The sequence below is a fragment of the Providencia sp. Me31A genome, from assembly GCF_050487165.1.
Taxonomy (GTDB): Bacteria; Pseudomonadota; Gammaproteobacteria; order Enterobacterales; family Enterobacteriaceae; genus Providencia.
The window spans coordinates 1-115,343 of sequence record NZ_JBKQGZ010000009.1; the positions used below are offsets into that span (position 1 = coordinate 1).

Annotated in this window: 97 protein-coding genes, 9 tRNA genes and 2 rRNA genes (1 of these 108 running past the window's edge); 75 read left to right on the top strand and 33 right to left on the bottom strand. The window is 41.5% G+C overall.

Going from position 1 to position 115,343, the window contains the following annotated elements; all coding sequences use genetic code 11:
- The 4 genes from ACLPIE_RS08620 to ACLPIE_RS08635 all read left to right on the top strand — a co-directional run.
- A 23S ribosomal RNA gene (locus tag ACLPIE_RS08620) occupies positions 1–100 on the top strand; the annotation flags it as partial.
- Positions 101–253: 153 nt separating this feature from the next.
- Positions 254–369 (top strand): 5S ribosomal RNA (gene rrf / locus ACLPIE_RS08625).
- Between the two features lie 59 nt (positions 370–428).
- Positions 429–505 (top strand) — tRNA-Asp (locus ACLPIE_RS08630).
- Positions 506–513: 8 nt separating this feature from the next.
- Positions 514–589, top strand: a tRNA-Trp gene (locus ACLPIE_RS08635).
- Between the two features lie 388 nt (positions 590–977).
- Here ACLPIE_RS08635 and hdfR read toward each other — a convergent pair.
- Positions 978–1,820 (bottom strand): HTH-type transcriptional regulator HdfR, encoded by an 843-nt coding sequence (gene hdfR / locus ACLPIE_RS08640; RefSeq protein ID WP_430261157.1) that lies wholly within the window; start codon positions 1,818–1,820, stop codon positions 978–980.
- Positions 1,821–1,931: 111 nt separating this feature from the next.
- Between hdfR and ACLPIE_RS08645 the strand changes: the two genes are divergently transcribed.
- Positions 1,932–2,270 (top strand): MaoP family protein, encoded by a 339-nt coding sequence (locus ACLPIE_RS08645; protein ID WP_430261159.1) that lies wholly within the window; start codon positions 1,932–1,934, stop codon positions 2,268–2,270.
- A gap of 75 nt (positions 2,271–2,345) precedes the next feature.
- Here the strand turns inward: ACLPIE_RS08645 and ACLPIE_RS08650 are convergent, their stop codons facing one another.
- The gene (locus ACLPIE_RS08650; protein ID WP_430261161.1) at positions 2,346–3,872 is read right to left on the bottom strand and encodes a YifB family Mg chelatase-like AAA ATPase; all 1,527 of its coding nucleotides are present in this window, start codon (positions 3,870–3,872) and stop codon (positions 2,346–2,348) included.
- Between the two features lie 482 nt (positions 3,873–4,354).
- On the opposite strand from ACLPIE_RS08650, the gene ilvL reads away from it, so the two are divergent.
- The 6 genes from ilvL to ilvA all read left to right on the top strand — a co-directional run bounded on the left by ilvL (position 4,355) and on the right by ilvA (position 10,936).
- Complete coding sequence (gene ilvL, locus ACLPIE_RS08655) at positions 4,355–4,456, top strand: ilv operon leader peptide (RefSeq protein ID WP_071524553.1); 102 nt, start codon at positions 4,355–4,357, stop codon at positions 4,454–4,456.
- 133 nt (positions 4,457–4,589) lie between these two features.
- Positions 4,590–6,236 carry an acetolactate synthase 2 catalytic subunit gene (gene ilvG / locus ACLPIE_RS08660; protein ID WP_430261163.1) on the top strand — a complete coding sequence of 549 codons (1,647 nt, stop codon included), beginning with the start codon at positions 4,590–4,592 and terminating at the stop codon, positions 6,234–6,236.
- Entirely contained in the window at positions 6,233–6,502 is a 270-nt protein-coding gene (ilvM, locus tag ACLPIE_RS08665) for an acetolactate synthase 2 small subunit (RefSeq protein ID WP_430261165.1), read from the top strand. The genes ilvG and ilvM overlap by 4 nt, the downstream gene beginning before the upstream one ends.
- An 11-nt stretch (positions 6,503–6,513) precedes the next feature.
- Positions 6,514–7,440: a branched-chain amino acid transaminase gene (locus tag ACLPIE_RS08670; RefSeq protein WP_430261166.1), complete on the top strand. Its 927-nt coding sequence runs from the start codon at positions 6,514–6,516 to the stop codon at positions 7,438–7,440.
- A gap of 68 nt (positions 7,441–7,508) precedes the next feature.
- A complete protein-coding gene (gene ilvD / locus ACLPIE_RS08675) occupies positions 7,509–9,359 on the top strand; it encodes a dihydroxy-acid dehydratase (RefSeq protein WP_430261168.1) in 1,851 nt (616 codons plus the stop codon).
- A 2-nt stretch (positions 9,360–9,361) separates the two neighbouring features.
- The gene (gene ilvA, locus ACLPIE_RS08680) at positions 9,362–10,936 is read left to right on the top strand and encodes a threonine ammonia-lyase, biosynthetic (RefSeq protein WP_430261169.1); all 1,575 of its coding nucleotides are present in this window, start codon (positions 9,362–9,364) and stop codon (positions 10,934–10,936) included.
- Here the strand turns inward: ilvA and ilvY are convergent.
- A complete protein-coding gene (ilvY, locus tag ACLPIE_RS08685) occupies positions 10,928–11,824 on the bottom strand; it encodes an HTH-type transcriptional activator IlvY (RefSeq protein WP_430261171.1) in 897 nt (298 codons plus the stop codon). The genes ilvA and ilvY overlap by 9 nt on opposite strands.
- A gap of 176 nt (positions 11,825–12,000) precedes the next feature.
- Here ilvY and ilvC point away from each other — a divergent pair, with 176 nt between their 5' ends.
- Both ilvC and rep read left to right on the top strand, forming a co-directional pair.
- A complete protein-coding gene (ilvC, locus tag ACLPIE_RS08690) occupies positions 12,001–13,473 on the top strand; it encodes a ketol-acid reductoisomerase (RefSeq protein ID WP_430261173.1) in 1,473 nt (490 codons plus the stop codon).
- A 166-nt stretch (positions 13,474–13,639) separates the two neighbouring features.
- Positions 13,640–15,664 (top strand): DNA helicase Rep, encoded by a 2,025-nt coding sequence (rep, locus tag ACLPIE_RS08695; RefSeq protein WP_430261174.1) that lies wholly within the window; start codon positions 13,640–13,642, stop codon positions 15,662–15,664.
- 46 nt (positions 15,665–15,710) lie between these two features.
- Here the strand turns inward: rep and gppA are convergent, their stop codons facing one another.
- Together gppA and rhlB are read right to left on the bottom strand one after the other, a co-directional pair.
- Entirely contained in the window at positions 15,711–17,216 is a 1,506-nt protein-coding gene (gene gppA / locus ACLPIE_RS08700; protein WP_430261176.1) for a guanosine-5'-triphosphate,3'-diphosphate diphosphatase, read from the bottom strand.
- Positions 17,217–17,227: 11 nt separating this feature from the next.
- On the bottom strand, positions 17,228–18,514 hold the full coding sequence (gene rhlB / locus ACLPIE_RS08705) for an ATP-dependent RNA helicase RhlB (protein ID WP_430261178.1): 1,287 nt from the start codon (positions 18,512–18,514) through the stop codon (positions 17,228–17,230).
- A 117-nt stretch (positions 18,515–18,631) separates the two neighbouring features.
- Here rhlB and trxA point away from each other — a divergent pair, with 117 nt between their 5' ends.
- The 19 genes from trxA to ACLPIE_RS08800 all read left to right on the top strand — a co-directional run bounded on the left by trxA (position 18,632) and on the right by ACLPIE_RS08800 (position 36,660).
- Positions 18,632–18,958 (top strand): thioredoxin TrxA, encoded by a 327-nt coding sequence (trxA, locus tag ACLPIE_RS08710; RefSeq protein WP_430261179.1) that lies wholly within the window; start codon positions 18,632–18,634, stop codon positions 18,956–18,958.
- A 725-nt stretch (positions 18,959–19,683) separates the two neighbouring features.
- On the top strand, positions 19,684–20,943 hold the full coding sequence (rho, locus tag ACLPIE_RS08715) for a transcription termination factor Rho (protein WP_004915469.1): 1,260 nt from the start codon (positions 19,684–19,686) through the stop codon (positions 20,941–20,943).
- 615 nt (positions 20,944–21,558) lie between these two features.
- Positions 21,559–22,644 (top strand): UDP-N-acetylglucosamine--undecaprenyl-phosphate N-acetylglucosaminephosphotransferase, encoded by a 1,086-nt coding sequence (gene wecA, locus ACLPIE_RS08720; RefSeq protein WP_430261181.1) that lies wholly within the window; start codon positions 21,559–21,561, stop codon positions 22,642–22,644.
- Between the two features lie 29 nt (positions 22,645–22,673).
- Entirely contained in the window at positions 22,674–23,732 is a 1,059-nt protein-coding gene (gene wzzE, locus ACLPIE_RS08725; RefSeq protein ID WP_430261182.1) for an ECA polysaccharide chain length modulation protein, read from the top strand.
- A gap of 99 nt (positions 23,733–23,831) precedes the next feature.
- Positions 23,832–24,962, top strand: a complete 1,131-nt coding sequence (wecB, locus tag ACLPIE_RS08730; RefSeq protein ID WP_430261419.1) for a non-hydrolyzing UDP-N-acetylglucosamine 2-epimerase — start codon at positions 23,832–23,834, stop codon at positions 24,960–24,962.
- A complete protein-coding gene (gene wecC / locus ACLPIE_RS08735) occupies positions 24,959–26,221 on the top strand; it encodes a UDP-N-acetyl-D-mannosamine dehydrogenase (protein WP_430261184.1) in 1,263 nt (420 codons plus the stop codon). Before wecB ends, wecC begins: the two co-directional genes overlap by 4 nt.
- A complete protein-coding gene (rffG, locus tag ACLPIE_RS08740) occupies positions 26,212–27,285 on the top strand; it encodes a dTDP-glucose 4,6-dehydratase (protein ID WP_430261186.1) in 1,074 nt (357 codons plus the stop codon). The genes wecC and rffG overlap by 10 nt, the downstream gene beginning before the upstream one ends.
- 8 nt (positions 27,286–27,293) lie before the next feature.
- Positions 27,294–28,175 carry a glucose-1-phosphate thymidylyltransferase RfbA gene (gene rfbA / locus ACLPIE_RS08745; protein WP_430261187.1) on the top strand — a complete coding sequence of 294 codons (882 nt, stop codon included), beginning with the start codon at positions 27,294–27,296 and terminating at the stop codon, positions 28,173–28,175.
- The gene (gene rffC / locus ACLPIE_RS08750; protein WP_430261189.1) at positions 28,153–28,893 is read left to right on the top strand and encodes a dTDP-4-amino-4,6-dideoxy-D-galactose acyltransferase; all 741 of its coding nucleotides are present in this window, start codon (positions 28,153–28,155) and stop codon (positions 28,891–28,893) included. The genes rfbA and rffC overlap by 23 nt, the downstream gene beginning before the upstream one ends.
- Positions 28,880–30,010, top strand: a complete 1,131-nt coding sequence (gene rffA, locus ACLPIE_RS08755) for a dTDP-4-amino-4,6-dideoxygalactose transaminase (RefSeq protein ID WP_430261190.1) — start codon at positions 28,880–28,882, stop codon at positions 30,008–30,010. Before rffC ends, rffA begins: the two co-directional genes overlap by 14 nt.
- Positions 30,010–31,260: a lipid III flippase WzxE gene (wzxE, locus tag ACLPIE_RS08760; RefSeq protein ID WP_430261192.1), complete on the top strand. Its 1,251-nt coding sequence runs from the start codon at positions 30,010–30,012 to the stop codon at positions 31,258–31,260. Before rffA ends, wzxE begins: the two co-directional genes overlap by 1 nt.
- Positions 31,257–32,339, top strand: coding sequence for a TDP-N-acetylfucosamine:lipid II N-acetylfucosaminyltransferase (locus tag ACLPIE_RS08765; protein ID WP_430261194.1), 1,083 nt, complete (start codon positions 31,257–31,259; stop codon positions 32,337–32,339). Before wzxE ends, ACLPIE_RS08765 begins: the two co-directional genes overlap by 4 nt.
- Complete coding sequence (wzyE, locus tag ACLPIE_RS08770; protein WP_430261196.1) at positions 32,336–33,691, top strand: ECA oligosaccharide polymerase; 1,356 nt, start codon at positions 32,336–32,338, stop codon at positions 33,689–33,691. Before ACLPIE_RS08765 ends, wzyE begins: the two co-directional genes overlap by 4 nt.
- A 9-nt stretch (positions 33,692–33,700) precedes the next feature.
- Entirely contained in the window at positions 33,701–34,453 is a 753-nt protein-coding gene (gene wecG / locus ACLPIE_RS08775; protein ID WP_430261198.1) for a lipopolysaccharide N-acetylmannosaminouronosyltransferase, read from the top strand.
- Positions 34,454–34,676: 223 nt separating this feature from the next.
- Positions 34,677–36,053 carry a bifunctional threonine/serine APC transporter ThrP gene (gene thrP / locus ACLPIE_RS08780; RefSeq protein WP_430261199.1) on the top strand — a complete coding sequence of 459 codons (1,377 nt, stop codon included), beginning with the start codon at positions 34,677–34,679 and terminating at the stop codon, positions 36,051–36,053.
- A 166-nt stretch (positions 36,054–36,219) separates the two neighbouring features.
- Positions 36,220–36,296, top strand: a tRNA-Arg gene (locus ACLPIE_RS08785).
- 79 nt (positions 36,297–36,375) lie between these two features.
- Positions 36,376–36,451 (top strand) — tRNA-His (locus ACLPIE_RS08790).
- A 15-nt stretch (positions 36,452–36,466) separates the two neighbouring features.
- Positions 36,467–36,552, top strand: a tRNA-Leu gene (locus ACLPIE_RS08795).
- Between the two features lie 31 nt (positions 36,553–36,583).
- A tRNA-Pro gene (locus tag ACLPIE_RS08800) sits at positions 36,584–36,660 on the top strand.
- A gap of 768 nt (positions 36,661–37,428) precedes the next feature.
- Here the strand turns inward: ACLPIE_RS08800 and ACLPIE_RS08805 are convergent.
- The 5 genes from ACLPIE_RS08805 to hemC all read right to left on the bottom strand — a co-directional run bounded on the left by ACLPIE_RS08805 (position 37,429) and on the right by hemC (position 42,117).
- Positions 37,429–37,656 (bottom strand): hypothetical protein, encoded by a 228-nt coding sequence (locus ACLPIE_RS08805; protein ID WP_430261201.1) that lies wholly within the window; start codon positions 37,654–37,656, stop codon positions 37,429–37,431.
- A 302-nt stretch (positions 37,657–37,958) separates the two neighbouring features.
- A complete protein-coding gene (gene hemY, locus ACLPIE_RS08810; protein WP_430261203.1) occupies positions 37,959–39,152 on the bottom strand; it encodes a protoheme IX biogenesis protein HemY in 1,194 nt (397 codons plus the stop codon).
- A 2-nt stretch (positions 39,153–39,154) separates the two neighbouring features.
- Positions 39,155–40,417 carry a uroporphyrinogen-III C-methyltransferase gene (gene hemX / locus ACLPIE_RS08815; RefSeq protein WP_430261204.1) on the bottom strand — a complete coding sequence of 421 codons (1,263 nt, stop codon included), beginning with the start codon at positions 40,415–40,417 and terminating at the stop codon, positions 39,155–39,157.
- 3 nt (positions 40,418–40,420) lie between these two features.
- On the bottom strand, positions 40,421–41,176 hold the full coding sequence (locus ACLPIE_RS08820; protein WP_430261206.1) for a uroporphyrinogen-III synthase: 756 nt from the start codon (positions 41,174–41,176) through the stop codon (positions 40,421–40,423).
- Positions 41,173–42,117, bottom strand: a complete 945-nt coding sequence (gene hemC, locus ACLPIE_RS08825; protein WP_430261208.1) for a hydroxymethylbilane synthase — start codon at positions 42,115–42,117, stop codon at positions 41,173–41,175. The genes ACLPIE_RS08820 and hemC overlap by 4 nt, the downstream gene beginning before the upstream one ends.
- Before the next feature lie 588 nt (positions 42,118–42,705).
- On the opposite strand from hemC, the gene ACLPIE_RS08830 reads away from it, so the two are divergent.
- Positions 42,706–45,279 carry a class I adenylate cyclase gene (locus ACLPIE_RS08830; RefSeq protein ID WP_430261209.1) on the top strand — a complete coding sequence of 858 codons (2,574 nt, stop codon included), beginning with the start codon at positions 42,706–42,708 and terminating at the stop codon, positions 45,277–45,279.
- A gap of 35 nt (positions 45,280–45,314) precedes the next feature.
- On the opposite strand, the gene cyaY is transcribed toward ACLPIE_RS08830, so the two are convergent.
- Positions 45,315–45,632 carry an iron donor protein CyaY gene (gene cyaY / locus ACLPIE_RS08835; protein WP_430261211.1) on the bottom strand — a complete coding sequence of 106 codons (318 nt, stop codon included), beginning with the start codon at positions 45,630–45,632 and terminating at the stop codon, positions 45,315–45,317.
- 232 nt (positions 45,633–45,864) lie between these two features.
- On the opposite strand from cyaY, the gene lptM reads away from it, so the two are divergent.
- The 8 genes from lptM to ACLPIE_RS08875 all read left to right on the top strand — a co-directional run bounded on the left by lptM (position 45,865) and on the right by ACLPIE_RS08875 (position 53,579).
- Positions 45,865–46,047, top strand: a complete 183-nt coding sequence (gene lptM / locus ACLPIE_RS08840) for an LPS translocon maturation chaperone LptM (protein WP_430261213.1) — start codon at positions 45,865–45,867, stop codon at positions 46,045–46,047.
- A 24-nt stretch (positions 46,048–46,071) separates the two neighbouring features.
- Positions 46,072–46,896 carry a diaminopimelate epimerase gene (dapF, locus tag ACLPIE_RS08845; RefSeq protein ID WP_430261215.1) on the top strand — a complete coding sequence of 275 codons (825 nt, stop codon included), beginning with the start codon at positions 46,072–46,074 and terminating at the stop codon, positions 46,894–46,896.
- A gap of 24 nt (positions 46,897–46,920) precedes the next feature.
- Positions 46,921–47,625 (top strand): DUF484 family protein, encoded by a 705-nt coding sequence (locus tag ACLPIE_RS08850; RefSeq protein WP_430261216.1) that lies wholly within the window; start codon positions 46,921–46,923, stop codon positions 47,623–47,625.
- Positions 47,607–48,536 carry a tyrosine recombinase XerC gene (xerC, locus tag ACLPIE_RS08855; RefSeq protein ID WP_430261218.1) on the top strand — a complete coding sequence of 310 codons (930 nt, stop codon included), beginning with the start codon at positions 47,607–47,609 and terminating at the stop codon, positions 48,534–48,536. Before ACLPIE_RS08850 ends, xerC begins: the two co-directional genes overlap by 19 nt.
- Positions 48,536–49,252 carry a 5-amino-6-(5-phospho-D-ribitylamino)uracil phosphatase YigB gene (gene yigB / locus ACLPIE_RS08860; protein WP_430261219.1) on the top strand — a complete coding sequence of 239 codons (717 nt, stop codon included), beginning with the start codon at positions 48,536–48,538 and terminating at the stop codon, positions 49,250–49,252. The genes xerC and yigB overlap by 1 nt, the downstream gene beginning before the upstream one ends.
- 218 nt (positions 49,253–49,470) lie before the next feature.
- Positions 49,471–51,633 carry a DNA helicase II gene (gene uvrD / locus ACLPIE_RS08865; protein ID WP_430261221.1) on the top strand — a complete coding sequence of 721 codons (2,163 nt, stop codon included), beginning with the start codon at positions 49,471–49,473 and terminating at the stop codon, positions 51,631–51,633.
- Between the two features lie 216 nt (positions 51,634–51,849).
- Positions 51,850–52,686 carry a hypothetical protein gene (locus ACLPIE_RS08870; RefSeq protein WP_430261223.1) on the top strand — a complete coding sequence of 279 codons (837 nt, stop codon included), beginning with the start codon at positions 51,850–51,852 and terminating at the stop codon, positions 52,684–52,686.
- A 623-nt stretch (positions 52,687–53,309) separates the two neighbouring features.
- Entirely contained in the window at positions 53,310–53,579 is a 270-nt protein-coding gene (locus tag ACLPIE_RS08875) for a hypothetical protein (protein WP_430261225.1), read from the top strand.
- Positions 53,580–53,640: 61 nt separating this feature from the next.
- Here the strand turns inward: ACLPIE_RS08875 and prfH are convergent, their stop codons facing one another.
- The 6 genes from prfH to ACLPIE_RS08905 all read right to left on the bottom strand — a co-directional run bounded on the left by prfH (position 53,641) and on the right by ACLPIE_RS08905 (position 61,374).
- Positions 53,641–54,252: a peptide chain release factor H gene (prfH, locus tag ACLPIE_RS08880; protein ID WP_430261227.1), complete on the bottom strand. Its 612-nt coding sequence runs from the start codon at positions 54,250–54,252 to the stop codon at positions 53,641–53,643.
- Positions 54,252–55,385, bottom strand: a complete 1,134-nt coding sequence (locus ACLPIE_RS08885; RefSeq protein ID WP_430261229.1) for an RNA ligase RtcB family protein — start codon at positions 55,383–55,385, stop codon at positions 54,252–54,254. Before ACLPIE_RS08885 ends, prfH begins: the two co-directional genes overlap by 1 nt.
- A gap of 635 nt (positions 55,386–56,020) precedes the next feature.
- Positions 56,021–57,739: an amidohydrolase gene (locus tag ACLPIE_RS08890; RefSeq protein WP_430261230.1), complete on the bottom strand. Its 1,719-nt coding sequence runs from the start codon at positions 57,737–57,739 to the stop codon at positions 56,021–56,023.
- Between the two features lie 100 nt (positions 57,740–57,839).
- Entirely contained in the window at positions 57,840–59,192 is a 1,353-nt protein-coding gene (locus ACLPIE_RS08895; protein ID WP_430261232.1) for an APC family permease, read from the bottom strand.
- Positions 59,193–59,851: 659 nt separating this feature from the next.
- Positions 59,852–60,745: an EamA family transporter RarD gene (gene rarD, locus ACLPIE_RS08900; RefSeq protein ID WP_430261234.1), complete on the bottom strand. Its 894-nt coding sequence runs from the start codon at positions 60,743–60,745 to the stop codon at positions 59,852–59,854.
- Positions 60,746–60,903: 158 nt separating this feature from the next.
- On the bottom strand, positions 60,904–61,374 hold the full coding sequence (locus ACLPIE_RS08905) for a thioesterase family protein (RefSeq protein WP_430261236.1): 471 nt from the start codon (positions 61,372–61,374) through the stop codon (positions 60,904–60,906).
- 169 nt (positions 61,375–61,543) lie between these two features.
- On the opposite strand from ACLPIE_RS08905, the gene pldA reads away from it, so the two are divergent.
- The 5 genes from pldA to ACLPIE_RS08930 all read left to right on the top strand — a co-directional run bounded on the left by pldA (position 61,544) and on the right by ACLPIE_RS08930 (position 67,241).
- Positions 61,544–62,434 carry a phospholipase A gene (gene pldA / locus ACLPIE_RS08910; protein ID WP_430261238.1) on the top strand — a complete coding sequence of 297 codons (891 nt, stop codon included), beginning with the start codon at positions 61,544–61,546 and terminating at the stop codon, positions 62,432–62,434.
- 84 nt (positions 62,435–62,518) lie between these two features.
- On the top strand, positions 62,519–64,345 hold the full coding sequence (gene recQ, locus ACLPIE_RS08915) for an ATP-dependent DNA helicase RecQ (protein WP_430261240.1): 1,827 nt from the start codon (positions 62,519–62,521) through the stop codon (positions 64,343–64,345).
- A 20-nt stretch (positions 64,346–64,365) separates the two neighbouring features.
- A complete protein-coding gene (gene pldB, locus ACLPIE_RS08920) occupies positions 64,366–65,361 on the top strand; it encodes a lysophospholipase L2 (RefSeq protein WP_430261242.1) in 996 nt (331 codons plus the stop codon).
- A gap of 13 nt (positions 65,362–65,374) precedes the next feature.
- Positions 65,375–66,187, top strand: a complete 813-nt coding sequence (gene yigL / locus ACLPIE_RS08925) for a sugar/pyridoxal phosphate phosphatase YigL (RefSeq protein ID WP_430261244.1) — start codon at positions 65,375–65,377, stop codon at positions 66,185–66,187.
- A 250-nt stretch (positions 66,188–66,437) separates the two neighbouring features.
- On the top strand, positions 66,438–67,241 hold the full coding sequence (locus ACLPIE_RS08930) for a tetratricopeptide repeat protein (RefSeq protein WP_430261246.1): 804 nt from the start codon (positions 66,438–66,440) through the stop codon (positions 67,239–67,241).
- Here ACLPIE_RS08930 and ACLPIE_RS08935 read toward each other — a convergent pair.
- From ACLPIE_RS08935 to rsgA, 4 genes are all read right to left on the bottom strand, one after another.
- Positions 67,238–67,567 carry a hypothetical protein gene (locus ACLPIE_RS08935; protein WP_430261248.1) on the bottom strand — a complete coding sequence of 110 codons (330 nt, stop codon included), beginning with the start codon at positions 67,565–67,567 and terminating at the stop codon, positions 67,238–67,240. The two genes, ACLPIE_RS08930 and ACLPIE_RS08935, sit on opposite strands and share 4 nt — an antisense overlap.
- A 9-nt stretch (positions 67,568–67,576) precedes the next feature.
- Positions 67,577–70,918: a miniconductance mechanosensitive channel MscM gene (mscM, locus tag ACLPIE_RS08940; RefSeq protein ID WP_430261250.1), complete on the bottom strand. Its 3,342-nt coding sequence runs from the start codon at positions 70,916–70,918 to the stop codon at positions 67,577–67,579.
- A 32-nt stretch (positions 70,919–70,950) separates the two neighbouring features.
- Positions 70,951–71,847, bottom strand: coding sequence for an archaetidylserine decarboxylase (gene asd, locus ACLPIE_RS08945; protein WP_430261252.1), 897 nt, complete (start codon positions 71,845–71,847; stop codon positions 70,951–70,953).
- Between the two features lie 218 nt (positions 71,848–72,065).
- A complete protein-coding gene (rsgA, locus tag ACLPIE_RS08950) occupies positions 72,066–73,118 on the bottom strand; it encodes a small ribosomal subunit biogenesis GTPase RsgA (protein ID WP_430261254.1) in 1,053 nt (350 codons plus the stop codon).
- A gap of 110 nt (positions 73,119–73,228) precedes the next feature.
- Between rsgA and orn the strand changes: the two genes are divergently transcribed.
- The 4 genes from orn to ACLPIE_RS08970 all read left to right on the top strand — a co-directional run bounded on the left by orn (position 73,229) and on the right by ACLPIE_RS08970 (position 74,545).
- Positions 73,229–73,774 carry an oligoribonuclease gene (gene orn, locus ACLPIE_RS08955; RefSeq protein ID WP_430261256.1) on the top strand — a complete coding sequence of 182 codons (546 nt, stop codon included), beginning with the start codon at positions 73,229–73,231 and terminating at the stop codon, positions 73,772–73,774.
- Between the two features lie 456 nt (positions 73,775–74,230).
- Positions 74,231–74,306 (top strand) — tRNA-Gly (locus ACLPIE_RS08960).
- A 40-nt stretch (positions 74,307–74,346) separates the two neighbouring features.
- A tRNA-Gly gene (locus ACLPIE_RS08965) sits at positions 74,347–74,422 on the top strand.
- A gap of 47 nt (positions 74,423–74,469) precedes the next feature.
- Positions 74,470–74,545: transfer RNA gene (locus ACLPIE_RS08970), tRNA-Gly, on the top strand.
- A 680-nt stretch (positions 74,546–75,225) separates the two neighbouring features.
- Here the strand turns inward: ACLPIE_RS08970 and queG are convergent.
- Positions 75,226–76,407, bottom strand: coding sequence for a tRNA epoxyqueuosine(34) reductase QueG (gene queG, locus ACLPIE_RS08975; protein WP_430261258.1), 1,182 nt, complete (start codon positions 76,405–76,407; stop codon positions 75,226–75,228).
- A 290-nt stretch (positions 76,408–76,697) separates the two neighbouring features.
- Here queG and tsaE point away from each other — a divergent pair, with 290 nt between their 5' ends.
- The 16 genes from tsaE to rplI all read left to right on the top strand — a co-directional run bounded on the left by tsaE (position 76,698) and on the right by rplI (position 92,746).
- Positions 76,698–77,162, top strand: coding sequence for a tRNA (adenosine(37)-N6)-threonylcarbamoyltransferase complex ATPase subunit type 1 TsaE (tsaE, locus tag ACLPIE_RS08980; RefSeq protein WP_430261260.1), 465 nt, complete (start codon positions 76,698–76,700; stop codon positions 77,160–77,162).
- Between the two features lie 14 nt (positions 77,163–77,176).
- Positions 77,177–78,469 (top strand): N-acetylmuramoyl-L-alanine amidase AmiB, encoded by a 1,293-nt coding sequence (amiB, locus tag ACLPIE_RS08985; RefSeq protein ID WP_430261262.1) that lies wholly within the window; start codon positions 77,177–77,179, stop codon positions 78,467–78,469.
- Between the two features lie 12 nt (positions 78,470–78,481).
- Positions 78,482–80,440, top strand: a complete 1,959-nt coding sequence (gene mutL / locus ACLPIE_RS08990; protein ID WP_430261264.1) for a DNA mismatch repair endonuclease MutL — start codon at positions 78,482–78,484, stop codon at positions 80,438–80,440.
- Positions 80,433–81,374 (top strand): tRNA (adenosine(37)-N6)-dimethylallyltransferase MiaA, encoded by a 942-nt coding sequence (gene miaA / locus ACLPIE_RS08995; protein ID WP_430261266.1) that lies wholly within the window; start codon positions 80,433–80,435, stop codon positions 81,372–81,374. Before mutL ends, miaA begins: the two co-directional genes overlap by 8 nt.
- Before the next feature lie 107 nt (positions 81,375–81,481).
- Positions 81,482–81,775 carry an RNA chaperone Hfq gene (gene hfq, locus ACLPIE_RS09000; RefSeq protein ID WP_430261268.1) on the top strand — a complete coding sequence of 98 codons (294 nt, stop codon included), beginning with the start codon at positions 81,482–81,484 and terminating at the stop codon, positions 81,773–81,775.
- 92 nt (positions 81,776–81,867) lie between these two features.
- Positions 81,868–83,148, top strand: coding sequence for a ribosome rescue GTPase HflX (hflX, locus tag ACLPIE_RS09005; protein WP_430261270.1), 1,281 nt, complete (start codon positions 81,868–81,870; stop codon positions 83,146–83,148).
- Positions 83,149–83,232: 84 nt separating this feature from the next.
- A complete protein-coding gene (hflK, locus tag ACLPIE_RS09010) occupies positions 83,233–84,432 on the top strand; it encodes an FtsH protease activity modulator HflK (RefSeq protein ID WP_430261272.1) in 1,200 nt (399 codons plus the stop codon).
- Between the two features lie 2 nt (positions 84,433–84,434).
- A complete protein-coding gene (gene hflC / locus ACLPIE_RS09015) occupies positions 84,435–85,436 on the top strand; it encodes a protease modulator HflC (protein WP_430261274.1) in 1,002 nt (333 codons plus the stop codon).
- A 284-nt stretch (positions 85,437–85,720) separates the two neighbouring features.
- On the top strand, positions 85,721–87,022 hold the full coding sequence (locus tag ACLPIE_RS09020; RefSeq protein WP_430261276.1) for an adenylosuccinate synthase: 1,302 nt from the start codon (positions 85,721–85,723) through the stop codon (positions 87,020–87,022).
- A 348-nt stretch (positions 87,023–87,370) separates the two neighbouring features.
- Positions 87,371–87,793 carry a nitric oxide-sensing transcriptional repressor NsrR gene (nsrR, locus tag ACLPIE_RS09025; protein ID WP_430261278.1) on the top strand — a complete coding sequence of 141 codons (423 nt, stop codon included), beginning with the start codon at positions 87,371–87,373 and terminating at the stop codon, positions 87,791–87,793.
- Positions 87,794–87,835: 42 nt separating this feature from the next.
- Positions 87,836–90,319, top strand: coding sequence for a ribonuclease R (gene rnr, locus ACLPIE_RS09030; RefSeq protein ID WP_430261280.1), 2,484 nt, complete (start codon positions 87,836–87,838; stop codon positions 90,317–90,319).
- Positions 90,320–90,403: 84 nt separating this feature from the next.
- The gene (gene rlmB / locus ACLPIE_RS09035; RefSeq protein ID WP_430261282.1) at positions 90,404–91,150 is read left to right on the top strand and encodes a 23S rRNA (guanosine(2251)-2'-O)-methyltransferase RlmB; all 747 of its coding nucleotides are present in this window, start codon (positions 90,404–90,406) and stop codon (positions 91,148–91,150) included.
- A gap of 155 nt (positions 91,151–91,305) precedes the next feature.
- Entirely contained in the window at positions 91,306–91,701 is a 396-nt protein-coding gene (gene rpsF, locus ACLPIE_RS09040; protein WP_430261420.1) for a 30S ribosomal protein S6, read from the top strand.
- An 8-nt stretch (positions 91,702–91,709) separates the two neighbouring features.
- Entirely contained in the window at positions 91,710–92,027 is a 318-nt protein-coding gene (gene priB, locus ACLPIE_RS09045; protein WP_430261284.1) for a primosomal replication protein N, read from the top strand.
- Positions 92,028–92,031: 4 nt separating this feature from the next.
- Complete coding sequence (gene rpsR, locus ACLPIE_RS09050; protein ID WP_000135199.1) at positions 92,032–92,259, top strand: 30S ribosomal protein S18; 228 nt, start codon at positions 92,032–92,034, stop codon at positions 92,257–92,259.
- Between the two features lie 37 nt (positions 92,260–92,296).
- Positions 92,297–92,746, top strand: coding sequence for a 50S ribosomal protein L9 (gene rplI, locus ACLPIE_RS09055; RefSeq protein ID WP_430261286.1), 450 nt, complete (start codon positions 92,297–92,299; stop codon positions 92,744–92,746).
- Between the two features lie 204 nt (positions 92,747–92,950).
- Here rplI and ACLPIE_RS09060 read toward each other — a convergent pair whose 3' ends face one another.
- A complete protein-coding gene (locus tag ACLPIE_RS09060) occupies positions 92,951–93,541 on the bottom strand; it encodes a LysM-like peptidoglycan-binding domain-containing protein (protein ID WP_430261288.1) in 591 nt (196 codons plus the stop codon).
- Positions 93,542–93,759: 218 nt separating this feature from the next.
- Between ACLPIE_RS09060 and ACLPIE_RS09065 the strand changes: the two genes are divergently transcribed.
- Both ACLPIE_RS09065 and cysQ read left to right on the top strand, forming a co-directional pair.
- Positions 93,760–94,380: a peptidylprolyl isomerase gene (locus ACLPIE_RS09065; RefSeq protein WP_430261290.1), complete on the top strand. Its 621-nt coding sequence runs from the start codon at positions 93,760–93,762 to the stop codon at positions 94,378–94,380.
- A 130-nt stretch (positions 94,381–94,510) separates the two neighbouring features.
- Positions 94,511–95,251, top strand: coding sequence for a 3'(2'),5'-bisphosphate nucleotidase CysQ (gene cysQ / locus ACLPIE_RS09070; RefSeq protein ID WP_430261292.1), 741 nt, complete (start codon positions 94,511–94,513; stop codon positions 95,249–95,251).
- Between the two features lie 42 nt (positions 95,252–95,293).
- Here cysQ and mqo read toward each other — a convergent pair whose 3' ends face one another.
- From mqo to ACLPIE_RS09090, 4 genes are all read right to left on the bottom strand, one after another.
- Entirely contained in the window at positions 95,294–96,787 is a 1,494-nt protein-coding gene (mqo, locus tag ACLPIE_RS09075) for a malate dehydrogenase (quinone) (protein WP_430261294.1), read from the bottom strand.
- Between the two features lie 8 nt (positions 96,788–96,795).
- The gene (locus ACLPIE_RS09080; RefSeq protein WP_430261296.1) at positions 96,796–97,185 is read right to left on the bottom strand and encodes a cupin domain-containing protein; all 390 of its coding nucleotides are present in this window, start codon (positions 97,183–97,185) and stop codon (positions 96,796–96,798) included.
- A 1,042-nt stretch (positions 97,186–98,227) separates the two neighbouring features.
- Entirely contained in the window at positions 98,228–98,818 is a 591-nt protein-coding gene (locus tag ACLPIE_RS09085) for an NUDIX domain-containing protein (RefSeq protein WP_430261298.1), read from the bottom strand.
- A 216-nt stretch (positions 98,819–99,034) separates the two neighbouring features.
- The gene (locus ACLPIE_RS09090) at positions 99,035–99,436 is read right to left on the bottom strand and encodes a YgiW/YdeI family stress tolerance OB fold protein (RefSeq protein ID WP_430261421.1); all 402 of its coding nucleotides are present in this window, start codon (positions 99,434–99,436) and stop codon (positions 99,035–99,037) included.
- A 177-nt stretch (positions 99,437–99,613) separates the two neighbouring features.
- Between ACLPIE_RS09090 and qseB the strand changes: the two genes are divergently transcribed.
- Both qseB and qseC read left to right on the top strand, forming a co-directional pair.
- Positions 99,614–100,279 (top strand): quorum sensing response regulator transcription factor QseB, encoded by a 666-nt coding sequence (qseB, locus tag ACLPIE_RS09095; protein WP_430261300.1) that lies wholly within the window; start codon positions 99,614–99,616, stop codon positions 100,277–100,279.
- Positions 100,276–101,631, top strand: a complete 1,356-nt coding sequence (qseC, locus tag ACLPIE_RS09100; protein ID WP_430261302.1) for a quorum sensing histidine kinase QseC — start codon at positions 100,276–100,278, stop codon at positions 101,629–101,631. Before qseB ends, qseC begins: the two co-directional genes overlap by 4 nt.
- Before the next feature lie 323 nt (positions 101,632–101,954).
- Here qseC and ACLPIE_RS09105 read toward each other — a convergent pair whose 3' ends face one another.
- Complete coding sequence (locus ACLPIE_RS09105; RefSeq protein WP_430261304.1) at positions 101,955–102,512, bottom strand: YtfJ family protein; 558 nt, start codon at positions 102,510–102,512, stop codon at positions 101,955–101,957.
- A gap of 301 nt (positions 102,513–102,813) precedes the next feature.
- Between ACLPIE_RS09105 and ACLPIE_RS09110 the strand changes: the two genes are divergently transcribed.
- Positions 102,814–103,020 carry a DUF1107 domain-containing protein gene (locus tag ACLPIE_RS09110; RefSeq protein WP_042845777.1) on the top strand — a complete coding sequence of 69 codons (207 nt, stop codon included), beginning with the start codon at positions 102,814–102,816 and terminating at the stop codon, positions 103,018–103,020.
- Between the two features lie 82 nt (positions 103,021–103,102).
- Here the strand turns inward: ACLPIE_RS09110 and paeA are convergent, their stop codons facing one another.
- Together paeA and msrA are read right to left on the bottom strand one after the other, a co-directional pair.
- Positions 103,103–104,470, bottom strand: a complete 1,368-nt coding sequence (paeA, locus tag ACLPIE_RS09115; RefSeq protein ID WP_430261306.1) for a polyamine export protein PaeA — start codon at positions 104,468–104,470, stop codon at positions 103,103–103,105.
- Between the two features lie 312 nt (positions 104,471–104,782).
- Entirely contained in the window at positions 104,783–105,424 is a 642-nt protein-coding gene (msrA, locus tag ACLPIE_RS09120; protein WP_430261308.1) for a peptide-methionine (S)-S-oxide reductase MsrA, read from the bottom strand.
- A 131-nt stretch (positions 105,425–105,555) separates the two neighbouring features.
- Between msrA and tamA the strand changes: the two genes are divergently transcribed.
- Genes tamA through ACLPIE_RS09135 form a run of 3 tightly spaced genes read left to right on the top strand, consistent with a single transcriptional unit; the run spans position 105,556 to position 111,422 of the window.
- Positions 105,556–107,298, top strand: coding sequence for an autotransporter assembly complex protein TamA (gene tamA / locus ACLPIE_RS09125; protein ID WP_430261310.1), 1,743 nt, complete (start codon positions 105,556–105,558; stop codon positions 107,296–107,298).
- Complete coding sequence (tamB, locus tag ACLPIE_RS09130) at positions 107,295–111,071, top strand: autotransporter assembly complex protein TamB (RefSeq protein ID WP_430261312.1); 3,777 nt, start codon at positions 107,295–107,297, stop codon at positions 111,069–111,071. The genes tamA and tamB overlap by 4 nt, the downstream gene beginning before the upstream one ends.
- A gap of 3 nt (positions 111,072–111,074) precedes the next feature.
- Positions 111,075–111,422 (top strand): gamma-glutamylcyclotransferase family protein, encoded by a 348-nt coding sequence (locus tag ACLPIE_RS09135; protein ID WP_430261314.1) that lies wholly within the window; start codon positions 111,075–111,077, stop codon positions 111,420–111,422.
- 87 nt (positions 111,423–111,509) lie between these two features.
- On the opposite strand, the gene ppa is transcribed toward ACLPIE_RS09135, so the two are convergent.
- Positions 111,510–112,040 carry an inorganic diphosphatase gene (ppa, locus tag ACLPIE_RS09140; protein ID WP_206083201.1) on the bottom strand — a complete coding sequence of 177 codons (531 nt, stop codon included), beginning with the start codon at positions 112,038–112,040 and terminating at the stop codon, positions 111,510–111,512.
- A 213-nt stretch (positions 112,041–112,253) separates the two neighbouring features.
- Complete coding sequence (gene fbp / locus ACLPIE_RS09145; RefSeq protein ID WP_430261316.1) at positions 112,254–113,261, bottom strand: class 1 fructose-bisphosphatase; 1,008 nt, start codon at positions 113,259–113,261, stop codon at positions 112,254–112,256.
- Positions 113,262–113,426: 165 nt separating this feature from the next.
- Here fbp and mpl point away from each other — a divergent pair, with 165 nt between their 5' ends.
- Positions 113,427–114,809: a UDP-N-acetylmuramate:L-alanyl-gamma-D-glutamyl-meso-diaminopimelate ligase gene (gene mpl / locus ACLPIE_RS09150; RefSeq protein WP_430261318.1), complete on the top strand. Its 1,383-nt coding sequence runs from the start codon at positions 113,427–113,429 to the stop codon at positions 114,807–114,809.
- 135 nt (positions 114,810–114,944) lie between these two features.
- Here mpl and ACLPIE_RS09155 read toward each other — a convergent pair whose 3' ends face one another.
- Positions 114,945–115,343: the 3' portion of a DUF6122 family protein gene (locus ACLPIE_RS09155; RefSeq protein ID WP_430261320.1), read on the bottom strand. Its footprint extends 45 nt past the window's final position; 399 of the gene's 444 nt are visible here — the last part of the coding sequence; its start codon lies beyond the right edge, outside the window — the gene reads right to left on this strand; its stop codon occupies positions 114,945–114,947.

Here is a 115,343-nt window from a genome sequence, read left to right on the forward strand (position 1 = left end):
CCTAAAGGAACGTTTAAGACTAAGACGTTGATAGGTTGGGTGTGTAAGCATAGCGATATGTTGAGCTAACCAATACTAATGAACCGTGAGGCTTAACCTGACAACACCGAAGGTGTTTTAGAGAGATTAGAGTAGATTCAATGAAGTGTGAGAAGCCGAGAGGTGAAGGACACAGCAGCTTGTTCAGGATTGCAGTTCTGGTTTAGGGAGACATCGAAAGGGTGTTGATTTAAACGGGAACGAACAGAATTTGTCTGGCGGCAATAGCGCGGTGGTCCCACCTGACCCCATGCCGAACTCAGCAGTGAAACGCCGTAGCGCCGATGGTAGTGTGGGGTCTCCCCATGTGAGAGTAGGGAACTGCCAGACATTAATTAAAGGTTTATTGCTCAATAGCAGTAAGCTGCCGAAAGGCAAAAAGAATAAGTGGAGCGGTAGTTCAGTTGGTTAGAATACCTGCCTGTCACGCAGGGGGTCGCGGGTTCGAGTCCCGTCCGTTCCGCCACTTAATTTAGGGGCGTAGTTCAATTGGTAGAGCACCGGTCTCCAAAACCGGGTGTTGGGAGTTCGAGTCTCTCCGCCCCTGCCAGTTACCAATTAAGTAATAATAAAAGAAGTATCTATTGATAACCCGATTAGCTTAATCGGGTTTTTCTTTATTCATCGCTTATTGAATTAATATGCGCTTTCATTTCTTAAATCCTCCTATTTCTCCTATCAATTATCTTAATACAATCAATATATTAACTTGTGATGGCTCTTTGCTTAGAGTTGGCAGTAATGTTTTTATGGATAAAATTATGACTTTTTATTTAAAAGGATTTAAAAAGTTAATCCATGCAGTTTTATTATAATATTGAATAGTTAATTCATGTGATTATATAAAGATGTAAACATATTATGTTTAAGGCGAAGGTGCTATGAACCTGTATGTCGGCAAACTGTTTGGTCATCATAAAAGACAAGATGAGTGAAAATCACTCATCGCTTAACTGTGCATTTTTTATTGGAGTTTTAATCAATTGATTGATCAGTGCTTGTTGATCATTTTTCTGTAACCAAACGGCATATAACGGCTTACTTATTGATGTTTCTGAGAGCGTTTTTAATCCAGAGTATTGATATACCCAATGAGCAGGTAAAAATGCAGCAGAGAGCGATACAGAAAGTAATTGTCGGGTAATATGTGCTGAGGTAGTGATCATAACAGGCGTATCTTCCTGAGTTAAAACAGGTTCATTTTTAGGATGAAAATCTGCGCCCCATTCTAGCTTGATATAATTGTATTTTGTTAACGCAATATTCTTTTGTGAAGCCATTAGCTGTAAGTCAATTGTGCCTATAATTGTACTTTCAAATTCATCCATTTTTGGTGGCTCTGTTGCTATTAAGAGATCTAATTCCCTTGAATGTAATTGCTTAACTAACGATTGACGAGTAGAGACTCTAGCTTCGAGCCGCAATTCGTCATGCTGCTCATAAAGCGCTTCCATCCAATCAGTTAGATAGCCTTCCCAGAGTGATGCTGTCGCACCGATTGAAAGCTCTGTATGTTGAGATGCATGAGAAATTTCTTTTTTGGCTTGTAGCCAGGTATTCATCAGTGACTCAGCATAAGGGACTAATCTCTCACCTGCTGCGGTTAATCGGATATTATTTCTGTGTCGGGTGAATAGGCTGGTTCCAAGTTGAGTTTCTAATTGTCGAATACGAAAACTCACCGCTGATTGCGTTAAATAGAGTGATTCTGCGGCTCTGCCGAAGTGCCTAGTTTTACTGACCTCTAAAAAAGTTCTCAATAACTCGCTGTCCACACACATCTCCAATTATTTTTGTCGTGATGATTTAAATGTTTTGTTTTACAGATTGCTTATGCTGTCTAATACTCCGCGCCATATAGAGTTGATTGTAATAAGTTAGGAGTGTGTCAGATGGCAGATAGCTTCATCACGACTAATCGTTTTTTTGATAATAAACATTACCCACGTGGCTTTTCTCGTCATGGTGATTTCACCATTAAAGAAGCTCAGTTACTAGAGCGCCTAGGCCAAGCTTTTAATGAGCTTGATACTGGTAAACGTGCGGCACAGACCGAAGAAGAAAAACTTTTCGTCGCTGTATGCCGTGGTGAGCGTGAACCAGCTACCCCAGAAGAAAAAGTTTGGGCAAAATACTCTAGTCGTATCAACCGTCCAAAACGCTTCCACACATTATCTGGCGGTAAACCACAGATAGATCCATCAGAAGATTATACCGATACAGATGATTAATATTATTGCTGAATAAATACAGGGACTTTGGTCCCTTTATTTTTGTTCGGTAAACAATATTTTTCTTTCTACTGATCAGCTTACTTGTTTTTGCAAATGAAGCAATAACTTATCCATTGCTCGGTATGCTAATGCCTCTAATAAGTGGGGGCGTTCAATATCGTCAGATATATTAAGATCTGCAATAGTCCGAGAAACTTTTAAAATTTTATGCCAAGCACGTATAGAAAGCCCCAACTTGTTTAATGCATGTTCTAAGAATAACGCATCTTCTGGCTTTAGCGGGCAAAATTGTGTGGTTTCTTTAGGAGTTAGTAAATTATTAACCTTTCCTGCGCGTTCAAGCTGCCTGTTTCTTGCTTCAATCACTCTTTGACGAACCTGTTTACTCGTTTCTCCTTGATAAGTTTGGTGACTTAATGAGCCAAGAGGTAGTAGCGGTATTTCGATAGAGAGATCGAAGCGGTCGAGAAAAGGACCTGAAATATGTGAAAGGTAACGTAAAATACGGCTAGGAGATGAGCGGTTCATTTCACCTTTGTAATGACCTGTAGGACTAGGATTAAGAGCCGCAATTAATTGGAAGTTTGCGGGGTAACAAACTTTTGCTTTAGCACGAGAAATGCTAATTTTTCGTGATTCTAGGGGTTCTCGTAATGAATCTAGGACTGAACGACTAAATTCAGGTAATTCATCTAAAAATAAAATGCCGTGGTGAGCAAGTGAAATCTCTCCGGGTTTGGGAAGGGAGCCGCCGCCAATCAGGGCAGCTATTGATGCGCTATGATGAGGGGCTCTAAAAGGCCTCACAGGCCAATCTATATTCTCTTTTGTTATTTCATTCAAGCTATGTAGTGAGGCGACTTCTAGTGCTTCTTGAGGCGTTAATGGGGGTAATAACGTTATTAGCCTGCTTGCTAGCATCGTTTTTCCTGTACCAGGAGGGCCTAATAGAAGTAAATTATGACCACCTGCAGCGCAAATTTCTAATGCACGCTTTCCTTGTTCTTGCCCAATAATATCGTTGATATCGTTTTTATGCCCAGATACCGAAGGGGGTTCATCGAGCTGCTGGTTCGTCATTAATGTTTGTTTGCCATGTAAAAAATGACAAAGTTCTAATAAAGATATCGCTAGATGAACGCTATTGTCAGGAAGTAGATTAAGTTGATATTGGTTTTCTATTGAAAGTATTAATTCTCGGTGTTGCTTTAATGCCGATTGTGCGGCAGGGATTGCACTGCTGACGTAGCGAATATGGCCAGATAACGCGAGTTCGCCTAAAAACTCATATTGGTTTAGCGCTTCATGTGGAATTTGCCCTGATGATGCAAGGATGGCTATCGCAATAGCCAGGTCATAACGGCCGCTTTCTTTTGGCAAATCAGCAGGTGCTAAGTTAATTGTCATTTTTTTTGCAGGATACTCGAACCCACTATTTAATAAAGCACTTCTTACTCTATCTCTTGCCTCTTTAACTGCTGTTTCAGGTAACCCCACCAATGTTAATCCTGGTAGCCCATTACTAATATGTGCCTCAACGGTAACAAGGGGGGCATCCATCCCGATAGATGCTCTCGTGTAAACAATGGCTAGTGACATATTTCCCTCCAATGCAGTTGGCAGAGTAATATTCTGTTTGGAATAAGTTTGTTTACACGGAGTTTTTAATATATTTGTGAGGGAGCTTGAAAGTTTAATTGTTTAATAACTCAGCCGTTTCAATTTTCTTGGAAGTGTCTCGAATGCTTGGTGTAACTGGGGTTTTGTGTGATTTACTTGGGTGGGGTAACAATGAAGCTTTGGATTAATATTAGAATAATTAATTAATTTCAAAATAAATCTCATGTTAAGCCTAACGCATTTGTTAGGGTTGATATAGCTAATTATGCTATGAATATTGTTGGAAATTGCTATGTAATATGTGAATTAGTAGCTAATTATTCTAATTTTAATGTAACTATATGATTTTAGATGGGTTAAACATTTTGAAAATAAATAAATTAAATAAAAGTTGTCAAAACAATTTTAAAATGATAACTCTTTAATAAAGATAACTGAGAATATTAAAAAAGTTAAAATACATGAACGCATTTATCCAAGCAGTTAGCCTAATTATTATTAGCGTGGTGGTGATTATTATCCCACCGTGCGGGGCTGCACTTGGACGACGAAGGCTAAAATAACAGCCAGATCTTACGAGAACCCCGCACCGAAAGGCGCGGGGTTTTTTTTGACACAAATATTTGTTAATACAAGTAAATTAAATAAAACATAATAAATACAAATAGATAAAAGTGGACAGACAGGAGATAAAGCATGAATGGAGCACAGTGGTTAGTTCAAGCATTGCGAGCTCAAGGAGTTGATACCGTCTTTGGTTATCCCGGTGGCGCAATTATGCCAGTTTATGATGCACTGTATGATGGGGGGATAGACCATTTACTGTGTCGACATGAGCAAGGTGCTGTAATAGCCGCAATTGGTTATGCACGCTCTACAGGAAAAACAGGAGTATGCATCGCCACTTCTGGGCCTGGAGCGACGAATGTGATTACGGGGTTGGCTGATGCCTTGTTAGATTCAGTTCCGGTTGTGGCAATCACAGGGCAGGTTGCATCTGAGTTCATCGGAACAGATGCTTTTCAGGAAATCGATGTTTTAGGGCTATCTCTGGCCTGTACTAAACATAGTTTTTTAGTTGAATCGATAGATGATTTACCCCGCATCCTTGCTGAAGCTTTCGCAATCGCAAATAGTGGACGTCCTGGACCGGTACTGATTGATATTCCGAAAGATATTCAGCTACAACAAGCGGAGTTATCGCCATTTTTAATGCCTGTGGAACAAGAAATAACATTGCCTCAAGTTGAGATACAACAAGCAAGAGCGTTGCTAGAACAATCTGAAAAGCCGATGCTGTATGTTGGTGGTGGTGTTGGTCTGTCAGGAGCAGTTAATGAGTTAAGGGAATTTATTCGTTTTACGGGGGTCCCTTCTGTTTCGACCTTAAAAGGACTCGGTGCTGTTAGCCCATCAGATGAAAACTACCTTGGAATGTTAGGCATGCATGGTACTAAAGCGGCCAATATTTCCGTACAGCGTTGTGATTTGCTGATTGCTGTTGGAGCGCGTTTTGATGACCGAGTGACGGGAAAATTAAATACTTTCGCACCTAATGCAAAAGTTATTCATATTGATATTGACCATGTTGAGCTAGATAAATTACGCCAAACTCATGTGGCATTGCATGGCGATGCAAAATTGTTACTTCCTGAGTTAATGCTTAAAAAATCAATTGCGCCTTGGCAACAGGAAGTTCAGGCACTTAAAAAAGAATTTGGTTGGCGCTATGATCATCCCGGTGAGCTTATCTATGCACCACTACTACTGAAACAGCTATCAGATAAAATGAAGCCAAACACAGTGGTTACCACTGATGTCGGACAGCATCAGATGTGGTCGGCTCAGCATATTACAGTCGATGGACCTGAGAATTTCTTAACATCAAGTGGTTTAGGTACGATGGGATTTGGCATACCCGCCGCCATTGGTGCTCAAGTAGCAAGGCCCGAAGATACGGTTGTGTGTGTATCGGGTGATGGCTCTTTTATGATGAATGTCCAAGAGCTCGGAACTATCAAACGTAAACAACTCCCTGTCAAAATTCTTTTAATCGATAACCAACGCTTAGGCATGGTTCGCCAATGGCAAGAGCTCTTCTTTGAACAGCGTTATAGTGAAACGATTTTGACGGATAACCCAGATTTTGTCGCGTTAGCGAGTGCGTTTGGCATTAAAGGCCAACGTATTACTGATAAATCTGAGGTGAGTGCTGCGCTCGATGAATTGTTAAATAGTGAAGGTGCCTACTTATTACAAGTATCAATTAATGAATTAGAAAACGTCTGGCCGTTGGTTCCACCTGGGGCTAGTAATGAAAAAATGATGGAGAAACCATTATGATGCAACATCAACTCTCGATATTAGCCCGTTTCCGTCCTGAGGTTTTAGAGCGTATATTAAGGGTAGCACGCCATCGTGGATTTCGTATTAGCGCCATGAATATGGGTCAATCAATCGATGGCGATAATGTTAATATTGAACTTACGGTAAGTAGCCAGAGGCCGTTGATGCAGCTTTGTGCTCAGTTAACGAAGCTTCCCGACATTACTGAAGTTGAAGTACTACAACAAGAATCACGACTATTACGCACACAAAGTGCAATGTAAGGAATATACAAATGACTAAGAAAGCTGACTTTATTTGGTTTAACGGTGAAATGACGCCATGGGCTGATGCCAAGGTTCATGTTATGTCTCATGCTCTGCACTATGGTACCTCTGTGTTTGAAGGCGTCCGTTGTTATGATTCACATAAAGGCCCTGTGGTTTTTCGTCATCGTGAGCATATGCAGCGTTTGCATGATTCTGCCAAAATTTACCGTATGCCTGTCAGCTATAGCGTGGAAGAGCTAATGGAAGCCTGCCGTGCAACTTTACGTAAAAATAACTTAGTCAGTGCGTATATTCGTCCATTGGTGTTTATTGGTGATGTTGGTATGGGGGTTAACCCTCCTGATGGTTATAAAACCGATGTTATCTTAGCGGCTTTCCCGTGGGGGGCTTATTTAGGTGAAGAGGCATTAGACCAAGGAATTGATGCTATGGTTTCTTCATGGAATCGCGCTGCACCGAATACGATCCCTACTGGCGCAAAAGCAGGTGGTAACTATTTGTCTTCATTGCTGGTTGGTAGTGAAGCTCGTCGCCATGGTTACCAAGAAGGGATTGCATTAGATGTTCATGGCTATCTGTCTGAAGGTGCCGGTGAAAATATTTTTGAAGTGAAAGATGGCGTTCTATATACCCCACCATTTACTTCTTCTGCATTACCCGGGATCACACGTGATGCAATCCTCACACTAGCAAAAGATCTCGGAATTGAAGTACGTGAACAAACACTGTCTCGCGAGTCTCTATATATAGCAGATGAAGTCTTTATGACAGGAACCGCTGCAGAGATCACTCCAGTTCGTAGTGTAGATGGCATTCAAGTTGGTATTGGTCGTTGTGGACCTGTGACGAAACAAATCCAACAGGCATTCTTTGGCTTGTTCAATGGTACAACAGAAGACAAATGGGGCTGGTTAGATCCAGTAAACCCTTAATAATTAAATTAAAATAGATATTACAGGCGGACGTTCCCCGCCTGCTTTTAAACACGGGAGTTAAAGATATGCCTAAGTACCGTTCAGCAACAACAACTCATGGTCGTAATATGGCTGGTGCTCGTGCATTATGGCGCGCAACAGGTATGACCGATGCTGATTTTGGAAAACCTATTATTGCGGTTGTTAACTCGTTCACTCAGTTTGTCCCTGGCCATGTGCACCTCCGTGATTTAGGCAAGCTGGTTGCAGAGCAAATTGAAAATGCCGGCGGAGTTGCAAAAGAGTTCAATACGATTGCTGTTGATGATGGGATTGCCATGGGGCATGGCGGAATGCTGTATTCCTTACCTTCCCGTGAATTAATTGCGGATTCCGTCGAATATATGGTGAATGCGCACTGTGCTGATGCCATGGTTTGCATTTCTAACTGTGACAAAATTACCCCAGGAATGTTAATGGCTGCACTACGCCTGAATATTCCGGTTATTTTTGTCTCTGGTGGGCCGATGGAAGCGGGCAAAACCAAGCTTTCAGACCAAATTATCAAGCTCGATTTAGTTGATGCGATGATCCAAGGGGCAAACCCAAATGTGAGCGATGCTGATAGTGAGCAAATTGAGCGTTCAGCTTGTCCTACTTGCGGTTCATGTTCTGGTATGTTTACCGCGAACTCAATGAACTGTTTAACAGAAGCATTAGGTTTATCTCAGCCGGGCAACGGTTCATTATTAGCGACTCACGCGGATCGCGAAACTTTATTTATCAACGCAGGTAAACGTATCGTTGAGTTAACTAAGCGCTATTACGAAAAAGATGATGAAAGTGCGCTACCGCGTAATATTGCCAATAAAGCGGCATTCGAAAACGCAATGACCCTAGATATTGCGATGGGGGGATCGACGAATACCGTGCTTCACTTACTGGCTTCGGCACAAGAGGCGGAAGTGGATTTCACGATGGAAGATATCGACCGTTTGTCTCGCAAAGTACCGCATTTATGTAAAGTGGCGCCAAGTACGCAAAAATACCATATGGAAGATGTTCACCGTGCTGGTGGGGTGATCGGTATTTTAGGTGAACTGAGCCGCGCGGGTTTATTGCAAGAAAATGTGACTAATATTTTAGGGCTGACGTTACAAGAAACATTGGCTCAGTACGATGTGATGTTAACGAAAGATGAAGACGTTAAGTCTATGTTCTCAGCGGGTCCTGCGGGTATTCGTACGACAAAAGCTTTTTCGCAAAATTGCCGTTGGCCTTCACTCGATACTGATCGTGAAAATGGTTGTATTCGAGATATTGAGCATGCATATAGTTTAGACGGTGGCTTGGCTGTGTTGTTCGGTAACATCGCGGAAGATGGTTGTATTGTAAAAACAGCAGGGGTTGATGAGGGGAGTTTAACTTTCCGTGGACCTGCGAAAGTATTTGAAAGCCAAGATGATGCGGTTGAGTCGATCTTGGGTGGAAAAGTCGTTGAAGGTGATGTCGTGGTTATTCGCTATGAAGGGCCGAAAGGAGGCCCGGGTATGCAAGAAATGCTCTACCCAACGTCATATCTGAAATCAATGGGATTAGGCAAAAGCTGTGCCTTGATCACGGATGGCCGTTTTTCTGGTGGTAGCTCAGGGCTTTCGATTGGTCATATTTCACCAGAAGCGGCGAGTGGCGGTTTATTAGCGTTAGTTCAAGACGGCGATATTATTGATATTGATATCCCGAAAAGAACAATGGTACTGGATGTGAGTGAAAGTGAGCTTAGTCAACGCCGTGAAGCTGAATTAGCGCGTGGTGATAAAGCCTTTACCCCACGTAACCGTCAGCGTGAAGTATCTTTTGCTCTGCGTGCTTACGCTTCCCTTGCGACAAGTGCGGACAAAGGTGCAGTACGCGATAAGTCTAAGTTGGGAGGCTAATTGTGGCTGCAGTAAAACCATTATCCGTTGCCCCAACCGGAGCAGATTATTTAAAAGCGGCGCTGAGTGCGCCGGTTTATGAAGCTGCCCAAGTAACGCCTCTACAACAAATGGATAAAATATCGTCACGCTTAGGCAATACCATTTTAGTGAAGCGTGAAGATAGACAACCCGTACACAGCTTTAAGCTTCGTGGTGCGTATGCAATGATTGCAGGCTTAACGGATGAGCAAAAAGCGAAGGGAGTGGTAACCGCTTCTGCTGGTAACCATGCTCAAGGTGTCGCGTTGTCAGCGAACCGCGTGGGGGTGAAGGCAAAAATTGTGATGCCGATTGCAACTGCTGATATCAAAGTGGATGCCGTGCGTAGCTTTGGTGGAGAAGCTATTTTATACGGTGCGAATTTTGATGAAGCAAAAGCTAAAGCAATCGCGATGGCGGCAGAAGAGGGGTACACCTTTGTTCCTCCTTTTGACCACCCTTCTGTCATTGCAGGTCAAGCCACTATTGCACTGGAATTATTACAGCAAGATGCTCATTTAGACCGTATTTTTATTCCTGTGGGTGGCGGAGGCTTGATTGCAGGCGTAGCTGTATTAATTAAACAATTGATGCCAGAGATTAAAATTATTGGTGTTGAATCGGAAGATGCCGCATGTTTAAAAGCGGCACTGGAAGCAGGTCATCCCGTTGATTTGCCTCGTGTAGGGTTGTTCGCTGAAGGTGTGGCTGTAAAACGCATTGGTGATGAAACTTTTAGGCTCTGCCAGCAATATGTTGATGATGTTATCACCGTTGACAGTGATTCTATTTGTGCTGCATTGAAAGATATTTTTGAAGATGTGCGAGCGATTGCAGAGCCTTCAGGTGCATTGGCTTTGGCGGGGTTAAAAAAATATGTTCAGCAGCACAATATTAAAGATGAAAGGCTCGCTCATATCCTTTCTGGCGCGAATATGAACTTTCATGGTCTACGTTATGTTTCTGAGCGCTGTGAAATTGGCGAACAACGTGAAGCGCTTTTAGCCGTCACCATTCCTGAACAAAAAGGTAGCTTTTTACGTTTTTGTCAGTTATTAGGGCAAAGAGCGATCACTGAGTTTAATTATCGCTATACAGATGCAGATCCAGACCATGCTTGTATTTTTGTTGGAGTACGCCTAAGTGGTAAAGATGGTGAGCGTAATGAAATTATTCAAGAGCTGAGAAGTCATGGTTATGATGTCGATGACCTGTCTGATGATGAAATGGCAAAACTCCACGTGCGCTACATGATAGGCGGTCGCCCATCGAAGCCATTAGATGAACGTCTGTATAGTTTTGAGTTTCCTGAGTCACCGGGGGCATTACTCCGATTCTTAGAAACGCTCGGAACGCACTGGAATATTACGCTATTTCATTACCGTAGCCATGGTACAGACTATGGTCGAGTGTTGGCAGCGTTTGAGCTTTCAGAGCCAGAAGTACGGTTTGACCGCCATCTTGATGCATTAGGCTATGAATATCATGAAGAAACGGGAAACCCGTCTTTTCGGTTTTTCCTAGCACCACAAGATAACCACAAAAGTCTAGATTGAGCTATCAGGAAGTAATTCCCAGAAGGCTTTAATTAGTGGTTCACTAAGGCGTTTGCTTAATAAACAAACGCCCAGTTCGAATGGTTCAACCATTGAAATATTGTCGAGTTGAGAAATACGGCTACGCACGGGTTCAGGACTGTTATCAACCACAACACTGGGAATTAGCGCGATGCCACAACCTAGGGCAACCATCGATACGATGGCTTCATGACCAGATACCGTTGCATAAATAACAGGATTGTTGATGTTATGGCGGCGGAACCAAAGCTCGATACGTTTACGCGATGGCCCGTGTTCGGGCAAGATAAATGGGACGGTAGACCAATCAGGAGATGCTTCTGTCACCATTGAGCGTACTGCACAAGGTAATGATGGCGCTATCAAGACGAGGGGAATTTCACCGATTTTGGTGAAACGTACGTTGTCTGGTAAGCGCTCTGGTTTCCCTGCAATACCCAAATCTGCTTCATGGGTTTCTACTTTTTCAACGGCATCAGCAGCATCCCCTGTAGTGAGTTTTATTTCAACGAGTGGATGTAAGGCTCGGAATTTATCCAACACTTGTGGTAAATGACTATAGGCTGCGGTTACAGAGCAAAAAAGGTGCAGCTCTCCACTTAGTGATGGGCTTTGCTGATTAAGGGCATGTTGTAGTTGCTGATACTGCAATAAGGTTTGTTGAGCGAATTGTTTGAGTTGCTCGCCTGCTTGGGTTAGCTTGACTGAACGGTTGTCGCGTACAAATAGAGAGTGACCGAGTTGATCTTCTAGCCGTTGTATTTGTCTAGACAAAGTGGAAGGGCTGACATGCATGGCTTTGGAGGTGCGTCCAAAATGGCAGCTCTGTGCTAAGTGTAAGAAAAGCTTCAAATCACGGATATCCATTTTGCCCTCTAACGATGTAATAAATGACGTTGCGAATATTGCAACATTGTATTGTTAATATATCAATTTAAGCAATGCGAAACATCGCATATAGTAAATCCATAAACGCTCAACATGAGCGACAGGCAAAATCGTTGCCTGACATAACGAACACAACAGAACAATGGAGTATGACAATGGCGAATTATTTTAACACATTGAATTTGCGTGAGCAGTTAGCTCAATTAGGTAAATGCCGCTTTATGAAGCGCGAAGAGTTTGCGGATGAAGCAGGCTACCTGAAAGGTAAAAAAATCGTCATCGTCGGTTGTGGTGCTCAAGGCCTAAACCAAGGCTTGAACATGCGTGATTCTGGTTTAGATATCGCTTATGCATTACGTGCCGAAGCGATTAGCGAAAAGCGTGCATCATGGCGTAAAGCAACAGAAAATGGCTTTAAAGTTGGCACATATGAAGAATTGATCCCAACGGCAGACTTAGTTATTAACTTAACACCAGACAAACAGCACTCGACCGTTGTTCGTGCTGTTCAGCCAATGATGAAACAAGGTGCAGCTCTGGGCTACTCGCATGGTTTTAACATTGTTGAAGTTGGCGAGGAAATCCGTAAAGATATTACTGTTGTAATGGTAGCACCAAAATGTCCAGGTACTGAAGTTCGTGAAGAATACAAACGTGGTTTCGGTGTTCCGACACTGATAGCAGTTCACCCAGAAAATGATCCGAAAGGTGAAGGTATGGCTATCGCTAAAGCATGGGCAGCAGCGACTGGTGGCCATCGTGCAGGTGTTCTGGAATCTTCATTTGTTGCCGAAGTTAAGTCTGACCTGATGGGCGAGCAAACGATTCTGTGTGGTATGTTGCAAGCAGGCGCATTGTTAAGTTACGACAAAATGGTGGCAGACGGTGTTGAACCCGGTTATGCAGGTAAATTAATTCAGTTTGGTTGGGAAACGATCACCGAAGCGCTGAAACAAGGTGGTATCACGCTGATGATGGACCGTTTATCTAACCCAGCAAAAATACGTGCATACGCATTGTCTGAGCAACTAAAAACCATTATGGCGCCATTGTTCCAAAAACATATGGATGACATCATTTCAGGTGAATTCTCTGCAACCATGATGGCTGACTGGGCAAATGATGATAAAAACCTGCTGACATGGCGTGAAGAAACGGGTAAATCAGCATTTGAGAACTACCCAGAGTATGAAAGCAAAATTGCAGAGCAAGAGTATTTTGATCACGGTGTTCTGTTAGTCGCTATGGTTAAAGCGGGTGTTGAGTTAGCGTTCGATACAATGTTAGAAGCGGGTATCTTAGAAGAGTCGGCTTACTATGAATCACTGCACGAATTGCCATTGATTGCGAACACCATCGCTCGTAAGCGCTTATATGAAATGAACGTCGTTATTTCAGACACTGCGGAATACGGTAACTATCTGTTCTCATTTGCCGTTGTGCCGATGTTGAAAGACTTCATGAGCAAATTACAAGCAGGCGATTTAGCGAAGCCTGTTGCTGATAATGGCACAGATAACGCGCAGTTACGTGATATCAATGAAGCTATCCGTAATCATCCGATTGAGAAAATCGGTAAGGTTTTACGTGGATATATGACGGATATGAAAAAGATCGCGGTTGGCTAAATAAAAGAAAAAGAATAGTACAAGAATTTTAATAAACCGTATAACAAAGCGTTATGCGGTTTTTTGTTTTTTATAAATTGAGAAAATTAACGGCTCAAGAGTTGGCGTAGTTTCTGCTACAATTCGGAACAGTATCTTTTAGCGTTAGAGAGTGATGTAAAAAACCATGCGATTAAACCCAAGCCAACAACAGGCAGTTGAATTTGTCGATGGCCCGTGCCTTGTATTGGCTGGGGCGGGGTCAGGCAAAACTCGAGTCATTACGAATAAAATTGCGCATTTAATTCGTCAATGTGGTTATCAGCCTAGGCAAATTGCTGCGGTGACTTTTACCAATAAAGCCGCGCGAGAAATGAAAGAACGTGTAGCACAGACATTGGGTAAAAAAGAAGCACGCGGTTTGATTATATCCACCTTCCATACATTAGGGTTAGAAATTATTAAGCGTGAATATAAAGCGCTAGGCATTAAAGCCAACTTTTCGTTATTTGACGACCAAGATCAAATGGCGTTATTGAAAGAACTCACTTTTGATTTGCTGGAAGAAGATAAAGATTTACTGAAACAATTGATCTCGGCTATTTCTAATTGGAAAAACGATCTGATCTCACCTCAACAAGTCATAGGGCAAGCTAGAAGTGAGAAAGAACACCATTTTGCCGAGTGTTATCGTCGCTATGAGCTGCATTTGAAAAGCTGCAATGTGTTGGATTTTGACGACCTTATCAGTAAGCCAACGGTTCTGTTATATCAAAATGAAGAGGTTCGCGAGCGCTGGCAGCAAAAAATTCGCTATCTGCTGGTGGATGAATACCAAGATACTAATACGAGCCAATATCAATTGGTTAAGTTACTGGTAGGGCAGCGAGCTAGGTTTACAGTTGTAGGTGATGATGACCAATCAATCTACTCATGGCGTGGTGCTCGGCCACAAAATTTGGTGTTATTGAGCAAAGATTTCCCCAAGCTGAATGTGATTAAACTGGAGCAAAATTACCGTTCGTCCGAGCGAATTTTAAAGGCTGCAAATATTTTAATTGCGAATAATCCCCATGTCTTTGAAAAAAAATTATTTTCAGAATTGGGCTATGGGGCGCCACTTAGAGTCCTCACTGCCAACAATGAAGATCACGAAGCAGAAAGAGTGATTGGTGAACTAATCGCTCATCATTTTATTAATAAAACAGATTATAAAGATTACGCTATTTTGTATCGTGGCAATCATCAGTCACGAATCTTTGAAAAAATGCTGATGCAAAACCGCATTCCTTACCGTATTTCTGGGGGGGCTTCGTTTTTCTCTCGTCCAGAAATTAAAGACCTATTAGCTTATTTGCGAGTACTTACTAACCCTGAAGATGACAGTGCATTTTTGCGCATTGTTAATACACCACGTCGGGAAATTGGCCCAAAAACGATTCAAAAATTAGGTGAGTGGGCGAACCAGCGGGGCAAAAGCTTATATCAGGCCAGTTTTGATTTAGGGTTAGAGCAAACTCTGAAGGGGAAAGGGTTAGAAGCATTACAACGTTTTACCCATTGGATAGATAGCATCGTTCAGACGTCAGAGCGTGAGCCTTTGATTGCTGTACGTGATTTATTGCGGGAAATGGATTACGAAAGTTGGTTATATGAAACATCACCCAGCCCCAAAGCAGCCGAAATGCGGATGAAAAATGTTAATCAATTATTTACATGGATGAGTGAAATGATTGAGGGTGATGAGCTTAATGACCCAATGACATTAAGCCAAGTGGTGGCGCGTTTTACACTGCGCGATATGATGGAGCGAGGGGAGGAAGATGAAGAGTCTGATCAAGTGCAATTAATGACATTACATGCATCAAAAGGCCTTGAATTTCCTTATGTATTTCTTGTTGGTATGGAAGAAGGGCTGCTGCCTCATCAAAGTAGTATTGATGAAAATAATATTGATGAAGAGCGTCGCTTAGCATATGTGGGGATCACACGTGCTCAGCGGGAATTATTCTTTTCACATTGTCGTGAACGCCGACAGTACGGTGAACTTATCCGCCCTGAATTGAGTCGTTTTTTATTGGAGTTACCACAAGATGATTTACAGTGGGAACAGCAACGTAAAGTGGTGAGTGCACAGGAGCGTATGCAAAAAGGGCAATCAGCGTTGGCGGATATCAAGGCACGTTTAGGGTTAAATAAAAAAAGTGATTAAAGATAACCTAGAGATCCCACACTAGGACAACCTAGTGTGGAAATAATTAGTAATTTGAACTATTGCGCTCTTCCAATTCTAAAGCCCAGTTCACATAGCCTTGCCATTCAACCTCTTGCTGTAAATTTTCCGCACGCAATGGGTGCTCTGATAACCAACGATAAGGCAACATAATGGTTAATGCGTGAGCATTCACATTGAGTCTTAAAGCAGGCAATGTGTCATCGCGTCTACGGCTTGCAAAAATAATAGCTAATCGTAATAAACGACATAAATTATAGGCTTGTTGTATAGGCAATGCATTTTGTTGGCTTAAGAGTGCTAAATCGACGGGGCCTTGCTGGTTTTTTAACAATGCCGCGAGTAGCCGTTTTTGCGCAGGAGTAAAACCCGGTAAATCAAGGTGTGTTATTAGGTAACTGGCGTGCTCTGGCCCTTTTCGAAAATCAATACTGAGACCGATTTCATGTAATGCACAGGCACTCGACAATAAATCGCGACAACGCGTATCTAAATCCCAATCTTTTGCAACTTGCAGGAAAAAATATTCTGCGAGTTGGCGAACTCGACTCGCTTGTTCAATATCAACTTGGAAGCGGTGCTGGATATTACGCACAGTGCGAGCACGAATATCCTGCTCAATAGGAAGTTGTAACATACCATAAACTAGCCCTTCACGAAGTGCACCACCGGCAAGTGTCATATTATCGATATTTAAGGCTTCAAATATGGCCATTAGAATCGATAAACCGCTAGGGAAAACAAGCGCACGCTCAAAAGTTAGGCCTTCAATTTCAAGTTCTTCAAGTTTTTGGCATTGGATAGCTTTGCGCTTAAGTTGCTGTAACTTAGAGAGCGTAATGAGTTCATCCATACCTTGGGCTATCATAATCTCTTGAATAGCTTGTACGGTACCTGATGCACCAACGCAAATTTTCCATCCATGAGCTTTAAGAGCATCCGCTATAGGGGCTATGACTTTTTGCGCAGCAGCTTGAGCCGCAGAAAAATTTTCCTCGGTTAAACTTCTGTCACTAAAATAACGCTCAAGCCACGTTACACACCCCATTTCAAGGCTATAAAGTTGATCTGCTTTAGCACCTGTACCAGTAACTAGCTCAGTGCTTCCTCCGCCAATATCGACGACCAAGCGTTGCTCGGGGCCACCCGTTGTATGTGCTACGCCTTGATAAATCAGGCCAGCTTCTTCTTCTCCTTGAATCACCTTAACAGGGCTTCCTAAGATTTTGCTGGCTTTTTCAATGAAAATATCCGCATTTTTTGCTAAACGTAAGGTGGCTGTAGCGACAACGCGAATTTGCGTGTTCGGAATGTCTTGTAGGTGTTCCGAAAACAAACGTAAACATTGCCAGCCTCGTTCCATTGCTTGCTCAGACAGTAAATTGTCTTGGTCTAACCCCGCAGCAAGGCGAACTTTGCGTTTAACCCTAGAAATAACCTGAATACTGCCAGCGGCTTCGCGTACCACTAACATGTGGAAACTGTTTGAGCCTAAATCGATGGCAGCATAAAGAGAAGAAGATTTCAGCATATCGTATTTACTCAGCCTGGACGTTTATGGTTATTACGTGGACCATTATGGCGACGCGGCGCATTTGAATTGCGACGAGGGCCACCAGGGCGTGGGCGATGACGGCGTTTTGGCGCGGGCAAATCGCTCAATAATGCATCACTATTATATTTACTAACAGGGATTGAGTGCTGAATATATTCTTCGATAGCAGGTAAATTAAGTGAATATTCTTCACACGCGAGACTGATGGAATGACCACTTTCACCAGCGCGGCCTGTACGACCAATACGGTGAACATAATCTTCACAATCATCAGGTAAATCATAGTTAAAAACATGGGTTACTGACGGTATATGCAAACCACGAGCTGCAACATCAGTTGCCACTAAAATATCTAAATTACCTTGTGTGAATTGCTCTAAAATGCGTAGGCGTTTTTTTTGTGCCACATCACCTGTCAGTAAGCCGACTCGATGACCATCAGCGGCTAAATGAGCCCAAATATCATCACAGCGATGTTTGGTATTGGCAAAAATAATACAACGCTCTGGCCATTCTTCTTCAAGTAAAGTTTGAAGTAAGCGCATTTTTTCTTCGTTAGAAGGGTAAAATAATTCCTCTTTAATACGATGACCTGTTTTTTGCAAAGGCTCTACCTCAACATATTCAGGATTATTCATTTGTTCAAATGCTAATTCTCTAACGCGATAAGATAATGTAGCAGAGAACAGTAAGTTCAGGCGCTCGGATGCACTAGGCATGCGACGAAATAGCCAGCGGATGTCTTTTATAAAGCCAAGGTCATACATGCGGTCGGCTTCATCAAGCACGACCACCTGAACCGCACTTAAGTCGACATACCCTTGTTTTGCATAGTCGATTAAACGGCCAGTGGTACCGATAAGGATATCAACACCGTTTTGTAAAACCTTAAGTTGCTCATCATAGCCGTCACCACCGTATGCTAGCCCCATTTTTAGGCCGGTGTACTCAGCGAGTTCTTTAGCATCCGAATAAATTTGTACTGCGAGTTCGCGCGTCGGTGCCATAAGTAGAGCACGTGGCTGATTTGCTTTTGTCCCCTCAATTGCAGGGTGAGTTAATAAATAATGAAATGTAGACGTTAAAAAAGCTAACGTTTTACCTGTACCAGTTTGCGCTTGACCCGCCACGTCTTTGCCTTCGACAGTAAAAGGCAAGGTGGACGCCTGTATAGGCGTGCAAAAATTGAAGCCTTTCTTATTCAGAGCTTCAATGACTTTAGGGTGCAATGCGAAGTCGGAAAACTTCTTTTCTGTCAAGTGTGCTTTACTCATAGTGTGTTAGAATATCAGTTAACGGTTGGTTTACGAAAGTGTATCTTTCGAAATAAAGCATACTGCTGCTAATAATGTTACACTAAGTCTGCAAAAGATGATCCTTTGGAGTACAACATGAGCGATAAAATTAAACATATAACTGATGCAAGTTTTGCAACTGAAGTTCTGAACGCAAGTTCACCTGTTCTCGTCGACTTTTGGGCAGCATGGTGTGGTCCTTGTAAAATGATCGCGCCTATTCTTGATGAAGTTGCTGAAGAATATACAGGCAAACTGACCATCGCAAAACTGAATATTGATGAAAATCCGGCTACCGCGCCAAAATATGGAATTCGTGGTATCCCTACACTTCTATTATTCAAAAATGGTGAAGTTGCTGCAACTAAAGTGGGCGCATTGTCAAAAACGCAACTGAAAGAATTTCTGGACGAAAATCTGTAAGTTACCGTTATATGTAAACGAAAACGTTTGGCGGTATATCTATTTTATATAGAGAGCCGCTAGACGTCTTCGCGTAAGCATGATAAGTTATCTCCATTCCTCGTGTAGCACCCGTATGAATTACCTTGTATTCCATTGCTCTTATCTTATATATCTAGCTTGTTAGTTCAGTATTGTGATGATTGTTTCGTAATGATTGTTGATGACCAAAACTGATACGCAATGATTTTAAATATGAAAGTTGAGAATTTAAACATTGAACTAGGCAGCAGCCTGATGCAATATTGCCAATTCCAATTTTTTTGTTATAAAGATTAAGATAGCGCATAAACGATGGTAATGAAATCTGACGTTGTTATATCTTTGGATGTAATCACGATAGCGGGAAGCATTAACGTCTAGTTATAGTCATTATGTGTTTTTAAGTGCGAAACAAGCGTTAAAATTGCGATACTGGGATAGATGTTGTCCTAAATGTACAAAAAAGTATTGCTAATGCTGTGTGTGTTTCTAATAATATATGGCATATCATTTAGATGAATTGAAGTCGAATGTGAGAGTAATCTTAGCAATAGCTATATAAGATTTTTATGCATTGTTGTTAATATGTGATAAATTTGTTATCAACAGGGCACTATAAAGTTAAACTGGCGCTTAAGTAAATAAGCTGCCGTCAATTTACGTTCATAGTTCGAGAATTACCCCGAGTTAAAGAACCCACCATTATGAATCTTACCGAATTAAAAAATACGCCAGTATCAGAATTGATTACGTTAGGCGAAAACATGGGGCTAGAGAACTTAGCCCGTATGAGAAAGCAGGATATTATTTTCTCTATTTTAAAGCAGCACGCGAAAAGTGGAGAGGATATTTTCGGCGATGGCGTACTGGAAATATTGCAGGATGGTTTTGGTTTCCTCCGTTCAGCAGACAGTTCTTACCTCGCCGGTCCTGATGACATCTACGTTTCTCCTAGCCAAATCCGTCGTTTTAACCTACGCACAGGTGACACAATTTCAGGAAAAATACGACCTCCTAAAGAAGGTGAACGTTATTTTGCCCTCCTGAAAGTCAACGAAGTTAACTTCGATAAACCTGAAAACGCTCGCAGTAAAATCCTTTTTGAAAACTTAACGCCATTACATGCCAATAATCGTTTACGCATGGAACGTGGTAACGGTTCTACCGAAGATTTAACTGCACGTGTATTGGATTTAGCAGCACCAATTGGTCGTGGTCAACGTGGTTTGATCGTGGCTCCACCTAAAGCTGGTAAAACAATGTTACTGCAAAATATTGCAGCCAACATTGCACATAATTACCCTGATTGCGTTCTGATGGTTCTTCTTATCGATGAGCGTCCTGAAGAAGTAACAGAAATGCAGCGCTTAGTTAAAGGGGAAGTTATTGCTTCTACTTTTGATGAGCCAGCGGCACGTCACGTCCAAGTTGCTGAAATGGTCATTGAGAAAGCGAAACGTCTAGTTGAACATAAAAAAGACGTTATCATTCTTCTCGACTCAATCACACGTCTTGCTCGTGCATATAACACAGTTGTTCCTTCTTCCGGTAAGGTATTAACCGGTGGTGTGGATGCAAACGCATTGCACCGTCCAAAACGTTTCTTTGGTGCTGCTCGTAATGTAGAGGAAGGTGGAAGCCTAACAATCATTGCAACGGCACTGGTTGATACGGGGTCTAAGATGGACGAAGTTATTTACGAAGAGTTTAAAGGTACAGGTAATATGGAACTGCACCTATCTCGTAAGATTGCAGAAAAACGTGTTTTCCCTGCGATTGACTATAACCGTTCAGGTACTCGTAAAGAAGAATTGCTGACTTCGCAAGATGAACTGCAAAAAATGTGGATACTACGCAAAATTATTCATCCAATGGGTGAAATCGATGCAATGGAATTTCTCATTAGCAAGCTAGCAATGACTAAAACGAACGAAGAATTCTTTGACTTTATGAAAAGAGCTTAGTTATTAAGGCGTTTTGCAATTTATTAAATAGGTGCCATATTGGCACCTATTTTTTGTTTTATATTTTTAAAATAAGTTAAAAATTAGCAAAATAGTGTATAAATAGGTATTAGGTTTAGTTTAGAAAAACTGACATGATATTTTATTCGTTTTTTACACTATTTGTGTGTCTAATATATAGGGTCTCATTCTGAAAAACGATTAGCAAACTATGAATTATGAGTTGACTTTTTTAATTCATTGATTCTATGGTATATTATTTTTCATTGGTTGGTTTTTGACCTGCTCTAAACCTATTTATATGATTTTATTATTTAATTCTTTTATGTGCATTTTTATCTCTAATCTATTAGCTCTATTTTAGGCTAATGCTTTTATGACATGCATATTATAGCGATTAAGTATAAAATTAAGCGGCATTCTATATATTAAATTAACACCTGTTTAAAGTGTGGATGTTAATAGTGTTACCGAAATCTCTTTATGAATAAAGATTCGTCTTATAGTAGATTTCATTGCCAAGATGATAATGCACTGACGGGTGTTTAGTTATTGGCATCCACCAAAATAAGTTTAGTTTTGAAAGTTAAATAAAATGATTAAGAGAGTCAAACAGTGGACACCATACACTTTGTAACCAACCTCTTCTATGTTTTCTTGTTTTCATTAGTTTTTATTTTTCTAGCCCGAGTTATTGCTATAAAAATCGGGTTAGTTGATAAACCTAATTTTAGAAAGAAACATGTAGGCTTAGTTCCTCTTGTTGGAGGGATTTCCGTTTTCTTTGGTATTTGCTTCGCGTTTTATATTACTGAAGAATATATTCCTCACAAATGGCTATACGTCGCTTGTGCCGGTTTACTCGTTTTTATCGGTGCGCTGGATGATAGATTTGATATCAGTGTAAAACTGAGAGCCGGTATTCAAGCTATTGTTGCAATTATTATGATGACAGCGGCAGGACTTAAGCTTGAGTCTTTAGGCCATGCATTTGGTCCGTGGGAACTTGTACTTGGGCCATTTGGTTATATTGTAACCTTATTCGCAGTATGGGCAGCAATCAATGCATTCAATATGGTTGATGGTATTGATGGCTTACTAGGTGGCTTATCTTCTGTTTCTTTTGGTGCACTAGGCTTTTTATTGTACCAAAATGGTAATTTCGCATTAGCATTTTGGTGTTTTGCATTCATTGCCGCTATTCTTCCTTATATTCTATTAAACTTAGGGGTTCTAGGTCGCCGTTTTAAAGTTTTTATGGGGGATGCGGGAAGTACCCTAATTGGGTTTACGATTATTTGGATACTTGTTGCTTCGACTCAAGAAGAAGTGCATCCAATTAACCCAGTCACAGCTCTATGGATTATTGCGATCCCATTGATGGATATGGTTGCCATCATGTATCGTCGAATTCGTAAAGGCATGAGCCCATTCTCCCCTGACCGTCAACATATTCACCATTTGATTATGCGTTCCGGTTTTACACCAAAAGGTGCATTTGTATTGATCACTTTATCGGCAGCTATCTTGGCGTGTATCGGAATTATTGGTGAGCGCTTAACATTTGTGCCTGAATGGGTAATGTTGGCATTATTTTTGCTTGTATTTATGATGTATGGTTACTGCATCAAACGAGCTTGGAAAGTCGCCCGTTTTATTAAACGAGTTAGGCGTAGAGCGCGTCGAGGTGCAGTACGGTAACGAAAAACGAAAAGTAGAGGTTCTGTGCAGTGAATAACTCAGAAACACAACCGAGTCAGCATCAAACGCCAATAGAGCCGGAACTGGATATCCGTGGTTTATGTCGCTCATTGTGGCAAGGCAAAATTTGGATCGTTGCATTTGCAGTTATTTTTGCTGCAATTGCATTAGGAGCATCCTATTTTATGCAGCCAAAATGGAGTGCGACTGCAATCACGGATTTACCAACCGTTAATAATTTGGGAAGCTACTATTCTCAACAACAATTTCTGCGCAACCTCGATTCCCGTATTAACAATACGGGCCAAGAAGGACAATTACCCACCATTGCAAAAGAAGCCTATCAAGAATTTACTAAACAGCTTGGTTCCTATGATACTCGTCGTCAATTTTGGTTGAGCACGGATTATTATAAACAGCGTTTGGAAAATGACCCGAAAGCTGACGCGGCATTATTGGATGAACTGATTAACGACATCGAATTTACACCCGCTGATGAAGTTAAAAATTTGACTGACAGTATTAAGCTTGTGGCTGAAACATCGACTGATGCTAACCAGTTATTACGCCAATACATTCAGTTTGCCAACCAACGTGCGTCTGCTAATCTAAATGATGAGATCAAAGGCACTTGGGCAACTAAAACGCAATCCATGAAAGCATTAGTTAAACGTGAGGACATGGTGGCGAATGCGGCTTATGAAAGACGTTTAAATGTTCTGGAGCAAGCACTTAACGTTGCAGAAAAACAAGGTATTGTACGTAACCAAAGTTCAGCGCCACTAGATGAACTTCCTGATTCTAAAATGTTTATGTTAGGTGCTCCGCTATTACAAGCACAGATAGAAACATTGAAAGCAACAGGCCCTGCTCATGACACTGATTATGACCAAAATATCGCCATGTTATCAACATTGAGCGTAGGGCCTACTCTCCAAGATAATTTCCAAGCATATCGCTATTTGCGGACTCCTGAAGACCCAGTGAAACGCGATAGTCCTCGCCGAGCCTTTATGATGGTTCTATGGGGAGCCATAGGGTTGTTAGTAGGTGCCGGTGTGGTACTTGCACGCCGTCGCCCATCTTGATTTGGGGATAAGCCACTGATAGGTCTATCAGTGGCATTATAAATGCCATTAAGATTACAAAAGCAGCATACTGCAAAAGATAAATATAAGAGAGTCACTGTGAAAGTATTGACTGTATTCGGCACACGACCTGAAGCCATAAAAATGGCCCCGTTGGTTCATGCACTTGCTGGTGATGCCTTTTTTGAAGCAAAAGTATGTGTCACAGCACAGCATCGTGAAATGCTAGATCAAGTACTGAAGCTGTTTGAGATTGTTCCAGATTACGATCTCAATATTATGAAGCCAGGGCAAGACTTAACCGATATTACTTGTCGTATCCTTGAAGGGTTGAAAGGTGTTTTTGCAGATTTTCAGCCAGATGTTGTTTTAGTTCATGGTGATACCGCCACTACGATGGCAACGAGTCTTGCAGCATTTTACCACCACATACCTGTAGGGCATGTTGAAGCTGGCCTGCGCACTGGTGATCTCTACTCACCTTGGCCGGAAGAGGGTAATCGTAAAATTGCGGGACACCTTGCTAAGTATCATTTTGCGCCGACAGAAAACTCGCGCCAGAATTTACTTCATGAATCTATTCCTGATAACCATATCTTTGTCACCGGTAATACGGTCATTGATGCGTTATTGTGGGTCAAAGAGAAGGTGATGAGTAGCCAAGATTTGATGGCACAATTAGCTGGAAATTACCCATTCATTGATCCAAACAAAAAAATTATTTTAGTGACAGGCCATCGTCGTGAAAGTTTTGGTGATGGTTTTGAACGTATTTGTCACGCATTGGCTGAAATTGCACAAGCCCACCCTGATGTCCAAGTGGTGTACCCAGTACATTTAAATCCAAATGTGGGGGAGCCAGTTAAACGGATATTGCACGACATTGATAATATTATTTTAATTAGTCCTCAAGAGTATTTGCCATTTGTCTATTTGATGAATCATGCTTATTTGATTCTGACTGACTCAGGGGGTATTCAAGAGGAAGCTCCGTCTTTAGGTAAACCGGTGCTGGTTATGAGAGATACGACTGAACGCCCTGAAGCAGTGAATGCGGGAACAGTTCGTTTGGTGGGTACAAATACACAAGCCATTGTAAATGAAGTTAATCGGTTACTGACAGATGACGCGGAATATCACGAAATGAGCCGCGCACATAACCCATATGGGGATGGTCATGCTTGTCAGCGTATTCTTGAAGCATTAAAAAGTAATCAGGTGAAATTATGAGTTTTGAAACTATTTCTGTTATAGGCCTTGGTTATATTGGCTTACCAACCGCAGCAGCCTTTGCATCACGTAAAAAACAAGTCGTTGGTGTTGATGTTAATCAACATGCTGTTGATACAATCAATCAAGGTAAAATCCATATTGTGGAACCTGAATTGGATATCGTGGTGAAAAAAGCGGTTGAAGAAGGTCACCTGAGAGCCTTTGCAAAGCCACAGCCTGCCGATGCTTACCTTATTGCTGTGCCGACCCCGTTTAAAGGCGAACATGAACCCGACCTTGCTTATGTTCGAGCTGCCGCTGAGTCCATCGCACCTGTATTGAAAAAAGGTGACTTAGTGATCCTTGAATCCACTTCTCCGGTAGGGACGACGGAGCAAATGGCTCAGTGGATGGCGGAAGCTCGCCCCGATTTAACGTTCCCACATCAAGCTGGGGAAAGTGCGGATATTGATGTTGCCTATTGTCCTGAGCGCGTACTGCCGGGTCAAGTCATGGTTGAATTAATTAAAAATGACCGTGTTGTTGGAGGAATGACACCAAAGTCGTCCCTGCGAGCAAGTGAACTGTACAATATTTTCCTAGAAGGTGAGTGCGTAATTACTAACTCTAGAACGGCTGAAATGTGTAAATTAACGGAGAACAGCTTCCGTGATGTTAACATCGCTTTTGCGAATGAATTATCATTAATTTGCGCAGAGCAAGATATCAATGTGTGGGAGTTGATTAGCCTCGCTAATCGTCACCCACGCGTTAACATCCTGCAACCGGGTCCTGGTGTTGGTGGTCACTGTATTGCGGTTGACCCGTGGTTTATCGTGGCTCAGAATCCGAAACAATCTCGTTTAATCCATACCGCGCGTTTAGTTAATGATGGCAAGCCAATCTGGGTTGTTGACCAAGTTAAAGCCGCGGTAGCTGATTGTTTAGTGGAAACAGGTAAAAAAGCCAGCGAAATTACAATTGCCTGCTTTGGTTTGTCATTTAAGCCTAATATTGATGATCTGCGTGAAAGTCCTGCGATGCACATTACCCAAATGGTTGCTAATTGGAACCCAGGTAAAACCTATGCTGTTGAGCCACATATTCATGAACTGCCAACGTCTTTAAAAGGCATTTCTGAATTAGTCTCAATTGAGCAAGCGGTTAACGAAGCTGATGTGATTCTGCTGTTAGTTGATCACAACATGTTTAAAGGCATCCAAGGGTCTGCTATCCCACAAAAATGGGTTGTAGATACAAAAGGAGTATGGCGTTGAAACGCATTCTAATCACTGGAGGCGCTGGCTTTATCGGCTCCGCAGTTGTTCGTCATATCATTGAGAACACGGATGACAGTGCGGTTGTGGTGGATTGCCTGACTTATGCAGGCAATTTAGAGTCCCTCACAACAGTTGCGAGTGATCAGCGCTATGCTTTCGAGCAAGTGAATATTTGTGATAGAGCGGCTTTAGATAACGTTTTTGAAAAATATCAGCCAGACGCTGTTATGCATTTGGCTGCGGAAAGCCATGTAGATCGTTCGATTGATGGCCCAGCGGCATTTATCGAAACTAACATTGTGGGTACTTACACACTGTTAGAAGCGGCTCGCCATTACTGGTCTGCATTAAATATAGAAAAAAAAGCGGCGTTTCGCTTCCACCATATTTCAACCGATGAAGTCTATGGGGACTTAGAAGGGCCTGAAGGTTTCTTTACAGAAACAACACCTTATGCGCCTAGCAGCCCATATTCTGCGTCTAAAGCATCGAGTGACCACTTGGTGCGTGCATGGCAAAGAACGTATGGTTTGCCAACGATGATCACCAACTGTTCAAATAACTACGGGCCATATCATTTTCCAGAGAAACTGATCCCCTTAATTATTTTGAATGCCTTAGCCGGCAAGCCACTGCCCGTTTATGGTAAAGGTGAGCAAATTCGCGACTGGTTGTTCGTCGAAGACCATGCACGTGCACTGCATTTAGTCGTCACTACCGCCGAGCCGGGCTCGACTTACAATATTGGTGGTCACAATGAGCGACGTAATATTGATGTAGTAGAAACCATTTGTGAGCTACTTGAAGAATTGCAGCCACAGAAACCGCAAGGTGTGGCACATTATCGCGATTTAATTACCTATGTAAAAGACAGGCCTGGTCACGACATGCGCTATGCCATTGATGCCGATAAAATTCAGCGTGAATTGGGTTGGGTTCCAATCGAAACATTCGAGTCAGGTATCCGTAAAACAGTACTGTGGTATTTGAACAATGAAACTTGGTGGCGCCGTGTGCAAGATGGCTCTTACGCAGGTGAACGTCTGGGTCTTGGCGATTAGGTGAAAGCATGAAAGGGATTATATTAGCAGGGGGATCGGGGACGCGTTTACACCCAATCACCCGCGGCATTTCTAAACAGTTATTGCCTATTTACGATAAACCAATGATTTATTATCCGCTTTCAGTACTGATGTTAGCGGGTATTCGTGAAATTTTAATTATTTCGACCCCTGATGACCTACCGATGTTCAAGCGTTTGTTAGGTGATGGTCACGAATTTGGTATTGAACTCAGTTATGCAGAGCAGCCATCTCCTGATGGTTTAGCGCAAGCCTTTATTATTGGTGAGGAATTCATCAATGGAGACGCTTGCTGTTTAGTGCTTGGCGATAATATTTTCTTTGGTCACTCATTTAGTCCGAAATTGAAAACTGTCGCTCAAAGACAGCAAGGTGCGACCGTATTTGGCTACCAAGTGATGGACCCAGAGCGTTTTGGTGTGGTGGAATTCGATGATGACTTTAAAGTATTGTCTATTGAAGAAAAACCGAAAAAGCCGAAATCTAACTGGGCAGTGACAGGGTTATATTTTTATGACTCTCAAGTGGTTGAATTTGCGAAACAAGTCAAGCCCTCTGAGCGCGGTGAGCTGGAAATTACATCTATCAACCAAATGTACTTAGAGCGTGGTGAGCTAAATGTTGAGCTGCTAGGCCGTGGTTTTGCTTGGTTAGATACCGGAACCCACGATAGCCTCATTGAGGCGGGGACATTTGTACAGACGGTTGAAAAACGTCAAGGTTTTAAAGTGGCTTGCTTAGAAGAAATTGCATGGCGTAATGGGTGGTTGACTGATGAGGAAGTCCAAGCTTCTGCCGAGTGCCTGAAAAAAACCGGTTATGGGCAATATTTAGAGGATTTACTCCGTGTCCGTCCGCGCCAGTATTGATAGCTTGCCGTGGGAGAGCGACTTTTTTCAGCGCTCAACTGCAAAATTAAATTTCACAGGGGAAAACCTCGAAACGGTTCTTGCTTACCAATTAAATCAATTTGAGATAGTACAGGCGAAAGTTGCCGCTTCTGAAACCGTATTGATTGATGAACTGGTAGGGATGGGGTTTTCTTTTGTCGAGGGCGAAGTTGATTTTGCGCTAACTATTGGCACAGAAAATGCTTACTTAAAAACAGGTTTAACAGCGGCAGATAGCGTCGTGATAGCGCAGGTCGATGATATCCCTGTATTGAAGCAAGCCGCTGCATCTGTCTTTAGTAAAAGTCGTTTTCGAGCACCTTGGTATAGTGAGGGTGATAGTGGGCGCTTTTATGCTTTGTGGATAGAAAAGTCAGTACTCGGTACATTTGACCACACTTGTTTGCTCGTTAAAGATACCTCTGGTGCGGTGTTAGGGTTTGTTAGTTTGCGTAATCTTGATGCGGATACTGCTCGTATTGGGCTATTAGGTAAAATGCCAGAAGCGAAGGGGCAAGGTATTGGTCGTAAGTTGATGTCAGCAGCATTTGATTGGTGTGTGCAACACCAAAAAAGACAGTTAAATGTAGCCACGCAGATCAGTAATGTTGCGGCATTAAATCTTTATTCACGTAGCGGTGCCGCCATTGTCAGCACTGCATATTGGTTATACAGGGGACAACATGATTCCATTTAATAAACCACCCGTTGTAGGTACTGAATTAGAGTATATGAGACAAGCCATGGAAAGCGGCAAGCTGTGTGGTGACGGCGGTTTCACGAAACGTTGTGAAGAATGGATGGAAAAGCGTTTTAACTGCCCAAAAGTTCAGTTAACACCCTCTTGTACTGCCTCATTAGAGATGGCTGCTATTCTGATCGATATTAAGCCGGGTGATGAAGTGATCATGCCAAGCTTTACCTTTGTATCGACCTCAAACGCATTTGTCTTACGAGGGGCTAAAATTGTATTCGTTGATATTCGCCCAGATACCATGAATCTCGACGAAACTAAGATTGAAGCGGCGATCACCGATCGTACTCGTGCCATTGTTCCTGTTCATTATGCAGGCGTTGCTTGCGAAATGGACACGATTATGGCTATAGCGAAGAAACATAACTTATTCGTTATTGAAGATGCTGCGCAAGGGGTGATGTCAACCTATAAAGGCAAAGCGCTTGGCACCATTGGTCATATCGGCTGCTATAGTTTCCATGAAACCAAAAACTACTCTTCAGGTGGCGAAGGTGGAGCTACACTTATCAATGATAACGCCTTGATTAACCGTGCAGAAGTGATCCGTGAGAAAGGGACTAACCGTAGCCAATTCTTCCGTGGGCAAGTGGATAAATACACGTGGCGTGACATTGGCTCAAGCTATTTGTTATCTGACTTACAAGCAGCCTATTTGTGGGCTCAACTTGAAGAAGCCGATAAAATCAACGAACGCCGTTTACTGCTGTGGAAGCGTTACTACGAAGCATTGCAACCGCTGGTGGACGCAGGCCGTTTAACATTAGCTACTGTGCCTGAAGGTTTGGTTCACAATGCGCATATGTTTTACATCAAACTAAAAGATGTGGAAGAACGTACTAAGTTCAACGAATACATGAAGTCTCATGGCATTTTGACCGTGTTCCACTATGTGGCATTACACACCAGTCCTGCGGGATTGGAGTTTGGCCGTTTTCATGGTGAAGACAAATATACCACTACAGAAAGCGACCGTTTAGTACGTTTACCAATGTTCTACAATATGACAGATGACGAACAACAAATTGTCATCGAGCGAATTAAAGCGTTTTTCGCCTAATGTCATTAGCTAAAGCATCGGTTTGGACAGCTGGTTCTACCCTGATTAAGATCGGGGTAGGCTTGTTAATTGTTAAATTATTTGCGGTCTCATTTGGGCCTAGCGGTGTGGGGCTGGCGGGGAACTTTCGCCAATTAATTACTGTGCTAGGAGTATTATCGGGCGCAGGGATCTTTAATGGTGTTACGAAATATGTTGCGGAACACCATCAAGAGCCGCAGAAGTTACGTGCTGTTCTCGGGACATCGTCAACGATTATCCTTGGCTTTTCGACATTATTAGCGATTATCTTTTTACTTTGTAGCCCACTGATTAGTGAGGCACTATTTGATAGTGCGAAATATAGCTCAGTTATTCAAATGGTTGCTTTGATCCAAATGGGTATCGGCTACGCTAACTATTTCTTAGCTATCTTAAAAGGGTATCGAGATGCGTCAGGTAATGCATTAGCCATTATTTTTGGTAGCATAATTGGCGTTGTCGCCTATTATTTATGCTATCTAGTTGGTGGTTATGAAGGGGCACTAGCGGGGCTCGCATTAGTGCCGGCATTGGTGGTATTACCCGCGGTAGGGATGGTCATTAAACGCCAGCAGTTTGCGCTGTCATCCCTCAAACCGGCATGGGATAAAGCGATAGCCACCAATTTAGGTAAATTTACCATCATGGCAATGTTAACCGCAGTCACTTTGCCTGTTGCCTATATCATGATGCGAAATTTACTGGCACAAACCTATAGTTGGGATGAAGTCGGGTTATGGACAGGGGTCACCACCATTTCCGATGCCTACTTGCAGTTTATTACCGCGACCTTTTCTGTTTACTTGTTGCCGACATTATCCCGTTTACAGCTGAAAAATGAAATCTCAGCTGAGATTATCAAAGCGTTGAAGTTCGTGTTACCCGCAGTGGCTGTTGTGAGTTTTACTGTTTGGCTACTGCGTGATTTTGCGATTTGGCTGCTATTTTCAAAAGAGTTTACAGGAATGAGAGACCTGTTTGCTTGGCAGCTAATCGGTGATGTACTGAAAGTAGGTGCTTACGTATTCGGTTATCTGGTTATTGCCAAAGCCGCATTACGTTTTTATGTTCTGACTGAAGTGAGTCAGTTTGTTCTATTGATGGGCTTTGCTCACTGGTTTATTCCTGAGCATGGCGCAGTCGGTGCGACACAAGCGTATATGGCCACGTATATTGTCTATTTTACTTTATGTTGTTGCGTATTTTTGATTTACCGTAGGCGAGCATGACAACCTTAATACATGTACTGGGATCGAACCTTCCACACCATAATCAGACGGTATTAGCGTTTTTTAATAACGTTATTAGCCAAGAGATGGCTCCGTCAATGAAACCGCATTTTATGGTCGTAAGTGATGATGCGCAGCTTGCTGACGCTTATCCAAAGCTCGAAATAGAAGTTTTTAGTAGTAAACAGTCGATAGCTAAGGCGGTCATACAGCGAGCAAAGGCTGAGCGTCGCACGCGCTTTTTCTTCCACGGGCAATTTAACGCCCCGATTTGGTTGGCGCTTTTATTTGGCCAAATCAAATCCCACCAGTTTTGGTGGCATATTTGGGGGGCTGACCTCTATGAGGAATCTAATTCATTAAAATTTAAATTATTTTATATTTTACGGCGCTTGGCACAGAAGAAGGTTGGGCGTGTATGTGCAACGCGTGGTGATTTGTGTTATTTCCATCAATCAAATCCAAAAGTACCTGCCTCAGTACTGTATTTTCCGACGCGTATGGACCCTGCATTAACGATTACGGAGCCTAAGCGTCGTGACGGCGAACAGTTCACGATCCTGCTCGGTAATTCAGGAGATCGTTCTAATCGCCATGTAGAGGCTCTGAGCGCGATTAAGCGGCAATTTGGGGATAAGGTTAAGGTGATTGTTCCTATGGGATATCCGGCTAACAATCAGGCATATATTCAGCAAGTTGAGCAAGCAGCAAACAGTGAGTTTAATGCGGGGCAAGTAGAAATCTTAAAAGAACGCATGGAGTTTAACGACTACCTTAATTTACTCAAGTCTTGTGACCTCGGCTACTTTATTTTTAATCGTCAGCAAGGTGTGGGCACTGTTTGCTTGCTTATCCAGTTTGGCATTCCGTTTGTGATCAGCCGTCAAAATACCTTTTGGCAAGATTTGACAGCACAAAATGTCCCTGTGTTTTTCTATGGTGATGAGCTGAGTGAACCGCTGGTGATCGAGGCACAGCGCCAGATGGCGTTATTGGATAAACAGGATATTGATTTCTTTGCGCCTAATTTTACGGAAGGTTGGAAAGCTATTCTCGGCATCGCAAAGGAGCGAGCATGACACTGACAGAATTAGGTGGCTTAGCGCTCGTCTACCTGATATCAATCATCTTTATAGGTACACTACTGTATAAAGAGTTTGTTCGCGTTCGCTTTAATTTCAACATTTTCTTTTCAATGTTGTATTTACTGACGTTTTATTTTGGCTTTCCGTTAACTTGTGCTCTTGTATTTCAATTTGATGTGGCAGTGGTGACTGCTGATTATTTGCTTTACGCACAGCTAGCGGCCACATGTTTCTACGCAATTTATTATGTGGCGTATAAAACTCGGTTATTACGACGTTCCGATTCATCACGCCGTGCATTGTTTAGCATGAATAAGGTGGAAACCAACCTAACTTGTATGCTGTTGATATTAATCGCTATCGTGACGGTAGGGATTTTTTTCATGCAAAATGGTTTTTTACTGTTTAAGCTCAAATCTTACAGCCAGATTTTTTCGAGCCAAGTCTCAGGTGTAGCGCTGAAACGCTTTTTCTACTTCTTTATCCCTGCAATGTTGATCGTGTATTTCTTGCGGCCTACGCAAAAACGTTGGATTTTTTTCCTCGTGAGTACCGTCGCTTTTGGCTTTTTAACCTACGTGATTGTGGGGGGAACAAGGGCAAATATCATTATTGCCTTTGCTTTGTTCTTGTTCATCGGCATTGTTCGAGGCTGGATCACATTGTGGATGCTAGGTGCTGCTGGAGTGGCGAGTATAGTGGGGATGTTCTGGCTGGCACTCAAACGTTATGGGTTAGATGTCAGTGGCGCGGAAGCTTATTACACATTTTTATATTTGACTCGCGATACCTTCTCACCTTGGGAAAATTTAGCATTACTGCTTAGCCATTATGATGAAATGGATTTCCAAGGACTTGCACCAATTATTCGTGATTTTTATGTGTTTATTCCTTCTTGGGTATGGCCTGAACGTCCAGATACCGTTCTTAATTCAGCAAACTACTTTACTTGGGAAGTGTTAAACAATCACTCTGGATTAGCGATTTCTCCAACGTTGATTGGCTCATTGGTGGTGATGGGGGGCGTGATTTTTATTCCGTTAGGCGCCATTGCGGTTGGGTTAATTATTAAATGGTTTGATTGGATTTATGGCATGAGTTTGCAAGAGTCTAATCGTTACAAAGCAGCCATTATGCAAGCATTCTGTTTTGGTGCTATTTTCAACATTATTGTCTTAGCACGTGAAGGGGTTGATTCTTTCGTCTCACGAGTCGTCTTTTTTTGCTTAGTATTCGGACTTTGTCTGATTTTAGCAAAGTTATTGTATTGGTTATTTGAAAGTGCAGGGCTTGTCCGCACAAAAACAGCTTCTTTTTTAAGAGGCCAACAGCGTGAAAGTCGCTAAAGGAGTATCATGGAACCGTTATCAACAGAGCCATCATCCATTCCACAATATAGTATTCGCGGCCATAATATTTGGGGCTTTAAAAATATGGCTCACTTTTTAGATTATTTGTTTGCGGATGGTGAAACCAAAACGGGAACGTTAGTTGCGATTAATGCAGAAAAAGTGATGATCGCAGAAAAAGACATGGCTTTAAATACGCTATTAGGGCAAGCGGAATATCTCTATGCGGATGGCATCAGTATTGTGCGTGCTATTCGTCGTAAATACCCACAAGCACAAGTATCCCGTGTTGCAGGGGCTGACTTATGGGAAGGATTGATGGAAAGGGCGGGGAAAGAAGGAACGCCAGTTTTTTTAGTGGGCGGTAAACCTGAAATTCTAGAGCAAACAGAAAGTAAACTTCGTTCCCAATGGAACGTCAACATTGTTGGTTCGCAAAACGGCTATTTTACCGCAGAAGACAGAGACGCTTTGTTTGAACGTATTCATGCCAGCGGCGCCAAAATTGTCACTGTTGCGATGGGGTCTCCGAAGCAAGAAATCTTTATGCGTGATTGTCGTGTTGTGCACCCTGATGCCTTATATATGGGGGTCGGTGGCACCTATGACGTGTTTACTGGGCATGTTAAACGAGCACCTAAAGTTTGGCAAAATCTAGGGTTAGAATGGCTGTACCGTTTGCTATCTCAACCTACGCGTATTACCCGTCAATTGAAATTGTTGAAATTTTTAGGCTACTACTATAGTGGTAAGTTGTAATCTTGTTACTAAAGAGGCTAGCGTAATTACTGGTCTCTTTCTTCAAATATTTCTATAATCCCTCAAAAATAAATGTGTCTGCATTCATTCGTACCTAATCTTGTGGTTATGGCATTTTTTTCAATTGTTTAACTGACTATGCTCACTCAATGACAGCGATTATTACTCACTTGAGTTCAATTAAAGCTATAACTTAATCATATTAATTTTGACAGGGGAATTTATGGAAAATCCACAGCAGGGACTTCAGCGGGGGCTAGAGGCTCGTCATATTGAGCTTATTGCACTTGGTGGAACAATTGGCGTCGGTTTATTTATGGGGTCAGCTAGCACATTACAATGGGCTGGGCCTTCGGTATTACTGGCTTATATTATCGCGGGTATTTTTGTTTTCTTTATTATGCGCTCAATGGGGGAAATGCTATTTCTGGAGCCTGTAACAGGATCTTTTGCCTCTTTTGGTTACAAATACCTTAGCCCATTTTGGGGTTGCCTTACGGCGTGGGGCTACTGGTTTATGTGGGTAGCCGTTGGGATTTCGGAAATTACTGCAATTGGTTTCTATGCGGAGTATTGGTTTCCAGATGTGCCTCAGTGGGTATTTGCTATCATCGCGGTGGCACTAGTCGCTTTAGCAAATCTTGCCGCAGTACGTTTGTATGGCGAGTTAGAATTTTGGTTTGCCATGATCAAGGTTACCACCATTGTCGTGATGATTTTAATTGGTTTGGGGTTAATCTTCTTTGGTCTTGGTAATAATTTTGAGCCAATTGGGCTTGCGAATTTAACTGAACATGGCGGTTTCTTTGCGGGAGGCTGGAAAGGTTTTCTGTTTGCTTTATGTATTGTTGTTGCTTCATATCAAGGTGTTGAGCTAGTTGGGATCACCGCAGGAGAAGCGAAAAACCCGCAAGTCACACTAAAAAAAGCCATCAATAATATTTTATGGCGTATATTAATTTTTTATGTTGGTGCGATTTTTATCGTCGTCACTTTATTCCCTTGGACTGATGTCGGCCAACAAGGTAGCCCATTTGTGTTAACTTTTGCCAAGGTCGGGATTGTGTCTGCGGCAGCAGTGATTAACTTTGTGGTTCTAACCGCTGCATTATCTGGTTGTAACAGTGGGATGTATAGCGGTGGACGGATGCTGTATGCTTTAGCGCAAAATAAGCAATTACCGAAGTCACTATTGAAATTAACGAAAAGTGGCGTACCTGCTCGTTGTGTGGGTTTCACGATTTTGTGTTTAGTGGCGGGGTCTAGCTTAAATTATATTATTCCAAATCCCGAAAAAGTATTTGTCTATGTTTACAGTGCCAGTGTTTTACCGGGCATGGTACCTTGGTTTGTTTTGTTGACGAGCCAAATTCGTTTTCGCCAGCAAAATAAAGAAAAACTAGTAGGGCATACTTTTAAATCAATCCTATTTCCTTGGGTAAACTATGCAACACTACTGTTTTTAGCCTGCGTCTTGGTCGGAATGGCCATTAATCCAGAGACGCGAATGTCATTAATTGTTGGTGCGATCTTTTTATTGTCAGTTTCGGTGCTTTATTTCTTGACTCGTGGGCTAAATCGCATGAATCAAAAAGCGTAGGCGGGATATTTTTAGAATATTAAGTTTGAGCAGAGTGAAAAAGAGGGTAAATATGCTCTCTTTCTCGACGAAATGGATAAAAGGCAAGCAATCGATATTTTTATTTCAAAAAGGACTAGACAGCGGGTAGATAAATCCGTACTATCCTCTCCCGCAACGGCGTTAAGCGCCCGTAGCTCAGCTGGATAGAGCGCTGCCCTCCGGAGGCAGAGGTCTCAGGTTCGAATCCTGTCGGGCGCACCAGTTTTAGCACGTCGCTACGGTTGGCAAAATGACGTTGTATGTAGTAAGATAGCAACACTTTGATAAAAGTGAAGTTATGGTGGCTATAGCTCAGTTGGTAGAGCCCTGGATTGTGATTCCAGTTGTCGTGGGTTCGAGTCCCATTAGCCACCCCATTTTTTTGTGACATTGCGAGGGTGGCGGAATTGGTAGACGCGCTAGCTTCAGGTGTTAGTGTCCTATGGACGTGGGGGTTCAAGTCCCCCCTTTCGCACCACGAAAAAATATAGTCAAGACTACAAAAATTTCGGCGAGTAGCGCAGCTTGGTAGCGCAACTGGTTTGGGACCAGTGGGTCGGAGGTTCGAATCCTCTCTCGCCGACCAATTTAAAGAACCCCACTTGTTAGCGGGGTTTTTGCTTTTTAAACATATTCACTTTTACTACCCCTACCTTGTATTATTATCCTGATTGACTTCTCTGACTTCTCTGACTTCTCTGACTTCTCTGACTTCTCTGACTTCTCTGACTTCTCTGACTTCTCTGACTTCTCTGACTTCCCTGCTTAGTCGCTGTTAACATGTTGTTTTTTATTGAAAATAAAATGTGTCGTGATTTTTATACAAATTACTATTTTGATGTCTCCAAAAGGCGACATTTTATTTATTGATTTATAATGAAAAAATAATAACAAATAGATGGTGTCTCTAAATTGCGACAAATTTTAGGGGCGAAAATAAACCATTAGCGGTAAAAGAATAAAGGGGATTTAGATACAAATTTGAGGTGTTCAAAATAATATGTAAAACCGAGAGAATACAAGGCTCTTTGAAATAAAGGCAGACAGGATCGATTTTTAGAAAAGTTGGCACGCATTGTGCATTATTATATATGTAGATGCTCATCTCACTTCTTATGACAGCAATGCTTCATAAACCCAGAGATGACGCAAAGCCGATTACCGGTGCCTATTGTCCAATATAGATGATCAAGAGATTATCCTCTTACCATCAACGAATGGGCGAAACGTTGAGTGAGGCACCATCCGTCTGTAGACCTGATTGTATTTTACACCTGCCAAGTGCAGGTGTTTTTTTATGTCCTTTAAATGATTTGGCCTCAGATTAAAATCATGTAGGAGGCCATAAAGCATATCATTTTTTTCTTGTGCTAAACCACTTACTAAACCAGCGAGTGATGTAGGTGTAGCAGAGAATAACTAATGTAATGATGAAAATGTCTTTACTGAGATCTTCGGTGTTAAAGCCTATCAGCATAACGAAAACGAAAGGTGATAAAACCAACAGGAGAAGGTCAAAAAATATTTGTAAACGGTTTGGGGTTGCAATAATCCAGCGCCAAATAACTTTAATTACATTCATATAGGTATCCCAAATTCATTCAAACCAAAGATGTATAACTAGCTTTATACACTATGTGTTTAATTTATAACATAGCAAAGATTATTTTACTTATTCTTAAGCAATGGTGATTGATGAAAAGTTGAATCAGTGATTAGTGTTATTTGTTATAATCAGCTTAACATTATCTTTTTATGATGTTTTTTTGTATTTAAAATAAATGTTCTAAAGTATTTACTGCGTATTTATAGTCTATGCGAATTAAAGAATAGATAAAAAAAACTCCACCAAATTGGCAGAGTTTTTTAGACGTGAATAAGAGATTAGCTTCGTTCTTGCTTCAATGAATGAGAAAGTGCTTCTTGGCGAACTTTTGCTGCCTCATTCGGTTTATGTAATCTATCAAACGCATCTGCTAGCCATGAGGCGTCTTGCACATCAAAACGTTGAGCTAAAGCGGCTTTAAAATAAGCCTCAGCTTTGTCCCATTGAGCATGTTGTAAAGATAAAACCCCTAACGTACTGTTAAGTAATGGTGTTGCACCGTTTTGTTTCTGTAAATGTACAAGTGTTTTTTCAATGACTTCAGGGTGTTCGCTATTAAGCTTAGGTACTAAGAGTAATAAACGTTCATCGTATTGCTGCTTTAATCCATCGATGATCATTTTTTCTGCGCTTGTCGTGTCGCCACATTCAATTAAATGCTCTGCTAGGAATACTTGAAGCGCTGTTTCATGGCGAACACGGCGAGGTTGTGCTTTCCACCATGCTTTCAGACCATCGCTTCCACCTTCAGCCATACATTGGTTCATTAACCCTTTGTAAGCCTTTAATTTTAGAGCATCAAGTTCATCTTCACTGTGAAGCTGGACTTTTGCCATTACAGGCAGGAGTTCAATTAGTGCTTGGTAAGCACCGGAGCGTAAATAAGCTTGTTCCGCTAAACGTAAAACTTCAGGGTGTCTTGGCGCTTTATCTAGAAGTTTATCAATACCATTACGCGCAGCGTGTACTTCACCTTCTGCGAGTTGGATACGGACACGGCTAATATCGACAGGGAGCTGATCACTGCCGGCTGCCTCAGCTGCTCTATCTAAATACTGATGAGTGCTATATTCATCACCGCGCTGTTGGGCTGCTTCTGCTGCCATTAGGTAGTTGACTACAGGTTGCTGAGAAAAATCTGCATGTTTGCTCATCAGTTTTTCGACCTGTTCAAAATCACCTTCAGCTAATTTCAGTAGTGCTTTTTGTGTTTGCGTATGCGCTTTATGATATTTACGACCACTTATCCAGCCTTTTGTGCGTGATGTGGTGCTAACAAAACGGCGGTAACACCAGCCAAGAAATAACAAGATAAATTGCAGTAAAATAAAAGCTAGAACTAAGCTAGTGACACTGGTTGTAATATCGTAGTTATCAGTACGGATGAAAACGTAGCCTTGATGACCTGCAAGTAATGGACCTAAGATAATGCCTACAATAAGGACAATAAAGAGTATGAGTACCTTAATCATAATTACCCCCTATTTCCTGCAGGCTTAGCTGATTCAACAGGGGGGGTCTCGCCTGTAGGTTGCGCGGCTTGAGGCTGTTCTGTTTGAGCATCCGCTACAGGTTCTGCACCATCCGCTGGTTTTTTTGCTTCTGCCGCGGCATTCACTGCACCATCTTTTGTATTATCCGATGATTGGGAAAGTAAGCTACGAACACGTGTTTGCATCATTTTTTCGAGTTTTTCTTGGCTTTCTAAAGCATCAGGCATTTCAACATTAATCGGTTGATTAATGAGTTCATCAATGGTTGACAAGAATGCTTTAGTTTCTGGAGCATTTGTATCAAAGTATGCTCTTACCCAAGTGGAAGCCTGTTCAAGTGATTGTTTATATGTCTCTTCTTGATAACGAGGAACGGCTTGTGCTGCGATAAGTAATTGTGAGCGAATGTTTTCACGTAGGTAGATATCTTGATTTGGGGCAAGTAGCGGTGCTTCTGAGCCATCGCGAGCTCGCACCGTCACAAAGTCATTTGCAAAGCGTTTCCAACTACGAGCAAGATTCTGTTTCCAATCAGAAATATCGTCGCTGACATTGCTGTCATCTTCATTCTTAGCATCGCCACTGTTTAAATCAGCTAGACGTAAATTGTCCACCTCATTGCTCAACTGATTTAGGCGTAAAATGATACCGTCATAGTCGATTTGGTTGATTGCAGCGAGTTTAGCCATGTCATTATTAATTGATTTGCGAATATCGTGCAAACTTGGGTCGTTCATTTCGGCTAGGCTTGAGTCCGCACTTTTCAATAAGACGGCTGCGGTGACGGGATCATGGTCATTCCATAATTTTCTTCCTGCCATTTTCACCATAAAGTCAGCTTGGGCGATTAACCAGCTCTTCACATCTGTGCTAGACATGGCCGTTACATGAGCTTGTAGCTCTTGCATGCGACGGTTAAGTCTATCTTCATACTCACTCGCGTGATTTTTGATGTCTGCATTGGCCGCAATTAAAGCATCCAAACGTTGTCGGTCTGAATTTTGTTGTTCGATTAAATCGCTCAATTGCTGTTTTAGTTCATTGTTCTCATTGACTAATTTAGCATTACTTTGCTGAGTGAAATAATAAAGCCCACCGCCAATGGCGATGATAATAGCGATAGCAATTACTCCGCCTACCAGACCAGAACGTTTTTGTTCCGAAGAAGGTTTGGTCGATGAACGCTGTTGTGACGCGCCTGTTTCAGGGGTAACCGTCTCGGTTGTTTTATCGTGTTCCGTCATAAATTAGCATCCCATATCGGTTGAAATTAATGCTTCCAATAAAGCATTATTATCTGCGCTATTAGCTACACAGATCTTCTGCCATCCGCTTTTGCGGGCGTGATCTGCAATCCGTTCACTGACAACGAGCAGGCGGCGGGAAAACCACCAAGTTTGATACTCTTCAGTGATTAATTCTTCTAGTAAGGCTAACATTTGACCACTGGTGATCACAATGTCCGTAATTGCTGCTTGGAACCATTGATGATTGAACAGGGCTTTATCATATTGAATAGGATGCCTTGCATAGCATTCACAATAGTTAACTTTGGCACCTCTTGCTCTTAGTGTCGAGGCAAGAAGTTCTCTACCTCCATTTCCCCGTAATAGTAGTGCCTGTTTTCCTTCAAGAAATTGGAGGTCAGGATGTGTCAGTAACACTTCACTGGTTTCTCCTTGCTCAGACCAACGTATCGATTTTCCGGTGGTCTCCTGAAAAAACTGCCCCGTGGAACGACCAATACCAAAGTAAGATAGCTTATCTGACCAGCTACGTCCCGTTTGTTCAAGCGTTAAATTTGCATATTCGACCGCATTTTTAGACAAAAGAAATACTAAATCGTTTGCATTGAGACTATTAATTTGAGAAATAAGGGTGTTTAACTGTGAGCCTGGCTCAATACGAATTAAAGGGGAAGAAAAAGCATTTTCTCCCTTAGCAATGATGGCTGTTACCAGCTCTGAACCCGCAGGCTCAGGGCGTGTGACAAGAACTCTCATGCAGGCGGATTTCCTTTATAGACTTCCGCTAAAATTTCTCTAGCGCCGTTCTTAAGTAACTCTTCTGCGAGTGATACACCCGCTTGACTTGCTTCACTAGGCGATACAAGCCGCTCACCTCGAATAATAATGCTACCATCTGGTGCGCCAACGAGTGCTCGTAGCCATATTTTATCGTTTTGCCAAATCGCATAGCTACCGATTGGAACTTGGCATCCACCTTCTAAACGCATGTTCATTGCACGTTCAGCAAGCACGCAAATAGATGTTAGGTCATTATTCAATTTAGCAAGTAGCTCGCGAGTTTTACTGTCATTCAAACGACATTCGATGCCTACAGCACCTTGACCAACAGCAGGGAGACATTGCTCAGGCGCAAGGGCGGTACGTATACGATCTTCTAAACCTAAACGCTTTAATCCTGCCACGGCTAAGATAATGGCGTCATATTCACCATTATCGAGTTTCGATAACCGTGTTCCCACATTACCGCGTAGATCGCGAATGACTAAGTCAGGGCGAAGCTCTCTTAATTGGCATTGACGACGTAAGCTGGATGTCCCAACGATACTGCCTTGTGGTAATGCATCAAGACTTTCATAGTGGTTTGAAACAAAAGCATCTCGTGGGTCTTCACGTTCACATATGGTGACGAGCCCAAGACCTTCAGGAAACTCGACAGGGACATCTTTCATGGAATGAACTGCGATGTCTGCACGTCCTTCTAATAAAGCCAGTTCAAGTTCTTTAACAAATAAGCCTTTACCACCGACTTTTGCCAGAGGCGTATCAAGGATAACATCGCCCTTGGTGACCATTGGAACCAGTTCAACTTGTAGGTCTGGATGTAGCTGCTCTAATTTGCCTTTGACAAAATGTGCCTGCCATAAGGCGAGGGGGCTTTTACGCGTTGCAATACGCACGATATTTGTTGTTATCATTTTACTATTTTCTCTGGCGAAAATTGCCGCAGATTAACCATACAATTGGCCTTAGTTTTAACATGTTAAGGATATTTTTTCCAGTTGGCCACAAAATCACCATTTGGATTATTTGTAACAGGTTTATATTTAGGTTAATGATGCAAGAAAGTGGTGCAAAATAAGATGACCTAAAATAGTAATTAGGTAAGTTTTTTAGCTTATCGTGCTGTTTATAACATGAAACTGTTCGCATTTTCATAAATTGGTGTTGAAGCGTGCAAGCATAGATGCGGTGGGGATTGTATTTAGTGTTATTTTGAATTGTGGGCTGAGTAACCAATTTATCTAAAAAGGATTATTCCATTGAAAAACAAGGGATATTCTCCTGTATTAAAAAATAAAAAGTCTTTTTATACAATACGTTGAAAAGCATTTTGTATCAAAAACAAGCGCGTAAAATTATGTGATCTACTTTACCCTTTTGTTGCAAGGTGTTAAATTGATCACGTTTCCGACAATCCATTTGAATATTATTTAAAATCCATCTCTATCTGTTGGGTGCTGGGATATTTCCAGATTTGTATTAAATTCAGTCAGGGCACAACCTTGTATCTCTATATTGAAACCTTAAAGCAAAGACTTGATGCGATAAACCAGTTACGGTTAGAGCGCGCAACAGCTTCTATGAGTGAAACCTTTTCTAAGGTTTATAGTTTGCTGCCTGTCTTGTTTCATTATCATCACCCTATGATGCCTGGTTTTATTGAAGGTAACGTACCTCATGGTGTTTGTTTTTTCTCACCTGATGCAGAACAAATGAAGTGGTTGGAACAATTTGAACGTTTTTTGCCTATTGAAACTACCGCGAATGGTGAGTTACCTATTACAGGTATTTATTCGATGGGGAGTACGTCTTCTGTTGGGCAAAGCCAATGCTCAGATATTGATGTATGGGTTTGTCACCCTTCTTGGTTGGATCACGAAGAAAAACGATTCTTGCAAAAGAAATGCACACTGATTGAACAGTGGGCGGCTTCTTTAGGCATTGATGTTACCGTTTTTTTAATCGACGAAAACCGTTTTCGTCATCATGCAAGTGGTCATCTTGGCGGGGAAAACTGTGGTTCAACACAGCATATTTTACTACTTGATGAGTTTTATCGTACAGCAGTACGTATGGCAGGCAAACGTATGCTATGGACTATGGTGCCTGTTGAAGAAGAACAACATTACGATGAATATGTAATGGGGTTATATGCACAAGGTGTATTAACGCCTAATGAGTGGCTTGATTTAGGTGGGTTAAGTGAGCTTTCAGCGGCAGAATACTTTGGTGCCAGTTTATGGCAACTGTATAAAAGCGTTGACTCTCCTTATAAAGCCGTATTAAAGAGTATTTTACTCGAATCATATTCGTGGGATTATCCCCATGGTAAGCTGCTGGCAATGGAGTTTAAACGCCATTTACACGCAGGTGAAATTGTTTGTTACGGGCTAGATTCCTACTGTTTAATGTTAGAGCGTGTTACGCGTTATCTTACTGAGATCAATGATCTAACTCGCCTTGACCTTATTCGTCGTTGTTTTTACCTTAAAGTGTGTGAAAAACTTTCTGAAGCAGATGGTAATAACTGCTCAGGTTGGCGTCGTGATGTATTGGCTCAACTCGTAGAGTCTTGGGGTTGGGGTGGAGAACGTTTAGCTCTGCTAGACACGCGTAATCAGTGGAAAATTGAGCGTGTACGTGAAGCGCACAATGAGCTCCTTGATACGATGATGCAAAGTTATCGTAACTTAATTCGTTTTGCGCGTCGGAATAATTTAAGTGTTAGTGCAAGCCCACAAGATATTGGGGTATTAACCCGTAAATTATACGCAGCTTTTGAGGCGCTACCGGGTAAAGTGACATTGGTCAACCCACAGATTTCACCTGACCTAAGTGAATCACACTTAACCTTTATCTATGTGCCTGCAGGGCGGGCTAATCGCAGTGGTTGGTATTTATATAACCAAGCACCTAATATTGATGCGATTATTGGTCATCAACCTCTTGAGTATAATCGCTATTTAAACAAATTAGTGGCGTGGGCATATTTTAATGGGTTACTGACAGAAACGACCCAAGTTTATATGCATAATGGCCAGTCACAGTGCGATGAAAGAAAATTATTAGAACTGATGCATGATGTCTCTAGCCATTTCCCCATCAGGTTACCGGCTCCAACACCAAAAGCATTGTATAGCCCTTGTGAAATCCGTCACCTTGCAATTATAGTCAACTTAGAAAAAGACCCAACACAGGTTTATTCTGAGCAAGTGGTTCATGTGGATTTTAGAAAATTGGATATTTTCAGTTTTGGCGAATCGCAACAATGTCTTATCGGTAGTATTGATTTACTGTATCGTAACTCATGGAATGAAGTAAGAACCTTACATTTCAGTGGCGAGCAGTGCATGTTAGAAGCGCTAAAAACGATTTTAGGTAAGATGCATCAAGATGCAGCACCTCCAGAGGCCGTAGAAGTCTTTTGCTATAGTGAGCACCTACGAGGGCTTATACGGACTCGTGTGCAGCAATTAGTGTCTGAATGTGTTGAATTACGCCTATCAAGCAACCGCCATGATCCAGGTCGATTTAAAGCATTACGTATCGCAGGACAAACATGGGGATTGTTCTTTGAACGCTTAAACGTATCCGTGCAAAAGTTGGAAAATGCGGTTGAGTTCTATGGTGCAATTTCCCATAACAAGCTGCATGGTTGGCCGGTAAAACTGCAAGCAAAAAGTGAGAAGCATTTACCTGCGGTTGTTGACGGATATGCGAGCGAAGGCATTGTGCAGTTTTTCTTTGAAAATACACCCGACAATACTGGTTTTAATATCTATGTATTAGACGAGGCTAATCGAGTAGAAATTTACTCTGATTGTGAAGGCTCGAAAGAAGATTTGGTACGGGATGTTAGTAAGTTCTATTCATCTTCTCACGACCGTTTTACTTACGGTGCGAATTTTATCAATTTTAATTTGCCTCAGTTTTATCAAATCATTAATCATAATGGTAAAAACCAAGTTGTTGCATTTTCTGGTGCGACATGGCCATTTACGGCTGAAGATGATGGTGAGGGAGACCATGATATGTCTTTAAGCCAATCAGGGCGTCACCAAGCGCATTATTACTGATAGCTGGCAGTTTTTGGCTACCAACTATCATTAGCTTAGAACGAAAACGGCTCTTGGCTTTGGAAAGAAATAGCTTGTGCTAGTTGGTGTTTAAATTCATGACCTGAACGGTCACAAATCCAATTTCCTTGTTTATAATCATAATGATATCCACCTTGTTTGGTTGCTAGCCAAATTTGGTGAAAGGCCTCTTGTTTATTAATGATGATTTTGCTGCCATCTTCAAAGCTCAGTGTCATTACGCCACCATTGATTTCACAATCAATATCTGCGTCACCGTCATAATTATCTAAATGCTCTTCAATCGAGCCCAGTAGCGTTTCTGCTAACTGGTGAAATTCGCTGTCATTCACGGTTAACTTCCTGTTTGCTCACGATAAGTTAATTAAAATTATGATTACTTGAAATTATAGGGGGGAAAGCAGATTAGGGCAATCCACGAGGAAAATTCCAAAATTTTCAGATTAAATTTAGCCTAGAGTATATAATATGAACATGCTTGATAAACAGACGTGATTTGCTAAGTCACTCCTGTTATTGTGTAAAATATCAGATGTCAAAAGTTAGTATTACAGGCGAAAAAGAATGAAAAAAAGTTTAGTTGGGCTAAGCGCACTTATTATGTTATTTACCCTTTCCGGCTGTGGGTTAAAAGGCCCCCTTTATTTTCCACCAGAAGATAAAGCTGCACCTACTCAGGCATCTGATGTGCAAACAGAATCTCAAAGCAACTCTGAGCAAGAGTCTGCACAGACAACCAATAATTAGTCAGTTGCCGCTATGGAGCGTGAAATGCAATTCTCTAAAATGCATGGCTTAGGCAATGATTTCATGGTTGTCGATGGCGTAACTCAGAATGTCTACTTTTCTCCTGAAATGATTTGCCGTCTAGCAGATAGGCATACAGGGGTTGGTTTTGATCAATTATTATTAGTTGAAGCCCCTTACGATCCTGACCTTGATTTTCACTACCGCATTTTTAATGCAGATGGCAGCGAAGTGTCACAGTGTGGCAATGGCGCACGTTGTTTTGCGCGTTTCGTAAAACTTAAAGGGCTAACGAATAAGCAAAAAATTAAAGTGAGTACGCAATCGGGGCGCATGACTTTAACCATAAACGAAAATGATGATGTTTGCGTTAATATGGGAGAACCGCATTTTGAGCCACAGAGAATCCCATTTCGCGCTATTAAAGAAGAAAAAACGTATATAATTCGAGCCCAAGAACGTACAGTGTTATGTGGTGTGGTTTCAATGGGTAATCCACATTGTGTCATCCAAGTCGAAAGCATTCACACCGCAGAGGTTGAAGTTTTAGGACCTGCCTTAGAAAGTCATGAGCGATTTCCTGAGCGGGCTAATATCGGTTTTATGGAAATCGTGGGGGCAGATCATATCCGTCTGCGTGTCTACGAGCGAGGCGCAGGAGAAACTCAAGCTTGTGGTAGTGGGGCATGTGCTGCCGTCGCTATTGGCATCACTCAAGGGTTACTGGCAAAACGCGTACGTGTGGATTTACCGGGGGGATCATTAGAGATTTCTTGGGAGGGGCCTGGTTCACCGTTGTATATGACGGGCCCTGCAACTCATGTTTACGACGGAGTCATCCAACTTTAGTCTTGAATGTTCGAAGAGGGATATATGGATAAAACCGAGAGAGCAACCGAACACGCTAATCCCATTGATGAGCGCGATGTGGTGCAATACTTACAGGAAAATCCTTACTTTTTTCTTCGCAATCCGCTATTAGTTGAGCAACTAAAAATTCCCCATGCTGTGCAGGAAGCCATTTCATTGCCTGAAGTTGTGATGAACCGACAACGATTAAAAATCAAAGAATTAGAGCAAGATATTCGATTCATGGTAGAACAAGCTCATGAAAATGTTGTTCTTTTTGATGAGTTGTTGTTGCTTGTTATTGATATGTCATCAGCAAAAAGCTTACAAGGCATGTTGTTAGCGTTGAACCGCTGGGCAAAAAAACTTGGTTTATCAGGCGCTTCTGTACGTTTGTTTAGTGACAGCTGGCGGTTATCTGCGCCTTTAGATGCACATCAGCTTGTTATTTCACGTCGTGTTTTTGAGTCTGTAAGAATTCAGAAATTTGGTGATAAGCGTAACTACCTCGGGCGCTTAAATGGTCCTGAGATCCAATTACTGTTACCCGAATCACTCAATGTGGGGTCCGTGGCAATTTCCTTATTTGGTCATCATGGAGAGTCTGGGATGGTGATTTTTACTAGCCGAGATCGTGAACATTATCAACATGGCATGGGAACCGTCATGTTGGAAAAAGTGGCTCAAATTTTACCGAGGTTACTATGCCAATGGATAGAACGCCTGTAGTTTCTCAGCCTGAAGGGCTGATGACCCACATTGAAGCTTTCCTTCGTTATCTGCGCGTCGAGCGCAGACTAAGCCCTGTGACTATTGCTAATTACCGCCATCAATTGAGTGTAATTGTTGAGATGCTAAGTTCTCTCCATATCCATGAGTGGCAAAAGGTTGATGTGGCTATGGTGCGTAATATTGCAGCGAAGAGCCGGAAGTCAGGGCTGCAAGCAGCAAGTATGGCATTACGATTGTCATCACTAAGAAGTTTTTGTGATTGGATGGTACTTCAAGGCAACTTGCCTGCAAACCCAGCTAAAGCTATTCAAGCGCCAAAAGCGAAAAAACGCCTCCCCAAAAATATGGATGTTGATGAAGTCTCTCAATTATTAAATATGGACAGCGGTGACCCGCTCGTGGTGCGTGATCGTACCATGTTAGAGGTCATGTATGGTGCTGGGTTGCGTTTATCTGAACTAGTTGGGCTTGATGTACGTCATCTAGATTTAAATACAGGTGAAGTGTGGGTGATGGGAAAAGGCAGTAAAGAACGTAAAATCCCAATGGGAAAAACGGCAGTAAGTTGGCTACAACGTTGGCTAGAGATGCGTGAGCTATACGAACCGGAAGATGATGCTGTTTTTATCTCAACTCAAAGTGGTAAACGAATTTCGAATCGAAATGTGCAAAAACGTTTTGAACAATGGGGGATTAAACAAGGGGTTAATAGCCACATTAATCCTCATAAATTACGCCACTCTTTTGCGACACATATCCTTGAATCAAGTGGTAATTTACGTGGGGTGCAAGAACTTCTAGGTCATGCGAACTTATCAACAACACAAATCTACACGCACCTTGATTTTCAGCACCTAGCAAACGTCTATGATGTGGCTCATCCGAGAGCAAAGAGGGAGAAACCCTAATGCATTTTTACCGTCCACTATCACCAGTTATGGCGATTACGTTTGATTTGGATGATACGCTTTACGACAATCATCCTGTTATTGATAAAACGGAAGAGGAAGTTTTACGTTTCGTACGTGAATATGACCCACAGTTTAATCACTTTGATAATGATGACCTCTATACTTTTCGTCGATTAGTTGAAGAGCAAGAGCCTGATATTTGCCATGATATCTCTCGTTGGCGCTGGCTTTCGTCTAAGATGATGTTTTGCCATTATGGTTATTCCAAAGAAAGAGCAGAGCAAGGTGCAAATGATGTTATGACGCACTTTACTTATTGGCGTAATAAAATAGATATACCGGAATCGACACACCAAACGCTTGCTAAATTAGCTGAAAAATTACCGCTAGTTGCCATTACAAATGGCAATGCTGAACCGAAAGCATGTGGACTCGGGCAATATTTTCAGTTTGTCCTAAAAGCGGGCCCTGATGGGCGTTCAAAACCATTTTGTGATATGTACCGCTTAGCAGCGCAGCGTTTAAACATTGAGCCTCAATTTATTTTACATGTCGGCGATAACCTTCAAACAGATGTTGAGGGGGCAATCAAAAGCGGTATGCAAGCCTGCTGGATCAATCCAGAGCACAAAACACTGATGGAAGAGAAAGATGTACGTTTATTGCCACATGTTGAAATTTCTCAGTTGGCTTCTCTCTTATCATTGGTATAATCATTTTTCTGTATAAAAACACAGTGGTGTTAGCCACTGCCAGACTGCTGACAAGCATATTATGTTTGTCAGCAGGCCTAATTGGTTTTGAAAATAAACCAGAAAAATCAATTTATTGATTTTTATCTGATAACACAAAGTGGGAAAACCACGCTTTTATCCCGCTTTGTCAACAACCTCACAGTGGTTTTCGCTACTGTTTTGCTTTGATGGTAACTATGGACGTCTCTTATCTGCTTGAAGGTCTTAATGACAAACAGCGCGAAGCGGTTGCCGCACCGCGTACCAATTTACTTGTACTTGCGGGTGCAGGAAGTGGTAAAACACGTGTACTGGTGCATCGAATCGCATGGTTGATGGCGGTCGAAAACGCATCCCCATTTTCTATTATGGCCGTGACATTTACCAACAAAGCGGCGGCGGAGATGCGCCATAGAATTAATCAATTGATTGGCTCTAGTGAAGGTGGAATGTGGATTGGAACATTCCATGGATTGGCACATCGTTTATTACGCCAACACTATATGGATGCCAATCTACCGCAAGATTTTCAAATTCTCGATAGTGATGACCAATACCGTCTGATTCGTCGTTTACTTAAGGCAATGAATTTAGATGAAAAACAATGGCCTCCACGCCAAGGTATGTGGTACATCAACGGTAAAAAAGATGAGGGCTTAAGGCCTCAACATATTGAAAGCTATGGCAACCCAGTGGAAGCCACATGGTTGAAAGTGTACCAAGCCTACCAAGAGGCTTGTGACCGTGCAGGCTTAGTCGATTTTGCTGAATTATTGTTACGCGCCCATGAACTGTGGCTGAATAAGCCCCATGTCTTGCAGCATTACCGTGAGCGTTTTACCAATATTTTAGTGGATGAATTTCAAGATACAAACAGCATTCAGTACGCATGGGTCCGCGTATTAGCAGGGGAAACAGGGAAAGTGATGATTGTTGGAGACGACGACCAATCAATCTACGGCTGGCGTGGCGCTCAGGTGGAAAATATCCAACGTTTCCTCAACGATTTTCCCGGTGCAGAAACGATCCGTCTTGAACAGAACTACCGTTCAACCAACAACATATTAAAAGCCGCAAACGCCTTAATTGCCAACAATAGCGATCGTTTAGGTAAAAATTTATGGACGGAGGGTGGCGATGGCGAGCCGATTTCCCTTTACTGTGCGTTTAATGAGCTAGATGAAGCGCGTTATGTTGTTGGTCGTATCAAACAATGGCATGAAAATGGCGGTGCTCTACAAGACTGTGCCATGTTGTACCGTAGCAACGCACAGTCTCGTGTATTGGAAGAGGCGCTTATTCAAGGGGCTATGCCTTATCGTATCTATGGTGGGCAACGTTTCTTTGAACGCCAAGAGATTAAAGATGCGCTTTCTTATTTAAGGCTGATAGCAAACCGTAATGACGATGCTTCTTTCGAACGAGTGGTCAATACACCAACCCGTGGGATTGGTGATCGAACATTGGATACGGTTCGCCAAACAGCGCGGGATCAGCAACTGACATTATGGGAAAGTTGTGAGTACTTACTTCGCGAGCAAGTATTGGGCGGAAGGGCTGCGGCCGCAATTGAACGTTTCTTAGAATTAATCGATGCATTAGCCAAAGAAACCCAAGAGATGCCATTGCATGTTCAAGCGGATAGAGTGATTAATGACTCGGGCTTGCGTGCAATGTATGAGCAAGAAAAAGGTGAAAAAGCCCAAGCGCGTATTGAAAACTTGGAAGAGTTAGTCAACGCGACCCGCGACTTTAGCTATCAAGATGAAGACCAAGATTTAATGCCATTACAGGCCTTTTTATCTCACGCTGCGCTGGAATCAGGCGAAAGCCAAGCCGATGTTAGCCAAGATGCCGTGCAATTGATGACTTTGCATTCAGCAAAAGGATTGGAATTCCCAGTTGTATTCATCGTGGGAATGGAAGAAGGGATGTTCCCAAGTCAAATGTCGATGGATGAAAGCGGTCGTCTCGAAGAAGAACGTCGCTTAGCTTATGTCGGGATCACGCGTGCAATGGAAAAACTGACCATCACTTACGCAGAAAGTCGTCGATTGTATGGTAAAGAAGTATATCATCGCCCATCGCGCTTCATTGGTGAGCTGCCAGTAGAATGTGTTGAGGAAGTACGTTTGAGAGCACAAGTTTCGAGGCCAGTTAGTCATCAGCGCCTAGGAACACCAATTAGCCAAAATGATTCAGGTTATGCATTAGGGCAAAGAGTGATGCATCCTAAATTTGGTGAAGGCACCATTATTAACTTGGAAGGAAGTGGTGAACACTGCCGTTTGCAAATTGCTTTTCAAGGTCAAGGAATTAAGTGGCTGGTAGCATCTTATGCGAAGTTGGAAAATATATAGTTGTAAATTTGATTTTTAATTATTAATTACCTTCCTATTTATTAATATTTCAGGAAGGTAATTGATCTGTATTTAATAATTTAATAAGTATATATAATATATTGTTTTAATTATTTTACTTTTACCATATAAATTAAAAAGTAGTCATCTTCGTCTCTGTGTAATAATATTCATCCTGATTTCAAACATGACCATTAAAATAAGGATAGTATTAATATGGATATGAAACTTCGTGATTCTAAATTAGATGTAATCGTCAAAGGAATGGAGTCTGAATATGAAAAAATAAAAGTTTTATTTGAAAAGACCAAAGTTTCCAAAGCGGCTGCGGTAAAAAAAATTCAAGAGGTAAGTGTTGGGCTGGTGGATAACAAATATAAAAATATTATGGAGAAAAAATTAGATAAGATTTTTGACTCAATCAGTCATGAATCTTCAAAATCAATGAAAAGAATAAAAAAACTAGGTAAAGTGCTAGATTATAATAAAGAAAATGCAGGCGATGTGAGGTTCAAACTGGACTATGAAGGCTTATCACTTCAATCATTAGAATTTTTACAATCACCATTAGAAAGTAATTTAAAAAATGTGTCGGCAGAAAAATATGAATTTAACAATATAGCCTTTGAAAACTTTCAAGGGTTAAGAGGTCGTATATTTAACTCAATAGCACAATATAATCGTGATAATCAGAACCTAACAAATGCAATAAATAGATTTTTAAAATTATCGCATGAAGCAGAGATGCATGTTACTCAGTTAAAAGTAGATGCTCTTCAATCATTAAAAGTAGAAGCACTGGAAAAATTAGAACCAAAGAGAAGCCTACAGAGGGCATCTGTTATTGAAACTAAAGGAAATTATGTAGTCGAGTCATTAAAACCTGAAATTAATGTCTCATTAGATCAGAATTTATATTCTCTTGGAAACCAAATGTCAGCATTTCCAAGCAAGGATAGCTCTAGTCTAAAAGTGTCGAATCTCGGGGGTAAAAAACAGTCTACTTGTGAAATATGTGCCGTTAATAATTTTATCAATCCTTGCTGGAGTTAATACAGCGGCAATATTCTATATGGGTTGTACCATATTGCTACTTTTTTAGGTAAAGGTAGATAAGATAAGGAGTAACCTTCTCGTTCTAATGATGCAGAGTACTGGTAAGAGACTCTTTTTAATAATAATATATTTTATATTACTAATGAATAGAATTATCTTATCGAAAGGTCAATTTGTGAGCTTAATATTTAGAGTTTTTTACCGAAGATAGTTAGATAACCAATAAGCTCAGCATTATATTGATGCTGGGCTTATTGGTTTTGGTATTACTCATGATAATAATTAACCAGTGCTAATTTTATTTTATATAAATTTCAAGGCTAATTACTTGTAGATATAATGTTTGGATATATTGTATAAATTATTTTTAGATGTTATGTGGTATTTGTACTGGATATATATACTATGTGAGGGAGTTGATATGAATATTTTAATGAATCAAGGAGTCGTTTGTCGTAATAGGTGCCTAAGTAAAGTAATCAAATTTGACACAAGCGGACTTGATAAAATTGATGCAGCCACAGGGGAATGCAATTGAAAATTTCAAATATATACTAAAAATAAATTAAAATTTTTAGTATAGATAATATGAATTTATTTGTTTTATCGGAGTTTTTAAAATGGAAAATGACAAATTTGGTTATAGTAGCGAACATGGTATTAGCATTGTAGATTACGAAAAAAAGCTGCAATCAGCACTGAAAAGATTAAGTGAAAAAAGCATTGGTGATAGCATAGCTATTAATTTAAATGGAATTCATTCAAAATTAACTGAATTAATGAGTTATTTCCCTGTAGAAAATAGTGGGGTGCTTACTGGTAAAGGTATTTTCCATAATTATGAATATAACCAATTCCCTATTTGCACAGGTAATGAAAAGAGATTTTAACATTCATTAAATTATGGAAGTTAATGCTATACCACCTCCTATTGTAAGGAGGCGGCATTTTTTAGCTTAACCGCTTAAATTTTTGACCAGAAAATACAGTAGTGGCATTACCTCTTTCTATTTGATAGTGAGAATTGTGCCGCTGTTTATCTAACATGCTCAACTGCTGCTCTTGGTACTCATTGAGTTTCCATTGGATCAGCTGTTTTGCTAGCTTCTTATTGGCATGTTGACTACGTTCAGATTGAACCTTAACGGTGATCCCTGTGGCAATGTGCTTCGCTCTAACCGCCGATGCAGTTTTATTAACGTGTTGGCCGCCAGCTCCTTGTGCTTTGGTAAACTCAAACTCAATTTCACTATCAGTAATTGGCTGAATAGCTGAAAAACGCATGACACTCAAAAACCAATTTTTCCGTTTATGAAGCGGCCTAATCGGGCTTTGGCATTGCCATTGAACTGTACCACACCAAGATTGGGCTAATCTTTCTGTATCTTCACCTTCAAGGTAAATCAATGCAGATTTTAGCCCTTGTTTAGAAGGAAATGACTCTAATAAATCGACTGTTACTTGGTGTTTTTTTGCTTCTTCTAAAAAATAAGCGAGTGCTTTTTCTACTGCAATACAGCACTCTTCGGGTCCTTGAGCAGAGGAAAACTGTAATAGTATCATTAACACTCTCCACTAGTTTTGTAGGTGATAACAGGTTTAAGGCGCGCGACAACCTGAATCACACCAATATTCACCATGCTTTCAATCACTGTATTAATTGATTTATAAGACTGAGGGGCTTCTTCATAAATCAGTTGTTTGTTTGCACAGATAACACGGCTACCTAGTGCCGTTCTTGATAATTGAATCGGTGTATATTTATGGGATAAACGACCTTTACACTCCGTTCGCATCCACTTACGGCCAGCGCCATGCGCTAATGAGTTCAAACTTATATCACTTGGTTGTGGGGAAACGAGATAACTGTAATCCCCCCGTGAACCAGGTATAACCACAAATCCGCGATCTGCGGGTGTCGCTCCTTTGCGGTGTATCCATCCTTCTACACCATTGATTTTGCAGGCTTCAACTAAGTTATGATTAAGGTCGAGTGTGATTTCACCTTTTGCCTTTACCTGCTGTAACATGCGTAAGCCGATTAGCTGGCGATTCAGTTGAGCAAAGCACAATGCATTTTGATGTGCTTCCAGATAGTTTTTTGCATCATTAGAGCTATCAATAAGCCCATCATGACTATGGTTTTCAACGTGTTGGCGAAGAATGGACTGGCCTAAACCGCGAGAACCACTGTGAACTAACAACAGTAATTGTTGCTTATTCAAACCGCTTATACTGAATAATTCAGAGTCTAATATTTCATCAACAGCTTGAAATTCTGCAAAATGATTTCCGCCGCCAATAGAACTTAATGATGACATAAAGTCATGTGATTTCATTTCATCTGGAACATGTTCTTCAAGCCATGATAAAGGGGCGTGATCTGGCATGTCAGAGAGTTGCTTTTCGAGTTTATCGAGATTAACCTTCGATTTTTTAATATCGGTTTGAAATAAAGCCATCCCACAACCGATGTCATTGCCAACCAGCGCAGGATAAAAGCGCTTAGTAGAGAAAAATGCGGCGCCAATCGGATATCCACGACCTGGGTGAAGGTCAGGCATGCCGACAACGGATACCATATTAGGTAAGCTGGCTGTTGTTTGTAATTGTTGGATTGCTTTGCTTTCAATCCATGTTGATTCTGTGGCGATATAACTAACTTGCTGATCCACAGTATGTAAGGTATTGCCCATAAGCTATTAACTCATTTTTAATTGAAAAATAAGGTGATTAGCAGGCAAATTTAAGAAAATAGGTTAACTAACGAGTGTCACTATTTCAGAGAGTGCCTGCAAAGAGTTTGATTAATTGTTGTCATGGTAAACCTCCTTGCAGTTAGCTGATGAATATAAAACGATGCGGATATTAGCTGTAACTTTTTTCTTTTGCAAGCGCTATTTTTACGAAGAAATATTATTAGTCATTTTTTTATAATAGGGTAGTTTAGTAAGCCTTTTCCTGTAATTAAAATCTAGATTATCTATTTTTATATTATTTGATCATTAATTTAAAAGTATATTTTTCATGACAGTAATAACTGGTGAGTAGAATATGAAAATTTATTATGCGGTGATTTGCTGATTGAGTCTTCTGGTTGAAGTGTATTGTTTTTTGATTAAAAAATACATAAAAACAGTCGGTTATAGTTATTTTTTAATGCAGTTTTCGCTATTTTAAATAAGCTAATCGTTACTTTACAAGAGGATTTAGTCCCCCATAATTTATCTTCTTATTGTTAGGTTTCTGGTTTTAAGAGCCCAATAAAAATACCCCAATACTATTTCTAGGTATTGGGGTATTTATTGATTCAAATAATATTAAATTAGCATTAAGCGATATGAACGGTTTTTCCACCGATAATTGTGCGTAATACTTTTACATTTTCAATATCATCGGCTGGGATTTCAAATACATTGCGATCTAGCACAATCATATCTGCAAATTTTCCTGCTTCTAGCGATCCTAGTACATCTTCACGGTGTTGTGCATAAGCAGAATCAATCGTTGCAGAGCGTAAAACTTCAATAACAGTGAGATCCCGATCGTTATCCAGTCTTGGCGCTTTTTGCCCATTAATATCACGGCCACGGCGTGTTGCCGCGACTTTTAAGTCATACCATTCGTCAAAATCATCAATTGGCCAGTCACTACCAAAAGCAACAACAGCGCCTGCATCGACAAATTTAGCGATAGGCTCAAGCTGTTCAAAACGCTCATCACCTAACATTTTCTTTTCAAAAGCGGCAAGTTCAGGTGTTGGTGCCGCCCATTGGAAAGATAAACAAGCGATTGTTTTTAATCGAGCAAAACGCGCATAGTCGTCGGCATGGACTAATTCATTATGGGCAAGGCCAGGGCGAATATCTTTTTCTGGGTGTGCGGCACGCATTTTTTCAATTGCATCTAAAACGATAGAAACAGCGCCTTCGCCAACGGTATGCAAGTGTGGGTCATAACCTGCGGCGGCAATTTTTTCCATCAGTTCATCAAGGATCTCTGCCGTGAAATAGAGATCGCCGTAATTGTTTGTTTCAACCCAGTTAGGCGCCTCATCAGTTCCTTGGTTGATACGATAGGGTTGCAGTAAAGATGCCGTCATCGTTGGAAATTGCATAACACCATCAACAAACATTTTGATGTTATTTAAGCCGATCCCAGGAGTAGGAAGCCAATCTGCTTGGTGCCATTTTTGGGCAAATGCAACCGCTTTATCAACAGCCGCAGCAACGGAAGCCACATCAGGTGTTTCATCGGGAGTGATTTCCCGTGCCGCTTGGAAACGAATAGTTAGGTCGCCACGTTGTTGTAATTGTGCGAATGCTTCAAGTTGCTGCTCAGAAACACGTGCATCCATGACCATAGTCACGCCTTGCTGATTAAGGACTTTCTGTACTAATTCAGCAACCTCTACGGCTTGGTCATCACGAATCGAAGGAATACTGTCGGCGGCACGCATAGCAGGCGCATCTTCTAAAATTCCGTTTAGTTCACCATTTTCGTATTTACCAATTTTACCATCTGGTGGTTCAGGGGTTTCTTTGGTGATACCCAATAATTCGAGGGCTCGGCTGTTAGCAAGTAATGTGTGGCAGTCATTTGAGAATAATACGACAGGGCGTTTTGTATTCAGCTTGTCCATGTCTTCACGGTACATATCAATACCCGCAGGGATCATGCCCTGACGCAGCCAAGCGGTTACTTTCAGCCAATCATTTTCACCTGTACGAGGGTCTTTATCTAAATGATCTTGTACACGCTCTAGGATTTGATTGATTGTTAAAGATTCATAATTCAAATGGCAGCCAAAAAGCTGAATGCCGCCCCAAAATGGGTGCATATGACCATCAATGATGCCAGGCATCATCATTTTACCTTCTAGGTCGATGCTTTCTGTTTCTGGCCCTACATACTGGTGAAGTTCAGCAGAGGTGCCCGTCGCGAGAATATAACCGTCGAGGATTGCTATCGCATCAACCACGCGATTTTGGCTATCAGCTGTATAAATATAGCCGTTAAAATAAATAACATCTGCAAATGTATTATTCATGGTAAACCGTCTGTATTCGTGTTGCTTTAAAGCATCAGCGCTAAAAAAACAAAGGGGAAGGCAAACGCTCCCCCGTAATTATTTATCAAGTATGAGACAATTAATTAATAATCATCTCAGTTTCGTCGTCAGAAATTGCTGGAGGACGACGAGTAAAGCCATGGGTCAGCAAGGTGAGATAAACAGCACCCGCAGCCAACCAGCATAGACCAACCTTAAAGGCTTCACTGTCTAAGCTTGTCCATAACCATAAGGTTAGGATCACACCTATTGAAGGCATAATAAGGCAAGTTAGCACTTTTGTATTATCCAATGAAGCTTTACGATCAATATAGAAATGTTTGATGACGGATAAATTCACAAAAGTGAACGCAATCAGCGCGCCAAAGCTTATCATTGATGCCACCATGCTCAGGGATAAAACCAATGAGAGTAAGGAGGCGACAGCGACAAAAATGATTGAATAAATTGGTGTATTGAGTCTTGGATGCAAATAAGCAAACAGTGAGCGCGGTAATACCCCTTCACGACCCATGGCATAGAAAATCCGCACAATACTGGCTTGTGAGGTCATTGCTGAAGCAAATACACCAATAACATATGCGGTGATAAAACTGGATGCCATCATAGCGCCACCAACTTGTTTCATAACCGCAAGGCTCGCAATATCGGTGTTAGGAATGAAGTCCTGCCACATTGGGTAAATGAGGTGCGCACCATAAGATATCACGACGAACAGGGTACCTGCGATAAACACTGTGTATAAGATAGCCTTCGGTAATGCGCTGCGTGCATCTTTGGTTTCTTCCGCCATTGTTGAAATCGCATCAAAGCCAAGGAATGCTAAACACAATACAGCCGCACCTGCAAATAGCCCAGGGACTTGGTCTGTCATGACAGTAATCGGAGCCAATAGCGTATCCGCATCTAATACAAATGATGTTTTAAAGCTTAAGTATAAAAATACAGCAATAAACACAAACTGCATCAAAATGATCAGCATATTCATTGAGGAAACTAATTTAATTCCCAAAATATTCATAATGCTAACGATTGTGATGGTGCTACAAATAATGACGTACATTGGGATATCAGGAAATGCTTCATGAACAAAGATCCCAATGGCAATGTAGTTGATAATTGGCAGGAATAGATAGTCAAGCAATTGTGCCCAACCCACTAAAAAGCCAAGCGTGCCGCCGAATGTTTTTTGCACATATGAATACGCAGACCCAGAAAGAGGGAGAGCGCTAGTCATTTTGCAATAACTCATCGCAGTGAAGAAGACAGCAGCCAATGTAATTAAATAAGCGACGGGTAAATGCCCTTCACTTAATACAGTAACTTGTCCATAGGTGGTGAAAATTCCGAGAGGCACCATATAAGCCAGCCCGAAAAAAACTAACGCAGGAGTGGTCAGTACGCGTTTCATTTGAACGGTATTCTGTTGCATTTTTAAGCCCTTCCCAAAAGCCCTTAACAACCTCAACTCTGTCTGAATGCACAGGCGGAGTGAACCTAAAATGCAGCCATATAACCTGAGCTATAGCACTACACTATTTTTTATTTAACACTTATGCGCCGTATTCAATTTCAGAAAACCTCGCACCAGGACATCAATTAAATGTCATCGTGCGCACTTTAATGAAACGTCAGTGATGAATCGGACCATCACCATCCGCTGGGGTGAATACAAGCGGCGTACAATATAATTACCAAGTTCCTATTAAGCAATCATTAATTGAAAAAAAATATACAACTGCCTTTATTTCAAAGAGTTGTTATATGGATAAATGAGTTAATTGAAATGGATTTAAGATAAGCTAAATCATACTCATTTACAGAATTAAATCAAGCTAATTGGGGGCATCTTAACATATTGATAAATAATTATTTTTTTGGTTTTTGTTTTGTTATTTGATCTATTCTATGTCTGCTTATTTAAAATAAATATTAAAATCCTAAAGTTTCATTAATTAAATTAACGTGTAAGGTTCCATATAATGAAACACCGACTTCATTGTAAATATAAAATGAAAGTCGGTATTTTAAATTTGCACTATTTATAGGTTATAATTATAGGCTATAAGGGGTTACTGAAAAAAGAACATATTATTTCTTTCTCAATTTTTGCTGGGTATATAAAGCGTCCAAGGTAAATAAAATTAATGCAACCCAAATAAAGCCAAAAGTGACTAGCAGCTCAGCGGTCATCACTTCGCCATACACAAAGACGGCAAGTAAGAACATAATACTTGGCCCCATGTATTGGAAAAAGCCTAGGGTTGATAACCGCAAATGGTTAGCTGCTTCAGTAAATAGTAATAGTGGAACCGTTGTAATAACGCCTGCCGCAATCAAAAGGGTATTAAGATGCCAATCATTCGCAGCCATATTACTGGTTGGACTATCTGCAAAGAATAATAAGAAAATAATACCAACAGGTAGCAGCCATAAGGTTTCGAATGTCATGCCTGTTTGGGCATCGACACCGAGCTTTTTACGCAGTAAACCATAAGTGGCAAACGTCACAGCTAAACTTAAACCAATGACAGGGACTGAGCCAAATTGCCAAAGTTGAATTAATACGCCAGTTAATGCCAAACCGACAGCAACCCATTGCATACGCCGGAAGCGTTCCTGTAAAAATAGCATGCCAAACAATACGTTAACCAAAGGATTGATAAAATAACCTAGGCTAGCCTGTAGCATATAGCCATTATTAACAGCCCAAATATAAATTAACCAGTTACAAGCAATTGTCGTTGCAGTGACGCCAAGAACTAATATTTTTTTGGGTTGCTTCAGTACTTGGCGAACATAATTCCAGTGCCGAGAGACTGTTAACAATAAAATCATAAAGAAAAATGACCAAATGATACGATGAGTCAGGATTTCTTCTGCGGGCACTTCTTGAATGCTTTTAAAATAAATTGGTGCGACACCCCAAATAAAATAGGCGCCTAAGGCACATAACACGCCTTTGGTAGTATTCTGCTGGCTCATTGTTGGCTCTGAAATTGAATTAAACACTAAAAGAAACTTAACAGGGGTACCGAGCCGTAATTTGTACGGCTCGATTTTTGACACCACTAATGTGACATTGCTCAGGTTTTTTTACAAGTTATTCGTTTCCTAGGTAACTAATTATTTATAGGAAAGGATTATCCCACTAGGTAAGTCGCTGTCGCTGTTGCAATATGCTGATTATTTTCATTATGTAGTTCACAGCGAGTCACCGCGATTTTATTACCGTCTCTTAACAAGCTTGCACTGGCTGTAAACATTTCGCCTCGACCGGGGCGTAAATAGTCGACACGGAGATCAATTGTACCCATACGAGACATTTTGTCGACAATTTCACTATGTGTTAGCGGATTTATGCGCTGTAAAATACGGTTTATACATACCATTCCCCCTGCAACATCTAAAATAGAGGCTATCACACCACCATGGAGGATATTTTGGGTAAAGTTACCAATTAGTTGTTGGCGATTTTCGATTGTGAGTTGGACAAAGTCATCATTTATATTGAATAGTTCGATGCCAAGTAATTGGTTAAAAGGCATTTTGTAGATGAAGGCATGGCTCATTAGTTCGCAGGCTTCTTCTAAGGTATAAGTACGGTCATTCATCACGTTCATCCGTTAAACAAAACTGTAAATATAGATGTAAATGATACGTTAACACTGTGTGTAATTTATGTCTCTAACAAACAGATGAATAATCTTTCAGCACTTAGCGTATTTTGTGTGTAAAATAGGACAAACTTTTTTTTGGCGCTATTGAAAATAGGAATGACTAATGCGTGCTTTACCAGTGTTATTGAGCGCTGTGCTCTGTTTTTGGTCTACTTCTTTGTTGGCGAATGAAACTGAATCTCATGAAAATCAAGTAGTAAATAATAACACACCAATTCGTGGGAGTATTATTTCAGGGTTGCTGCAAAATTATGATAACCCCTTTGTTTTGTATCCGTATGAATCAAATTATATTATTTATACGTATACATCATCGATTAATAAACAAGCGATTTCTAGCTACAGTTGGGGTGATGATGCGTTAAAGGACGAAGTTAAATTTCAATTAAGTCTTGCGTTTCCTTTGTGGGCAGGTATTGCGGGCGAAGACTCGATTCTGGCTGTTTCTTATACACAACGTTCTTGGTGGCAGCTTAGCAACAAAAAAGAGTCATCCCCTTTTCGTGAAACCAATTATGAACCTCAAGTTTTTGTCGGATGGCTGACGGATTACCAATTCGGTGGTTGGACATTACGTGAATTAGAAACTGGTTTTAATCACGAATCAAATGGTCGTTCAGACCCAACTTCTCGAAGTTGGAATCGTATTTATGCACGAGCAATGGCACAAAATGGTAATTGGCAAGTTGATCTGAAGCCTTGGTACCGTATACATGAAAGTGAAGGTAGTGATGATAATTCAGATATCACTAAATATATGGGGTATTATCGCTTAAAAGTCGGTTATGCACTGGGTGATAGCGTGTTTACAACGACAGGCCGTTATAATTGGAATAGTGGTTATGGTGGCGCAGAGCTGGGTTGGAGCTATCCGATTAGTAAACATGTGCGTTTTTATACCCAGTTGTTTAGTGGATATGGTGAGTCGATGATAGACTACAATTATCGCCAAACGCGTTTTGGTATCGGTGTTATGCTAAATGATATGTTGTAAACCAACATAACATATCGAAAGAAATTAATTTCATACCTCGCTGCTCATTTGGGCAGCGACTTGTTTTATAGATTGAGGAAGTTTGTGTCCACAGCTTGCGTCATTAACCAACTTTCAATGGCTGAGAATGTGCTCAATAGCACATTTGGTTATCAATCATTTCGCCCAGGACAAGATGAGGTCATTGGGGCAATTTTGGATAACCGAGATTGCTTAGTATTGATGCCAACAGGAGGGGGGAAATCATTATGTTACCAAGTCCCCGCGCTGGTGAAAGAAGGTATCACGTTGGTGGTTTCGCCATTAATTTCGTTGATGAAAGACCAAGTAGATCAACTAAGGCTACATGGTGTTGGTGCAGCTTGTATAAATTCATCCCAAACTCCACAAGAACAACGCCAAATCATGGCGTCATGCGACAATGGTGAAATTAAACTGTTGTATGTTGCACCAGAACGGCTCTTAACAGATTATTTTTTAAGTCAATTATCTAGTTGGAATATTAGTTTACTGGCTGTTGATGAAGCACACTGTATTTCCCAATGGGGGCATGATTTTCGCCCTGAATACCGCGCATTAGGCCAACTAAGACAGTCTTTACCGGATGTGCCTGTAATGGCATTAACGGCGACGGCTGATGAAACAACACGTGCAGATATTATTCGCTTATTGGAATTGCATGACCCGTTGATTCATGTCAGTAGCTTTGATAGGCCGAATATTCGTTATACTTTAGTCGAAAAATATAAACCTTTAGATCAACTTTGGTTTTTCATTAAAGGGCAAAAAGGCAAAGCGGGTATTGTCTATTGTAATAGCCGCAATAAAGTGGAAGAAACCACAGAACGTTTACAAAAACGCGGTTTAAGTGTAGCAGCATACCATGCGGGGTTAGACGTTTCTCAGCGGGAATGGGTACAAGACGCATTTTTAAAAGATAACCTGCAAGTGGTTGTTGCAACAGTGGCTTTTGGTATGGGGATTAACAAATCAAACGTCCGGTTTGTGGCGCACTTTGATATCCCCCGTAATATTGAAGCCTATTATCAGGAAACTGGCCGTGCGGGCCGTGATGGCGTAGAAGCCGAGGCTATTTTATTTTATGACCCTGCGGATATGGCGTGGCTACGTCGTTGCCTTGAAGAAAAACCCATGGGTATGCAACAGGATATCGAACGTCATAAACTAAATGCCATTGCCGCTTTTGCAGAAGCTCAGACTTGCCGTCGTTTAGTGTTATTGAATTACTTTGGCGAAAATCGCCAGCAACCTTGCGGTAACTGCGATATTTGCCTAGACCCACCAAAGCAATATGATGGATTAATAGATGCGCAAAAAGCGCTTTCTTGCATTTATCGTGTTGGTCAGCGTTTTGGTATCGGCTATATTGTTGAAGTACTGCGAGGAGCAAACAATCAGCGGATACGGGATTTAGGTCATGACAAGCTGCCAGTTTATGGTATTGGTAAAGAACAAACCAATGAATATTGGGTCAGTGTACTCCGTCAGCTGATTCATTTAGGTATGATCACCCAGAATATTACCCATTTTTCGGCATTGCAATTAACAGAAGCTGCACGACCGATATTACGTGGGGAAGCCGCATTACAACTTGCTGTACCACGCGTTTTAGTGGCAAAAAGCCGTAATCAACAAAACAAAATTTATCATGGCAATTATGATAAAAAGCTATTTGCTAAGCTGCGCAAGCTACGTAAATCGATAGCAGATGAAGAAAACATCCCACCATTTGTGGTATTTAATGATGCAACGCTTATTGAAATGGCAGAACATACACCAACATCATCTGTCGAGTTGCTGTTAATTAATGGTGTGGGTGAACGCAAGCTTGAACGTTTTGGTGAAGCCTTTATGACGCTGATCCGAGATCATCTTGAAGGTTATGAATGAATACATAAGGAAACGACAGGATGACGTCTGAAAACCTAAAAGAGAGTTGGCTGAATCGAGAAACTCAATTTTCTGCTTTTACCAATGGCCCGCTTTTAGATTTTTGGCAATGCCGTGAAGAGTCTTACTTTCTTGGTGTTGACGATATTCCAATTCATTATGTGCGCTTCGTACATTCCACCCACCATAAAGCGATAGTAATTTCACCGGGACGTAGTGAAAGCTATGTGAAATACCCTGAGGTGGCCTATGATTTTTATCATTTAGGTTACGATGTGTTCATCATTGATCATCGTGGGCAAGGGCGATCAGGCCGCATGCTGGCGGATACTCAAAAAGGTCACGTTGAAAAATTTACTGACTATATTGATGATTTTGAAAAGTTTATTGAGCTAGAAGTTAAATATCGCCATTACCCTAAGTGTTATGCAGTTGGCCACTCTATGGGGAGTGCGATCCTTGCTGGGTATTTATTGCGAGATAGTGTGACATTCGACGCTGCAACGTTATGTGCACCGATGATTGGAATTAACTTACCTATGCCTCGTTGGATGGCAAGCTTTATCGTGGATAGGGCGGAGTCTCGTGAAAGTGTGCGTAATGATTATGCCGCTTCAACAGGTAAGTGGCAGCCTTTACCTTATTTAATCAATGTATTAACGCATAGCTCAGAGCGTTATCGGCGTTATTTGCGTTACTATGCAGATTATCCCGAATTACGTCTTGGTGGGCCGACTTATCACTGGCTGCGTGAAAGTTTTATGATTGGTGACGAGCTAATTGCGAAAGCGGGAGAAATTGATGTGCCACTAATGGTATTGGAAGCCAGCGAAGAAAAAGTGGTCAGTAATAAAGAGCTACGAGCTTTTTGTCAAAATAGGCAAAAAGTGCAAATAGGAAGAGAAGAAAAATTACCCCTCATTATTGAAGGGGCACACCATGAAATCCTATTTGAAGTGGATGCGCTAAGAGCGATGGCGCTCAATGCCATCTGTGATTTTTTTGAGCAGTATTAGTTAAGGTTTGAATATGAAATATCCTGTAGTTGCTTCCGATTTGGATGGGACACTGTTATCTCCCAATCATGATTTAACGTCTTATACAAAAGACACATTAAAACAGCTAGTTGCAACACAAAATGTGCGTTTCGTGTTTGCAACAGGGCGTCATCATGTGGATGTTGCCCAGATCCGTGATGGTTTGGGTATCGATGCCTATATGATCACATCAAACGGTGCTCGTATTCATAATACGCATGGTGAACTTATTTTTGAACACAATGTAGACCCACAAATCGCCCATGATCTGTGTTTAATGGAGTTTGATAATCCAGACCTTATTACTAACTACTATCATGGGGACGATTGGTTTATTAACCGGGAAAGCCCTGAACAGAAAGAGTTTTTCAAAGAGTCAGTGTTTAATTATCAGCTTTTTGATCGCCATGAATTTAAAACGTCAGAAGTATGTAAGGTTTATTATACCAGTGAAGATCATGACCTGCTTGTAGATCTACAGCAACGCATTCAAAACCGTTGGCAAGATAAGGTCAATGTCACGTTTTCTCTGCGTAGCTGCCTTGAGGTAATGGCAGGTGCTGTTTCGAAAGGCGAGGCTTTACAACAAGTTGCCGCATTACATGGTTATGATGCGAGTGATTGTATTGCTTTTGGTGATGGTATGAATGACAAAGAAATGCTGACTATCGCGGGTAAGGGCTGCATTATGCAAAATGCGCACCAGTTGCTGAAAGATGCATTGCCAAGTATGGAAGTGATTGGTTCCAATGGTGATGATGCAGTTGCTCGTTATCTGCGGGAAAAATATTTAAATAATGCATAGTGTTGTGTGGACTTAATATTTAATAGGCTAGGTGAGCATGAGTTTACTTAGCTTTTTATTGCTAATTGCCTAGAAAAAGAAAAAAGTGATAAAAATACAGCGAAATGTGCTTTTTAAGTAAATTAGGTCAATTTTCCTATTTTTTCTAACAAAAAGTAAATTTACACTAAGATAATAGAGTATTGGGTCAATATTAATGGATAGTACTGTTTTCACAGTCAGTATATTGCACTGTTGAGGGTTTCTTCGTATGAAAAAAATTGCGGTAGCACTGTTGTTAGGTTCTATTTTTTATAGTTCAGTATTAATTGCGACACCAGCCGAGGTTCCCGCTCCTGCTGCTTCGACACAAGAACCGACAATTGAGCAAATCACGCAATTAGCTCAAAAAGGCGATCCATTAGCGCAATTTCAGCTTGGGGAGCGGTATTTTAAAGGTCATGGAGTTTCCCAAGACTCAAAGATTGCCGCAGAGTGGTTCATTAAAGCAGGAAACCAAGGAAACTCTGATGCACAATTTAGGCTAGGCACTATGTTTGTCAATGGTTTTGGTGTCCGCCGAGACTATGATAAAGCCATGTTATGGTATGAACAAGCGGCTGCACAGGGTGATACTCGTGCAGAAACCAATATGGCCATGATGTATGCGCAAGGCTTAGGAGTTACCCAAAACTTAGAAAAAGCGGCTTTTTGGTTTAGAAAAGCGGCCCAAAGTGGTAACGTCATCGCGCAATTCAGCATTGGCCAAATGTATTCTATAGGCAGTGGTGTTGATTTAGATGATGAAAAGGCTGTATTTTGGTTTAGGAAAGCAGCCAAACAGAAAGATGCCAAATCCCAAGACCGCTTGGGGGTGATGTACTCAGAGGGGCGTGGGGTCAAGAAAAACCTACAGCAAGCTTATGCATGGCTAGCAACAGCGGTTTATAGTGGCAACTCAGAGAGCCGTCGACTTAAAGAAAAAATTACCGAACAATTAACCCCTGACGAGTTACAGCAAGCGCAAAAGCTGGCAGATGGCTATATCAAATCATACGGCTTCAAAGCAAGCTAAGCAAAGACGCGGGATACAATGGCGTGTCCCGCAAATATCGTGACAGATAATATCAGATAGCACCAACAAACCCGATAGAAACTCCATCCTTGGCGAACCGCCAATTTCAGCTGTTTTGATGATAACTTAGTGATGACCATCCGAAAGCTAATGATGTACATCAGGCAGTAGCCCTGCCATAGATAAAGAGTATTAAAGGCAAATGCCTTCCCAATAATTAACAAAATAATTAATGGAATAAGAAAGAATAAAATCGACCCAACGCGTTCCAGTTGGGCGACCCTTAACTTAATTAATTCATCTTGTGGAGTTGAAGGGGGCAACATAATTACCGTCTATAGCTCCCCTGTTTTACGGTTAGGATTACGCCCAGACAAGTTATTTGTTGCACTTTGTAGTGAATTATCACGGACATCAACCCTAGCTTGAAATGGTGGGAATGGTAATGTAATACCTTGTTCTGCAAAGGAAGCTAAAATATTTTGGTGAATTTCGTGACGAGCCGGTAAACGGTGTCCCATTTCTGCGGCGTAAACACGTAATTCAAATATTTGAATACCTTGTTGGATATCCACAAGATAAACTTCCGCTGCTGGGTTATCTAAAATCATCGTAGAGCGTTTAGCGGCACGTAAAATAGTGTCTGTCACAAGTTCACTATTGGCATCTGATGGCGCAGGGATCGTCATCACGATACGCGTGATTGTGTCCGACAGCGACCAGTTAATAAATTGCTCAGTAATAAACGCCTTATTTGGCACAATGATTTCTTTTCTATCCCAATCGGTGAGTGTTGTCGCTCGAGTATTGATTTTAGTAATACTGCCCGTTAAGTTACGGATAGTGACGGTATCACCAATACGGATCGGTTTTTCGAATAAGATCATCAACCCAGAAATAATATTGGCAAAAATTTCTTGTAAACCAAAACCAAGTCCAACCCCCATTGCGGCAATTAGCCACTGAAGTTTAGACCAATCAATACCTAACATTGAGAAGCCAACAATGGTGCCAATCAGCGTAATACCATATTTGGTTAGCGTGCTAATCGCATAACCTGTACCCGGTGTTAAGTCTAAATGTTGTAAGACGGCAAGCTCTAGCAGAGCAGGGAGATTGCGAACCAGTTGTGCCGTTACAATAATCGTTAATATTGCAATGAATATTGACCCCATCGTGATGGGCTGAATAGTATCAATACCATTGACCGTGGAGGTCACATCCCATAAACGAATATTTTCAAGGAAAGAAAATGCAGTATGCAGCTCAGACCATAACCAAATTAGTGATACTAATGCAATCATGGTTAAAATTGAGCGTACTAAGCCAACAGACTGGGTACTGATAGCATCAAGGTCAATAACCTGTTCTTCGATATCAATATTCCCTTCGCTACTCGCATTCGTTTGTTGGTTATCATCTTCACCTTTAGCGCGTTGCGCCAAAATTTCTGCACGACGCTGTTTGGCTCGTTCAAAAGCCAATTTTCGTCGTTGCATGGACATCCATCGGCGAATGGTGTGGTAAATAATTAGGATCACAAACCAAATCGCGACAGAGGTTTCTAAGCGGGCAAGTAGTGCTTGGGAGGTTGAAAAATAGCCTAAGATAGAAAAGAATGCCGCTGCGATAGGGGCGAGTAGTATCATCCACCACAGCGCTTTGTTAACGATATTCTCCCCTGATCCATGCCTATCTAAATATAAAGGGATCTGTGAACGGCGCAAGTTATTGGTAATTAAGCTTAGTGCTATGCATAAAAAGATGAAGCATGCACGACCGACTGTGGCAGCAAACTCACGGTCACTATAATGTTCAAAGGTGATAATCGCCATGACCAGTGGGACGATAACAAAGATGGCCATACGGTAATAGCGCATAGCGCGTTTGACTGCGTCTTTATCCCAACCAAAATGGGAAATAAATAAACCAGTAGGACGAGAAAAGGTCTCACTGATCATAAACAACCATAAAAGTGGTGTTGTCGCACTCACACCAAAACCAATTGCGGCAGCCATTGGGTATTGCCACGCGCTTTGTAATCCATAACCTATAGCTGACCACATCATTGGCAAGGGTAGCGCTACAATAATCGACCAAAAAATAGTTCGAATGGTTAAATAAAAGCGATCCTGTGTGACTTTACCAATACGCAAGCTAGAGCGATCAAGAAATGCTTGGTAGTGCCTACGTGTGCTAATACTGAAAATGACGAGAGCAATCGAACCTAGGAGGTATAAGAAAGTATCTTGTGTCGTGACCATGACACCCAACGCGCCAGCAAGTTGGGATAAAGTATCTAGCGAAAGTAGCTGGGTAATATCCGTTACGAGCAGAACAGGATAACTGATACTGATTGGCGGTACATCCGCAACCCAGAACAGATAACGGTTGGAGGCGTCTTTGACTTCTTTTAATGCATCCGTTAGTTGCCCAGTGGCAACATTTAATTTAGTTAGCTCAAGCATTTCGGCATCAAGGCCTGAAATTAATGAGGTTAACAGCTCGCGGCGAGTTTTAATCAATGACTGATAAACTTGTACTTGAGTTGCATTAAGCTCATGTTCGGTTTCTTGCTCGCTTGTATCTATTTTACTGAGTCTATCTAGGCTATCTTCATAATTTAAACGTTGAACGCGTAAATCAGCCATTTCACGGTCAAGTTGCTGGCTTTTAGGGATATCAGGTAATCGCGAAAGCTGCGTTCTGAGCGCTTCCCCTAGAGTACTTGAGCTACTGATCCACTGCGCTTGCTCACGAATGGTGGTCAGGGCTTGGCGAGCATCACGAATACTGGTTGAAATTTCAGTTTGGCTGGTGGTTATCGCGCTCATGCGCTGTGCTTGAGCCGTTAGCTCCTGCGACATTTTACGGTTAATATCCAGCTGTTCGGTTAAGAATGGCGTTAATTCGCCTTGTGCTGCCAACATTTCCGTGTGTTCTAATGCCAAAATGGCTTTCTGCTGACGCTGGGTATTTTGGAAATCACGTAAATTTTGTAGCTCAAGCTCCATGCGTTGATGACGCTTTTTATATAGCTCAAGTGTGAGGCGGGAAATCTCTTGGCGGTTATTGGCGGATAACTGCGCCATTTCTAATTCATTAACGGCCGATTTGCGAGCACTTACTTCGGCTTGGGCCAATGCATATTGGGCATCGGATAACGGAGTTGAAGGCGTACTGAGTGACTGAAAACGTGAGGTTGCTTCGGAAAGTAGGCGTCTGGCTTCTGAAAGCTGCTGGGGCAGCACATTTAATGATTCACTGATTTCTCGACCTTTGTCTTGCTCTTGTTGAATTAGGCGGCTTTGGTCAAGAAGTTGGCTACTAAGTTGGATAATACGCTGCTCTAGCTCACCCAAACTGATCCCAACAGGAATGCTGCTCGGTTCATCATTTTCTTTGAGTAGTTTTTGTCTGAGTTCTTTGATAATTTTAGGGAAGTTATCAATTGCTTGTTGGTAAGACTTCGCTTTTCCTTCAGATTCACGCGTTTCACTCATCCAATTTAGCGCGCCTTGTAATGCTTGGGCTATCTCGGCATCTTTCGGGTTGGTACTCGATTCTAGCTGTTTGAGCTCCTGCTTAATCTGTGCCTCATCTTGCGTTCCTATAGACGCCGCAAATGAAGAAAAAACGATTAACAGGCTAAGAAAAAAACTGATAATCAAGCGCACAGTGAGGAGCTCCTTTAAGGAAAATGAATAAATTAAATTTCGACTGACTCGGTTGTTGCATTTTCCGTCATCGTTTGTGCGAGCAATTCCCCCATACGCGTTGCGTAGCCTGGGATAAGTGACGGATTAAATATTACTTTATTCGCTTCGAACAGGTTAATCACGGTTGATCCGAGCTTAAACAGGCCCATTTCTTCACCTTTTTTCAAGAAAACGGCACCTTCACTATCTAATTCAGGATAAACCCAGCGTTTTATGACGCCTTCACGAGAGCTGTTTACACAACCGCTCCACACAGTATCAATGCTACCGACGATTGTTGCACCGACAAGGATCTGCACCATCAAGCCGACAGGGGTATCGAAAACACAAATCAAGCGCTCATTACGAGCAAATAAATTCGGTACATTTTGTGCTGTTAACGGATTTACTGAAAATAGGTCACCCGGCACGTAGATCATTTCTTTAAGTAAGCCATCACATGGCATATGTACGCGGTGATAATCACTTGGTGAAAGGTATGTCGTGATAAATTCACCACCCCGAAAGCGTTCCGCTAATTGATATTGCCCCGCAAGCAAAGCTTCAACAGTATAGCTGTGGCCTTTAGCTTGAAAAATAAGGCCATCATCGATTGAACCGAGTTGGCTGACAGCACCATCTGCGGGTTGAGCAAGTTGGTGGTCTTTTTCAACGATTGGACGAGCTTCTTCTTTTAGTAAGCGAATAAAAAAGTCATTGAAAGAGGCATAAGCCGTAAATTCGCTTTTTTGCGCTTCGTTCATATTGACTTTATAGGCTTTAGCGAAAAGTTTAATTGCCCATTGCGTCATAAAACCTGCATTCTTACTAGCAAACCAGCCTGCAAATTGCGTAAGAGCTTGTTTTGGCAGTATATATTGCAAACGGATTTTAATTTTATCGAGCACATTAACCTCTGATTTTTAAAGGTAAGTTAGCAAAAGGGCAGCTATTGTACCTAGTTTGTTCATGAGATACCAAACCGTTATATCATTGACTGCATTTTGTTATCCCAGCCATGTATGAAGACATGTATCCAAGGCTAACTTTGCCACTTAGTTACAGTTTGAACTATTTTGAGTAAATTAGAGTCAGCGTATAGTAATGTTGTGAGCACTCACTAACTTTACTTGTCTTTTGCTGTAAAATTACCACGGGGTTTCACCTGCTCCATACTCTCTAAGATACGGTGGTAATTTTCAAAGCGAGATTCAGCAATTTTTCCGGTTTCCACCGCTTCACGCAACAAACAACCCGGATCATCTAAATGTTTACAATCGCGGAATTTACAACCGCCGAGATAATCTTTAAATTCGACAAATCCTTTCGTCACTTGTTCCGTTGTCAAATGCCACAAACCAAACTCGCGAACACCTGGGGAGTCAATCACATCGCCCCCAAGTGGGAAGTGATATAAACGGGCTGTTGTTGTGGTATGTTGCCCCAGTCCTGAGTTGTCAGAAACCTCGTTAACGAGAATGGCTTCTTCAGTATGTGGAAGCAATGTGTTGAGCAAGCTGGATTTACCAACACCGGATTGGCCGACAAATACGGAAACTTTCCCAGCCAGTGTGTTAGTGAGTGCTTCCATTCCTTCATTAGTATGACTAGAAACTTCAAGAACTTGATAGCCAATATCACTATAGATAGTCATCAAGCCGCTAATCCACTCGCGGTTTTCTTCATCCAGTAAATCCACCTTATTTAAAACAATAATAGGTTGAATACCGATGGTTTCACAGGCAACAAGATAGCGATCGATAATATTGAGTGAGAGCTCGGGTAAAATGGCAGAAACAACAACGATTTGGTCGATATTTGCGGCAATAGGCTTTAAGCCATCATAGTAATCAGGGCGAGTTAATACGGAATGACGCTCATGAACGGCCTCGACAATACCATTAACTTTAATATCTGTTTGTGTATTTAGGGCAGGGCGCCATACTACGTTATCCCCAGTGACGATAGATGAAATCGTTCTACGCAAATTACAGCGCTGTATTGTGCCATTTTGCGCCTCAATGTCCGCATGTTGGCCAAAGCGGCTAATCACCAAGCCTTCTTGGGCTTCACCTAATTGGCTATCATCAATTTCGACTGCTTTTTGTTTTTTCAGTCTTTTTTGATGATTTTCTTGAACGCGGCGTTGCTGGCCTTTCGAAAGTTTCTGTTTAGCCACCTGTCCTCTCTTCACTATTTGGCTGTCATTAGATTATCACTCATGCTTATTGTTAAGACATGAAGAGTGTTATCATACCTTAACTTCATAGAATGCAGTTAGGGTATATCATGCAAAAGAATGAGAATAATTTAATTTGGATCGATTTAGAAATGACCGGGCTTGATCCCGTTCGTGATCGCATTATTGAAATTGCGACTATTGTAACAGATAGCCACCTTAATATTTTAGCAGAAGGCCCAGTAATTGCAGTACACCAAACAGATGAACAACTCGCATTAATGGATGAATGGAATGTGAATACTCACACCAACAGTGGCTTAGTTGAACGTGTACGCAAAAGCACGATCAGTGATCGTGAAGCTGAGCTGGCTACTATTGCGTTTTTAGAGCAATGGGTTCCTCAGGGAGCATCTCCAATTTGTGGTAATAGTGTTGGGCAAGATAGGCGTTTTCTATTTAATTATATGCCTGAATTAGAACGCTATTTTCACTATCGTTACCTTGATGTTAGTACGCTAAAAGAGCTTGCTCGCCGCTGGAAACCTGAAATTTTAGCGGGTTTTACTAAGAAAAATACTCACCAAGCTCTTGATGATATTCGTGAGTCAGTCGCAGAACTGGCTTATTATCGAGAGACATTTATTAAAGATTGAATTAATGAATATGCCGCCCTTGAGGCGGTTTTTTGTGTCTAAAGATCACGTTGTATTACATATTACATTACGTTTGTCATTCACTACTCTAGCAGTAGTGCGCAATCGCTTAAAAAAACTGCTAAACGAATAAGAGTGAACATTGATGATATTTAATATTGCATTTGATGAGTGTGCTCTAAAGGAGTGGAAAAAGCGTGATTGCAGTATTTGAGAACAATGTAAAAATACGCATTATCGTTGAGTAAGTTACCAATGTTAATGTATTGAAATCAGATTTTTACAACGTTTGTTGATAAAACAATCATTATGATTATTTTGTCGACATATGAACAAAAAAATAAAAAATTTGAGCGCAAGGGCTTGCTAGTCTCTGAATTTTTCGTATAATGCGCTCCCCGTACCGATGAAGTTTTTATGATTGAATCGGTACGTAAAATACCCAAAAATGGCGATGCGGGAATAGCTCAGTTGGTAGAGCACGACCTTGCCAAGGTCGGGGTCGCGAGTTCGAGTCTCGTTTCCCGCTCCAAATTTTTTTGGTATTTTAGCTAAAGCACTATTTTCGTGATGCGGGAATAGCTCAGTTGGTAGAGCACGACCTTGCCAAGGTCGGGGTCGCGAGTTCGAGTCTCGTTTCCCGCTCCAAACTTTCTTAGTGTTTTAGTCAAAAGTCAAAGTAGTACCCACCAAATGCGGGAATAGCTCAGTTGGTAGAGCACGACCTTGCCAAGGTCGGGGTCGCGAGTTCGAGTCTCGTTTCCCGCTCCAATATTTTCTTAATATTCTATTTCTTTCTAGTAAATCAAAAATACTTAGCCATCCATTTTTGGTTAGAATGGTTTACATCTATAAATCCAATATTTGCCTGCTTTTAGCAAAGCGTGATCCTTTAATCTAGGATCGGTGCGGCTTTGACGATCTTTTTGGGATCATATTCAGATTTTTACTTGCATTCATAATCTGGTAGCCATAGAATAGCCCCCCCTTGCTAATAGGCCTATCTATCAGTTTTTTATTTAAAAGGGCATTACTTAAATTATAAGCGAAAAACTTGAATTTTATTGATTTCAGTTCCTTTTCTAATGAAACTTAGCTTTTTTAATAACTTTTTAGTCGTTACTTAACGTAAAATCATTGTTTTTACTGTTAATGCAGTATGCAAAAGTTATCCACAACCTATTATATTTTCACCTGCATTTATTGCTATTTGAAATAACTTATTACACAGAGTTATCCACAGGCTGAGATGTCACTTATTTCAATCTTATTCAATCAACATAGCTAAAATGTGGTTATCTAACTTATTGATTTTTAGTGGGTGGGGATATTTTTCGAAAATGTGGTAAGCACGGCTTGTAAATTCTTTACCTATTGTCAGCAAAGCAGTTTTTTATTTTATTCACATTAATTTGACAATTCTTTATCCTACATATATATCAGCTTTTTTTTTAAGCATCACGAGGTAAACCTTTAGTAATGGCTCGTACAAGGCGTTTTTGCTGTGAAGTATGAATAGTCACTTGGTTTTCGTTACGGCGACTAAGTTGTTGTTGTATTGCCCACTGAAAGTGCTCATCCAACATACTATTAATACCAAGCCGGTTTTGTAAAGCGAGTACAATGCTATCTTGATAGGGGGCATTACCTAACGCTACGCTAATATTACGTAGCCATTTAATATAACCAATTCGACGGATCGCAGATCCTTCCGTTATCCTCAAAAATTTTTCTTCGTTCCATGAAAACAGGTCAAGAAGCTTTGGCGTATGTAGTGCCTGCCTTGGGCTGAAATCATCTTCATCAGTGAGTTGTGAAAAGCGGTTCCACGGGCAAATGAGCTGGCAATCATCACAACCATAGATACGATTTCCCATCAAGGGTCTGAATTCTTCTGGTATAGCGCTATCGAGCTCGATAGTAAGATAAGAAATGCAGCGTCTTGCATCTACAGTGTAAGGCTCGACGATAGCGCCTGTAGGGCAAGTCGTCATGCAAGCCACGCAGCGGCCACAAGCTTCTTCTACGGGATGATCAATGGGAATAGGTAAGTTGATCAACAATTCACCAAGAAAGAACCAAGATCCCGATTCACGATTCAATACGAGCGAATGCTTCCCTGTCCAGCCTAAACCGGCTTTAACTGCTAATGGTCGCTCTAAGATCGGTGCGGAATCGACAAAAGGCCTAAAATTTAGGTCATCGACCGTCATACCATCTGCAAGTGTCATTCCTGAAAATTCACGGCAATAAGCTAAAATACGGTCGGCAAGTAACTTTAACCGTCTTTTCAATAACTTATGGTAATCTCGACCTAAGGCATAACGGCTAATATAACCTAATTCAGGGTTACTTAGTGTACTGGCGAATGCGGCTTTGGCTGGAAGATAATTCATGCGTACACTAATAACACGCAAAGTACCAGGATGCAGTTCATGGGGTCTGGCACGCATCATACCGTGGCGCGCCATCCATTCCATCTCGCCATGATATTGTTTATCTAACCATGCCTGCAATTTGGGCTCTTCTACAGACAGATCGGTATCACAGATCCCCACTTGCTGGAAACCTGCTTCAATGCCCCATTGCTTTATGTTTTGAGCGAGAAGGTTGAGATCGAGGAATGTTGCCATCAGATCCTATTCGATAAAGGTTAAAAACGGGATGCACTCTATCATGACCTGTATTTTTCATCAAAATGAATGGAAAAAAAAGCGTCAGCTATTTAGATCTATTATAAGATATTTCTGAACTCATCTTTCAACCTATGTTAATTAAGAAAAATGATCCCGCATAGGTTAAGATAAACGGTAATATCGATATTAATTGATATATCTTTTAGGTGCTGTGTGATGAGTGATAAAACAAGGTGTTTAGGAAACAATAGGCACATAGTCCATTAATAACGTAATAAAAGAACCATATGAAAGAACGTATAATACAACTTGCTAACGAAGAGCAAACTGTTGCACTGGGTCGCGCTATTGCTAAAGCTTGCCACAAAGGTGCGGTGATCCACTTATATGGTGATCTTGGCGCAGGAAAAACGACATTTAGTCGTGGGTTTCTACAAGCTCTTGGTCACCAAGGGCATGTGAAAAGTCCAACCTACACGTTAGTTGAACCCTATGAATTAGCAGATCGTCACGTTTTTCACTTTGATCTCTATCGTTTAGCTGATCCTGAAGAGCTTGAATTTATGGGAATTCGTGACTATTTTTCTGAAAATTCGATCTGTTTGGTCGAATGGCCACAACAAGGTAAAGGTTTTTTACCAGAAGCGGATCTTGAACTTCATCTAACTTATTTAGATGACGGTCGTCAGGCTCACTTTGTTGCTTTTTCTGCAAATGGGGAGTCGTTGATAAAAGCACTACCCCTACTTTAAGGAAGCTATTGCTCATGTTGAATGCACCAATAAACAGAATAACAAATAAGGTATTTTTTGCCGCTTTTACCCTGTTTATGTTATCGATGATGTGGTTGTTTTCTGTACAATCACAAGCAGCGACACTGTCTAATATTCAAGTCAATAATAGCCCATCTCAGGCTGAAGTGACTTTGAGCTTTATTGATGGTAAGCCTGATTATTCTTATTTTTCATTGCATTCTCCTGAGCGCCTTGTCGTTGATGTCAAACAACGAGGTGACATTATTGGTTTGCCTCTTAAGGTACCTGCGGGTGATTTAGTTAAATTAGTTCGGTCAAGTCAACCTGTCGATAACCAACATAAGCGTGTTGTACTTGAGTTATCTCAAGCGGCGAAAACAAAAGCAATTTTGAAGCAAGTATCTGGTCAATACCAACTCGTTCTGACTATTTCTGCGGGTAATTCAAAGAACCCTACATCATATAATCGTACGAATAACACCGTTGCGCCAGTGGTTAATAATGTGCAGGATAAGCCTTTAAAAATGAACAATTCCGCACCTAGTTCAACCAAAACGCCGATACCTGCAAAAAGTAAGGGCATACCAAAAGGCGCTAAGCAGGTAGTCATTGCCATCGATGCAGGTCATGGTGGAAAAGATCCGGGTGCGATTGGTAAAAATGGCTATAAAGAGAAAGATGTTACGCTGAGTGTGGCACGCAAACTGTATCAACGTCTTGATGCAGACCCTATGTTCAAGCCTGCAATGACACGTGATGGCGACTATTTTATTTCTGTTAGTGGTCGTTCTGATGTGGCACGTAAAAAAGGTGCCAATATGCTAGTGTCCATCCATGCAGACTCTGCACCAAATAGCAGCGCGCGCGGCGCGTCGGTTTGGGTTCTCTCTAATCGTCGTGCGAACAGTGAGTTAGGTAGTTGGTTGGAACAGCGTGAAAAACAATCTGAGCTGTTAGGTGGTGCAGGAGATGCTCTTAGTGGTGCAGACCCTTACTTAAGCCAAGCTGTTTTGGACTTACAATTTGGACACTCTCAACGAGTAGGTTATGATGTTGCAGTCAAAGTCATCGAACAGCTGCGAAAAGTGGGCAATATTCATAAAAGAAGCCCTGAGCATGCGAGTCTTGGTGTATTGCGCTCACCGGATATTCCATCAATTCTGGTCGAAACTGGGTTTATTAGTAATACAGCGGAAGAGCAATTGCTTAAATCAAATGATTACCAAGATAAAGTCGCGGAAGCTATTTATTTAGGGTTACGCCAATACTTTCTGGCAAATCCAATACAAGCAGCACCGAAATAAGAGGTTTGAGTTATGGCAATACACATTCTCTCACCTCAACTAGCAAACCAAATTGCAGCCGGTGAAGTGGTTGAAAGACCTGCGTCGGTAGTCAAAGAGTTAGTTGAGAATAGCCTTGATGCAGGGGCTACACGTATCGATATCGATATTGAACGTGGTGGAGAGAAACTGATCCGTATTCGTGATAATGGCTGTGGAATTAATAAAGATGAGCTAATCCTTGCATTAGCACGCCATGCAACCAGTAAAATTGCTACATTGGATGACCTCGAAGCCATTATGAGTATGGGCTTTCGAGGTGAGGCGTTAGCGAGTATCAGTTCAGTTTCTCGGTTAACGTTGACCTCAAAAACAGCTGAACAAACGGAAGCGTGGCAATCTTATGCGGAAGGGCGAGATATGACTGTTACGGTTAAGCCCGCCGCACATCCAAATGGAACGACAGTTGAAGTTTTAGACCTGTTTTATAATACACCGGCTCGTCGTAAGTTCATGCGTACTGAAAAAACGGAATTTGGTCATATTGATGAGGTGGTTCGTCGTATTGCATTATCTCGTCCAGATGTTGCGATTAATTTGACCCATAATGGTAAATTGGTGAAGCAATATCGTGCAGCCCATGATGAAAACCAGCAAGAGAGACGCTTAGGGGCTATTTGCGGCACGGGCTTTATACAGAGCGCATTAGCGTTGTCGTGGGAGCATAGCGATTTGGCGATTAAAGGCTGGGTCGTTTCTCCGTCAAGCACACCGGTCAGCGAGACTCAGTATTGCTATGTCAATGGTCGGATGATGCGTGATAGGTTAATTAATCATGCGATCCGCCAAGCCTATGAAGGGCATTTAGAAGAAAACCAACAACCCGCTTATGTTCTGTATTTAACGATTGACCCGAAACAAGTCGATGTGAATGTACACCCTGCAAAACATGAAGTCCGTTTTCATCAAGCTCGCTTAGTGCATGATTTTATCTATCAAGCTGTTCGTACAGTATTATTAGAAGCGGCATCAATAGATGAGCTTCCTGGTATTGAAATTGCAAATACGGAATTAGAAAATCGAACTTCTGCGGGGGAAAATTATTTTGCGTCATCGACGTTATCGGCCAAGTCACATGGGCAGGTTAATAATGAGCAATCGACTCAAGAGCTTAAACCTGCTTACAGCGCTGATCTTCGCGGAAAATCAACGTCAAGTACTGCATTATCATCAGCGAAATCAATGCAGGCAACCCCGAGTAGATTAGAGCCAAGAAACACAACGTTGGCTTATGATAAAAAAGCAGGGGACCTTTACCAAAGTCTCATGTCGATTCCTGTTGCACCTGAAGATAAAAAACCGCTTTTTCCACAGCGACAACCGATAGGTGAACCACAAATTTCTTGTCAACCTGTGACAAAAAATGCGGATGACTACCTTTTTGGTAAGGTATTGACAATTTACGCAAAAAACTTTGCATTAATTGAGTCTTCATTGGGATTAATCCTGTTATCCTTAACAGAAGCTAATTATTTATTGAAGCTAGCTCAATTGTCTCCCGAAGGTGGGGCACTAAAGCCACAGCCATTACTAATACCGTTAAAATTGTCACTTAAAAATGACGAAATAGAGGTTTTACAACGGTACAAGGAACAATTGACAATATTTGGTATCGAAGCCACGATATTTCATGGAAAAGTAACAATTCATACGGTATCGTTACCACTAAGAACACAAAATTTATCGCAGCTTTTTTCTGATTTGTTGAATTTTTTATCGACAAAAGAAAGCGTAACAAACCAAGACATCGCACAATGGCTTGCTAAGGCGGTTTCTCAGGTGAAATTAGATGAAAGCTGGAGTTTAGCGCAGGCTGTTCAGTTGCTGGCCGATGTTGAGCGGGTTTGTCCGCAGTGGGTGAAAAATCCCCCATCAACATTATTACAATTAATTAATTTACAATCAGTGGTAGCTACACTAACAAATGAGTGATTTAGTAACTCAGAAAAAACCTGATGCAATATTCCTAATGGGCCCAACGGCCTCAGGTAAAACAGCTTTAGCGATAGAACTTCGCAAGTACCTACCTGTGGAAATTATTAGTGTCGATTCGGCATTGATTTACCGTGGAATGGATATTGGTACAGCAAAACCTACGGCAGAAGAACTCAGACAAGCTCCTCATCGTTTGATTGATATTCTCGATCCATCTCTTCCGTATAGCGCAGCAGATTTTCGCCGTGACGCATTAAATGCTATGGGGGAAATTACTGCACAAGGTAAAATTCCATTATTGGTAGGTGGCACAATGCTGTATTTCAAGGCATTGCTTGAGGGGTTATCACCATTACCTTCTGCTGATCCTATCATTCGTATCGAAATTGAAAAAATTGCACAAGAGCAAGGATGGAGTGAAATTCACCGCCGTTTGGCTGAGGTTGACCCTGTAGCAGCAGCAAGGATTCACCCGAATGATCCACAAAGATTATCCCGTGCTTTAGAGGTATATCTCATTTCAGGACAAACTTTGACTGAAATGACACAAACAGCCGGAGAAGAATTACCTTATAATGTGTTTCAATTTGCTATTGCGCCACAAGATCGTAAAATTTTACATGAGCGCATAGAACAACGTTTTCATCTGATGATTGACACAGGCTTTGAAGAAGAAGTTCGTGTGCTTCATCAGCGAGATGACTTACATGTTGATCTTCCGTCGATCCGTTGTGTGGGGTACCGGCAGATGTGGTCATACTTAGATGGTGAAATAAGCCATGATGAAATGATTTATCGGGGAATTTGTGCGACACGCCAATTGGCAAAACGCCAAATTACTTGGTTAAGAAGCTGGGAGAATGTTCACAGGTTAGATAGTGAACAACCTCAGCAAGCGTTTAACACCGTTATGCAGGTTATGTGTGCATAGAACGGATGTTTGTGTACAATTAGAACGTTAAGCGCGATTTTTGAGTAGTTACTTTTTGGAATCTAAAAGATTCTCATTTAAAAACAACAAAATAAGGAAAACATAGAATGGCTAAGGGGCAATCTTTGCAAGATCCGTTCCTGAACGCATTACGTCGTGAAAGGGTTCCGGTCTCTATTTATCTCGTTAATGGCATCAAATTGCAGGGGCAAATTGAGTCTTTTGACCAATTTGTCATTTTATTAAAAAATACAGTTAGCCAGATGGTTTATAAGCATGCTATCTCGACTGTTGTCCCTGCTCGTCCTGTTTCTCACCATAGTGGTACAGCTACTAGCACAGGTAATGGTAACTTCCATTCAGGTGCTCCTGCTGCGCAAGATGGCGAAGTAACTGAGTAAGTTTGTACGCTAAAAAACAAGGAAAGCATGGGTAGGGAGACTGTACCTGTGTTTTTCCTTTGCGATTATTGTTTAGCCTAAGAGGTTACACCTTGTTTGATAGGTATGAAGGTGGTGAACTAGCTGTATTAGTCCATGTCTTTTTTTCTCAAGAAAAAGATGTTGATAATCTGGCAGAATTTGAGTCACTTGTGACATCTGCTGGGGTAAAGCCAGTACAAATAGTCACGGGCAGTCGTAAAGCACCTCATCCAAAGTTTTTTGTTGGGGAAGGGAAAGCTGAAGAGATAGCTCAAGCCGTTGAAGAAAGTGGTGCGGACGTGGTGTTGTTCAACCATACGTTAAGCCCTGCTCAGGAACGTAATCTCGAAAGGATTTGCCAATGTAAGGTGGTTGACCGTACAGGGGTAATTTTAGATATTTTTGCTCAACGTGCGCGTACGCATGAAGGTAAGCTTCAGGTTGAATTAGCTCAATTACGGCACCTATCAACTCGCTTAGTGAGAGGGTGGACGCACCTTGAGCGGCAAAAAGGCGGGATTGGCTTACGTGGTCCCGGTGAAACTCAGCTTGAAACTGACCGTCGGCTATTAAGGGATAAAATTAAACAAATTTTATCGCGGCTTAGCCGAGTAGAAAAACAGCGTGAACAAGGGCGTCAGGCGAGAAATAAAGCGGATATTCCGACAATTTCTCTCGTTGGTTATACCAACGCCGGCAAATCCAGTTTATTTAACCGGATGACGGCCGCTGATGTTTATGCTGCTGACCAGCTATTTGCAACACTTGATCCAACACTTCGTCGTATTGATGTCGATGATGTTGGTGTCGTGGTACTTGCGGATACTGTGGGTTTTATCCGTCATTTACCACATGATTTGGTTGCAGCATTTAAAGCAACCCTGCAAGAAACACGTGAAGCGACACTATTGCTGCACGTTATCGATGCAGTTGACAATCGCTTGGATGAAAATATTCATGCGGTTGAAAGCGTGTTGGAAGAAATTGAAGCGGATGAAATACCAACACTTTTAGTGATGAACAAAGTTGATATGCTGGAGGAGTTTATCCCGCGTATTGACAGAGATGAGGATAACAAGCCAGTTCGTGTTTGGGTTTCAGCACAAACGGGTGATGGTATCCCATTGCTGCTGCAAGCACTGACGGAACGCCTTTCAGGTGAAATCGCACATGTTGAATTGCGTTTACCACCAAATGAAGGTCGTTTACGTAGTCGTTTTTATCAACTTCAATCTATCGAACGTGAATGGTTGGAGGATGACGGCTCAATCGGTCTTGAGGTGCGTATGCCAATGGTGGATTGGCGGCGTTTGTGTAAACAAGAGCAGCACTTACCTGACTACGTTGTTTAATAATGTAGTTAGGCGATGGAATTGATATTAAGAGCCCTATCGCTCTTAGCCCTGAAAATCAATCATAAAGAATGGAGCTAAAACATGGCGTGGAATCAGCCCGGTAATGACGGACAAGACCGCGATCCGTGGGGAAGCGGCAATAAAGGCGGCAACTCTGGCGGGAACAAAGGTGGTCGAAAACGTGGGGCTTATGATCTCGACGATCTCTTTCGTAAACTAGGCAGTAAGCTTGGTGGAAACAAAGGCGGCGGTGACGGTGATAACAAGCAACCATCACAAATTAGCGGCCGTTTAGGCATGTTAGCTCTGGCAGCTATTGTTGTCGTGTGGGCAGGCTCAGGCTTTTACACCATTAAAGAAAGTGACCGTGGCGTAGTTTTACGTTTTGGTGAATACAGTGGTATTGTAGGGCCGGGTCTGAACTGGAAACCAACTTTTATTGATAAAGTTATTCCAGTTAACGTAGAAACGGTTCGTGAACAAGCTACCAATGGCATGATGTTAACGTCAGATGAAAACGTGATTCGCGTTGAAATGAACGTTCAGTATCGTGTTACTGACCCTGCACAATATTTATTTAGCGTCACTAACCCAGACAACAGTCTGCGTCAGGCGTTGGATAGTGCAGTGCGTGGTGTGATTGGTCAATCAGCCATGGAGCAAGTATTGACTACGAATCGTGCTTTTATCCGTGATGTCACACAAAAAGAGCTCGAAGCAACGATTGCACCATATAAAATGGGTATCACATTACTTGACGTCAACTTCCAAGCAGCGCGTCCGCCTGAAGATGTTAAAGCCGCATTCGATGACGTAATCGCCGCAAGGGAAGAAGAGCAAAAAACTATTCGAGAAGCACATGCTTATCGAAATGAAGTTCTGCCACTGGCGAAAGGTAACGCACAACGACTGATTGAAGAAGCCGAAGCTTACAAAGCGAGTGTGGTCTTTAAAGCAGAGGGTGAGGTCGCAAGCTTTGCGAAAATGTTACCTGAGTATCGTGCAGCACCTGAAATTACTCGTGAACGTCTCTATATTGATACGATGGAGCGCGTTTTGAGCAATACTCGTAAAGTTATCGCTAACGATAAGAGCAACAGTATGTTAGTGCTGCCGCTTGATCAGATTATGCGTAACAACGGTGAAGGTGCACAGGCACCGAAAGTGAGCCCGTCAGCAAGAATGGCGACACCAAATAATAATTCGTCATCTTATGGCGCAACACCAGCACAGCCAAACAATACTGTTCGTGGTGATGCAGTTAGAGTAGGGAGACAATAATCATGCGTAAATCGCTAATTGTTATCGTTGTTGCCATTTTGGCAATTGCATACGCATCTATCTTTATTGTTCCTCAAACTGACCGCGGTATTGTCTTGCGTTTTGGTAAGGTTCTGCGTGATTCTGAAAACAAACCGATCATTTATGAGCCGGGTCTGCATTTCAAAGTTCCATTTATTGAAACTGTGAAAATGTTGGATGCACGTATTCAGACTTTGGAAATTCAAGCTGACCGTTATCTGACAAGTGAAAACAAAGACTTAATGGTGGACTCCTACCTGAAATGGCGCGTTACTGATTTCAGTCGTTACTATGTAGCGACCGGCGGTGGTAATCCATTCCAAGCGGAAACCCTGTTAAAACGTAAATTTAGTGACCGTTTACGTTCGGAGTTTGGTCGCTTAAGCGTGAAAGATATCATTACTGACTCACGTGGTCGTTTGACTATTGATGTTCGCGATGCGTTGAACAAAGGTACAGCAACTGACGATGCAACCAAAGAAGCGGATGCAGCGATTGCGGATGCCGCAAAACGTGTTGAAGAGGAAACTAACCTGAAGCCACTGGTTGTGAATGCAAACAGTATGGCGGCATTAGGTATTGAAGTCGTTGACGTACGTATTAAGCGTATTGAACTGCCAAATGAAGTTTCTGAGGCTATTTATGCGCGTATGCGTGCAGAGCGTGAAGCCGTTGCGCGTCAGCACCGTTCACAAGGTCAAGAAGAAGCAACGAAAATCCGTGCTGTTGCAGATAAAACAGTTACGGAAACTCTGGCTGAAGCAGAGCGTACAGCTCTAACTTACCGAGGTGAAGGTGATGCAATGGCAACGAAACTGTTTGCCGATGCATTTAACCAAGACCCAGAGTTCTATGCCTTTATTCGTAGCTTGCGTGCATATGAGCAAAGCTTCAAGAGTGGTGATGACGTGATGGTCCTTAGCCCAGACACTGACTTCTTCCGCTTTATGAAAGCACCAACTAAGCTTCGTGCAACGGATTGATTAGTTAATAAACTAAGTTGCGTGCAACCTAGTAAAATAACTGCTAATCTATTAAAGAAAAGCCCGCTTCGGTGGGCTTTTTTTCGCCTGTCGTTTTAAGTGTAGGATTTTTCAGGGAAAATTTTAGCTGCTCAACTGATTGCATTCATTTTGAGCTTACGGCAGAAATAAAAATACCATTTTACTTGCTTTCCAGAAAAAAAATTTTGTAATACCAAAATATCACTGGAAGAGTTCATTTTTGATGGTAGAATTCATTTTTAAGCAACCGAGTGTATTTCAAAATGGGTAAGAACGTTGTCGTACTGGGCACCCAATGGGGTGACGAAGGGAAGGGCAAGATCGTTGACTTGCTGACAGAGCGTGCTAAATACGTAGTTCGCTATCAGGGCGGCCATAATGCTGGCCATACTCTTGTTGTAAACGGTGAAAAAACCGTTCTCCACTTAATTCCATCCGGTATTCTTCGTGAAAATGTCGTCAGCATCATTGCTAATGGTGTCGTTTTAGCGCCAGACGCATTAATGAAAGAGATGAAAGAATTGGAAGACCGTGGTGTTCCTGTTCGGGAACGTTTACGTCTTTCTGAAGCCTGCCCACTGATCCTGCCTTATCACATTGCGTTAGATAATGCGCGTGAGAAAGCACGTGGTTCCAAAGCGATTGGGACAACGGGTCGTGGTATTGGTCCTGCTTATGAAGATAAAGTTGCACGTCGTGGTTTGCGCGTTGGCGATCTGTTTGATAAAGCTACGTTTGCCGAAAAATTAAAAGAAATCGTTGAATATCACAACTTCCAACTTGTTCATTATTATAAAGAACCTGCGGTTGATTACCAAAAAACGCTAGATGATATTATGGCTGTTGCTGATATCCTGACCGGCATGGTAATTGATGTTTCTGATCTGCTATATAAAGCAAATCAGAAGAATGAATTAGTTATGTTTGAAGGTGCGCAGGGTACGTTGTTAGATATTGATCACGGTACTTATCCGTATGTGACCTCTTCAAATACGACAGCGGGTGGTGTTGCAACGGGTTCTGGTTTAGGTCCTCGTTATGTTAACTATGTATTGGGTATCATTAAAGCTTACTCAACACGTGTTGGCGCAGGCCCATTCCCAACAGAACTTTTTGATGAAACCGGTGAATTCCTGCGTGAGAAAGGCCAAGAATTTGGTGCGACGACAGGTCGTAAACGTCGTACTGGTTGGTTAGACATCGTCGCAATTAATCGTGCCGTACAGATTAACTCACTGTCAGGTTTTTGCATGACTAAACTGGATGTTTTAGACGGTTTAGAAGAGGTTAAAATCTGTGTTGGTTATCGCCGTCCAGATGGTAAAGTGTTAGAAACTACACCATTAGCTGCCGATGAGTGGGAAGGCTTAGAACCAGTTTATGAATCAATGCCAGGTTGGAAAGAAACTACTTTTGGTGTGAAACAAAGAGATTTACTGCCACAAGCAGCTCTGAATTACATCAAGCGGGTTGAAGAATTAACGGGTATCCCTGTTGATATTATCTCAACCGGTCCAGACCGTTCAGAAACCATGATCTTACGTGACCCATTTGACGTTGCATGATGATAATTCACAGCGCCTAATATAGGCGCTGTCTTTCTTTATCTTGTCTATGTTCCTGCCTTGCAATACATCTTCTTTGATAAAACATTCCAAATTTTAAATAATATCCGCATAATAATTGATAAAAGTGGATTTTCTGTGTGTATTTTGTGCAATTAAGTGCATATTTGACTTGAGTAATACGCTAAACTGTAGTCAAGAACATATAATTTATTTGCATGCTATATTTTGTACATAAGATACCGGTTTCTATCTTCAAAATAGGAAACATGCATTTTAAAATGAGTCATATTTTTTCGGTCTATCGTTTTGTGGCCCAAAGCGTTAAGCCAAAATTTTGAGGTGATTGTGCAACTAACGAGTTTTACAGACTATGGACTACGAGCGCTAATTTATCTGGCTTCTCTGGGGAAGGGGAAGATGACCAGTATTACTGAGGTCACAGAAGTTTATGGTGTATCTCGTAACCATATGGTTAAAATTATTAACCAACTCAGTCACCTTGGTTATATTAAAGCCACCCGTGGCAAAAATGGCGGGATTACCCTTGGCCAGCCAGCAGAATCTATTCGTATAGGGGATGTTGTTAGAGCTCTAGAACCCCTAACCCTTGTTAATTGTAGTGGCGAGTTTTGTCACATTACTCCTGCATGTCGTTTGAAAGGTGTGCTACACCAAGCAATACAGCAGTTTTTACAAGAACTTGATCAATATACGCTGGCGGACATGGTGAAAGATAACAGCCCGCTCTATCAATTACTGCTTGATTAGCATTTGCAGTAATTATGAATTCTGATGACAACGGAGGTAACGATGTCACAAGATCCTTTTCAGGAAAGAGAAGCAGAAAAATACGAGTCCCCAATTCCAAGTCGAGAGTATATTCTTGATCTTATCTCGAAGCGTACAGCACCAGCCAATCGTGAAGAAATCGCACAATTATTGAACCTATCTAGTGAAGATGAATTAGAAGCTTTGCGCCGTCGATTAAGAGCGATGGAGCGTGATGGCCAATTAGTTTTTACTCGCCGCCAATGTTACGCATTGCCTGAGCGCTTAGATTTATTAAAGGGTAAAGTCATCGGCCATCGTGATGGCTATGGTTTCTTACGCGTTGAAGGTAAAAAAGAAGATTACTATTTATCTCAAGACGAAATGAAGCGTGCAATGCATGGCGATGTTATTTTAGCGCAACCCTATGGACAAGACCGTAAAGGGCGTACAGAGGTTCGCGTTGTGCGCGTGTTAGAGCCAAGAAACAATCAAATTGTTGGCCGTTATTTCCTCGAGTCGGGTATGGGTTTTGTTGTACCTGATGACAGTCGCTTGAGTTTTGATATTTTGATCCCAAAAGACCGCACTTGCGGTGCTCGTATGGGGAATGTGGTGGTCGTGGAATTAGTGACTCGTCCACAACGTCGTTCTCAAGCGGTGGGTAATATTATTGAGGTATTAGGTGAAACAATGGGAACAGGCATGGCGGTCGAAATTGCTTTGCGTACCCATGAAATCCCTCATTCATGGCCACCACAAGTTGAAAAACAAGTGGCTGACCTAAGTGAACATGTCCCTGAGTCTGCGAAAAAAGGGCGCGTGGATTTACGCGACTTACCGTTAGTCACTATTGACGGTGAAGATGCTCGAGATTTCGATGATGCGGTACACTGTGCTCCCAAGAAAGGGGGAGGTTGGCGTTTATGGGTGGCAATTGCCGATGTGAGCTACTATGTTCGCCCACAAACAGCGCTGGATACAGAAGCACGTAGCCGTGGTAACTCCGTGTATTTCCCATCACAAGTGGTCCCCATGTTACCAGAGGTACTATCAAACGGCCTGTGTTCACTAAACCCAGATGTTGATCGCCTGTGTATGGTATGCGAAATGACGGTATCTGCATCAGGAAAACTGTCTTCCTACAAATTCTATGAAGCGGTTATGAGCTCTCACGCAAGATTAACTTATACAAAAGTATGGAAAATCTTGGAAGGGGATGAAGAGCTGCGTGAACACTATAAAGCATTAGTGCCACATATTGAGCACTTGCATCAATTATACAAAGCACTTGATGCCGCACGTATTGAGCGTGGCGCGATTTCTTTTGAATCTGAAGAAGCAAAATTTATTTTTAATGCGGAGCGCCGTATTGAAAGTATCGAACCCGTTGAGCGCAATGATGCACATAAATTGATTGAAGAATGCATGATTTTAGCTAACATTGCGGCGGCTCGGTTTGTTGAGAAAAATGAAGAGCCTGCGTTATACCGTGTGCATGATCGTCCTAAAGAAGAAAGTGTGATGAATTTACGCTCTGTTTTCAGCGAATTAGGATTGACTCTGCCTGGGGGAATGAAACCTGAACCGAAAGATTATGCGCAAGTCATGAATGAAGTGGCTGAACGCCCTGAACATGAATTACTGCAAACCATGATTTTACGTTCAATGAAACAAGCGATTTATGATCCTGAAAATCGTGGCCACTTTGGGCTAGCCTTGAAGTCATACGCGCACTTTACATCGCCAATTCGTCGTTATCCTGACCTGACGTTACACCGTGGGATTAAATATTTGTTGGCTAAGGAACATGGCCATTCAGATAAGCGCTGGACAGAAACCGGAGGATGGCACTCGGATATGGACAGTATGCTACAACTTGGTGAGCACTGTTCAATGACGGAGCGCCGCGCTGATGAAGCGACTCGTGATGTGGCTGATTGGTTGAAGTGTGACTTCATGCAAGACCAAGTCGGTCAAACATTTACCGGTTTAATCACAAGTGTGACTGGTTTTGGTTTCTTTGTACGCCTTAATGACCTGTTCATTGATGGCTTAGTCCATATTTCAACCTTGGATAACGATTATTACCGTTATGATGCTGTTGGTCAGCGCTTAATTGGCGAGTCATCAGGTACCACGTATCGCCTTGGTGACGAAGTGGAAATTCGCGTTGAAGCGGTTCATATGGATGAACGCACTATCGATTTTGCGTTGATTTCGACAACGCGTAAAGCGAAAAACCCGGGGAAAACGGCTCGGGATAAAATGAAAAAAGACGTTAAAAATGCGACTCGCTCTGCTCGTAATAAAAAAAGCGATGCGAGTAAGGATAAAAACTTCGAACCTGATTCAGCATTTCGTCGTTCCGAGAAAAAAGGTAAAAAAGGCGATGCTAAACCAGACACTAAATCAGAGACTAAAGGTAAAGGAAAAAGCAAAAAGCCTTCCGATAAAACCAAGAAAATTACCGCTAAGCTGAAAGCTAAACGCGTTGCTAAGAAATCCCAAAAGCAAGAGGGATAATCATTTTAGCGACAATACTTTGTTTATTAACGAAAGTGGCGTAAACGCGCCACTTTACTATTTCTATCAATACATAAGAAATTTATGAGCGAAATGATTTATGGCATTCACGCTGTGAAAGCCCTACTTGAGCGTTCACCACAACGCATTAAAGAAGTCTATATATTAAAAGGCCGTGAAGACCGTCGATTAATGCCACTGGTGCATGAAATTGAAGCGCTAGGTGTCGTGGTACAGGTCGCTAATCGTCAATGGATGGATAGCCAAACTGAAGGGGCGGTTCACCAAGGGATTATTGCGAAAGTTTTACCGGGCAAACAGTACCAAGAAGGTGATTTGCCTGATTTACTGGAAACTACACCATCACCTTTTTTATTAGTGCTTGATGGCGTGACAGACCCTCATAATTTAGGGGCCTGTTTACGTAGCGCTGATGCTGCGGGCGTTCATGCGGTCATTGTGCCGAAAGATAAATCTGCCCAATTGAATGCGACTGCAAAAAAAGTTGCCTGTGGCGCCGCAGAGAATGTTCCACTTATTCGAGTAACGAATTTGGCTAGAACATTACGTTTGTTGCAAGAATATAATGTGTGGATTGTTGGAACGGCAGGTGAAGCGGATCACAACTTGTATCAAAGCAAGTTAACAGGGCCAATTGCCTTAGTGATGGGCGCAGAAGGTGAAGGAATGCGCCGCTTAACACGCGAACATTGCGATGAGCTGATTAGTATCCCAATGGCAGGCTCTGTTTCCTCACTCAATGTATCTGTGGCGACGGGCGTCTGTTTATTTGAAGCCGTTCGCCAGCGCTTAGTCACAACAGAAAAATAATATTTGTGGCGAAACTGCATCCATCTCTTGAGTTTTATCTCAGGGATGGGTATAGTTACGCGTCAATTTTTTAGCCGCACTCAATAAGTTCCTTGCCTCCGCGGGCCGCGGTTAACCCAGACAGGAGGCTAATAATCCGTAAGGAGCAACTACTAATGCGTCATTACGAAATCGTTTTTATGGTCCATCCTGACCAAAGCGAACAGGTTCCGGGCATGATCGAGCGTTACAGTGCAGTTATCACTAACGCACAAGGTCAGATTCACCGTCTGGAAGACTGGGGCCGCCGTCAACTGGCTTACCCAATCAACAAACTGCATAAAGCACACTATGTTCTTCTGAACGTAGAAGCGCCGCAGGAAGCGATTGATGAGCTGGAAACTAACTTCCGCTTCAACGATGCCGTTATCCGCAGCATGGTTATGCGCTTAAAACACGCAGTAACAGAAGCTTCTCCAATGGTTAAAGCTAAAGACGAACGTCGTGGCCGTGACCTTTCTGATGAATATCAGGATGAAGAAGCAGAAGAAACTGGGGATTCTGAAGAGTAATTGCGCAGGTGACCACTAATCGTTTGGTGCTCACAGGCACAGTCTGTAAAGCATTGATTCGAAAAGTGAGTCCGTCAGGCATTCCTCACTGCCAGTTTGTTTTAGAACATCGTTCACAACAGCTGGAAGCCGGACTGTCAAGGCAAGCATGGTGCAGAATGCCCATTATAGCCAGCGGGCAAACCTTACAAGCTCATACTCACAGTATAACGGTCGGCAGTTGGATTAAAGTAAGCGGTTTCATTAGTACCCATCAGGGTCGCAATGGAATTAGCAAGATTGTCCTCCATGCCGAGCAGATTGATTTGATAGATTCTGGAGACTAGCCATATGGCACGTTATTTCCGTCGTCGCAAGTTCTGCCGTTTCACAGCGGAAGGCGTTCAAGAGATCGACTATAAAGATATCGCAACGCTGAAAAACTATATCACTGAAAGTGGTAAAATTGTACCAAGCCGTATCACTGGTACTCGTGCAAAATATCAGCGCCAGCTCGCTCGTGCTATCAAGCGCGCTCGCTACCTGTCTCTGTTACCATATACTGATCGTCATCAGTAATTGGTACAGTCCATTAACGACTTAAGAGGATAAGGTAATGCAAGTTATTCTGCTTGATAAAGTAGCTAACCTAGGTAGCCTGGGTGATCAGGTTAACGTTAAATCGGGCTATGCTCGTAATTTCTTAGTACCACAGGGCAAAGCTGTTCCTGCAACTAAGAAAAACGTCGAATTCTTCGAAGCTCGCCGCGCTGAACTGGAAGCTAAATTAGCTGAAGTTCTGGCAGCAGCACAGGCTCGTGCAGCAGCTGTTACTGCTCTGGGTTCTGTTACTCTGGCTTCTAAAGCTGGTGACGAAGGTAAACTGTTTGGTTCAATCGGTACTCGTGACATCGCTGACGCAATCACTGCGGCTGGCGTTAAAATTGCGAAAAGCGAAGTTCGCCTACCAAATGGCGTTCTGCGTACTACTGGTGACCATGAAGTTCACTTCCAGTTACACAGCGATGTTTTCGCAGAGCTGAACGTTATCATCGTTGCTGAGTAATCAATAATGATGGTATGCACCGCTGATTAATCCGTGGTGCAATGAAAAACACCGGCTAAGTCCGGTGTTTTTTGCTTTTTGGAGCCCCCATTATTGCCTGATTGCCGTTGATTAAAGATTCTTTTGTTGATCAATGTATCGCATACTAAGTTTAATTGTTAGATAGCGCTGTCAGGCAAGGGGTTATCTATCATGACATTAGTTCTATGGCGTTCGGTAATAACTCCCGTCACTCAAGCGTGCAAAACTATAGCTTTTTCCATCAGAGGCTGTTGTTTCTAATAGCTGAACCTCCCCTTTAGTATTGGCTTTCAAACGAATTTTCTGGCCTTGATGTAAATTACTTAACGGTTTCTCTATACCTTCAACTTTGGCCATAATAAAAGCGTCATTAGCTTGCAGGTTATTATCACGGAACAGCTGAGCAAGGGTTTTACCTTTTTGCACTCGGTAATTTTGCCACTCATTGGCGGAAGGGCGTGTTGTTTTAGGCTCTTCTGCTTTTGGTGTCGTCGTTGGCTCGGTTGGTGAAGGCTCAATAGGCTCTGGAATAATTTCAGGCTCAGAAGGTAAAAGAGGCGTGGTTCCTTCAACCGAATTTTCAGGCTCCAGTATAGGCAAATTGGTGATTGGCTCAGGAGGTACTTCAGGTGATGTAGGTGGTGGTATGATAATAGGCTGGTTTTGAGCGATTTTGTCAGAGGAGTTATCGCTCGCAGGCCAAAAAAATGCCACTACTACGATCAGGGCTACAATGGCAATAGCATAGCGATGAAATTTTGAAAGTTTAAACATCACTCCTCCTTGATGAGGTAATGAGTAATAGGCCGTATCTATACGCATACTAGCATTCTTTTATTGTATTTTAAGTGCTAGGTTCTATTTTTCAGAGAACGCTGAATAAATTTAACGGTGATCAAGCTGTTTTCTTATTTATATCCACCGTTTAGGTTTACCCATAGCGGTGAGGCTGCTATTCTTGGTTTTTTCTCAAAAACCATATGGGTATTTTCATGGCAAACCAAGATTTCGATTCAGTAGAAGCTCAAGCGAGTTATGGTATTGGTCTACAAGTTGGTCAGCAATTATTAGAATCAGGGCTAGAAGGTTTAGTACCGAATGCTATTTTAGCTGGTCTTGTTGATGCTCTAGAAGGCAATATGCCATCTGTGCCTGTTGAGACTCTGCATAAGGCGCTACGTGAAATTCATGAGCGTGCAGATGCCGTTCGTGTTGAACGTCAGGCGGCATTGGTGGAAGAAGGTCAAAAATTCCTTGATGAAAACCAAAAACGTGAAGGGGTTTCGACCACTGAATCTGGTTTGCAATTCTCTGTTATCAATCAAGGCGATGGCGCTATTCCAGCACGTACCGACCGTGTTCGTGTTCACTACACTGGCCGTTTAATTGACGGTTCAGTATTTGATAGCTCAGTTCAACGCGGGCAACCTGCTGAATTCCCAGTAAGTGGTGTAATTCCTGGTTGGATTGAAGCATTAACTCTGATGCCTGTAGGTTCTAAATGGGAGCTGTATATCCCTCACCAATTAGCATATGGTGAGCGTGGGGCAGGTGCATCTATCCCGCCATTTAGTACATTAGTCTTTGAAGTTGAATTACTTGAAATTTTATAGTTTCATTTAATAAAATTTATATTTGAATTAATGCCTTGTCGCTTTTTGAACGATAAGGCATTTTTTATGGCGTAAATTTCACACAATTGCTACTCTTGCAGTAAAGGATGATGGGATAGAGGTGAATAAAATGCTACAACAAATTTGTGAACTAGCTCAGGAAGCGGGTTATGCAATTATGGAAACCTATAATGCTCAAGAACCATTACAGGTTAATCATAAAAGTGATGATTCCCCAGTGACTGAAGCCGATATTGCCGCACATCAGGTTATTGCCGCGGGCTTAACACGTATAGCTCCTGATATTCCTCAACTTTCTGAAGAGGCCCCCCCTGAATGGTCTGTGAGACAAAATTGGCAACGTTATTGGTTAATTGACCCGCTAGATGGTACGAAAGAATTCATTAATCGCAATGGGGATTTTACCGTTAATATTGCGTTAATAGAAAATGGTGTACCTGTAATGGGGGTGGTATATGCTCCAGCTAAAGGGCTTCTTTACTATGCCGAAGGAAAACAAGCATGGAAAGAAGAAGGCGGTCATAAGCAACAAATCCAAGTTTATGATGGCAAACCACCTGTGATTGTTATTAGCCGTTCTCATCAAGATCGTGAATTGATGGATTATTTACAACAAATGGGTGAACATACAACGGTAGAAATTGGTTCATCACTGAAATTTTGTTTAGTGGCTGAAGGAAAAGCACAGCTTTACCCACGTTTTGGACCTACCAATATATGGGATACTGCTGCAGGTCATGCTGTTGCTATTGGTGCTGGTGCTAAAGTTATTGATTGGAATGGAAAAACGCTTGATTATACGCCACGAGAATCATTTTTGAACCCCGGCTTTAGGGTGATCTTATTCTAAAAATAGTTGGCTCTTAAAACTTGAGAGCCAACTATTAAATAGCTAGTTATCTAACTGTAATACTTTAGCGGTTGCGGTTCGAATATCTAAACACGTTTTCGCATCCTGTTTTAAATCAATTCCATAAGTTGGAATAATATCTTTCAGGCGAGCTTCCCAACCATCTGCTTTGAGTTGGTTATCAAAACACGTTTTTAGCACATTTAATGCAATAAATGCGGCCGTTGAAGCACCTGGTGAGGCACCCATCAATACGGTGAATGATTTATCAGCGCTAGTGATTAACTCTGTACCAAACTCTAAAACGCCTTTCTTAGTACTATCAGGTTTAATAATTTGCACTCGCTGACCAGCAACAACCTCTTTCCAATCTTCATGTTGTGCATCAGGGTAGAATTTTTGCAACATGGCAAACTGGTGGCCGGAGGTTTGTAATACTTGCCCAACAAGATATTCTGCTAATGACCAGTCATCTTTCGCTATAGCTAACATAGGTTCGATATTGTCGAGGCGAATAGACTCGAATAAATCAAGATAAGAACCATGTTTTAAAAACTTACTGGAAAAACCTGCATAGGGGCCAAATAGTAATGAGCGTTTTCCACCAATAATGCGGGTGTCTAAGTGAGGAACTGACATTGGTGGGGAGCCTTTATCTGCTTTCCCATAGACTTTGGCATGGTGGCGAGCTGAAATTTTTTCATCGTCGCAACGCAGCCAAATACCACTGACTGGGAAACCACCATACCCTTTACCTTCAGGAATACCTGATTTTTGTAGTAACTCGATAGCACGACCACCGGCACCGACAAATACAAATTTTGCTGAGGTGATCTGTTTTTCGTGAGTGACTAAGTTTTTCACCTCTACGTTCCAACGCCCATCTTTGGCTTGTTTAACATCGATCACTTCATGTTTGTAATGTAGAGAAAAATCAGCTTGTTCGCTGAGCTGGGCAAATAGAAGGTGCGTTAATGCACCATAATCTACATCAGCACCGGTAATGACACGGGTAACCGCAATTTGCTCTTGTGGATCACGGCCTTCGACAATGAGTGGAGCCCAATCGGCGATCTGTTTCAAATCATCACTATATTCCATATTGTGATAACAGTGATGGGCAGACATTTGACGAAAACGCTGTTGCAGGAATTTAATGTTATCGGCTCCTGAAACAAAGCTCATGTGTGGGCAAGGATGAATAAAATCACGTGGATTCTTGATTTTTCCTTTCGTGACAAGATACGACCATAGTTGACGTGATAAGTCGAATTCTGTGTTAACTTCAAGGGCTTTGCTGATATCCACAGTACCGTCAGGATTTGGTGGCGTATAGTTCATTTCGCAGTTAGCGGCGTGACCTGTTCCTGCATTATTCCACGGATGGGAACTTTCTTGGGCGCAATCATTTAATCTTTCAAAAACAGCAATCTTCAAGGAAGGTTCTAATTCTTTAAGAAATGTACCGAGGGTTGCACTCATAATACCTGCGCCGATGAGAGCAATATCGACATTTTCAGTAATCGGTTTATTCATAAGGGCCTCTATTTTTTTGTTGGAGTGAAGCACAAACCTGTGCCCTCTTGATACACAACATAAGCACGACGCCATGGCTCATCACCGATAAGTCGCCATTTATGACCTGTTCCTGTATTATCTTGGGCGAGTAAAATATCACCTGGATTGATAATAAATTTAGAACCATCTTTCGTTTCGAATTCTAAAGTGCCTGAAAGTGTGATGACATAACGAGGAACAGGGTCTTTGTGCCAGTCCCAAGAGCCACCAGAAACAGTTTCACGAAAGGTGAGTTCATTAACAGCAATGACTGGAGTTTGGCTGTCTCCTCTAGCAACGCCCTCAAGCTCTAGCGTGCCTTCTTCAAACAGAGAGTTCCCATCTTCTCCTGTCCACATACGAACACAACGAATCATTTTATTCAGCTCCTTAATGACGTTTAGAAATATGTAACAGCTCTTCGATATTCATATATATTAAAGTAAGACTCTTAAAATGATGAGATATAAATTTAATATAGCTTTAAATTTAAAGTGTTTTAGCTTTAAGGTCAAAAGTATTATTGATTTAATTTTCTAGTTTTGAATTAAATTGATCTTTAATCTTATTGTGATGGTCTTTTTGGGAGTGGTGATTCAAGAAAAAACAAATAATAAAACTGTTAACGTATTGTTGATTTTCTTGTTGTGCGATTTAATATTAAAATATCCATCATTCTTTCTTTTTCATATAAAAATTATTTTTTATTAATGTAAAATTTTAGGTAAGTCATAGTTTAAAACTTAACAGGGTTTACCCTAAATGAGGACTGGAAATATATTGGTTAAATAGTCAAAATAAGTAATTTAAGACTGCGCATATAACTTGATAGAAAATGCAATTACTTATTTTTACAACGAACAAGATGTTGAATAAATCTAGTAAATTGAATAACTCAGTTCAGAACGTTCTTGAATTGAAAGTGTTTATCAACACGTGGGAGCGTATTAGTCGACAACTTGTTGAATTAACGACATCTAATGATATTTTTATATTCAGAAAAACATCTATTTTATAGATGTTTTTTTAAAAGAAGTATAATATAAATTATACTCGACAAAAAATTAATATTTATTTAGATGTGAGCTTAATTGAAAATGCAGCTCGTCGTGTCGACATAGAGCAAAAAATAAAAAATTTATAACCAATAAATATTTTTAGTCTATTAATTAAAGATACAATTTATTTTGAATGGATAGTTGGAGCTATTTGATGTGAATAATTCTGTCTGTTCACATTTGACTAAAATAGGCTTTTAAAAAACATTATTAAGCTATTTTAGTTTTTCATATCATGACTAAGATTAATTCTTTCTAGAAAGTATTACTTACTTTTTATAGCTCTTAAAGCAGGATATAACGCATATTTATGAAGGATAGGCTCTCAAAAGTTGATTGAATTTTGAGAGTCTTATCAAGACTAATATTTCAAAATAGAATTTAATGCTAAGTGTTGTATCAACATAATGGTTTTACCATCGATAATTTCACCCGTTTTTATAGCTTCTAAGGCTTTAGGGAATGGCCATTCTAGGACTTCAATGTCTTCACCTTCTTCTATAAGCCCACCGCCATCATTGCTGCGGTTATTTTCATCGTATTGCGCAATGTAAAAATAGAGTTTCTCGGTGACTGAGCCAGGGCTCATAAAAGCTTCAAAGACTTTTTCTATTTTGTCGACTTTAAAACCTGTTTCCTCCTCAGTTTCAGCAATAATTCGCTCTTCTGGGGAGGCATCTTCAAGTAGCCCAGCGGCAGCTTCAATCAATAAATGTTGATAGCCACCGACATACATTGGCATACGGAATTGGCGGATTAAAATGACACTATTTTTAATTTTATTGTATAACAAAATTACGGCGCCATTGCCCTTGTCATAAACTTCACGTTCTTGCTGTTGCCAGCTGCCATCTCTTCTTTGTAGCTCATAAGTATATTTTTTCAAAATATACCAATTGTCGGACAGAAGTTTCTCTTTAATATTCCTTAACTGCGGTTGTTTTGTTGTCATTAACAGCCCCATTTGTACATTAAATTTTAGTCAATTTAGCACTAATGATCTTTCGGTTGAATAGGCTATTTGGGTTGTGAGTGTAATTAGTATCAGGCAGATTTACATGCTGGTATTTGGTATGATGGTTTTTGCGAGATAGGTAAATACGTTGGTACCTTTCATGCATTGAAGTTGCTTACAATGCATGAAAGAAAATAATTTTATGAATAGAATTTATTTAATGAGCTGTATTTGCTTAACTTCCACTTCTCTTGAATTCCAGTCTTTATCAATTTTACCGCTCACTTCAACTTTATCCGTGGGCGTCACATTAATACCATTCCAACGTTTTCGGCTAATTTCTAATGTAATAGTGCCAGTGCCATCAGTAAATTCATAATGTTTATGGTCCAGCTGTTTGACAATATTACCGCGTAAAATCACCCAACTATCGTCAGAAAGTTCTAAAGCCTTAGCAACGGTCGTTTCACTGCTATTTGGCCCAGAAAAACCACCTTGAATATTTTGAGGTGATGTTGTGGTGACGGCTCCAGGGCCTGCAAAACCACCATTAGTAGCAAAAACAGGAGCAGCTACAAGTGCAGAAATTAACGCAATTAAAGGTAATTTTTTCATCATCAGTCTCTCCAAATAAGACATAAGCTTGTTTATATGGGAGCCATTTAAGCAGGTAAATCTTAACAGGATCTTAAGAAAGACAATTAACGTATTATATTTTTAATTTGGTTAATAATAGCTAGTCATCTTATTGCTGATGGGATAAATATAATAATATTCCGATGTGGAGGAGCTATGCGTATTCTATTAATTGAAGATGATAGGTTGATTGGTGATGGGCTTAAAGTGGGTTTAACGCAATTAGGTTTTACTGTTGATTGGTTTATGGATGGCAAACAAGGACTAATAGCCCTGTTTGATGCGCCCTATGACGCGGTGGTGCTTGATCTCTCATTACCTAACATTGATGGTATGGATATTTTAAAACATTGGCGTAAAGAAGGACGTGATGAACCTGTATTAATATTGACCGCGAGAGATGCGCTTGATCAACGTGTTCAAGGATTGCAACAAGGGGCTGATGACTATTTGTGTAAGCCTTTTGCTCTTATGGAAGTCATGGCTCGCTTACAGGCGTTGATCCGTCGCCGAAGTGGGCAGTTGTCGCCTAAATTGACTCATGGTGATGTGGAAATGGACCCTGTTGCAATGACAGTCACTCTACAGGGGGAGCCTGTACAGTTAAAAGGAAAGGAGCTGGCTGTATTGTCACTTTTTATGCATAACCCAAATAAAATTTTACCTCGCGCCCTCATAGAGGAAAAACTTTATAACTGGGATGAAGAAGTTTCCAGTAACTCTATAGAGGTTCATATCCACCATTTAAGACGGAAATTAGGAAGCAAATTTATCCGAACAGTACATGGTGTGGGTTATCGACTTGGTGATGGTGAATCATGAAAACGTTTAGTCTTAGGCTAAAACTGACTCTCATGTTACTCGTGTTAGCATTACTGACATGGGGAGTGGCGAGCTCACTCGCTTGGTATCAAACATACAAAACGATCAACGAGCTATTTGATACTCAGCAAATGGCCTTTGCTAAGCGTTTGTCTGTATTGCCCTCTGATCTTGAACTGATAAAACCTTCATTAACAAAAACAAAAAAATTACTGAGGAAAAACCGAGGCCATCAAGATGATGATGCGTTAGCTTTCGCGATTTTTACACCACAAGGGCAGATGATATTAAACGATGGGGATAATGGAAAAGACATTGAATTTCATTACACTAGAGAAGGGTTTTATGATGGTTTCATCAAAGGAAGCGATGATCCTTGGCGCTTTGTTTGGTTGAAATCTCAAAATGGTCAGTATGTTATCGCAGTTGGCCAAGAGTGGGAGTATCGACAAGAAATGGCGACGGATATTATGGTCGCCCAATTTATGCCGTGGTTGGTTGCACTTCCGATGATGCTAGTTTTGTTCTTGTTTTTTTTAACGCGAGCTCTGCGACCATTAAGGGAAGTTGCGAGTCAATTGCGCTATCGGGAACCTGACGAGTTGACGCCCGTAGAGGTAGCGCGTATTCCGAGTGAAGCTAAGCCTATTGTTGATTCACTGAATGGGTTGTTTGAACGTATTAATAAAATGTTTGCACGCGAAAGGCAGTTTACCTCAGATGCCGCACATGAATTGCGTAGCCCTTTAGCTGCTTTAAAAGTGCAGACTGAGGTGGTACAAATTGCAGGAAATGATACTAAAATTCGCCATCATGCCGTTGCAAATTTATTGGAAGGCATTGATAGAGCTACTCGTCTTGTTGACCAGTTATTAACGCTATCAAGGTTAGAGTCTGCCTCACAGCTTGATGATGTCGCTGAGCTATCGTGGCCTAGCCTCATTGAGGCTGCAATAAAAGATATTGACCCTGAGGCGAAGAGACAACAAACGACCGTCGTTAGCACAATAATGAGTTCTCCTCCTATGTTTAAAGGGCAACCATTATTACTAAGCGTGTTACTTAGAAATTTACTTCATAATGCAATACGTTATGGGAAACCTGCGGGGCGAATTGAGCTAACATTGTATGAAGACCACCTTGAGATCCAAGATGATGGAGAAGGGGTCTCTCAGGAAGTTTTACAGCGGTTAGGCGAACGATTCTATCGCCCACCGGGACAAAAAAAAACCGGAAGTGGATTAGGACTTTCCATTGTTAAGCAAATAGCCCAACTACACCGCTTACGAGTCGTTTTTGCTAATCGTGATGAAGGCGGGTTTTGTGCCAAAATATATTGGTTTGCTGATTAGTTTTATCGCACTCTAAAAATGATATGCTGAAGTGAATATAAGCGCGAAAGGGATGCATAAATTATAAAAGAATCCATGGCCTAGTTTTGTGTTGTAAAAAATGCACATATATTTATTCATAATAACGAGCCCGCAGGTGCGGATGAATAGAAATAAAACAGAACATGGGATGTATTATGTATCAAAATAATGACTAGTTAGTAATAAAATAGCCATAATTATGCATATAATTTATAGGGGCATTTTAGAATAACCCACTATTTTTGATATTGTCCCGTCACGTGATATGCCTTAATGGCATACCACACGATTTACTTTTGCTCTTAGTTGAGTTCTGAGGCCAATAAGCTAATCACTTTTTCAATTTCTTTTGGGCTTAATTCCCCATCTTTAAAGAACAACACTTTCCCTTGATTATTCAAGATAATAATAGCGGAACTTTCCGGTTTTAGACCCCATGCATTTTTAACAACGCCATCACTGTCAACAATGAATTGAGAGTAAGGAAACTCTTTTTTACTATCTTCAACACTATTTTTTACAAAAACACCGGTACCAAAAATGGCATCGTCAGTATTAATGATGGTCGTGGTTTGATAGGCATTATGAGGATAATTCGCTTGTTTTATGGCTTCAATCAGTGGGGCATTGAGTTCTTTGGCTGAAGAACGGCCGGCAATGTGTTGGATGGTACGTACTTTGCCAATTAGCTGCGAACTTTTCCATGTCTGGTAGTCAAGCTTATTGCCATTATTTAGGATTAGCTCGCCTTTATCGGTAACAGATACGGCAGGAACGGTTTGATTTAATTGAATATTGTTGGCCATAGTGAAACTGGATAGCCCAAGCAAGCAGACCAAAATTAGAAAATTTCTTATCATAAAAGCCCCTTACATTTTTATTTTAGCACTGTTGGTGAAGTGGGTAAAAAAATCAAATTTTCGACTTGTCTTTATAGCATAGCTCATCGGATGAGTTTCAAGTAAAAAATTAACATTTTTTTAAAATTCAGCATAAATACAAAGTTTGTCTGGCTTTTAACCGTTTTTTAGCACTGTCATGTTATGTAAGCAGATTGAATAAAACTGCAATTTTAGAACCAAAAGAGAAATTTCTGGTCTATGATTATTGTACGGTATGAGTTATTGAATATCGTAAGAACAAAGGGGAGGCAAAGTTCTAATGAAAATTTTTAACCGTTATAACCCATTTAAGATTGCTCTTTACGTCAAAACGTTATTCCGTGGTAGGCTCTATATTAAGGATTTTGGGGCATTTGAGTTTAATTATGGGAAGATTTTACCACCTAAAGTCAGTGATAAGCGCCATTACAATGTGATGAGTGAGGTTAACAAACAGGTATTGTTGTTACAGGCAGAGTTAGGTTAGGGTGTTAATCAAACGCTTATTTGGTTAACAACAGCGCCACATAACGTGGCGCATTGAAAAGAAACGGCTTCGCTGTTAGATATTAATGTTCAGTATCTTTTACTTGTGGTTTTGTGTCAGCCGTTTCATTTGTATTTTTGCCCGGTTGGACGATAACCGGTGCTGGTGGCGCTGTTAGGCGAGTGACTAACAGTTGGTCTATTTTGTAATTATCAATATCGACAACTTCAAACTTATAGCCCGCATATTTCACGTAGTCGGTGCGTTTCGGCATTCTTCTAAGTCGAAACATCATAAAGCCAGCGATGGTTTCATAGTTACTAAAGTCAGGGAATTCATCAATATCTAAAATACGTTGAACATCCTCAATTGGCGTTCCCCCTTCAACTAACCATGAATTTTCATCACGAACGATAATTTGTTCTTCTTGCCCTGATCCTACTAAATCACCCATTAAGGTAATCATGACGTCGTTGATAGTAATGACGCCCATCACTAAGGCATATTCATTGAGGATCACAGCGAAATCGACCCCGTTAATTTTAAAGGCTTCTAACGTGTCTGAAAGAGAAAGCGTATCAGGCACCATCAATGTGCTACGAATATGTACACCATCTTTTAAACTCAAACTTTGCCCATTCAGAACGCGATTAAGTAACTCTTTTGAGTCCACATAACCAATAACATGGTCAATATCACCTTCGCAAACTAAGAATTTTGAGTGTGGTTGCGTGGAAATTTTATGTTTGATGCTGTCTTCTGATTCATTTTTATCAAAATAAATAATGTTTTCACGCGGGGTCATCGCAGAAGGAACTGTACGAGACTCTAGTTCAAAAACGTTTTCTATTAACTCGTGTTCTTGCTTACGTAATACGCCAGCAACAGCACCTGCTTCTACAACGGCAAAAATATCATCTGAGGTGATATCTTCATTGCGTGAAATTGGCAACTTGAATAGTTTAAAAATGAGATTAGCAAGACCATTAAAGAACCAAACAAATGGGCTGAGTACCACTAAACAAAAACGCATTGGATTGACAATGCGAATAGCAATAGCTTCAGGTTTCACCATGCCAATACGTTTAGGGGTTAAATCTGCCACTAAAATAAATAAGCTAGTGACGATGGTAAATGAAAGAATGAAGGCGATTTTTTGTGCCCATTCAGGGGATAAAAATTGGATAAAAACATCGTACAGTGCTGGTGAAAATGCGGATTCACCAACAATACCTGCTAGGATTGCTACAGCATTTAAGCCAATTTGTACGACAGTAAAAAACATGCCCGGCATTTCTTGTAATTTAAGTACACGAGCCGCATTAATATTTCCTTCGTCTGCCATTAATTTAAGCTTAATACGACGAGAAGCTGCCAATGAAATTTCGGACAAAGAAAAAAATGCGCTGATTGCACATAATAAAAGAACGATCAATAAACTGTTAATCATAAGTTTTCCAGACACCCTTTCATGGCTGAGAAGAATACAATTGAATTATTCCAGCGGGTATCATTTCAAGTCGATAAATATATTCAATAAGTAAATATATAGTAGCGCGGTATGCGCAAACTAATTGATATGTTTGATGAGTATAGCATTGGGTTGATTTATCTGGCTAGATATTCATCATAAATCACATTATAGGAGAGTGAATGACATCAACTCTCTACAATGTAGAAGATTCAAACCACCTTGGTTAGGTTTATGTATCACAAGATGGTTGATGATTTAAACATTATGAATTGGCTAATAATTTAATGTTCAAACATTTAATGAAGGTGGTAAACAAACACCAATACCGCCTAGGCCACAATAGCCATTGGGGTTTTTATATAAGTATTGCTGGTGGTAATCTTCCGCGAAATAAAAAGTATCTAATGGCGCTATTTCTGTGGTGATTTGGCGCTCATCATGTTGTGCTTTCATCGCCGTTTGGTATGCTTGTACGGTTTTCATTGCCTGTTGATGTTGCTCATCGGACACGGTATAGATAGCCGAGCGGTATTGGCTACCAATATCACCACCTTGGCGCAAACCTTGGGCGGGGTCATGGTTCTCCCAAAATAAGGTTAATAGTTGAGCATAGCTGATGACTTGCGGATCGAAAACGACACGAACTGTTTCGGCATGGCCTGTCTGTCCTGAGCAGACTTCTTCATACGTTGGGTTTGGTGTGATTCCTCCACAATAGCCTGCTGAAGTAGAATAAATTCCGGTTTGCTGCCAAAATAAGCGTTCTACACCCCAAAAGCAGCCCATAGCAAAATAAGCGATTTCCATATTCTTAGGAATAATCTCAATCGAATGATGGTTAACTGCATGATATGGTGAGTAAGTTATCGCGGTTGCTCTGCCTGGTAGAGGCTGTGCAATATTTGCAGAGTTAAATTTATTAAAAGACATAGTGATTCCTATATATTGACCGCACAAATAAATTAAAAATGGGGATAAAAACTTGTGTCTATCGCTAATTATACTCAAAATAAATTGATATGAAGTCTTTAGTCAATCGAACAATCACCTTAGGAGTAGGCGTGTCGAAATACCCTCTAGTTTGTTTTCTCTGTCTAACCGCAGTGCTCCCTGTCGCGCACGCAGCGAATCTTCGTCTTAATGTTGAAGGGCTTGAAGGGCAACTTAATCAAAACGTTCGTATACAACTCTCTAATATATCCCAAGATGAAGTTATGCCAAATGGTCGTTTTAGGGCACGTGTTGAGAAAGCAATTCAAGAAGGTTTAAAACCTTTAGGTTATTACCAACCGACAGTTGAGTTTACCTATGAAGAAAAGACACCTCCAGCCCGTTCTATTTTGACCGCCAAGGTGACCCCAGGGGAACCTATTTTACTGAAAGGCGTAAATGTTGAAATACAAGGTGCGGCAAAGACGGACCCTGACTTTGAAAAAATGCTTAAACAAAACACGCCTAAGTTAGATATTGTGCAAAATGATGGTGAGTACGAGGATTTCAAAGGTCGGTTTAACAGTTTAGCCATTCGTAAAGGGTATTTTGATGGGGTAATGGAAAAAAGCCAACTAGGGATTTCCCTCGATCACCATGCCTCATATTGGGATTTTGACTATAACAGTGGTGAGCGTTACCGATTTGGCGCTATTACTTATCAAGGCTCACAAATTCGAGAAGATTATCTAAATAATCTAGCCCCATTTAAAGAGGGGGAATACTACACGTCAGAACAACTCGCAGAATTTAACCGTCGATTAGCGGAAACGGGTTGGTTTTCCTCTGCCATTGTCACGCCACTCATTGCCAGTGCGCGAAAAGATAACTCTTATGAGTTACCAATGGAAGCCGTGGTCACACCACGAGCCAAAAACTTTATTGAGCTAGGGGGCGGCTATGCAACAGATGTTGGCCCTCGAGTTAAAGCAACATGGAATAAACCGTGGGTGAACTCACGTGGTCAAAGTTTAACGTCAAGTATCAGTCTTTCTCAGCCAGAACAATTGATTGATGCAAGTTATAAAATCCCATTAAAAGCCAATCCCCTTGAACAATATTATGCCGTACAAGGTGGGTTTAAGCGTACGGATTTAAACGATACACAAGCCAATACAACGACATTGAACGTATCCCGAAACTGGGATTTTTCATCGGGTTGGCAATATGGCGTGAATATGCGTTGGATGTTGAGTAACTTTACCCAAGCTGATGTGACGAATAAGACCATGTTGTTATATCCGGGGTTTAATGTTAGCCGTATCCGCCAACGTGGTGGTGTAATGCCAACGTGGGGGGATAGCCAGCGTTATTCAATTGATTACTCAAATGAAATTTGGGGCTCAGATATTGATTTTGCCGTATTGCAGGCAAAAAATGTATGGATAAGAACCCCTTGGGAAGGCCATCGTTTTGTCGTGCGAGGCAATTTAGGGTGGATAGAAACCAATAACTTTAACAAAGTTCCACCAGACCTACGTTTCTTTGCGGGGGGGGATGGTAGTGTCCGCGGCTATGGTTATCAAAAAATTTCCCCTGAAGATAGTAAAGGTAAGTTAACAGGGGCTTCTAAACTTGCTGTTGGGTCTATTGAGTATCAATATAACTTTACTGGAAATTGGTGGGGGGCGACTTTCATCGACAGCGGTGAGGCCGTGGATGATATTGATAAAAGTGATTTCAAAACAGGTGCTGGTGTTGGTATTCGCTGGGTTTCGCCAGTAGGCCCTATTAAGTTTGACATAGCTAAACCAGTCGGCGATACAGATAACAACAAAATACAATTTTATATCGGTTTGGGGACGGAATTATGAGGTGGTTGAAGTGGCTAAAATGGACAAGTATTTCCATTTTGTTAATTCTAGTTCTTATTGTCGCAGCACTGAGTTGGGTAATTGGCACAAAATCAGGTTTGCATTTTGCGTTAAACTCAGTAACACGCTTTGTACCTGAGCTGACGATTGATGACATAGAAGGCGATATTAGCGATTTAACGCTAACGGGCGTTAAATACCAAATGCCTGGAGTTGATGTTAACGCAGGAAAATTACATTTAGCCTTGCGCCTTGGGTGTTTAACTAGTCGCGAGCTTTGTATTGATGCGTTGGGAACCGATAATGTGCTCGTTAATGTCGATACCTCACAGTTTCCGCCGTCAGAAGAAACGCCTCCATCAGAGCCATTAACGGAGCTTAAAGCCCCTTTAACTATCCGTTTGAATCAACTTGCCTTGGTTTCAACTCAAGTCAATGTAGATGGTATGGCGATTGATCTTGCTAAATTTACGACAGGTGTGACGTGGGAAGGGAAGGCGATTACTATTGTTCCGACAGATATAGTTGATCTTACAATTAGTTTGCCTGAAACAGAAGAATCTCAGTCAGTTGAAAAAAAACCTGAGCCAACACCGTCTATAAATGAACAAAAGTCACTCGGAGATGAGTTAAAAACACTATTTTCTAAGCCACTCTTAGCTGAACTACCTGAAATTATTTTACCTGTTGATTTAAATGTTGAAGGAATTAATGCCTCTAATTTCCAATTAACAGGCGGCACAGAACTTAAAATTAACCAATTACACCTGAGTTTATCGAATGTTGGGCAACAAGTGTTGGTTAAGCAGCTAAATATTGATGCACCGGAAGGCACTGTTTCCTTATCAGGAACCGCGACATTGCAAGATAAATGGCCAGTGTCATTATCGGTTTTAGGTGAAAGTCGTTTAGAAGATCTTAATGGCCAAAAAGTGGATTTATCACTAAAAGGTGGCTTGATAGATGAACTTAAATTAGCTCTTAATTTACAAGGGCCGATTAACGCTACGCTAGATGCCCAAACTGATTTATCACAGGCTGATCTCCCTATTTTACTGACATTAGAAAGCGATAAACTAACATGGCCGCTAGTTGGCGATGCACAATACCAATTAGATGGTACTCGGTTACGTTTAAATGGTCGCCCATCCGCTTATGATATGTCTGTCCGTTCAGCCATCACAGGTCAGGATTTACCGCCTTCAACCTTATTATTAGATGCCAAAGGTAATGAAGAGCAAATTAATCTGACACGCTTACGTCTAGCTGCTTTGCAAGGTAACGCTGATATCACGGGGGTTGCAGATTGGAGCAAAGCGATTAGCTGGAATGCGGTACTCACCCTTTCTGGCATCAATACAGCTAAACAGTACCCTGAATGGCCCGCAAAGGTTGACGGTAAAGTTGCCACTCGCGGAAGCTTGTACGGTGGAAGCTGGCAGCTAGAAATACCTGAAATAATGCTTGATGGTAATGTTAAAAACAACTTACTGAAAGCACGAGGACAGGCAAAGGGTAACGCTGCAGGGCAATGGGATATTCCGAGTTTCAATTTAGCGTTGGGCAAAAATAATATTGATGTAAAAGGTTCGTTAGCAGATAAATGGAACCTTGACGCTAAAATTAGTGCCCCTGCCTTAAATGGGCTATTACCCGGTTTAGGCGGTGTGATTGCTGGTGATGTTAAATTAAGAGGTAATTTACAGACGCCTGAAGCATTAGTCGACCTGACCGCCCGTGGTGTGCAATGGCAAGATGACCTTGCTATCGATAATGTGGCGATTAAAGGAAATGTAGCCACTGGTGAGCAAATCAAAGGGGACTTATCGGTTGTCTTACGTCAATTAAGGCAGGGCGATATTGTCGTAAGCAGCTTGAATCTAGATGCGAAAGGAAGCGAAAAACAGCATACACTGAAATTGAATGTGAAAGGCGAGCCGGTTTCAGGGCAACTTGCATTGGCTGGTGGATTTGATCGTCAAACGGAGGTTTGGAAAGGTCGTTTAACGAACACGCTATTCGATACTGTCGTTGGTGAATGGCGTTTAAATCAGGCAATGTCGCTTAATTATGCCAACCAAACACAAGAGGTGACGATTGGCAGTCATTGTTGGGTAAACCCAAATGCACGTTTATGTGTACCTAAGCCTATTAAAGCGGGTAAAAGTGGTAGTGCAGATATTGTGCTCGAACGTTTTGATTTAGCGATGATCAAACCATTTATGCCAAAAGATACACGGGTGAGTGGGGTATTTACCGGTAAAGCTAATGCTATCTGGAAAGATGATGGCAGTATGCCTCAAGTTAAGCTAGACCTGCGCGGTAATGACGTTAAAGCTTCCCAGTTTGTTGAAGGTACAAGGTTGCCGGTCGCATTTGATACCTTAACCCTAAGTGCTGGGCTTAAAAATGGTAAGGCAGATCTTAATTGGTTGTTTGGTATCGCAAACAACGGACAATTTAGAGGCAACGTGCAGATTTCTGATCTTGAAAAACGCCGTTTACTGGCAGGGAATGTTGAAATTAATGGCATTACGTTAGATTTAGTTAAGCCATTACTGAGCCAAAAAGAAGTTGCGAATGGTCGCTTGAATGCAAATTTACGATTAGGCGGCTCAGCAAATAACCCATTACTCAATGGTAATCTGTCGCTCTCTAGCTTAGAAATCAGGTCAGCCATGATTCCATTTGATATTAAAAGTGGGCACTTAGGCATTAATTTTAATGGCACTAGCTCAGTGATGAATGGACAAATTAACACACCTGAAGGTTATCTAAATATCGATGGTGATGCAGATTGGCGCAACATTGATGCATGGCGTGCAAAAGTGATGGCAAGAGGTAATAACCTACGGGTGTCTATGCCACCGATGATTAAAATTGATGTACAGCCAGATATTGTGTTTGATGCATCCCCTTCAATGCTAACGCTAAACGGTTCCGTCACCATCCCTTGGGCGCGTATCACTGTGCAAGAGCTACCTGAGTCAGCGGTGAGCTCATCATCTGACGTGGTGATGTTAGATAATAATTTGCAGCCCATTAAGGAGAAGGAAACATCGATTCCAATTCAAACCGATTTAGATATTAAAATTGGTAATGATGTTCAGCTAGATGCCTTTGGTTTAAAAGCGCGTCTTACAGGGTTACTGAAAATTGTTCAAAATGTGCATGGTTTGCATATTAATGGTCAGGTGGATATCCCTGCTGGTCGATTCCGTGCATATGGGCAAGATTTGCTGGTGCGTAAAGGACAAATTCAGTTCTCGGGTCCCGCTGACCAGCCGTTCTTAAACTTGGAGGCCATTCGTAATCCAGATAACACTGCAGACGGTGTGATTGCGGGGGTGAAGGTCACTGGGCTTGCAGATAAACCAAAAGTCGAAATATTCTCTGAGCCAGCCAAAACACAGCAAGAAGCACTTTCTTATCTATTAAGGGGGGAGGGCTTAAATAGCGGTGATGCAAACGGTGCTCAAATGACCTCGATGCTAATAGGTCTTGGTGTTGCACAAAGTGGGCAATTGGTTGGTAAGATTGGTGAGACTTTTGGGGTTTCCGATTTAGCCGTTGATACCCAAGGTGCGGGCGATGGCTCGCAAGTTGTAGTAAGTGGTAAGATCACGAATGATTTACAAGTGAAGTACGGAGTTGGTATCTTTGACTCACTGGCTACATTAACTTTGCGTTATCGGTTGATGCCAAAACTGTATTTAGAAGCCGTGTCTGGCGTTAATCAGGCATTAGATCTCCTTTACCAATTTGAGTTTTAGATTATGCGTGTGATTGTTTATGGCAGCTTAAGACAAAAGCAAGGAAATCATCACTGGATGACTTATGCTCAGCTATTAGGGGAGCATAAGCTAGAAGGCTATGAACTGTATGATCTGGGGTACTATCCTGCGGTAGTTAAAGGTGATGGCGTGATAGAATGCGAGGTTTATCGTATTAATCCGTCTATTTTAACTGAGCTAGATGAGCTGAAGAAAAACTCTCAAGACTATGTGAGGGAGTTAATTCCGACGCCGTATGGTAATGCATGGATTTATCTGTATAAGCATTCTGTTGATGGCCTGCGCCATATAAAAAGTGGTGATTGGCTTAAACGTGATGAAGCCGAGTAGACACTTGGCCATTTTAGTATTGTCGCGTATTGAAAAAAAGCCCTGACAACTAAGTTAGGGCTTTTAGCTCTGGTTTAAATAAGACTATTATTTTTTCGCAGCACGTTCGAAAGACGCGATGATTTCAGCTTTAGCCGCTTCTGCGTTATCCCAACCGTCAACTTTAACCCACTTACCTTTTTCTAAATCTTTGTAATGTTCAAAGAAGTGAGTGATTTGTGCTTTCAGTAATTCAGGAATATCGTTCACATCTTTAATGTGATCGTATTCTTTGCTTAATTTAGTGTGCGGAACCGCCACTAATTTAGCATCTTCACCAGACTCATCCGTCATTTTCAGTACGCCAACTGGACGGCAGCGAATCACTGACCCTGGTTGTAATGGGTATGGTGTTGGGACTAATACGTCAACTGGGTCACCATCTAAAGACAGGGTATTGTTGATGTAACCGTAGTTGCATGGATAGAACATTGCTGTTGACATAAAACGGTCTACAAACAGCGCGCCAGATTCTTTATCAACTTCATATTTGATAGGATCTGCGTTAGCTGGAATTTCGATGATAACGTAGATATCTTCTGGCAGATCTTTACCTGCCGGTACATTGTTCAGGCCCATTTAAATGTATCCTTTGTGTGAATAATGAATTTACCCATTTGCTTTTAAACTGCGAGTAGAACACCCGTAAATGCGGATTTCACTGCAAGTTAAATTTTAGGGTAGATAGCGTGGGGGACATTATAGCCGCAAAAAGGGGCAAAACTCACTAGTTGGTGAAAAAAAGGAACAAAAAAGGCGGGAAACCCCCGCCTTTATCATGACCAAGATGGATTATTCTACGTCAGGGAATTCACGCATGAATGATTCAGCTTTCTCTACCATTGACTCGGTGCCGACAAAGAACGGAGCACGTTGGTGTAACTCGCTAGGAATAATATCCAAAATACGGTTAGCACCATCGCTCGCCTTACCACCTGCTTGTTCCGCTAAGAATGCAATTGGGTTGCACTCATACAGAAGACGTAGTTTTCCATTTGGATGACTTGCTGTACTTGGGTAAATATAAATCCCCCCTTTGAGCAAGTTACGGTGGAAGTCTGCGACTAATGAGCCAATATAACGAGTGGTATAAGGGCGGTTTGTCGCTTTGTCTTCTTCCTGACAGTATTTAATATACTTCTTCACGCCCATAGGAAACTTGATGTAGTTACCTTCGTTAATGGAGTACATTTTTCCTTCTGACGGGAACATGACTTTTTCATGAGACAAACAGAATACGCCAAGGGAAGGGTCGTAAGTAAATGCGTGCACACCAACACCGGTGGTATAAACCAACATAGTTGATGAACCGTAAACCACATAGCCCGCCGCGACCTGGCGATTACCTGGTTGGAGGAAATCTGCTTCAGTGACAGGTTGACCAATTGGCGTGATACGGTGATAAATTGAGAAAATTGTCCCAACGGAAACGTTTACATCGATATTTGAAGAACCATCTAATGGGTCCATTAAAACGACATATTTAGCATTTTCAGCACGGTCTCCTTCGAAAATGACAATTTCGTCTTCTTCTTCAGAGGCGATACCGGCAACTTCTCCACGTGCTTTTAAAGCCGCTTTCAGTTTTTCGTTTGCATACAGGTCAAGCTTCATCTGAACTTCACCTTGAATATTCGAAACACCGTTGGTGCCGAGAATATCAACCAGTCCAGCTTTGTTAATATCACGATGGATAATTTTAGCGCCCAGTTTGATTGCTGACAGTAATGAGGTCAGCTCGCCTGTTGCATGAGGAAAATCTTGTTGCTTTTCGACGATGAATTCGCCTAATGTTTTCATGACGAAGGTCCTGAATAAAATTGACAGAGGTTTTGCGAGGCGATTGTTTCCTCGCGCGGGGAGAGTTTAACTAAATAAAAAAAAGATTAATAGGTTAATGCATTTATAAACCTGTTATTGATGGGTAGAATAGTGACAAACCTCAAGCTAATGGGATGAAAAAGAATGCACATACATATTTTAGGCATATGCGGTACCTTTATGGGAAGCCTTGCGATATTGGCTCGTTCTTTAGGTCATAAAGTGACAGGCTCGGATGCAAATGTTTACCCACCTATGAGTACATTGCTTGAAAATCAAGGCATTGAACTTATCCAAGGTTATGATCCAGCTCAACTTGAGCCCACACCAGATATCGTTGTGATTGGTAATGCGATGACACGTGGCAATCCTTGCGTTGAGGCAGTATTAGAAAGAAATTTACCTTACACGTCGGGTCCACAATGGTTACATGACCATGTGTTACCAGAGCGCTGGGTGCTAGCAGTTGCAGGGACTCATGGCAAAACCACGACAGCAGGTATGTTAGCGTGGATCTTAGAAGATTGTGGCTATAAGCCTGGTTTTCTGATCGGCGGCGTACCGGGTAATTTTGACGTTTCGGCAAAAATTGGCAAGAGTCCATTCTTTGTAATTGAAGCTGATGAATATGACTGTGCATTCTTTGATAAACGTTCTAAATTTGTGCATTACAGTCCAAAAACGTTAGTACTCAATAACCTTGAGTTTGACCATGCGGATATCTTCGAAAACCTAGAGGCGATTCAAAAACAATTCCATCATTTGGTTCGGATTGTGCCTGCGAGCGGAAAAATATTCACACCGGACAATGATAATCATTTAAAACAAGTTATTGGCATGGGGTGCTGGAGTGAACAAGAGATGGTTGGTGGTGAAAACGGTGAGTGGCAAGCCGTAAAACTCAACCACGATGGTAGCCATTTTGAAGTTTACTACCAGCAGGAAAATGTAGGTGAAGTGACTTGGGCACAAGTAGGGAATCACAATATCCAAAATGGGTTAATGGCGATTGCTGCCGCCCACCATGTGGGCGTGCCGGCAAAAGAAGCTTGCTTAGCTTTGAATAAATTTATCAACGCACGACGCCGCCTCGAATTACGAGGTGTGGAAAATGGTGTTAGCGTTTATGATGATTTTGCCCATCACCCAACCGCTATTTTAGCAACACTAGAGGCTCTTCGCAGCAAAGTCGGTGGTACTTCTCGTATTATTGCGGTGCTTGAGCCACGCTCAAATACCATGAAGTTAGGGGTTAATAAAAATGATATCGCGCCTGCCCTTGGCCGTGCTGACGAAGTATTTTTATTTCAACCCGCCAATATTCCTTGGATGGTGGCAGAAATAGCTGAACATTGTGTTCAACCAGCTCGCTGGAGTGCGGACATCGAAGCCTTGACTAACATGGTTATTGAAACGGCTCAGCCTGGGGACCATATTCTTGTGATGAGTAATGGGGATTTTGACGGTATTCATGGCAAATTGCTGGCCGGTTTGAAAGCCAAAGCAGAAACAGAGCTAGATGACTAGCTAAACAGTATTCATATAACAAATAACCCCCCACCCATTGGTTATCCAACTGTTGGGGGCTCTTCAATCGGTATTTTCATACCATGATATCCCACCGAACCCTTCGTGTTAGCTGACCACACCAGTGAGCAATATCTAACGAGCTGTGGTTGACGAGGGGAGATTATACGGCTCACTCAAGGAAGAAACTGAAATAGGGCATTGTTTTGTTATTAAACTTAATGTAATTGGAGCATTCATTTCTTTTTTTAAGCTACCCATATAACAATCTAGAGAATCCGTAAAAAGATGGAATAAACAACCAACGGCAATGGCTTTTAGTTTCCATGATGGCATAAATAATAATACGACATAGGCAATCGCGGCCCACAAGGAATGGAGTGGATGAAAACCAATACCACAACGATCAGGGTCGAAAATTGGGTTAGCCAGCAGGTGATCTAAATCGATAGCCATAGTGGCTATCATAATGAATGCCGCAAGTTTCCAATTTTTACGCCAAAATAGATAGGCAAATAGAACTGGCATAAGAAA

Excerpts from the sequence above, each read along its gene's own strand:
- hdfR (WP_430261157.1), bottom strand. The coding sequence starts at position 1,820 with ATGTGTGTGGACAGCGAGTTATTGAGAACTTTTTTAGAGGTCAGTAAA.
- ACLPIE_RS08645 (WP_430261159.1), top strand. The coding sequence starts at position 1,932 with ATGGCAGATAGCTTCATCACGACTAATCGTTTTTTTGATAATAAACAT.
- ACLPIE_RS08650 (WP_430261161.1), bottom strand. The coding sequence starts at position 3,872 with ATGTCACTAGCCATTGTTTACACGAGAGCATCTATCGGGATGGATGCC.
- ilvL (WP_071524553.1), top strand. The coding sequence starts at position 4,355 with ATGAACGCATTTATCCAAGCAGTTAGCCTAATTATTATTAGCGTGGTG.
- ilvG (WP_430261163.1), top strand. The coding sequence starts at position 4,590 with ATGAATGGAGCACAGTGGTTAGTTCAAGCATTGCGAGCTCAAGGAGTT.
- ilvM (WP_430261165.1), top strand. The coding sequence starts at position 6,233 with ATGATGCAACATCAACTCTCGATATTAGCCCGTTTCCGTCCTGAGGTT.
- ACLPIE_RS08670 (WP_430261166.1), top strand. The coding sequence starts at position 6,514 with ATGACTAAGAAAGCTGACTTTATTTGGTTTAACGGTGAAATGACGCCA.
- ilvD (WP_430261168.1), top strand. The coding sequence starts at position 7,509 with ATGCCTAAGTACCGTTCAGCAACAACAACTCATGGTCGTAATATGGCT.
- ilvY (WP_430261171.1), bottom strand. The coding sequence starts at position 11,824 with ATGGATATCCGTGATTTGAAGCTTTTCTTACACTTAGCACAGAGCTGC.
- ilvC (WP_430261173.1), top strand. The coding sequence starts at position 12,001 with ATGGCGAATTATTTTAACACATTGAATTTGCGTGAGCAGTTAGCTCAA.
- rep (WP_430261174.1), top strand. The coding sequence starts at position 13,640 with ATGCGATTAAACCCAAGCCAACAACAGGCAGTTGAATTTGTCGATGGC.
- gppA (WP_430261176.1), bottom strand. The coding sequence starts at position 17,216 with ATGCTGAAATCTTCTTCTCTTTATGCTGCCATCGATTTAGGCTCAAAC.
- rhlB (WP_430261178.1), bottom strand. The coding sequence starts at position 18,514 with ATGAGTAAAGCACACTTGACAGAAAAGAAGTTTTCCGACTTCGCATTG.
- trxA (WP_430261179.1), top strand. The coding sequence starts at position 18,632 with ATGAGCGATAAAATTAAACATATAACTGATGCAAGTTTTGCAACTGAA.
- rho (WP_004915469.1), top strand. The coding sequence starts at position 19,684 with ATGAATCTTACCGAATTAAAAAATACGCCAGTATCAGAATTGATTACG.
- wecC (WP_430261184.1), top strand. The coding sequence starts at position 24,959 with ATGAGTTTTGAAACTATTTCTGTTATAGGCCTTGGTTATATTGGCTTA.
- rffG (WP_430261186.1), top strand. The coding sequence starts at position 26,212 with ATGGCGTTGAAACGCATTCTAATCACTGGAGGCGCTGGCTTTATCGGC.
- rfbA (WP_430261187.1), top strand. The coding sequence starts at position 27,294 with ATGAAAGGGATTATATTAGCAGGGGGATCGGGGACGCGTTTACACCCA.
- rffA (WP_430261190.1), top strand. The coding sequence starts at position 28,880 with ATGATTCCATTTAATAAACCACCCGTTGTAGGTACTGAATTAGAGTAT.
- wzxE (WP_430261192.1), top strand. The coding sequence starts at position 30,010 with ATGTCATTAGCTAAAGCATCGGTTTGGACAGCTGGTTCTACCCTGATT.
- ACLPIE_RS08765 (WP_430261194.1), top strand. The coding sequence starts at position 31,257 with ATGACAACCTTAATACATGTACTGGGATCGAACCTTCCACACCATAAT.
- wzyE (WP_430261196.1), top strand. The coding sequence starts at position 32,336 with ATGACACTGACAGAATTAGGTGGCTTAGCGCTCGTCTACCTGATATCA.
- wecG (WP_430261198.1), top strand. The coding sequence starts at position 33,701 with ATGGAACCGTTATCAACAGAGCCATCATCCATTCCACAATATAGTATT.
- thrP (WP_430261199.1), top strand. The coding sequence starts at position 34,677 with ATGGAAAATCCACAGCAGGGACTTCAGCGGGGGCTAGAGGCTCGTCAT.
- ACLPIE_RS08805 (WP_430261201.1), bottom strand. The coding sequence starts at position 37,656 with ATGAATGTAATTAAAGTTATTTGGCGCTGGATTATTGCAACCCCAAAC.
- hemY (WP_430261203.1), bottom strand. The coding sequence starts at position 39,152 with ATGATTAAGGTACTCATACTCTTTATTGTCCTTATTGTAGGCATTATC.
- hemX (WP_430261204.1), bottom strand. The coding sequence starts at position 40,417 with ATGACGGAACACGATAAAACAACCGAGACGGTTACCCCTGAAACAGGC.
- ACLPIE_RS08820 (WP_430261206.1), bottom strand. The coding sequence starts at position 41,176 with ATGAGAGTTCTTGTCACACGCCCTGAGCCTGCGGGTTCAGAGCTGGTA.
- hemC (WP_430261208.1), bottom strand. The coding sequence starts at position 42,117 with ATGATAACAACAAATATCGTGCGTATTGCAACGCGTAAAAGCCCCCTC.
- lptM (WP_430261213.1), top strand. The coding sequence starts at position 45,865 with ATGAAAAAAAGTTTAGTTGGGCTAAGCGCACTTATTATGTTATTTACC.
- dapF (WP_430261215.1), top strand. The coding sequence starts at position 46,072 with ATGCAATTCTCTAAAATGCATGGCTTAGGCAATGATTTCATGGTTGTC.
- ACLPIE_RS08850 (WP_430261216.1), top strand. The coding sequence starts at position 46,921 with ATGGATAAAACCGAGAGAGCAACCGAACACGCTAATCCCATTGATGAG.
- xerC (WP_430261218.1), top strand. The coding sequence starts at position 47,607 with ATGGATAGAACGCCTGTAGTTTCTCAGCCTGAAGGGCTGATGACCCAC.
- yigB (WP_430261219.1), top strand. The coding sequence starts at position 48,536 with ATGCATTTTTACCGTCCACTATCACCAGTTATGGCGATTACGTTTGAT.
- uvrD (WP_430261221.1), top strand. The coding sequence starts at position 49,471 with ATGGACGTCTCTTATCTGCTTGAAGGTCTTAATGACAAACAGCGCGAA.
- ACLPIE_RS08870 (WP_430261223.1), top strand. The coding sequence starts at position 51,850 with ATGGATATGAAACTTCGTGATTCTAAATTAGATGTAATCGTCAAAGGA.
- ACLPIE_RS08875 (WP_430261225.1), top strand. The coding sequence starts at position 53,310 with ATGGAAAATGACAAATTTGGTTATAGTAGCGAACATGGTATTAGCATT.
- prfH (WP_430261227.1), bottom strand. The coding sequence starts at position 54,252 with ATGATACTATTACAGTTTTCCTCTGCTCAAGGACCCGAAGAGTGCTGT.
- ACLPIE_RS08885 (WP_430261229.1), bottom strand. The coding sequence starts at position 55,385 with ATGGGCAATACCTTACATACTGTGGATCAGCAAGTTAGTTATATCGCC.
- ACLPIE_RS08890 (WP_430261230.1), bottom strand. The coding sequence starts at position 57,739 with ATGAATAATACATTTGCAGATGTTATTTATTTTAACGGCTATATTTAT.
- ACLPIE_RS08895 (WP_430261232.1), bottom strand. The coding sequence starts at position 59,192 with ATGCAACAGAATACCGTTCAAATGAAACGCGTACTGACCACTCCTGCG.
- rarD (WP_430261234.1), bottom strand. The coding sequence starts at position 60,745 with ATGAGCCAGCAGAATACTACCAAAGGCGTGTTATGTGCCTTAGGCGCC.
- ACLPIE_RS08905 (WP_430261236.1), bottom strand. The coding sequence starts at position 61,374 with ATGAATGACCGTACTTATACCTTAGAAGAAGCCTGCGAACTAATGAGC.
- pldA (WP_430261238.1), top strand. The coding sequence starts at position 61,544 with ATGCGTGCTTTACCAGTGTTATTGAGCGCTGTGCTCTGTTTTTGGTCT.
- pldB (WP_430261242.1), top strand. The coding sequence starts at position 64,366 with ATGACGTCTGAAAACCTAAAAGAGAGTTGGCTGAATCGAGAAACTCAA.
- yigL (WP_430261244.1), top strand. The coding sequence starts at position 65,375 with ATGAAATATCCTGTAGTTGCTTCCGATTTGGATGGGACACTGTTATCT.
- ACLPIE_RS08930 (WP_430261246.1), top strand. The coding sequence starts at position 66,438 with ATGAAAAAAATTGCGGTAGCACTGTTGTTAGGTTCTATTTTTTATAGT.
- ACLPIE_RS08935 (WP_430261248.1), bottom strand. The coding sequence starts at position 67,567 with ATGTTGCCCCCTTCAACTCCACAAGATGAATTAATTAAGTTAAGGGTC.
- orn (WP_430261256.1), top strand. The coding sequence starts at position 73,229 with ATGCAAAAGAATGAGAATAATTTAATTTGGATCGATTTAGAAATGACC.
- queG (WP_430261258.1), bottom strand. The coding sequence starts at position 76,407 with ATGGCAACATTCCTCGATCTCAACCTTCTCGCTCAAAACATAAAGCAA.
- tsaE (WP_430261260.1), top strand. The coding sequence starts at position 76,698 with ATGAAAGAACGTATAATACAACTTGCTAACGAAGAGCAAACTGTTGCA.
- amiB (WP_430261262.1), top strand. The coding sequence starts at position 77,177 with ATGTTGAATGCACCAATAAACAGAATAACAAATAAGGTATTTTTTGCC.
- mutL (WP_430261264.1), top strand. The coding sequence starts at position 78,482 with ATGGCAATACACATTCTCTCACCTCAACTAGCAAACCAAATTGCAGCC.
- miaA (WP_430261266.1), top strand. The coding sequence starts at position 80,433 with ATGAGTGATTTAGTAACTCAGAAAAAACCTGATGCAATATTCCTAATG.
- hfq (WP_430261268.1), top strand. The coding sequence starts at position 81,482 with ATGGCTAAGGGGCAATCTTTGCAAGATCCGTTCCTGAACGCATTACGT.
- hflK (WP_430261272.1), top strand. The coding sequence starts at position 83,233 with ATGGCGTGGAATCAGCCCGGTAATGACGGACAAGACCGCGATCCGTGG.
- hflC (WP_430261274.1), top strand. The coding sequence starts at position 84,435 with ATGCGTAAATCGCTAATTGTTATCGTTGTTGCCATTTTGGCAATTGCA.
- ACLPIE_RS09020 (WP_430261276.1), top strand. The coding sequence starts at position 85,721 with ATGGGTAAGAACGTTGTCGTACTGGGCACCCAATGGGGTGACGAAGGG.
- rnr (WP_430261280.1), top strand. The coding sequence starts at position 87,836 with ATGTCACAAGATCCTTTTCAGGAAAGAGAAGCAGAAAAATACGAGTCC.
- rlmB (WP_430261282.1), top strand. The coding sequence starts at position 90,404 with ATGAGCGAAATGATTTATGGCATTCACGCTGTGAAAGCCCTACTTGAG.
- rpsF (WP_430261420.1), top strand. The coding sequence starts at position 91,306 with ATGCGTCATTACGAAATCGTTTTTATGGTCCATCCTGACCAAAGCGAA.
- rpsR (WP_000135199.1), top strand. The coding sequence starts at position 92,032 with ATGGCACGTTATTTCCGTCGTCGCAAGTTCTGCCGTTTCACAGCGGAA.
- rplI (WP_430261286.1), top strand. The coding sequence starts at position 92,297 with ATGCAAGTTATTCTGCTTGATAAAGTAGCTAACCTAGGTAGCCTGGGT.
- ACLPIE_RS09060 (WP_430261288.1), bottom strand. The coding sequence starts at position 93,541 with ATGTTTAAACTTTCAAAATTTCATCGCTATGCTATTGCCATTGTAGCC.
- ACLPIE_RS09065 (WP_430261290.1), top strand. The coding sequence starts at position 93,760 with ATGGCAAACCAAGATTTCGATTCAGTAGAAGCTCAAGCGAGTTATGGT.
- cysQ (WP_430261292.1), top strand. The coding sequence starts at position 94,511 with ATGCTACAACAAATTTGTGAACTAGCTCAGGAAGCGGGTTATGCAATT.
- mqo (WP_430261294.1), bottom strand. The coding sequence starts at position 96,787 with ATGAATAAACCGATTACTGAAAATGTCGATATTGCTCTCATCGGCGCA.
- ACLPIE_RS09080 (WP_430261296.1), bottom strand. The coding sequence starts at position 97,185 with ATGATTCGTTGTGTTCGTATGTGGACAGGAGAAGATGGGAACTCTCTG.
- ACLPIE_RS09085 (WP_430261298.1), bottom strand. The coding sequence starts at position 98,818 with ATGACAACAAAACAACCGCAGTTAAGGAATATTAAAGAGAAACTTCTG.
- ACLPIE_RS09090 (WP_430261421.1), bottom strand. The coding sequence starts at position 99,436 with ATGAAAAAATTACCTTTAATTGCGTTAATTTCTGCACTTGTAGCTGCT.
- qseB (WP_430261300.1), top strand. The coding sequence starts at position 99,614 with ATGCGTATTCTATTAATTGAAGATGATAGGTTGATTGGTGATGGGCTT.
- qseC (WP_430261302.1), top strand. The coding sequence starts at position 100,276 with ATGAAAACGTTTAGTCTTAGGCTAAAACTGACTCTCATGTTACTCGTG.
- ACLPIE_RS09105 (WP_430261304.1), bottom strand. The coding sequence starts at position 102,512 with ATGATAAGAAATTTTCTAATTTTGGTCTGCTTGCTTGGGCTATCCAGT.
- ACLPIE_RS09110 (WP_042845777.1), top strand. The coding sequence starts at position 102,814 with ATGAAAATTTTTAACCGTTATAACCCATTTAAGATTGCTCTTTACGTC.
- paeA (WP_430261306.1), bottom strand. The coding sequence starts at position 104,470 with ATGATTAACAGTTTATTGATCGTTCTTTTATTATGTGCAATCAGCGCA.
- msrA (WP_430261308.1), bottom strand. The coding sequence starts at position 105,424 with ATGTCTTTTAATAAATTTAACTCTGCAAATATTGCACAGCCTCTACCA.
- tamB (WP_430261312.1), top strand. The coding sequence starts at position 107,295 with ATGAGGTGGTTGAAGTGGCTAAAATGGACAAGTATTTCCATTTTGTTA.
- ACLPIE_RS09135 (WP_430261314.1), top strand. The coding sequence starts at position 111,075 with ATGCGTGTGATTGTTTATGGCAGCTTAAGACAAAAGCAAGGAAATCAT.
- ppa (WP_206083201.1), bottom strand. The coding sequence starts at position 112,040 with ATGGGCCTGAACAATGTACCGGCAGGTAAAGATCTGCCAGAAGATATC.
- fbp (WP_430261316.1), bottom strand. The coding sequence starts at position 113,261 with ATGAAAACATTAGGCGAATTCATCGTCGAAAAGCAACAAGATTTTCCT.
- mpl (WP_430261318.1), top strand. The coding sequence starts at position 113,427 with ATGCACATACATATTTTAGGCATATGCGGTACCTTTATGGGAAGCCTT.